Below are 115,343 nucleotides of genomic sequence, written 5' to 3' on the forward strand. Positions count from 1 at the left end.
AACCTCTTCGTCAACCAGCAGGTGCGCACTGGCCGTTACAAGGAGCTGTTCGTCAAATGGGTGGGCACCGACATCCCGCCGGCCGACCTGGTGGTGCCGCAGGTCTACTACTGAGGATTGGAGCATGCCAAGCACGCCTACCCGTGTGACGGGCCGAAGTCTGGTGGAGGGTGCCGCCCAGGGCGCCCTGCTGTACGCCGATGTGGGCCTGAGTTTCTGGGGCGGGGTCGACCCGGCCAGCGGCGAGGTGATTGACCGCCATCATCCGTTGAGCGGCGAACGCCTGGCCGGGCGCGTGCTGGCGATTCCCAGCGGGCGTGGCTCCTGCACCGGCAGCAGCGTGCTGATGGAGCTGATCAGCAACGGCCACGCCCCTGCGGCCCTGGTGCTGGCCGAGGCCGATGAAATCCTGACCCTGGGCGTGCTGGTGGCGCAGGTGATTTTCCAGCGCTCCCTGCCGGTGGTGTGTGTCGGGCACGAGGCCTTCAAGCGGTTGCGCGGCCAGGGTTTTGTGCGCATTGAAGGCGCTTGCCTGACCTTGTCAGGTCAGCGCCCCAACGATGGCTGGCATGGGCTGGACTTTCCAACCCCCGCGCTCAGCGGTTCAACCATCAGCCTCAGCCAACAGGACCAGGCGCTGCTGGACGGCAGACACGGCAAGGCGGCCCAGGTCGCAATGCAGATTGTATTGCGCATGGCCCAGATCCAGGGCGCTACACAACTGCTGGATGTGACCCAGGCCCACATCGATGGCTGCATCTATACCGGCCCGGCCAGCCTGCGTTTTGCCGAACAACTGGTGCAGTGGGGCGCGAAGGTGCGCGTGCCCACCACGCTCAATTCGATCTCCGTGGACCAGCGGCGCTGGCGGGAACTGGGCGTCGACCCCGCCCTGGGTGAGCCGGCCAGCGCCTTGGGGGATGCCTACATGGCAATGGGTGCGCAATTGAGTTTCACTTGTGCCCCCTACCTGCTCGACAGCGCGCCCAAGCCTGGCAAGCAGATCGTCTGGGCCGAATCCAACGCCGTGGTCTACGCCAACAGCGTGCTCGGTGCCCGCACGCAGAAGTACCCGGACTTCCTGGACATCTGCATCGCCCTCTGCGGCCGCGCGCCATTGACCGGCTGCCATCTTGACGCGCAGCGCAAAGCCGCGCTGATTATCGATGTGCCGCCGCTGGGGCCCGTGGACGACAGTTTCTATCCGCTGCTGGGTTATCACATCGGCAGCCTGACGGGCCGACGCATTCCACTGATCCGCGGCCTGGAGCACGCCGCCCCCACGCGGGACGACTTGAAAGCCTTCGGCGCCGCGTTCGCCACCACCAGCGCCGCGCCGCTGTTCCACATCGCCGGGGTGACGCCCGAGGCCCTCGACCCGGTCGATGTCCTGGAGCCGGGAGTCAGTTTGCCGCAGGACACTGTCAGCGTTGCCGGCCTGCTCGCCAGTTGGCGCGAACTCAACAGCGCCCGGCACCGCCAGGTGGACGTGGTCTCCCTGGGCAATCCGCATTTTTCCCTCAGCGAATTCGCCGCCCTGTCGGCCCTGTGCGCAGGCCGCCACAAACATCCGGAGGTGGTGCTGGCGATCACCTGTGGCCGAGCGGTACTGGAACAGGCTCGCGAAGCGGGCCATCTGCAGGCTATCGAAGCCTTCGGCGCGCTCCTGGTCACCGACACCTGCTGGTGCATGTTGGGCGAGCCGGTTATTCCGCCCGGCGCCACCACCCTGATGACCAACTCCGGCAAATACGCCCATTACGCACCGGGTCTGGTCGGTCGCGGCGTGCACTTCGCCAGCCTTGCGCAGTGCGTTGAAGCTGCGTGCAGCGCAACGGCCAGCGGTCAACCGCCGACGTGGCTGCAACCGACTGTCCATATGGGGGCCTGACCGATGTTTGACTACAGTTTCCAGTGGCGCCCGGCCTTGCGTGCCCTGCCCGACATGCTCGCCGGGGCCTGGGTCACCTTCGAGACCGCGGCGCTGTCGATGATCTTCGGCGTGCTGATCGCCCTGGTGCTGACGGTGATGCGCCAGGCCCGCCATCCGCTGCTGCGCGGCGTGGGCAATGGCTGGGTGTCGATCGCCCGCAACACGCCCTCGCTGTTCCAGATCTACATCCTCTACTTCGGCCTCGGCTCTCTCGGGCTGCACGTCAGTTCCTGGCTGGCGTTGCTGGCCGGGATCACCTTCAACAACGCCGGTTACCTGGCGGAAAACTTTCGCGGCGGCCTCAAGGCCGTGCCGAGTACCCAGATGCGCGCCGCCCGCTCCCTGGGCATGAGCGCCTGGCAAGCCTACCGGATGATCATCGTGCCGCAACTGCTGCGCATCGTGTTCTACCCGCTGACCAACCAGATGGTCTGGGCGGTGCTGATGACCTCCCTGGGTGTGGTGGTTGGCCTGAACAACGACCTGACCGGCGTCACCCAGGAATACAACGTCAAGACCTTCCGCACCTTCGAATACTTCGCCCTCGCGGCGGTGCTGTATTACCTGATCGCCAAGCTGATCGTCGGGCTGGCCCGGCTGTTGTCCTGGCGATTGTTTCGCTACTGAGGGCGCGTCATGTTTACCACCAGCCTCACCCTTAACGATCTGCTGTTCTTGCTCGACGGGGCCTGGGTCACGCTGCAACTGACCGCGTGGTCGATCCTGCTGGGCTCCCTGGCCGGCTTGCTGTTCGGCCTGCTGCGGGCATTGCTGCCGCGGGCCAGCCTGCCACTGGCCTGGGTATTGGACGTGTTTCGCAGCGTTCCGCTGCTGATCCAGTTCGTGCTGTTCAACGCCCTCAAGAGCATCGTCGGCCTGAACCTGAGCGCCTTCGCGGTCGGTTGCATCGTGCTCGGCGTCTACGCCGCCGCCTACTTCACCGAGATCGTGCGCGGTGGCGTGCTGGCGGTGCCGTTGAGTACCCGGCGGGCCAGTCGCTCCCTGGGCCTGAGTTACCTGCAGGATCTGCGCTACATCGTCCTGCCGATTGCCACGCGGGTCGCATTCCCTGGCTGGCTGAACCTGGTGTTGGGCGTGATGAAAGACACCGCGCTGGTGATGTGGATCGGCATCGTCGAACTGCTGCGCGCCTCGCAAACCATCGTCACCCGCATCCAGGAACCGTTGCTGGTGCTGTGCATCGCGGGCCTCATTTACTACGTCATGAGCCTGGTGGTCGCCCGCCTTGGCGCACGTCTGGAAAGAAGGTGGCAGGAAAATGATTGAGATCGAGAACGTACACAAATCCTTTGGCGAGCTGGAAGTGGTCAAGGGCGTGAGCCTGACGGTGGACAAAGGGGAAGTGGTGTCGATCATCGGCGGCTCCGGCTCCGGCAAATCGACCCTGCTGATGTGCATCAACGGCCTTGAGCCGATCCACAAAGGCAGCATCCGCGTGGACGGCATCGAGGTTCACGACCGCGCCACCGACCTCAACCGCTTGCGGCAAAAGATCGGCATCGTGTTCCAGCAATGGAACGCTTTCCCCCATCTGACCGTGCTGGAAAACGTGATGCTGGCGCCTCGCAAAGTGCTGGGCAAAAGCAAGCAGGAGGCCGAAGCGCTGGCGCTGCAACAGCTGGAACATGTGGGCCTGGGAGACAAACTCAAGGCCTTCCCCGGCAAGCTTTCCGGTGGTCAACAACAGCGCATGGCGATCGCCCGGGCCCTGGCGATGTCGCCGGACTACATGCTCTTCGACGAAGCCACCTCGGCCCTGGACCCGCAATTGGTGGGCGAAGTGCTGGACACCATGCGCATGCTCGCCGAAGACGGCATGACCATGGTGCTGGTGACCCACGAGATCCGCTTCGCCCGGGATGTGTCCGACCGCGTGGCGTTTTTCTGCGACGGGCGGGTCCATGAGATCGGGCCGCCGGATCAGGTGATTGGTAATCCTGTGCAGCCGGAGACGGCGGCTTTTCTCAAGTCGGTGAAATAGCGGACGGCCCTTTCGCGAGCAGGCTCGCTCCCACAGGTTCTGTGGCGTACGCAAAACAGTGTGGGAGCGAGCCTGCTCGCGATGAGGCCCGACCAGACAACCCAAGGAGCAGCCAATGCGCTCATCAAAAATCATCCATATCGTCAGCTGCCACGCCGAAGGCGAAGTCGGCGATGTGATCGTCGGCGGCGTCGCACCACCGCCCGGCGCCACCGTATGGGAACAGTCACGCTGGATCGCCCAGGACCAGACCCTGCGCAACTTCGTCCTCAACGAGCCCCGTGGCGGCGTGTTCCGTCACGTCAACCTGCTGGTGCCGGCCAAGGACCCGCGGGCGCAGATGGCCTGGATCATCATGGAACCGGCCGACACACCGCCGATGTCCGGTTCCAACTCGTTGTGCGTCGCCACTGTGTTGCTCGATAGCGGCATCCTGCCCATGACCGAGCCCCAGACGCGCTTGGTCCTCGAAGCGCCCGGCGGGCTGATCGAAGCGGTGGCCGACTGCCGCGACGGTAAAGTCCAGCGGGTGGAAATCAAGAACGTGCCCTCCTTCGCCGACCGCCTCGATGCCTGGATCGAAGTCGAGGGGCTGGGGTCGCTGCAGGTGGACACTGCCTACGGCGGCGACAGTTTCGTCATCGTCGACGCCCAGCGCCTGGGTTTTGCTATCCGTCCTGATGAAGCGGCCGAATTGGTGGCCGTGGGGTTGAAAATCACCCGGGCCGCCAACGAGCAACTGGGCTTTGTCCATCCGTTGAACCCGGACTGGTCGCATATCTCGTTTTGCCAGATTGCCGCGCCCATCGTCCTGGAGAACGGCATCGCCAGCGGTGCCAACGCCGTGGTGATCCAGCCCGGCAAGATCGATCGCTCCCCCACCGGCACCGGTTGCTCGGCGCGCATGGCGGTGTTGCACGCCAAGGGGTTGATGCAAGTGGGAGAGCGTTTCATCGGCCGCTCGATCATCGGCTCCGAGTTCCACTGCCGTATCGATTCATTGACCGAAGTGGCCGGACGCCCGGCAATTTATCCGTGCATCGCTGGGCGCGCGTGGATCACCGGCACGCATCAGTTGCTGCTCGACCCGGCAGATCCCTGGCCACAGGGGTATCGGCTTTCGGATACCTGGCCTGGCGCATGACTTCTTGAATTGGCATCGCCCCCTGTGGGAGCAAGCTTTGCTCCCACAAATTCCCTCGCCACATACCATTAACAACCGGAGACAACCATGAGCAAACGCATCAATTGGAGCGGCGTATTCCCCGCCGTCACCACGCAGTTCAACGATGACTTTTCCATCAACCTGGAAAAAACCCATCAAGTGATTTCCAACGTCATCCGCGATGGCGTGTCAGGCCTGGTGGTCTGCGGCTCGGTGGGGGAAAACACCTCCCTGAGCGCCGAGGAGAAAATCGCCGTGACCGAAGTGGCGGTGGATGCTGCCCGGGGCCGGGTGCCGGTGATCTGCGGCGTGGCCGAGTTCACCAGCGTGCAGGCGGCCAAGGTCGCCAACGCGGTGCGCCGGGTCGGCGTCGACGGCGTGATGCTGATGCCAGCGCTGGTCTATGGCTCCAAGCCGTTCGAGACCGCCGAGCATTTCCGCTACGTGGCCCGGCATGCCGACGTGCCGTTGATGGTCTACAACAATCCGCCGATCTACAAGAATGACGTGACCCCGGACATCCTGATTTCCCTGGCCGATTGCGACAACGTGGTGTGTTTCAAGGATTCGTCCGGCGACACCCGGCGCTTCATCGACGTGCGCAATGAAGTGGGCGACCGCTTTGTGTTGTTTGCAGGCCTGGACGACGTGGTGCTGGAAAGCCTGGCCGTGGGTGCCGAAGGCTGGGTCTCGGGGATGTCCAACGTGTTCCCTCAAGAAGGCGAAACCATTTTCCGCCTGGCCCGCGCCGGACGGTTTGCCGAAGCGATGCCGATCTATGAATGGCTGATGCCGATCCTGCACCTGGACGCCCGCGCCGACCTGGTGCAGTGCATCAAACTGTGCGAAGCCATCGCCGGTCGCGGCAGCGCCCTCACCCGCCCACCGCGCCTGGCGCTGCCGGAGGAGGATCGCGTGTACGTCGAGCAGATCATGGCCAAGGCCCTGGCCAATCGGCCGGTGTTGCCGGATGTGGGGCTTTGACCGCAGGACATGGCGCTGACCGGCGGTGATAGCGCCGCCGCCATCGCGAGCAGGCTCGCTCCCACATTCACCACAAATCCCTGTGGGAGCGAGCCTGCTCGCGATAGCGGTCTGTCTGAATCGACTATGCTGGATGTGCCGCCCTCATCGTGAGCCAGCTCGCACACAAGGTGCCCCATGAACTATTTCCTGGCCCAGGCCCTGAACAATCAGTGGGCCAATCACCGACTACTCACTGCCTGCGCGCCGTTGAGCGAGACCCAATACCAGGCACCGCGCACGGGGTTCTTCCCGTCCATCCAGGCCACGCTTTGCCACATCCTGGAAGTGGACCGCTATTACCTCACCGCCCTGGAAGGCGACCGTGACGGCCAGATAAAGGATTTTTCCGAGACCCTGGCCTTTGCCCAATTGCTGCACAACCAGACTCAAACCGACCAGCGACTGGTGGCATTCTGCGAAGCCCTGCGGGAAACCGACCTCGCCCGCTCCGTCGATCTGGTGCGTGTCGACGAGGTGGTGCGCGAACGAATCGACCGACTGCTGTTGCACCTGTTCGAACATCAGATCCATCATCGCGGACAGGTCCACACCATGCTCAGTGCCACCCACGTCAAGCCGCCGCAACTCGATGAGTTCTTCCTCGACTGCGACCACAGGTTTCGCGAAGAAGACGAGCAGTCACTGCAGCTCGGCGAAGACCGCGTCTGGCGCAACTACCTGCCGGGCTGAACCGATGATCCAACAGGAGACCTGCCATGAAACACATACTCGGTTGCATCGGCTTATCGTTGATGCTGATGGCAACGACAGCCCTGGCCCATCACGGCTGGAGCGAGTACGACACTGACAACACCCTGCAACTCAACGGAACGATAGAAGAATCCGGCTATTCGCATCCCCATGGCTTCGTGCGCCTGAAAACGGCGGACAAAACCTGGACCGTGGTGCTCGCCCCGCCGTCACGCATGGAGAACCGAGGCCTGAGCAAGGACATGCTCAAGCCTGGCAACCAGGTGGGCGTGGTCGGCTATGCAAACCGCAACAAACCCGATGAGTTGCGCGCAGAACGCATCACCGTCGACAACAAGACCGTCGAGTTGCGCTGATGCAGGCCATCGAGGCAGGCAACGACCCGCAGGGCTGGCTGGACCAACTGGAAGGTTCGTCCCTGGCGCTGGCCATGCGCGGCGAACTGTGGCTCTACCCGTTGGTGGAGGTGGTGCACATCATCGGGTTTTCGCTGTTGGTGGGCGCGGTGGTGATGTTCGATTTGCGGGTGCTTGGGGTGTCCAAGGACATTGCCGTGACGGCGCTGGCCCGCCATCTACTGCCCTGGGCCCTTGCGGCCCTGCTGTTGATCGTACCCGCCGGTTTGATGATGTTCAGCGCCCATCCCCATGACTTCGCCGGCAATGGCGTGTTTATCCTCAAGCTGTGCCTGATTGCGGCGGCGGGCCTCAACGCCCTGGCGTTTCACCTCGGGATTTATCGCACGGTCAGCCAATGGAACACCGCCAGCGCGGCACCAGGACTTGCAAAAGCGCAGGCGGTGCTGTCCGTGGCGATATGGTTCACGGTGGTGTTGTGTGGGCGCTTGCTGGCCTATACCTGAGATAAAAAGTGCGATGGCCTTGCCGGCCATCGCCAATCGCCCACCTCAGGCGCGCTCAGATCCGTGCGGGTGACACGATGATTTTCACGTTGTGCTCCTTGTTGTTGACCAGTTCCTCGAACCCCTGGCCAACGATCTGCTCCAGCTGGATGCGCCCGGTCACCAGCGGCGAGATGTCCAGGCGCCCATCGGCGATGAAGGCAATCACGTCGGCGAATTCACCGTTGTAGGCCAGCGCGCCAAGTACCTGCTTCTCGGTGGAGACCAGTTCAAAGAAGTTGAACTCGCTCGGTTCCTCGAAAATCCCCACCAGCACACATTTGCCCGCCTTGCGGATCAGGTCGATGGCGAGTTTGGCGGTGTGCTTGTTGCCGATGCACTCGAAACTGACGTCGGCCCCCAGACCAGCGGTCAAACGACGGACTTCGGCCAGGGCGTCGCACTCGTTCGGATCGATCACATGACTGGCCCCGACTTCCAGGGCCTTGGCCTTGCGCGCACCGGACATTTCCAGGGCGATCACCTGCGCCGCGCCGGCGGCCTTGGCGCACATGATGGTGCACAGGCCGATCGTACCGGCGCCGACCACCACTACGTTCTGGCCCAACAGGCTGCCGGCCTTTTTCACCGCATGCATGCCCACCGCCAACGGCTCGATCAGCGCGCCGGCTTCGGCGGGAAAATCGGCAGGCAGTTTGTAAAGCAGATTGGCCGGCACATTGACCAGCTCCGCGAACGCACCGTTGTTCATCAGCCCGGTGAACGCCAGGTTTTCGCAGATGTTGTAGAGCCCGTGGGTGCAGTAATAGCAGGTGCCACAGTGCTGACAGGCATCGGCCGCCACCGGCTCGCCGACGCTGAAGCCCTCGACACCAGCCCCCAATTCGACGATTTCACCGCAGAACTCATGGCCGAGGATGCACTGGCCCTTGATGCCGGTCAGCGGATGCGGCGCGTCCACCGGAATGAACACCGGCCCGGCCACATATTCATGCAGGTCAGAACCACAGATGCCGCACCACTGCACGCGGATCTGCACCCAGCCGGCGGGCGGCGCTACGGGCAGCGGCACGTCTTCGACGCGGATGTCGTTGCGGCCATGCCAGACAGCGGCGCGCATGCTGCGGGTAGGCTTGATTGAAACGTTCATAGCGTTGCCTCCAGAATTTTGTAGGGGCGACGAATCACCGCGCCGCCCGCTTGATCAGTGCTGCTCAATGAACCCGAGGATCAACCGGTTGACCTGCTCGGCCGCTTCCATTTGCACCATGTGCCCCTGGCCGGGCAGCACCTCGACCTGGGCACTCAGCCCATCGCTGTGGACCGCCGGGATGATCGCGTCGTCGCTGCCCCAGATCACCAGCGTCGGGACGTGGCCGGCCTGCACCACTTCGCGTAAATCCACCTGCTGGCGGCCGTCGGCGAACAGCGTCGCTGACAGTTGCAACAGCGCAGCGTCCACACCCTCCAGGCGCTTGTACTTGAGCATGTCATCGAGCATCTGCCGGGTGACCAGCTCGGCATTGGAGAACAGTTGCACCAGTTGCGGCTTGAGGGCGTTGCGGTTGGCCGCTTCGACAAAACCTTTGAGGTAGCTGCCATTGATCTGCGCGCCCAGCCCGGCACTGCCGATCAAGGTCAGCGACCGCACTCGCTGGGGCATCAGGCGCGCGGCGTTCAGCGACACCGCCCCACCCATGGAATGCCCCACCAGATGCACAGCGTTGATGTCCAGGTGATCGAGCAAGGCCAGCACCACGCCGCTCAGTTCGTCCAGGTCACCGCGTTGCAGTGTCTTGGCGGATTCGCCATGGCCCGGCAGGTCCAGGGCGATGACCCGACGCCCGGCCGCCAGTGCTTCGTGGTTGAACAGCCAATTGTTCAGGTCGCCGCCGAAACCATGCACCAGCAGCAGCGGCGTGCCGCCTTCGCCACGCTCGAAAAAGCGGATCACCCGGCCATCCAGTTCGACTTTCTGCGGTTTCGGGCCGCTGTCTTCGTCGGCAGCGTCGCCGGGCACAAAGGACGACTGGAACTGCTCGATGACCGCATCGATCTCGGCATCGCTCGCTTCACCGTCGACGACAATCCCGAGCAAGGCGCCGACCGCCAGGGTTTCGTCCTGTCGGGCAACCTGCCGCCGCAAGATCCCGGAGAACGGCGCTTCGACGCTGCTGGAAATCTTGTCGGTTTCCACGTCCATCACTTCATCACCCTTGGTGATGGCCTGGCCCTCCTCCTTGAGCCAGGCATCGACCCGGCCTTCGGTCATCGACAAGCCCCACTTGGGCATGGTCAGGGTATGAATCTGGCTCATCAGCGCTTGCTCCACTCGATCACGTTGAGCACGGCTTGTTCGATCTTCGCCGCGTCAGGGATGTACAGGTCTTCCAGGGCATCGGAGAACGGCACCGGGGTATGGGGCGCGGTGACCATTTCAATCGGCGCCTTGAGCGCGCCAAAGGCTTTTTGCGCCACCAGCGCGGAAATGTCGGTGGCCATTGAGCAGCGTGGGTTGGCCTCATCGATGACCACCAGGCGCCCGGTTTTCTCGACGCTTTCCAGGATGCTGTCCTCGTCCATCGGGCTGGTGGTGCGCAGGTCGATGACCTCGCAGTCGATGCCGCGCCCGGCCAGGCTGCGGGCCGCGTCCATCGCGGTGTTGACCATGCGCCCGTACGACACCAGGGTCACGTCTTTGCCGTCGCGCAGGAAATTGGCCTCGCCGAAGGGAATGGTGTAGAGCTCTTCCGGCACCTCGCCCTGCATGCTGTAGAGCAATTTGTGCTCGCAGAAGATCACCGGGTCGTTGTCGCGGATCGCCTGGATCAGCAGGCCCTTGGCGTCGTAAGGCGATGACGGACACACCACTTTCAGCCCCGGAATGTGCGTCCACAAGGAGGTGAGCATTTGGGAATGCTGGGCGGCGGCACGCAAGCCGGCGCCGACCATGGTGCGGATCACCAGCGGCGTGGAGGCCTTGCCGCCGAACATGTAGCGAAACTTCGCCGCCTGGTTGAGGATCTGGTCCAGGCAGCACCCGGCGAAGTCGACGAACATCAGTTCGCACACCGGGCGCACGCCACAGGTCGCCGCCCCGACCGCCGCGCCGACGTAACCGATTTCCGACAGCGGCGTATCCAGCACACGCCCGGGAAACTGGTCGTAAAGCCCCTTGGTGACACCGAGCACACCGCCCCAGGCGTCGTTTTCACCGGGCGCGCCGGCACCACCGGCGACGTCCTCGCCCATGATGAAGACGCTGGAATCGCGGCGCATTTCCTGGGCCAGGGCTTCGTTGATTGCCTGCTGATAGCTGATTTTTCTCGCCATGATGGGATTCTCTGTTCTTGTTTTATGAAGAGCGTTCAGGGATAGGAGACGTAGACGTCGGTCAGCAGGTCCGCCGCGGTGGGCTTGGGATCGGACTTGGCTTTGTACACGGCGTTTTCGATCAGCAACTCGATCTCCTTGTCGATCTGGTCCAACTGCTCGACGGTGAGCAATCCGGCCCGCGTGGTGCGCTCGCGAAACTGCATCAGGCAATCCTGGTTCTCGCGAAAATGCTTGACCTCGTCGGGTGCCCGATAAGTCTGGGCATCGCCCTCGAAGTGGCCGTAGTAACGGGTCAGCTTGACCTCGATCAGCGAAGGCCCCTCCCCGGCACGGGCGCGTTCGACGGCGGCCCCGGCGGCTTCGTGCACGGCAAAGAAGTCAAAGCCATCCACCGTCACCCCGGGCATGCCGAAACCGGCGGCGCGGTCGGCGATGTGATCGCAGGCCACCGACCAATTGGACGCGGTGGCTTCGGCGTAGCCATTGTTTTCAGCGATGAACAGGCACGGCAGGTTCCACACCGAGGCCATGTTCATGGCTTCGAATACCGCGCCTTCGTTGGAGCCACCATCACCGAAAAACACCACGGCGACGCTGTCGGTGCCCTTGAGCCGGGCGGCCAGCGCGGCGCCCACCACCAGGGGCGCGCCCGCCCCGACAATGCCATTGGCGCCGAGCATGCCTTTCTCGAAATCGGCAATGTGCATGGAGCCGCCCTTGCCTTGGCAGACGCCGGTCTTCTTGCCGTAGATCTCGGCCATCATCCCGTACACGTCCACGCCCTTGGCGATGCAATGACCGTGGCCTCGGTGGTTGGAGGCGATGCAATCGTCATCGCCCAAATGGGCCATGACGCCGGCGGCCGACGCCTCTTCGCCGGCATACAGGTGGACGAAACCGGGAATCTCGCCAGTGGCGAACTCCACGTGCAGGCGCTCTTCGAAAGCGCGGATGGTGCGCATCACCTGATAGGCGTGCAGCAGTTGATCGTGGGTGAGCGGTGTCGACATTTTTATTCTCCTGGGGTGTCTTCTTGAAGATTCAGAGGGTGTTGCGGGTGTTCGCGGCCGATGGCCAGCAAACGCTGTTGCGCGGCGTAGGCCAGCACCGCGTTGACATCGATGCTCAGCGGGCCGCCGGCATCGAGGGTGACCGTGGGCCGGTCCTGCGCGTTGAATTCGATTTCCCGTTCGCCGTCCAGGGCCAGGGTGCCTCTGGAGAGCGACAGGCCATGGGCGATGCCAGGCTCCAGGGGCCCGGCGGCGAGCACGCCACAGCCTTGCAACAGACCAGGGGCCAGCGGCACCAGCAACGCTTCGGGCGATTGCGGGTCCAGGCGCATCCAGGCACCACCCGCCGCCTGGCGTGACACCGGGAACCACAAGCCGCACAGCGCCGACAGGCCGATGGATTGCGGCTCGGCGAAGGTCACGAACACCTCGGCCAGGTCCTGCGCCCGACTGATGGCCCGGGCGCCGACAAAGCGCAGCGGCGACACGGCGACGTCCACCAGGGCGACTTCGCGCAAACCGCGTCCGGCATCGCAGACCAACAGGCGTTTGTTGCGACGCAGGCCGATCTGCGCAGGTATCCGGCCGCTGGCGTACAACCCACCGGCCAATCCGGCACTGGTGGCTTCGCGCAGTTCGGGGAAGGCGTTATTGGTGCCCGTGGAGAGGGTCAGCAGCGGGATATCACCGACTTCGGCGGCCACGGCCTTGTGGGTGCCGTCGCCGCCCAGCACGGCGATCAGGCTCACCTCGCGTTCTGCCATCAGGCGGGCGGCCTGACGCGTATCTTCGACGGTCTGGCGCAGCGTCAGGTCGAGAAATTCCAGGGCCGGCCAATGGCTGCTGCGCGCCTGGCGGCTGTGGCTGTTCCTCAGCACCGCGGCGGCAATGCCGGTCATGTCGGTCGGCATCAGGACCTGCTCGATACCGGTGGCACCAAAGGCGGCCAGCAGCCGCTGGATCACCGAAACCTTGTCGGTGCTGGAAAACAACCCGGCGTTGGCGGTCAGGCGTCGCACATCGCGCCCCGACGCCGGGTTGGCAATGATGCCCACGGTCAGTGGACGGCGACTCATGGCGCCACCGGCAGTTGAGTAGATGGACGACCTGGGCAGCAAAACCCTCGGTGCAGAGACATGGGACACCTCGTTTTTTATTATTGGCAGTCCGAACGGGTCGGTTGCAGACGCTAGAGCAAGGGCGGTGCCAGATACCGATAGAACCGGCGAAAGGCCCGGAACAGAGCCCTCGCAGCGCCTCCTCCGAGGGAATCCACCCACGCGCTGTGAGACGCGACATGTCAGCCTGCACGAGGTTCTGGCGAGACCGTGAGACGTGGCGTCTCACACTTGCCGGTGCGGCTCGCCGAGCTTGTCTGCGCACAACGAACGGCGCTTAATGAGCGCACAACGATAAGAAGCTGAAACGGAGGCCCGTATGCTTTCCGCTCACTCCCGGGCGCATGTGGATTGCGTCAGCCGCGTACTGAAAAACGCGGCGCAACTGCCACAGCTGCCCGTCCCGGACCTGATCCTCGACTCCTGGCGTCGCTCCATGGAGCAACATCATCTGGACCCCGGTTCGCTGCAGGGCCCGCGCATCCTGTCCCAGGACGTGCTCAAGCAATGCCGCGAGCGCTCGGAACTGTTCCTTAATATCGCCAGCGAAGAAGTCGCCCGGCTGCATGGTCGGGTGCGGGATGCCGACTACTGCGTGCTGCTCACCGATGCCCAGGGCCAGACCATCGATTACCGGGTGGAAACCACCATTCGCAATGACTGCCGCAAGGCCGGGCTGTACTTGGGCACCTGCTGGTCGGAGGGGGAAGAAGGCACCTGCGGCGTGGCGGCGGTGCTCACGGCCAAAGCCCCGGTGACGGTGCACAAGCGCGATCATTTCCGGGCGGCGTTCATCGGCCTGACCTGCTCCGCCGCGCCGGTTTTCGACCCGCAAGGGCAGTTGCTCGGGGTTCTGGATGTCTCGGCGGTGCGTTCACCGGATGATCGACGCTCACAGCACCTGATCCGGCAGATGGTGGTCCAGAGCGCTCGGGAAATCGAACAGGCGTTTTTCATGAGCAGCGCCCAGGGCTACTGGGTGCTGCGGGCCCATCGCAACGCCGGCTACGTCGACAGCCAGCCGGACTTGCTGTTCGCCTGGGACGACGACGGTTGCCTGCAAGCCCTGAACCCCGCAGCCCGCCAATACCTGCTGCAGCACTACGGCCAACTGCCGCAACACATCAGCCAGGTGTTCGACCAGCAACTGCTGCACCGAGCCCGCGACGAGCGTCTGTATCCGCTGTCCAGCCCCGGCATCGAGTCGCCTTTGCATGGTCGCCTGAGTGCGCCGCGACAGCGGGCCAATCCGCGCCCCCGGGTTGCCATGGCCCCGGTGGAGCTGGATCCTCGATTGGCCGACAGCCTGCGTCTGGCGGTACGGGTCAAGGATCGCAACTTGCCGGTGCTGATCCAGGGCGAAACCGGCTCCGGCAAGGAGGTATTTGCCCGCCAACTGCATCAGGCCAGCCAGCGCCGTGACCGGCCGTTCGTGGCATTGAACTGCGCGGCGATTCCCGAAAGCCTGATCGAAAGCGAGTTGTTCGGCTACGTTGCCGGGGCCTTCACCGGGGCCTCGGCGAAAGGTATGCAGGGCCTGCTGCAACAAGCCGATGGCGGCACACTGTTTCTGGATGAAATCGGTGACATGCCGCTGGCTTTGCAGACGCGCCTGCTACGGGTATTGGCCGAAGGTGAAGTGGCGCCACTGGGGGCGTCACGGCGCAGGGCCGTGGACATTCAGGTGATCTGCGCCACCCACCGCGATCTGGAGACATTAGTTGCCGCCGGCGGGTTTCGCGAGGATCTGTACTTTCGCCTCGGCGGCGCCCGCTTCCAACTGCCACCGCTGCGTGAGCGCAGTGACCGGCTGGCGTTGATCAACCGCATTCTGGATGAGGAATCGGCGCAGTGCGGGGGGATGGCGCAATTGAGCGGCGCAGCCCTGGAATGCCTGCTCGGTTATCACTGGCCGGGCAATATCCGCCAGTTGCGCCATGTGCTGCGCTACGCCTGCGCGGTGAGCGAGGCGAGTGTGATCCAGCTCAGTCACCTGCCCGAGTCATTGCACTGCACACAAGCGCCTATGGACGCACCACAACCCAGCGCCAGCCCGGAGCGTCAGATGCTGCTCGATGCGCTGGTGCGGCATCGCTGGAAGCCCACCGCCGCTGCACGGGCGCTGGGCATTTCCCGAGCGACCCTGTATCGAAGGGTTCACCTGCATGGCATCGAAATGCCCGGCAGAAGCCCGGCGTGAACCAACGCTTATCTTCGCGCCAGCGCATGCCGCACGCACTGTTCGTAGTAGGTCTGCTTGATGGCCGCGGGCTTGAGACGTGAAGCGCTGTTATAGGTCTGTTCGGTGATGCCCAGGGCGGTCATGCGCATCCACGGCCGGGGAAACTTGCGCACCTGCAACCTTTTACGCGCGCCGTACAAGGTGATCCCGGAAAGCTTCGACGCCTGGGCGCCGGCGGCAATGTCCGAACCCCAACGGCACACCGACTGCTGGTTTTTCGTCAGGGCCTTTGCCTGAGCCTCAAGCGAAACGGCGACCAAGAGACACGTCACCACGACCCACATAGAAATCCGCATAGGTTTGTCGCCCAACTTTCTGAAATAAAAGAAGTTTGACAACCTTGGAAAGAGCAAGGGGCCAGCACGGCTACGCAATTCCTTGCGGGGAGGGATTTATCTGTAGGAGCAAGGCTTGCCCGCGATGAACGATAACGCGGTTCAGTTGTTCGACCGCGGTGCAGCTATCGCGGGCAAGCCTTGCTCCCACAGATCCCTTCGCCACAAGCAAGCTCCCTTGCCACGGGTTACTGGCTGGCCTTGGCTTCCTCCAACAATTGCTCAATCACCCGTTCCTGCTCGGCATACCGCCCTTCGCCAAAGTGGCTGTAGCGCACCTGACCCTTGGCATCGATGAAGTAGTGGGCTGGCCAGTACTGATTGTTGAAAGCGCGCCAGATTGCATATTGGTTATCGATGGCCACCGGGTAGTTGATCCCCAGCTTGCGAACCTGCTCGCGCACGTTGTCGATGATTTTCTCGTAGCCGTACTCAGGTGTGTGCACGCCGATCACCACCAGCCCCTCCTTCTCGTACTTGCGCGCCCAATCGTTCACATAGGGCAGCGTGCGCTGGCAGTTGATGCAGTCATAAGTCCAGAAATCCACCAGCACCACCTTGCCCCGCAGTGACTCGCTGCTCAAGGGTGGCGAGTTCAACCATTGCACGGCGCCCTCCAGGGATGGCATCTCGCCCTGAGGCTGAAGCGATTCCAGGGGGGCCGCGCTCGCCTTTTCGACCAGGTAATCGATGGCCTTGGGCACATTCTTCAGTACCCCCTGCTCCAGGGTCGCAGCCCCTTGGGAGGAGGTACTGGCCAACAGGCGATCATCGGCACCCGTGCCAATCGCCACGGCTGCCAGCAATACCACGACACCGGTACCCCGGCGCAGCCAGGTGGTGATCGGCAATGACAGCTTGAGGCGGTCGGCCAATCCGCGCCCGGCCAGGATCAGCACACCCAGCGACAAGGCACTGCCCAGCCCGTAAGCGAGCAGCAGCAGACTGGTTTCAGCGCTCGCGCCTTGCAGCATGGCCCCGGTCAGAATCACCCCGAGTATCGGCCCCGCGCACGGCGCCCAGAGCAGCCCGGTGGCGACCCCGATCAGCACCGAGCCCACAGGCCCGGCCATCCGTCCGGCGCCGTTATCGATACGGTTGCCCAGGCTCACCAGCGGCCGCGCCAGCCATATACCAACCCGGCTGAACATCAGCGACAAGGCGAACAGCACCATCACCCACAGAGCGATTTGCCGGCCAACGCTGCTGGCTCGCACCACCCACTCGCTGCTGACCACCGCCAGACTCGAAACCAGGGCAAACGTCAGCACCATGCCGGCCAGCGTCAGCAGTACCGAGCCCCGTGAGCGATTGGCCCGGGCAAACAGAAACGGCACCACCGGAAGGATGCAGGGACTGAGGATCGTCAGGATCCCGCCCAGAAAAGCGATCAAAAGCATGGCAACACCTCAACGGTAGGTAGATAGACTGAACACACCAAATCGGGCGGCGCCTCTGTGGGAGCAAAGCTTGCTCGCGATAAACGATGACGCGGTATTGCCAGGAATCGAGGCGCCTGCATCGCGAGCAAGCTTTGCTCCCACAGATTTACTGCCACAGGTTGGCTGCCACGGCGAGTCAGTTCTGGTTGCTGCAGTTGTCAGCCAGCTTGCGATAGTCCAGCGCCTGCTTGTGGCCCGCTGAGTCGAGGTAGGTCATGCGGGCATTCACCACGCCGCAGGCCGGGGTCGGATCCTCGCTGAGGGACAGGACCTTCTGGATATCCAGGTGGGTGCCATAGGCGTAGGTCTGAGCCTGGACGTGACTCTCGGCCCGAGCCGACAAGGTGCAGATGTTCAGCGCGGCGAAAAGGCAGGCGGCGTAGACGGCTTTGGTGTTCATGGCGGTATCCTCGATGCATTCTATGGGTGTGTTTTTCGGCCGGGGCGTGTTGTGCCGCCTCGATGGATGCCATTGAATGCCCGTGAGGTATCGCGTCTGTATCGGGCAACGCGGCTTTTTGAATCCCTGTGTATCCGCCGCGCGCCAGATACACTGCAATACAAACCGCCGCGAGCCGGGCTGGCCGGCGCCTGTAGACTGATCACAACGAAACGCCAAGGGGCAGAACACCATGGATCACGTCGATCATGTGTTGATCGTGGATGACGATCGCGAAATCAGAGAGCTGGTGGGCAACTACCTGAAAAAGAACGGCCTGCGTACCACCGTGGTTGCCGATGGCCGGCAGATGCGTGCCTTTCTGGAAACGACCCCGGTGGACCTGATCGTGCTGGACATCATGATGCCGGGCGATGATGGCCTGGTGCTGTGCCGGGAGCTGCGCGCCGGCAAACACAAGGCCACACCGGTGCTGATGCTCACCGCCCGCAACGATGAAACCGACCGTATCATCGGCCTGGAAATGGGCGCCGACGATTACCTGGTCAAACCCTTCGCCGCCCGGGAGTTGCTGGCGCGGATCAACGCGGTGCTACGGCGTACCCGCATGCTGCCGCCCAACCTGGTGGTCACCGAAAGCGGTCGCCTGCTGGCGTTCGGCCGCTGGCGCCTGGACACCACTGCACGGCACCTGCTGGACACTGACGGCACCATGGTCGCCTTGAGCGGCGCCGAATATCGCCTGTTGCGGGTGTTCCTCGACCACCCGCAGCGGGTGCTCAATCGCGATCAGTTGCTGAACCTGACTCAGGGCCGGGACGCCGATCTGTTCGATCGCTCCATCGATCTGCTGGTCAGCCGCCTGCGTCAACGGTTGCTGGATGATGCCCGGGAGCCGGCCTACATCAAGACCGTGCGCAGCGAAGGCTATGTGTTCTCGTTGCCGGTGGAGATCCTTGAGGCGTCGGTATGACCCTGCCGCTGCGCTGGCCGCGCACCCTCGCCTCGCGCCTGTCGCTGATCTTCCTGATCGGCCTGATCCTGGCCCAGGGCCTGTCGTTCGGCGCCCAGTATTACGAACGCTACCAGAGTGCCAAGACCACCATGCTCGGCAACCTGGAAACCGACGTCTCGACCTCGGTCGCCATTCTCGACCGCCTGCCGGCTGCCGAGCGCCAGGCCTGGCTGCCGAAACTCGCCCGACGCAACTATGGCTACCTGCTCGATGAAGGTCAGCCAGGCCAGCGAATGCTTCCTGACAACGCCCCGGTGTCGGTGACTTCAATCCAGGAGGCCATCGGCCAAGCCTACGCTCTGACGTTCACCGACATTCCCGGACCGAAGCAGCATTACCAGGCGCACCTGCGCCTGGCCGACGGCAGCCCGCTGACCATCGACGTGCGCCCGGCGATGATGCCCCTCTCCCCCTGGCTCCCGGTGGTGTTGCTGGGGCAACTGGCGCTGTTGATCGGCTGCACCTGGCTGGCCGTGCGCATCGCCGTCGGCCCGCTGACCCGACTGGCCCAGGCGGTGGAAACCCTGGACCCGAATGCCCACAGCGTCCGCCTCGACGAAAAAGGCCCGACCGAAGTGGTGCATGCCGCCAAGGCGTTCAATGCCATGCAGGACCGTATCGCCGCCTACCTCAAGGAGCGCATGCAGTTGCTGGCGGCGATTTCCCATGACTTGCAAACCCCCATCACGCGCATGAAGCTGCGCGCCGAGTTCATGGACGACGGCATCGAAAAGGACAAGCTGTGTAGCGACCTGAGCGAAATGGAGCACTTGGTGCGCGAAGGTGTGGCCTATGCCCGCAGCATCCATGGCGCCACCGAAGCCAGCTGTCGCATCAACCTGGATGCGTTTCTCGACAGCCTGGTGTTCGACTATCAGGACATCGGCCAGGACGTGCAGCTATCCGGGAAAAACGCCGCGGTCATCGACACCCGGCCCCATGCCCTGCGCCGGGTGCTGGTCAACCTGGTGGACAACGCCTTGAAGTTCGGCGGCGCGGCGCAGATCCAGGTGCAGCGCACTGACAGCGGACAACTGGCGATTCAAGTGCTGGACCGTGGCCCCGGCATCAATGAGCAGGAGCTGGCCGAGGTGCTCAAACCGTTCTACCGGGTGGAAAGCTCGCGCAACCGGGAAACCGGTGGTACCGGGTTAGGGCTGGCCATCGCCCAGCAACTGGCGATCGCCATGGGCGGTTCGCTGACCTTGAGCAATCGTGACGGCGGCGGGTTGTGTGCCGAGTTGCGGCTCAGCCGGGAAATTTAACCCCGATCCACCTGTGGGAGCGAGCCTGCTCGCGATGGCGTCGGTATAGCCAACATCTCTGCAAGCTGCACCACTGCTATCGCGAGCAGGCTCGCTCCCACAAAGGTCAGCCCCAGGCTTTAATGTACTCGGGCTTTGTATGCCAATGTGTCCGCCACAGGCACGGTTACACAGGCTTGCAAACGCCCGAATTCCAGACACACCCCACTTACACCCGTTTGAAAAACTCCCTTGTGTTCCCGGTCGCTATTCACGACCGGGCCCCACACCCAAGGAGCCTTCTCATGCCTGCTTCCACGTTTCGTTTCCAGGGCTGGTCGCTGTTCAGCCTGCTTGCCGCCCTGGTGCTGTTGATGACCGCACTGACCCTGGCGCTCCACCCGGACCTGACCGAGGGCGTGCGCAGCGCCATCCGCGCCACAGCCCGCTCATCCTTCGCCTTGTTTCTGCTGGCCTTTACCGCCTCGGCGTTTGCCGTGCTGGTGCCATCGCCCCTGAGCCGGTCCCTGGTCCGCGAGCGACGTTTCATCGGTTTGGCCTTCGCGTTTTCCCATCTGGTGCACGCCGTGCTGATCTACAGCTATGGGCAGCTCAACCCCGAGTTCTGGCCGGGTCGCACCACCGTTGGCAATATCCCCGGCTCCGTCGGATACGTATTCATCCTGCTGCTGGCCCTGACCTCCTTCAAAAGCACCGCGCGTCTGATTGGCGGCAAAGCCTGGAAACGCTTGCACGTCAGCGGCATGTGGGTGCTGGTGGCGATCTTTGCCTACTCCAACTTCAAGCGCATTCCCATGAGTGCCTGGTACGTGCTGCCCTTCGGCCTGACCTGCGCAGCCATCGCGATTCGTCTGGTGGGCAAGCTCGCCCAAGCCAACGCGCGCCGAAGGAGTTCATCGCCGTCGGGCCGCGCAGCCGCCCCTCTGGTTGCCACTGACCACTCGAATTGAGCCCCTGGGAGATCGATCATGTCTGCAGATGTTTTGAAAGGCCTGCGCACAACACTCGATCAGACCGGAACGTGGCTCGGGCCATTGGGCCTGCGCCTGTTCCTGGCCTGGGAGTTTTTCGAATCCGGTTGGGAGAAATGGCAGGGCGACAACTGGTTTGCCCAAATCCAGGCCGCGTTCCCCTTCCCCTTCAACCACTTGCCGGCCAGTTGGAACTGGGAACTGTCGATGTGGGCCGAACTGCTCTGCGCCCTCGCCCTGCTGATGGGCCTGGGCACTCGCCTTTCGGCGCTGGTGTTGATGGTCGTCACGGTCGTCGCCACCGCCGCCGTGCATTGGCCGGCGGATTGGTCAACCTTGAGTGAACTGGCCCAGGGGTACGCCATCACCAACAAAGGCCACGGCAACTTCAAACTGCCGTTGATCTATCTGGTGGCGTTGTTGCCGCTGCTGTTGCAGGGGGCCGGGAAGTTGAGTGTCGATGCGCTGCTCACTCGGGGATACCGCCGATAACATCGCCTGATACATATCCCTGTGGGAGCGAGCCTGCTCGCGATGGCGGTGGACCAGTCACATCGAAGTTGGCTGGAATACCGCTATCGCGAGCAGGCTCGCTCCCACAAGGAGGTTCTGCGCTTAACCGCCGGATTGCGCCTGCACCCCGACCACCCCTTCCCTGTGCATCTGGCGCAACAACATCACCGCGTTATCCATGAATTCGTTTGAATCCACCCCCGCCTCCCGCGCCAGCGCAAACAACTGGTCGCGCCCAGCCAACCCGGGAAACTGCTCGATACGCTGCAACAGCCGCCAGGCCAACGGACTGAGTTCGGAAAAGCGCACCGCAAACCCAGGCGTTCGCCGCACCAGCAGCAGCGTCGGTTGCGGCGGTGGCGTCGTGGGTTGGTAGCCCGGCGCCAAGCGATGCACCGGCCAAAGGTACGCCAGCGGCCAGGCCAAAGGTGAAACACGCAAAGGCTGATCGAGCAATGCTGCCTCGTCACTGGCCGGCAGCGACTCGGCTTGCGCTTGCAGCAGCGCCATTTCGACCCACTCGTAGTGAGCCAGCTCGGCCATGAACGCCGGCTCGTCAGGCGACTGCCGGGCCGCGAGATAGCCCACGAACTCCCTGGCAATGTCTGCGAACCGGGGGGCGAGGCAACGATGCTCACGCAAGAAACGGCGTACGCAGGCCCGCCACGCCTCCTGCCCCAGCACGCTCACCAGTACCGGGAATGTGCCGCTGAGCAACGCACGCATGTTTTCGAAAATCAGGTCCCGATACACCTGCGCCCGAGCCACGTCCATGCCCGGCGGAATCGGACAGTGATCAGGATCGCGCAGGTAGCGGGTCAACGCCTGTTGCTGTTGCTGCAGTGTCTGCATGATTTCAGCCATGGGCCACCGCCTGCCCCGGCTCGGCCTGATCCTGCAATCGGCGAATAGTCTGCAGCTCGGCGGCCAGCACGGCGTAGGGCGGGAAATTGAAGTCCCGCTCGAGCAAGGTCGGCTGGACGCCGAAACGCGCGTAGGCCTGGGCCAGCAAGGCCCAGACCAGCGGTTTGACCGGCGCGCCATGACTGTCGATTTTCAAGGTATCGGACTCGTCGTAGTGCCCGGCCACGTGCATGCCCACCACCCGCTCAGGCGCAAGGCCAGTCAGGAATGCCTGGGGATCGAAGCCGTGATTGACCGAGTTGACATAAACATTGTTGACGTCCAGCAGCAGGTCGCAATCGGCTTCGTGCAATACCGCGCGGGTGAACTCCAGCTCCGTCATGTCTTGCTGCGGGGCGGCGTAATAGGAAACGTTCTCCACGGCCAGGCGGCGCCCCAGTACGTCCTGGGCCTGCCGAATCCGTGCCGCTACGTGATGCACCGCTTCCTCGGTAAAGGGCAACGGCAGCAAGTCATACAAGTGCCCTTCATCGCCGCAGTAACTCAGGTGCTCGCTGTACATCGGTACATTGAAGCGCTCCAGGAAGTCGCGCACCTGCGCCAGAAACGCCAGGTCCAGCGGCGCCGGTCCGCCCAAAGACAGCGACAGGCCATGACACGACAACGGATAGCGTTCGGCCAGCCCATGCAAAGCGGCGCCGTGAGCGCCGCCAATGCCGATCCAGTTCTCCGGGGCCACTTCGAGAAAGTCGAAATCCCCAGCGGGCGCCTCGCGCAGTTCATCGAGCAAGGCGCGGCGCAGACCCAGGCCTACTGAGGGTTTGGTAATTGAGGGGGTGACCTGTACGGCGGGGCCTTTCAGGCCTGAATGTTGAGGCATGGCACATCTCCTTGGGGTAAGAGATGGGAAGCCATGAAGGGCGATTGCCAATCAGTCTGTAAAAACCAAACCCTGTGGCCAGGGAGCGGCTCCCTGGCCACAGTTGTTCGCTCGACAGGGCATCACTGGCGCCTGCCCCGTCAGGCTTCCCACCGGTGAAAGTCAGGACTCGATAGCCGCCCCGCACTTGCCCTCGCCGCATTTGCCTTCGGCGCTCTTGGCCTGGCCCGCCAGGTATTTCTCGGCCTCAGGCAACGAGATGCCGCCATCATGGTTGGCGTCGATCTTGTCGTATTCAGCCGCGCGCTCCGGCGCCGCCGCAATGAACTCCTCGCGTGAAACCTTGCCGTCGTGGTTGGTATCGGTCTTGGCGAATTTATCTTCGCCGCACTTGCCCTCAGCGGGTTTCTTCACCGTATCGGCCGCCGCCAGGGTGTAGCCCTGGGCCAGATCGTTCATGGTCAGGGCCGAGGCTGCGGTGGAAAGGCCAAGGCCGCCGACCAGGGCCAGACCGAGTGCAAGAGACGAACTGCTGGAGAAGTTGAGCATGGGGGTGTTCCTCGAAAGTTCAGATACGCCAGTCACCGGCACCGGGGATCGGTGTCGGCTGGCAGGCGTAGTTAACCGTCGATGTGTATCCGGGCTGTGTCGCCAGCCGAGGTGAAAACAAGCAAATGTATCCAGGCCGCCCTGCTACACACTGGGATACACGCCCATGCGCGCGTGGCCGGTCGATCCGAACGAGCGCGGCATCGTTGTGCAGATCGCCAAACAGCTGCCGGGGAATCGCCAGGACAAGGAATGAGCCAGGCCTCTGCGACGACCGTTTTGCCTGAAGGCCAATAGCCAAGCGCCTCTGCGCCGTGTCAACTGTCGGAACGGTTAAGTTAATTGAGCCGACAGCCGATACAGGGACGTGCGGGATATTTCGCGTTTAGCTGATGGCTTGTTTATGACTGAAGATGCTGGCAACGACTCCACCGTTTCGCCCCCAGGCCTGCCCAGCCAGAGCTTCACCCGTCGCACCTTCCCGGCCATCATGCTTTTGCTGTTCGTCATGTCAGCACTGGCTATCGCATTGTTGCTCAGCATTACCGGGGCCCAGGATAGGCGCGCCCGTGAACAGAGCCTGTTTTTCGCCCAGCGCGCCATCGACGGTATCCGCGCCGGCATCGGGCGGGACCTGAGTGACTATTCCAAGTGGAGCGACGCCTACCGGCATCTGCATGTCGAAATGGACAAAGACTGGGCCTATGACCAGGAAAACGTCGGCAGCAGCGTTTTCGGGCTCTACGGCTACCAGGCGGTGTTTGTCATTTCCCCGACCGGCAAAACCGTCTATTCGGTGATCAATGGCGATATGAGTGAGGTCGACGCCGACACGTGGCTGGCCGGTGACCTGCAAGGGCTGGCGAAGAAAGCCAGCGACCCGCAGAACCGCGATGAAGTCATCGTCGAGCTGCTGCATCACGACGGCGCACCTGCGTTCGTCGCCGCCTCGGCCATCACCGTCGGCACCGACGACAGCGTGCCCGAAATCCCGGGGCCGCCCAGTTTGCTGCTGTTCGTGAAAGTCCTTGATGCCGCCTCTTTGCAAAACCTGGCGCGAGACTTTGCCCTGCCAGATGCCCACATCACCCATGCGCCGGAGCAGATGGGCACGGCCCGGATATCCCTTGACGGCCAGACCGGCGAGGCTTTGGCGTGGCGTCCGGAGACCCCCGGCAACGACCTGCGCAAGGCCCTGCTGCCCTTGCTGGTCCTGGCGCTGCTGGTGTTGGCCATCCTCGCGCTGGCGGTGCTGCGCCATGCCCTGGTCATGCTTCGCGCCCAGGAACGTCAATACGCCAGCCTGTTGGCCCACCGCAAGGCACTGGAACGTAGCGAAGAACGTTTTCGGGATATTGCCGAAGTGTCCTCCGACTGGTTATGGGAAGTGGATTCGACCGGGACGCTGACCTACCTGTCGGAACGTTTTGAACAAGTGACCGGCTTCAACCCCACACAATGGCTGGGCAAGCCCCTGCATCGGTTGCTCCATCCCCACGGTGGCTCGATTTCGATTGCCCAATGGCTGCTCGGCGGGGCCAACAGCGATTCGTCGGCACCGTTGTTATGCGAGTACACCGCGCGCAATCAGCGTATCCGCACGTGCAAACTTTCGGTCCGCGCCATCGAAGCCGGCACCTTGGGCTTTCGGGGCACCGCCACCGACATTACCGAGGAGCTGCGGGCGCTGGCCCAGATCAAGCACCTCTCGCTGCACGACCCGCTGACCGGGCTGGCCAATCGAAACCGCTTGTTCGATTGCCTCAGCGAACACCTGGACCCGGCCGACGGGGCACCGCTGGCGGTGCTGAACCTGGACATGGACCGGTTCAAGCCGGTCAACGATTCCCTGGGGCATGCCGTAGGCGACAAAGTGCTGCGGGAAGTGGCCCATATCCTTCAGCAGAACGTGCGCAGTTCCGACCTGGTGGCCCGTCTGGGCGGTGATGAGTTTGTCATCGTCATGCCCGATCCCGGCAGTCCCCGGGACCTGGAACAACTCTGTGAGCGCCTGATCGATTGCATGCAGCGCCCCATGCACCTGGACGGCAACACCTTGTACCTGGGCGTGAGCATCGGTGTGGCCTGGTCGCAACCCGGTGACGAGCGCGCCACTGAATTGTTGCGTCACGCGGACATCGCTTTGTATGCAGCCAAGGCGGCGGGCCGCAACACCTGGCGGGTCTATGAGGAGGCCATGGGCAACATGGCCCGCGACCGTCGGCGCTATGAGCAGCAACTGCGCGACGCCATGCAACGCGAACAACTGGAGCTGCGTTACTTGCCTCGCTTCGATGTGTGTGCCGAACAACTGCACGGCTTCGAGGCCCAGACTTTCTGGCACCATCCCGAGAAAGGTGAACTGGGTGGAGCGGACTTCATCCCGATCGCCGAAGCGTCTGGCCAACTGGAAGAGCTGGGGACCTGGATGTTGATCAACGTCTGCGAAGAAGCAGTGACCTGGCCCACCGCTGTCAACGTTTCCGTCGCGGTTTCGCCCAAGTGGTTCAGCAGCAGCTTCTTGCTCAATCAGGTGCGAACGGCCCTTGAGACAAGTGGCCTGGTCCCCCAGCGCCTGACCCTGGAAGTGGCCGAAGGGGTTCTGCTGATCGACCACAAAGCGGTCGCCAGTACCCTTCATGCGCTCAAGGACCTGGGCGTGCGCATCAATATCGACAAGTTCGGCACCAGCATCGCCTCCCTTCGCGAGGTACTGAACCAACCGTTCGATGGCATACGCTTTGATCGCAACATCCTGTCACAGCTGGGCCTGGAACACGATCGCGAAGGCGTGCTGGCGATGATCCGACTCAGCCGCAGCGTGGGTCTCATGGTCACCGCCGAAGGCATCGAAAACGCCCGGCAATTCAGCCAATTGCGCAGCGTGGCCTGCGACCACGTACAAGGCCCCTACTTCGGCTCGGCCCTGGCCCGCTCGGAAATGGCCTCGTTCTTTACAACACCCCGGTGGTTATAGGGCATCGTTCTGGATGACTTGAAACCACTCTTTGCGCTCATCCAGCGTGTGCCGAATCAATTCGACAAGCATCTGCACTTGCGGCATGTCCAGGGCGTGACTGCCCACGGCCATCCATAACTGACGCTGCATCGGGTGCTCGAATACCCTCGGCAACGCGATCAGGCCACGGTCCAAGCCACTCATGTACTGAGGCAACAGACCGATGCAGGCGCTGCAACGAATCATTTCCAGCATCAACGCGTAGGATTGCACCTGCACCACGCCCGCGCGGCGTTGCTCCATCAGAGCGTTCCACGGCGCGAAGCTGTCCACCTGACCGTCTGGCTGCCATTGCACAAGCATGTAGTCGCTCAGGTCGTCCAGGCACTCGGGGCGGGTAGCCGGGCGTGAGTAGCGCTTGGCGATGTGTGGCACATAGTCCAGCCGTGCCAGTCGTTCGGGTGATTGTGTGGGGAAACTCGGCCCCGGTCCCAAGGCGTGCGAATCACTCAACCACAGCACCAGGTCGGCACTGATGGCTTGCAGCGCCAGCTCACTGTCCAGGGTGATAATCTGCAACCGCACACTGGCGTTGCGCCGCAGCAAAGAGATCAGGTCACGGCCCAGGATGTCGTGCAGAATCGACTCGGCCACGGCCAGGCGGACCCGTGGTTGATCATTGTGCGGCACTGAGCTTTCGTGGACCTGTGCAATCAATCGCGCCTGTAGCTGCCGGCCCTCGCGACTGAGGGTCAAGGCGCTGCCCTGGAAACTGAACAACGAGCGTTGCAGCGTCGCCTCCAGCTGCGCCAACTGCTTGCGCAGCCAGGTCGCTTTGACGTTCAGGCTGCGAGCCGCCTGCATGAAACAGCCGCAACGAGCACTGACCAAAAAACACTGCGCCACCTGAGGCGAAATGCCGGATGCCTGGACCAGCCAGGGCTCAGCGATGCGCGACGGTGAGCGATACTCGGTGACAGCCTGGCGTCCTGCGGGCTCGATGAATGACATAGGTGACTCCCTGTCGGTTGTACGGGATAAGCGTTGATGCACATTCCAGCCAAGCATAATTCCCGTGGCGAGGGAGCTTGCTCCCGCTGGGCTGCGCAGCAGCCCCGATGAGGTTGCCGCGGTCCTCCAGCGGGAATCTGGATATAGCTTTTTGGGGCCGCTTCGCAGCCCAGCGGGAGCAAGCTCCCTCGCCACAAAAGCTTGGTGCGGGCTTGGCTAGCGAGCCTCCTCCAGCACCTTGCTCAACTGCGCGCCATCAATGCTCAGGGTCGCGGTGTCAAGCATGCCGTCCAGGTAAGCCTTGGCAATCTGTTCCTGGCGCTGGGCACGCAAGGCCTGGGTCAGGCGCTCGCGTACTTCCTCCAGGGTTGCTTCCCGGGGCGGCTGTTGTTCAGTGAGTTTGATCACATGGAAGCCCGCCGCGCTCTGCACCGGGTCCGATACGGCACCGAGTTTCAAACGAGCCACAGCCTCACGCACTGGCGGCACCAGTTGCTGCAACGGTTGCAGGCCACTGTCGCCACCGCGCTCGGCACTGGTGCGATCCTGGGAAAACCGGGTCGCCAGGGCGGCGAACTCTGCGGGCGACGCCTGGGCTTTCTGGCTCAACTCGACGGCTCTGCGGCGCGTCGCCTCCATTGTTTGCGGCTCGGTGGCGGCCAGGAATATCTGACTGACCCGGTACAGCGCCGGCACTGCCCAGTTGGCTTTCCCTGCCTCGTAAGCCTGCTGCAATTCCTCCTCACTGGGATACTCGGCCGGCACCTGACTAACCGACTGCAAGTAATCACGAAACACGATCTGCTCGGCCGCCGCCCGGGTCTGGCGTTCCACCTCCGGGCGCTGACGCCAGCCCTGGGCATCGGCCTGTTCCAGCACGGCTTTTTCCGCCAGCCGCGTACGGATCCAACCCTCCAGGACCGCTCGGTTACCGAGCATCTGCTGACGAACTTCCGGCGCCAGCGCCGACAGCAACACTTTGAGCTCTTGCGGGCTGACTTGCTGGTTGCCCAAGCGGGCCAGGCTCGGCGAATCGGCCGAGGCAACGCTGACGGTCTGCACAGCCGCTACTGGATCGCTGCCTGGCCTCAGGCCGAGCACAACAGCCACGGCGACCAGGCCCAACGCGGCGGCGCTGATAACAAAGGTCGGTTTTTTCACGATGCGGTGGCCTCCTCCAACGGCGGCTCGGCGGGTTCAACCTGGGGCTGCATCCGTGCCGCGTTCTGGCTGTACTCGCGCAGATAAACGATGAATTCCTGCAACAGGCGATCCCACAATTCCAGGTTGCTGCGCAAGTGATCTGCGCTGACACCTGCGGCGACCACGACATCCATTTCCATCACCAGGAACTCGCCCTGCACCGACAACCTTGCAAAACGCCGCGAAGCGTTCCATAGCTCGGCCAGACCGGCCGGCAACTCACCCTGTACCCGCAAGGCGCAACTGAAGGTGAAGTCCAGATACTGATCAGGCGCGGCCGACAGGTTGCCGAAGCGCACCGCATAACCGATGCCCTGGCTGGCGCTAAGCAGTTGCACGATGCCGTTCTGTTCCGTTTCGTTGACCCGGTACCCGGCGGCTTGCAACAGCTCGGTCAGGGACGTTGGGCTGACGTGTTCAATCAATGAAGTCATGGTCGACTCTTCCTTGCGCTATCAATGGGTGATCGAGGCCTGGGGCGCATCGAAACGGTTCTTGTAGAGGTCATCGCCAAAGCCCTGGGCCAGCTCTTCGAAACGCACCCGGGTCTTGGCGGCGAAGGGCTGGCGGATTTTCATGACGTCGGTGACGTCAATGGTTTCGTAGGCGTGGAGCAGCGTCTTGGCGACTTCGTACATCTGCTGATTCTTGACCGAACATTGCTGCACTTGTGTGTCACGCTCACTCAGTTGAGCTTCCAGACGAGCACGTTCGGCTTCCTTGCCACGGGCCAGGACCAGCAACTCGTCATAGGCTTTCTTGAACTTGCCGATCTGGTCATTGCTGGCCGCCACCTGGGCCTGGGCCTGGCTGCGCAGGCTCTGCTCGTGCCCGGCCAATTGCTCGTTCAGGGCCTGGGCCTTGCTCAACTGCGCGGTCAATTGCTTGATCTGCTCCTGGGCTTGCCGGGCCTGGTCTTGCGCCGCCTGCCGGGCGGCGCTGGCCTGGGCCTGTTCACTCTGCAAGGTTTGCAACTGCGCGGTGGTGCTGCGCAATTGCGCCCGCAGGCGTTCTTCCATTCCTTCGCCGTGGGCCGTGCCGCTTAACAGCAGGCCCAGCACCAGCAACGCTACCGGACAATGGTTCATGGCTCGCCTTTTCATGAGGCCTCCCTGCGCTTAGAAGCGCGTGTTGATTTCAAGCTGCAAGACATCGATGTCATACGGCGCGCCGTACACCGCTTCGGAACTCAGCCAGCGACCGGTGGCGAAGACGTTGCTCGCCAGACCGTAGTTGCCGCCCAGGAAGTAACCTTTGGCATTGGTGCCACCCAGGTGAAACGACGAATCGTTGAAACCGTCCGGCAAGGCATCCGGCTGGATGTACTTGTAGCCGGCGAACAGGTTCCAGTCGCCCTGGCGCTTGAGTTCCAGTGAGTTGCCCAAGGTGAACTGGAGCATCCAGGCGTTGGCGCCGCTTTCCACCTCACCGTTTTCGTCCAGGTTGTTGGCGAACTGCCCTTCGGAGCGCTTGCGCATCTCGCCTTCGTCGTAGCCCAGGTTATGCACGTAGTTGGCCTGGCTGCGCAGTTTCAGGTCTTGCGGCAGATCGGTGTCCCACTGCAGATTCAGGTCCAGCAGGTTGAACTCCGAGGCCAGACCGACATACTGCGGCTGTGGCGTGGTGGACGGGTTGAGAGGATTGGGCGTGATGTCCCGTAGCAGGAACACCGTGTTGCCCTTCTGCATGAACGCCACGCGCGAACCATCGCTGTCGCAACCCGGGTCACCGGCCCACGGCTCGCACGGCGAGGAGCGCTGGCCTTCGATATCGTCGAAGCGGTAATAGGCCAGCGCGCCCTTGACGCGGTTGCTGTCGTTGATCGCCCAATTGGCCCCCAGCTGCGCCCCGTACAACCACTTGTTGTCGCTCTCCTCTTTGTCGGAACCGTTGCTGGTGCTGGTGTCGTTGGTGTACTCCACCGGGAACGCACCGACGGTGCCGAACAGGCCCCAGTCCTGATTGAGCTTGCGGTTGAAAATCGCCGCCACCCCATCAAAATTCAGGTCACCGGAATACAACAGGTCGGTGGAGTAAAACGGATTGGCGATTCGCCCGCCGGTCAGGGTCAAGTCGTCCGAGGGTTTCCAGGTCAGGTAACCCTGGTCGAGCCAGATGTCCTTCTTGCCGAAACCGCCGCCCAGGGTCTGGGTGGTGGACACCGGGTTGTTGTCCGAGCCGGTGCCGATGCGAATGCCGGCGGTCCATTGCGGAGCGATCACAGCCTTCATGCCCAGACGTGCGCGCAGGCGGAACAGGTTTTCCCGGTCTTCGCGCGTATTGAGCAACGGCGGCAGACTGGAGCTGCTGTTAGGGTTGACGTCGTACGGTCCTCGGTCATTGAGCCGGGCGAAGTCGACGATTTCGTTGCTGTTGGTACCCGAGTAGTAGCGCGACTCATCGCGCAGGCGAATGTCGCCATCAAAACTGATCCGCGAGACCCAATCCGGAAAGGTGTTGGGCTGGGCCCAGTTTTCCTGCTTGGCGGTGGCCATGACTTCAGCCTTGACCTGATCGCGGATCTGCTCGCGCACGATGTTTGGCACGTATTGCACCCGCACATCCCCCGGTGCACCGGTCGGCGCTGCGGCAACCGCCGTGGCCGCCTGGCGGGCCTGCACGGCTTCCCGTTCGGCCTGGGCGATCAAGCCATCGGCCTGGTCCTGCTTCAACACGCCCTGCTGTACCAGCAGGCGGATCAGATTGATCGTGGCGTTTTCCGACGGCGCCGGGGCGGCCGCCGCGTGCCCGGCCAGGCTCAATACAACCAGGCCGATTGCCCAAGACAATCGATTCACATTGGAAATCATCTGCACACAACTCCTGTTGGCAAACTTTCAAATATTCGGTTAACCCGGACGCCGTCCCTGCAAGGACAGGCGCACGGGCAAAGTCAGGGAGGCCGGTGGCCGTTCACTCAGAGGGGGAGCGGTGCGCAAGGCGGTGATGACTTGTTCATCCACTTGCCCGTTGCCGCTGGACTTGACCAGCTCGACCCGGGTGATCTCGCCCACGGCGCTCAGCCAGACGTCGGCCTGCAGTGAGAAGGCCAGGCTGCGCAGCTCGGGGTTTTCCCGAAGCAGGCGCTGGAAGGTGAACGCCAGGAACTGGCTGTAGGTGCCGTTACCCAGCCGTCCACCTCCAGCCCCGGCCATGCCACCGCCCTTGCCCGCACCGATGTTGAACGCGTCGTTGCCGGCCTGGGCATCACCGTCCATTTGCATGGGGTTCTCCAGGTCATCCACCGGTGACGGCGGCGCTTCTTCTTCGGGCTTGATCTCCTCGGGTTCCGGGGTCGGTTCTGGCTCGACCACTTTCTCCTCGACCTGGGGCTCCGGTTCCTTGGGTTTTTCCGGCGGCGGCGGGGGCGGCGGCGGCAGCGGAATAATGGTTGGCACCTTCGGCGCTTCACGGCGCACGCCACTCATGTCGTTGGCCCATTGCCACAGCAACCAGGCCGCCACGCCACCCAGCACCAGGGCGGCGGCCCACTTGAGCAGGCGCAGCGGCGCGTTCTTCACCGGGGGCGGGTTGATGGGAAGTTTGGCGGTCATGGTCAGCCCTGGCTCGGTTTGCCGGTCACGAGACCGACCTGTGACAGTTCCAGGCGCCGCAACAGATCCAGCACTTCGATGACTTTCTGGTACTGCACCGTGGCGTCGCCGCGCACGATCACCGGAAAATCCGGGCTCTGGGCTTTTTCGATACGCAGACGCTCCTCCAGCTCGCCCAGAGTCACCGGGTAGGCATCAAGGAACACCTGCCCGCCGTCATTCACCGAAATGGCCTTGGTCTTGGCTTCGGACAGCGACACCGAGGCGCTGGCCTTGGGCAGGTTGATCTGAATACCCGACACCTGCGCCGTAGCGGTGAGGATGAACATCACCAACACCACCATGAGCACGTCCACCAACGGCGTGATGTTGATGCTGTCCACTGCGGCGTCATCGTCGTCATCGTGTGAAGCGTTTACGCTAGCCATGACTGCGCTCCTCAGGCCGGTACGGGCGATTGAACGTGATGGTCACGGCGATGCGCCGCTTCACCGGACTGACCTTCGCCGTGCATCTCCGCCAGGCGCGTGATGAACTCGTCGACGAACACCCGCATGTCGGCGCTGACTTCCTTGTTGCGGGTGATCAGCCGGTTGTAGCCAAACAGCGCAGGGATCGCGACGAACAAGCCCATGGCAGTGGCGAGCAAGGCTGCGGCCATGCCCGGGGCAATGGCGTTGATGTTCACGTCACCGGCCATGGCCGTGCCGAGGAACACCACCATGATCCCCAGCACCGTGCCGAGCAGGCCGATGTACGGCCCGCCGGCGATGGCGTTGGACAAGGTCGAGAGTTTCGAGCTCAGTTGCTGGTTTTCCCGGGTGCGCACACCGTCCATGGAGCAGCGGATCGCTTCGATGGTGGCGGCCGACACCGACGAGGTATCGGCGCCCTGCTCGCGACGGGTGCGGATCTCCTTGACCGCCACCAGGTACAACCGCCACAGGGACGAATGTTGCAGGCGCTGGGCGAGGTCCTGATCGTCGGCGAACATTTCCAGGCGCGTGCCGATCGTGGCGAACTGCTCACGGAAGGCTTCGTTGGCGGCACTGAGGCGGCTGACCATGCGGTTCTTGCGGATCATGATGACCCACGACTGGAACATCATCAGCACCAGCACCGCGATGATCACCCAGGCGTCCAGCGGCACAGCGTTGAGCAGGAAACCCAGGCTGCCGAAACCGAAACCGGACTGCTCTTCATCGACACCATAGGCCACCAGTTTCGATTCAGCGCCCTGGGCATTGGCATCAGCCAACAGCAGCGGCGCCGCACGGGCGACCTTGGACAGCCGCACCTCGTCCATGGCCCCGCTGAACGGCACAAAAGCCCCGGTGGGAAGATCAGTTGAAGGGTCGGAGGCAAGCCCCGTAGAAAGATCGGCCCCCAGGGCCATCGGCGAATTGAACGCCGGCATCGCCACCGCCAGGCTCGCGGTTTCACGACCGTTGACGTACAGCACGACCCGGTCGCCCGAGGCGGTCAACGCCAGGTGTTGCCATTGGCCGGGGTTCAACGGTTGAGTCGAGACGGCACGCTGACCGTCAATGTCCAGGAATGGCACACCCTGGTTCACCCCCACCAACAGGCTGGCGGCGGCCTCACGGCGGGCCAGGATCACTTGCTCACCGCTGGCCTGATCCTGGCGCAGCCAGGCGCTGAATGTGAACGCCGCGCCGGTGCTGTGCTGCAATGAAGGGCTGGCCGGCAACAGCAGCGGCTGACCGTTGAATTGCAAGGCGCGACCGATCACGCCATCGATGCTGGTTCCAGCGGCACCCTGGGCATTGTTGCCATACGCCGTGGCATCCCGGGGCGGTACACCGGTGGTGCCATCGAAGTGGTAAAGAGCGGTGTAATCCGGGTCGAAGGTCAATTGGCCGCTGCCGGTGGCCGGCGCCTTCTGGTTGCCGTAGTACATCCACAGATCCTGACGCTGGCCACCCTCCACGTTCGGTACATCGACCCAGATCAAGGCCATCCCCATCAACGGGTCGAAGCTTTCGATCTGGTGATTGAGCACGGTCTTGTCATCGGCACTGACAAAACGCAGGTCCGAGCCATCATCCTTGACACCGTCGAAGGTGAAGTTGCCGGTGTGCAGGCGTACCAGCAATGCGGTGCGGCCCAGGGCCTGGCTGATCGCCGCGCCTTGGGGCGTGGTGTCCACGGAAATCTGTTTGCGGTAGTGCCAGTCGTCCTGCCACCAAGCGTTGGCCGTGGCTGGAAGCACCAACCCCAGGCAGATAAACAGGGATAACAATAAGCGTTGCATGGACATGACTCCTAGGTTCAAAACGTCGCTTGCAGGTTGAAATGCAGGCGCGATTCCTGTTTCGAGGTGTTCGGCCCTTCGAGCAGCGGGTAGCCCCAATCGAGGCTGCCGGACAGCCATTTGCTCAGGCTCGCGCGAGTGCCGAGGCCGACACTGGCCAGGCTGTAATCCGCGTCCTGATCGGGCAGTTCGTCGCGCAAGTACAACTGCGCGCCTTCGGCGAAGGCGTAGAACCGCCACTCCTGGACATAACTGCCGAGGAACTTGGCAATGGAAGGTGTACGCAACTCCTGGGACAGCAGGTAGCCGTCATCCCCGGTACGCTCGGCGGCCAGATAACCGCGAACCGATGTCGCGCCACCGGCAGAGAATTGTTCGTTGGAAACCAGCGGCCCGGACGCCAGCTGGAACGCGGCTTTGGACGCGGTCTGCCAGTCGTTGGCGAAGGTGAAGGTGTAATTGCCGTCACCCTTGAGCACGGCAAAACTGGGGCTGGCGCGGTAGCGCTTGTAGTCGAAGTCTTCGTCGGAACTGCCATAGCCCAACAGGCTGCGGGTGCCCGCCACCAGGCTCAGGCCAAGGCCCAACTGGCTGTTTTCGGTGTAGCGAAAGCCGTTGTAGGCGAAGGTGAACGGCGCGTACTTGAGCGGTACTTTGTCGCTGGCGCCGCCCAGATTCAGCTCTTCCTCAAAGTCTTTGAAATCCACGCCAATGGAAAACGTATTGGCCCAGGCGGCGCTGGACGCCAAGGTGTAGATCGCCGAGACACCGTACGAATGGCCCCTGCCCAAGACGTTGCTGCCACCGATGGTCGCCACGTTGCTGTCGGATTGGTAACCGGAGAACTGCACACTCCAGTGCTCGTCCAGCGGCGCGGTATAGGAGCCCGACCAGACCTTGGCGTTTTCGGTGTCCTGGGGCGCGGTGAAGAAGGTCAGCGAGAGGCTGTGACCCAATTGCCAAAGGTTGTTGTAGCCCAGGCTGGCGACTGTGCGCAGCTTCTCGGTGTCGGCGCTGTAATCGTTATTGAGCCCCAGGCTGGCTTGCCACGGGTTCTGATCCTCGACCTGCAAGTCCACATCCATGGTGCCGGGCCGCTGGCCCTCGCGTACCAACGGCATGACCTGGCGCCCCGGGGTCTTGTTCAACTGCGCCAACTCGGTCTGGACCTGGGCGAAATCGGGCACCTCGCCTTCCTTGAGCGCGGGCACGTCCTCGCGGATCTCCACGGGCGAATAATGCTTGGCACCCACCACGCGGACTCGGCCGACTTTGGTCTCGCTGACCTGCAGGTAGACGATGCCGTCTTCGACTTTCTGCTCCGGCAACTCGACGAACACCGATTGATAACCGCGCGCCTGATAGGCCTTCTGCAGCGCCTCCCGGGCACCTTCGATATCGCTCAAGGCCTTTTGCGGGCCGAGGAACGGGTACACCGCCTCCTCGATGGCCCGGGCATCGAGCACGGTGTTGCCACGCACGAAATACTCGTTCACGTCCACCAGGCGAGCCGGGGCCGATTCGACTGCCTGCTGCGCTTGCGCGGCGAACGCCGACGGCCCCCCGACCGTCAACACCAACCAGCCCCACAGCGCTGGCCGCGATTTGAAGAAATGCTCCACACCACCCCCTGAATTCAAAGTACCGCTCAATTGCTTGCAGTCGATGTCGTGGCGTGCCGCGCCAGCCAGGTGTGCAGCAGCGCGAAATTCAAGGAGAACTCCGGCATTTGCAGCAAGGCACCGCAGAACACTTCACCGATTATTTTCTGGATGAGCCTCACCGCCCGCGCATCGCCCAGCAGCGTGGCGAGGTCTTTGCTCAAAACGTCGAAGCGCCAGACCTTCTGGTTCAGGTCCAGGCCGACGAACCAACGGAACAGCAGGTTGTAATTGAGTTGTTCGTAGAGTTGCTGCTCGCTGGGCACCGAATAGAGCAGTTGCAGTAAAAGGATGTGCATGACGGTCTGCGGTGCGATCAGCATCTCAGCGCTTGCGGTGAGGCCTTGCAGCACGTCGCGGTGGTCGTCCAGCAGGTCGTCGATTTGCGGACGCAGCAACACCAGTGAATGGCCTTGCGGGATGTAGCTGGACACTTCCTTGAGTGCGCCCTGCCAGTCATCCTGGGAAACGATCCAGACCCACGGTGCGCCGTAGCGATACACCGAGACCGGCTGCTTGCGCGCCGCCTCGACGATCTTCGACAACCGCTGGTCAAGCTCCTGCATGCCCACTTTCGAATAACGTTCCATAGTTCCCATCGCCTCACTCCCGGCTGCCTGCCCCGGTTCCAAACGACCTTGCAGGTCCCCTCGAACACGTCACACAGGCTTGACGGGAATGGCGATGTGCTACCGAACTTTTGTCATGAAAGCTTCATTTGGATGGACGTCGATGGGAACTTGAGCGCGGCTCCCGTGGCGAGGGAGCTTGCTCCCGCTGGGCTGCGCAGCGGCCCCAAAAAGGCTGCTGGGGAGTATCTGACACACCGCGGTGATTGGCTTGGGGCTGCTGCGCAGCCCAGCGGGAGCAAGCTCCCTCGCCACAGGTACTGGGTGTCCAGCAACCCTGTGGGAGCGAGCCTGCTCGCGATGCCGGCGACTCGGTGCCAGCCGATCGCTACAAACTCAACCGCCCCCGCTCTTCCTCGGTCAAGCGCTGCCGGGTCTGTTCATCCAGGGGGCCGGCGCCCAGCACTTGCACCGGGCTGGCCGGGTCGTAGGCCCGTGGCGTGTCGCGGCTGGCACCGTCGCGGGACGGGGCCAGTTGCTCGGAGCCGAAGCTCACCACCTGCACGGTGAACACCGACGCCTGGTTTTGTCGCGCCGCGTTCTGCTGCTGGCGCGCCACGTCTTCCGCCGCTTGTGTCGCCGAGGACGCCGCCGAACTGGCCGAGGTGATGGCCCCGGTGTTAACCGTGGCCGCCAGTGGCACACCGGAGGATTTGCCCTGGGTCTGGATGTTGGCCGCGTTCACCACGGTCAATGCCGCGATGTTGACGTTGCCCGACACCCGGATCCCCGCCTCGCCCGCATCGATGGTGCCCAAGGGCGCGATCAGGTCGATGTCGCCCGGCGCCACTTCGGCAATCGGGTTGAGCGTGGCGATACCGGCGCCGGTGCTCGGCACCGACGGCGACAGGGTCACGTTGCCCCAGCTGTCATACAAGCGCTTGGGCGGCGTGTAGACCACGGTGGTCTTCGAACCGCGACCGGCGTTGATATCGCCCTGGGCCGACCAGCCGAGAATCGAACCGCCAAAGGTGGTCATGATCCGGCTCTGCCCTAGTAGAATGCTGTTCTGCGCATACAACTGGATATCGCCCTCACCCTGGGTAATGACCCCGGCGGTGGACGGTGGTGCGTTGCCTTCGATGCCGAACGTTTGCCCGCCGCCCGGCGTGAGCATCTGGATGCCACCGCCGAAATCGGTGTGCACACCCGCCCCGCCGAACATCGTGATATCGCCCTTGTAGGTGATCGCGTTACCCGCCACATCCTTGCTTGGGAACAACAAGTCGATAGCCTCCCGCCCGCGCAGGTAGCTGCCCTGGCGCACGCCGCCCACTTCGTTGTACTCACGACCACCGGCCTTGAGCTCGGCAAAGTACACATCGCGGGCAAACACCCGCTGCTGCTCCGCCGGCAGCGCCGCGAAGAAGCTGCGGGCCTGCTCGGTGTCGCCGCTGAAGCCAAAGCGTTCCTTGAGCCAATCCACCAGTTCCGCCTCGTAGGTCTTGGCGACTTTACCGTCCTGGTTCGCCAGGGGCACACCGGTCAGGGCCTGGTTGGCCGGGTCCAGGTACGCCTTGACGAAGCGCTGGTAATCCGCGCCGTTGAGTCCCGCGCCGGCTTGCAGCACCAGGCTTGCGCCAGGGCGCGAATCCCCCGGCACCACAGCGCCGATACTGTTGATGCTGACCTTGTCGTCCATCCGCAGATTGCGCCCGGCGGTGATCTCCAGCAGGCCGGGACCGGCGACGTTGAAGTTGCTGTAAAGGATGTCGCGCCCGGCCGAGACGATGGAGATGTCGGTGGAGTTGTTGTGGATGAAGAGGTTGCCGGTGCTGGTGTAGTTCCCTAAGTAGAAGTCGCTGGTCAGCGAGCCGCCCAGCGGTATACCGCTGCTTACAATGTCTCGTCCGGCCTTCATCCAAACGGCCCCCATACCTTCGAAGGAAATCTGTCCGAATCGGCCATCGTTCTCAGAGGTGTACCTCATCGCTCGTCCACTCGCGACTGCCAGCAAATCGCCTGTGAGCGCATAAAAGCGAGCAGGATCCGTGTTGCCGGCCCACTCGTTGGAGGCGCTGCTGGTATCGAAGGTAATCAACGGTAAAGTATCCGCGCTGGGAGGCACACGATTGGCATCAGCGGAGAGATTGCTGACCACCACACTGCCATTTACGAGCCCGGCAAAGGCTGGGCGCAACGGTGTCGCCAGGGCCGCAGACGATGCACCGGAACGACTGACCGACATATCGCCACCGTAGATGGAATCGCCGGCCATGAATTGCAACTCACTGTTGATGCCAGGAGCGAGCAGCAGGGCTGGACGATCGTTGCCGTTGTAGCCGGTTCCATCCCATACCGAGGATTGGCCATAATAAAGACTGCCATTGGCCGCCACAGCCCTCAGGATCGACGGGTAGACCACGGCTAAATCCGTGGCCGTCGCGCTAACGAAAGGCGTCAGGTTACCTCCCGACGACCACAAGTCGATCGCCGTGTTGGCGGTCCACAACGTAAACCAGCTGACACCCGATCCGTTGGTCGCACCACTTTTGAAGGGCGAAACGCTCATCATCGGCGCCCGGCCCGGGTCTGCTACGTCCATCACTACCAAGTCGCCCGAAGTGCTCAGATTGAACGTGGCATCGCCCGGCATCAGGGTCAGCCCGCCTGTTGGCAAGCTTCGCGTAGCTCTGAAAGAGTCATAAGCGCGTGTTTCTCCGGGAGACTGTACCGAAGCAACGTTGCCATAGCGCAGGTCGATTCGACCGATGGCACCGCTATCGATCTGCGCATGCCCCCGCAGGTTGATGACCGCGCCATTGAGATGCCCGTTCACGAACAGGCTCTCGGGATTCAAAGCACCACCCACACGCAGATCAAGATCACCACCACCGGTCAATTGCAGGCTGCCATCAGCGCCCACACGCCCGGTGCTGCCCACGGCAAGAACCAGTCCTTGGCTGCGGCTGTTGCTGATCGGCACAAGACCACTCCCTGCCATTTGATCGAGCACCCCCGCATCGCCGGCCACCTGAACATTCAGGTTACCGCCGCCTAGAGTACCGAACCCCGTAAACCCGACCATCAAATCAGCCTTGCCGTCCTTCGCGGCGGTGTAACTACCAAAATTGATCCACCAAGCGGTGGGTTGTGCCTGCGTGCCGGTTGCGACTGAGCCATTGCCCTGACGCCACAGCCAATTGCCGACGTTGACCGTATCGTAACCAACGTCTCCCCCATTGGGCCGCCCCCTATCCGTACTCGATACGTCCAGGCTATTACCGGTCAGATTGCCGCCAACCTTCAAGCTCAGGTTGCCGCCAAAGTCCGGGTACCAGGCACGATAAAGACTGTTGCTACCACCATCCACGAACTGCTCGTTTTCACCTAGTGCATCATTGAGCACCTTGCCCGCCGCCCCCAGCGCCTTGGGCTGATTGTACGGGTCGTTGGCATAAGTCTCGCTGGCTGAACTGCCGGCGGTGTAGACGCCGTACAGAGAATCCATTTTCAGATCGCCCGCCGACAGCAGCTCAAGGTCTGCCGCTCCGGTGCGGATCACACTCCAACGTTGGCTGCCTGCCTTGTATTCCGTTTGCCCAACAGCGGTGCAAAACGACGGGGTGTCGTCACACATTCCAGGATAGGCAAGGTTTTCGAAATCAATCGGTTGACCCACGAGGTCTGGAACCCCGAAGTTTTCCGCCCCTTCCTCCGTCCAGACAAAGCCGCTACTGGCCTTGCAAAACGACGGGGTATCCTCACACATCCCTGGATAGGCAACGTTCTCAAAATCAATGAATTTACCTGCCAGGCTCGGATCTCCGAAATTTTCCGCCCCCTCTTCGGTCCACACCAGCCCCCCCGCCCCGGCCTTGCCAAACATGCCGTAGTGACTATCAGCCAAATGAAGATCTCCACCCGCCAACACAGGCTGCACAACCCGGCTGTCCGCCGCCTGCGTATCGGCGCCGGCCACCAGGCGCAACGACCAGGACTGCGAACCCTCGGCCAGCATCGGCGCAATGGCCCAGTTGCTCCCCGCCACTTCCGGACGCAACTGCACCGACTCGACACCGGCCGGCAACTTGATGTCGGTACCTGAAGGAATTTTCGAACCCACACTCAGCGCCAGGGCCCCGCTGAGACGCAGCACATTGGTCAAGCCGTTGCTCGCGCCCGCAATGCCTGGCAAGGCAACGCCTTTTGGCCAGATCAGGCTGCGTATTGTTGCGCCGCTGCCCAGCAGGCTGCCTACCCCCAGCACCGTGCCCGCCTCCAGGGTCTGGGTCGAAGCCAACAAAGTGCCAGCGGCGAACAACAGATTACCCGAGGCGTCATGCACCGCCGCAGCCAGCACCGTGCCCGCCGGCAGCACCAGTGGCTGATCAAGCGTCGCCGCCACCGGCAGGCGTGTTCCCGCCGCCAGGGTCGCGCCCTTAAGGGGTACGTCGAAGTTGAGCACCGAGCCCGCTGGAAACGCCGTGCCATCCGCCAGGGTCACACCGGTACCGGGCACGACAATATCACCCGCCGCGAAATCAATGCCCGGCAACAGCACCCAGCCCTTGTCGTCGTTGGTCGCGGGCGGTTGGGCGAATCCGTCGGTGATGCTGCCATAGATGTTCAGGTCACCCCCGGCGCGCAGCGTCAGCGCACCCGACTCACCGGAGCCGTACACGGCGGTTTTACGAGTATGCGGATTCACACTGGCGTAGCGATAACCGGACAGGTCCAGGTCACCCCGCACCACCAGATCACCGTCGGCCGTCGCGCTGACGATCTCCACACCGGGCCGTAGGTGGAACGCATCGGCATATCGAGCGTTGTTCAGACCGGCGAGTTTACGTTGCATCAAATCGCCGTTGGCCAGCGCCGCGTTGATGAAGGCAATACTGTCCTGGTGCTTGCCATCCAGGTACGCCTGGTCGATGACCTGATAAGGGCGTCCGCTGGCTGCCGGATCGCTGCCAAACTCTGCATCGTTGTACTGCCACATACCGTTGACCGCGATGGACCGGGCGCCCTGGATATCCAGGCCACCGCGTGCATCGATGGCAATGTCGCCCTGGGTCGGGGTCGAGCCGGCGCGGCGTGCATTGAGTTCCAGCGTGCCACGGGCACGGTCGTCGTGCTGCCCGGCGAGCGCCGCAGTGCCATGGCGCAAATCGATGCGAGCTCCGTCGGCCAGGGTCAGCACGCCGCCTCGCGAGGTCAGGTCGACAATGGCGCGGTTCGGTGAGTCGATGATCTTGCCATAGCTGTCCACCCGCAGACGGCTGCCGTGGGCATCGAGCACCGCGTTGCTGCCCAGGGTCAGGGAGCGCCCGGCCGCAAGCCGGATGCTGCCGACCCGCTCGCCGCTGGCGTCGACCTTGCCGTTGACCAGCAGGCTGCCATTGTCCAGGGACACGTCAATGGACGAGGCCTTGAGTTCGTTGCCGATCACCAGGTCGCCCTGCTTGAGCTGGAAGCTGCGGGAGCCGAACAGCTGTCCTTCGTTCAACCGTTGGTTCAAGGCCGCGAACTGCTCGCTGAGGTTACCGTTGCCGCCCAGGCGCTGGGCCTGGATCTCCACGCCGCCAGCCAGATATGGCATGGCGGTGCCCCCGGCGTCATATTCGCCGGTGCTGCTGCCGAGAATCCGCCCCTGCAAATCGACCACCCCGGCCGCGCCGTCCAGGGCCACCGCACTGAGCCGACCGGCCTGGTTGTGGCGGGCCGAAAGGTCGATGCTCGAACCAGCAGCCTGGCGGATGTTGCCGCTCTGGCTTTGCAGGATCACCTCGCCTCCGGCGCTGTAGCGTGTCACATCGTTGAAGGTGACGGTGCGGCCCGCCACGTCGATCAGTGCCCCATCGGCCAGGGTCAGGTCATCCGTTGCGCTCAGGGTCAGCTTGCCGCTGGGCAGCATCACCGCGCTGGCAAGGTTCAGGCTCGCGCCTTTGATGGACAACTCGCCCCCAAGCCCGGAGACAGTGCCCGGCTTGGCGCTTGTGCCCGCTACGTTGACCGCGCCGCCTGCGGTGATGCGGTTGACCGAGCCGGCTTCACCGGTCAGCAACGGGGTGAGGATATTCAGGTTGCCGCCGCTGTAGGCGTAGCCCGTTTTCGCGTCATAGGCCCCCTGGCGTTGATACACCGCCAGGCTGCCTTTGTGGTTGGCGGTCAGGCGTTCGCTGGCGCTAAGGTTGACGTTGGCGAAGCCCAGTGCAAGACGGTCCAGGGTAGTGATCGAGCTCGGTTGGGCGAAATCGCCATAGCCGAATTCGATGCGCTGGGCCTGGATGTCGAGGCGACCGGCACCGGTGCCGGCCCCGCCGGCAATCACCGAACCCGGCGCGCCAACGGCGCCGTTCCAGATCAGGTTGGCGGTGCGAATGGTCGCCACGTCGTTGACGCTGCCTGCGCCATAAATGGCCGGCGTGCTGAGCATCAGGTTGGCCAACCGCGACTTGCCCGTCGCCGGGTCATAGGTGTCGAGACTGACAGTGCCGTAGAAATTCAACGCCTCACGCGCCGACAGTTCCAGGGTTTCCAGGGCCGGGGCGCCGTATTCGGTGTCCCCGCGCAACAGGCGATCGAGTACCGTCTGGCTCAGGGTCAGACCGGCCGGCAAGACCTGACGCGCCGCTGCGTCGCTCAATGCCGGGGCGGTGCCGACGTTGATATTGCTCAGGGCCAGGGTCAGGTGACGGGTGCCGTAGCGCACCTTGTCGTCCAATTCCAGGCTCCCTCCGGTGGCGGCGACGATGCCGCCCTCGGAATGAATTCGGGTGACGCCGCTGCATGGCGTCAGGCTGCAGCCGCCGATGTTGATGGAGCCGCTGCTGCCCGATGAGGGTGCCAACACGTTGAGCAAGCCGTTGGAGGCGGCCAGCAAGTTCTGACCACTCACATTGAGGTCATAGATAAAACCGTCATGGGCATCGTAGGCAGCCGCGCCACGACCAATGGTATTGATGGCGGCGCCTTGTTCCATCGACACCTCGCTGCTGGCCAGCAGGAAAACCTCCGGTGCCGCCAACGTAGCGCCTTCACGCAAGATCACTCTGGACGAGGTTCTACCTCCACTGCTCGAGGGCGTGATGTAGTTTCCGCTCTGACCATAGAGCGTCAAGAACTGCCCGCCAATAACCTGACGCGATGCATTCAAGGCATTCAGGCTTTCGGCATTGAGGGTCACGCCCTCGAAGCCGGCCGTGGCCCCGCGCCCATCGGCAACGACCTCCAACGCCCCATTACCTCCAACCACCGTGACGGTACCGCCGTAGCCACCTTTCTGAGGCGCGAACTTGCCGATGCCTTTAAAGGAGAACGCCTGATCTCCCGCTCCTGGCGCGAGTTTCAACTTCAAAGTCTTGGCGTCCACCGGCAACAGGGCTCGTGGCACGCCCAGGCGTGCGGCATCGGCTACAGCGAACTGGGCGTAGCTGGTTTCGTTGTACTGCGAATAGCGACGCAGCACATCGCCCGAAGTCAGGATGACCTGGCTGGACAGACTGTTGCGCTGCCCGGTATTGACCACCGACAGCACCCCGGCGGTGGCCCAGGAGCCGTTGCGCATCTGCAACGCACCCGCCGTGGAACCCTGACCCGCCAGACCGTTGACCTCGACCCGGAACGCCCCCGGCAGCAAGGCATAGGTGGACGGCATCAGCGTATAGGTACCGGCGGCCAGCCCCGGTACACCGGCGCCAATGGTGATTTGTTGTCCGATCCTGGGGTCCACTGCGCCGCCCTCGGGCGCCACTGGTGCGTATGCACTCTGGTTGCCCGGCACAATGGCGTAGACCGGGTTGCTGGCCAGGCCCGGTAAAGTAAAGCCGCCGTTGGCACCGATTTGCACCAGCGGGTTGAAGCGCGCGTCGGTGGAGCCGCCACGGCCGGAAATGAAACCGGCACCCAGCAGATCACCGCCACCCGAAAGATCGAGTACCGAGCCTTCCTGGGCCGCAACAGACTTTCCGCCCAGAATCACACCAATATTCAGATCCCCGTTGCCATAGGAGATGGCCCCTTGCCCCAGAAGCACCACCTTCTTGCCCGCGTACTCATAACTCTGACCATCGACGGTACCGCCGTAAGGCAGAACCAGACCGAGGCCACTGACTGAAGTGAGGCTGTTCGGCAGCAAGTCCACTTGGCTAGTGATGCTAGTGCCGTCGTTGGTGCCGACCTCAATCAACCCCAGCGGGGCCCGAACCACCCCCCCCTGCTCGATATTCGCACTGCCCAGTTGTAAGTGACCGAATGCCGAATAAGGTACCTGAGGCGTCACCTGGGTAGTCCGCCCGATGACCAAGCTGCGCGCCGGGTCGTAGGCAGAGGTGCCACTCAAGCTATACCCCGCCAATACCCGAGCCCCGACCCCGGTCGCCGGATACAGTTGCGCCGCTTGCAGGATCATGTCCGAAGGAGTCATTAATTGCGTGCTAAAGCCCGTAGGCAATCCTTCGCTGGAGAATCCCGTCAGGAAGCGCAAATCACCACGGCTGCTTAACTGGACCAGGTCGAACCCGGCGCGCTCCAACTCGACCGTGGTGCCATTGGCCTGTCTCAGCGTGCCTTTGCTGCTGAATCTCACATTGCCCTGTACATCCAACAAGTCGGCGTTGACGGAAAGCACCGCCTTGTTCGCAAGTGGCGATACGTCGCCTTCGATCACCGGTCGGGTATAGGAATCCATATTCGGTAGACTGGCCGCCGGCCCCGCCAGCAGCAAATGAGCTGCATTAAGTTGAACACGGGTGTCGGCTGGCGCGGCTGTGCTCAACCCGAAGCTACGCGCATATAGGCTCAGGCTTTGGCCGAGGGACAACGACACGTCGCCACGGATACTAATAATGCCGTTACTCAGCAGAGACAGGCTGTCGAAGCCGCCCGCCTGGACCTGGTCCACACCCAAACGCCCATGACCATAGATCAACGAATCCGCCGAGGCCTTGGCGGTGTCGCTTAGCGGGCTCGCCTGGGCGGTTTGTCCCAGCACCAGTTCACGCACCTGCAAGACCCGGTCATTGACCGCGCTTTTCAGGTAATACGGTGTCTCCAGCGCCACCGACAAACTGCCCCCTGCGGCCCCCGTGCCACCGGAACGGGCGCTGAATTCGCCGTCCAGGTACAGACCATTGGCCGACGCCAGGGAAATACTGCCACCGTTGCTCGTCACCGATGTGCGTCCCTGGCCAGGAACATCCAGCATTGCCTGGCTGCCATCCGCTTGCAGGCGTGCCCCCTCGCGCATCACCACGAACAATTCCGGCGCCGAAGCCGATCCTTTCGCGACATCAATCTGACCACCAATGACAATCTCGCCGCCGTCATGCACCAGGCCATAGGTCTGGCCGCGCATGTCTTGGGCAGTCACGGCCCGACTGGAGACATCGATCAATGCTTGCTCGCCTAACCAGATGGAGCGTCCATGGCCTTGGGCATTGACCGGGTTGCGAACTGGGTTGCTGACGCTCAGTTCGGTGAGACTGACTCGTCCGCCCCAGGCGTTGAGGGTGCCGTTGACGGTCAGTTGACCGATGCTGCGCAAGTCGATGCCTTGTCCCGGATCGACGCTGATCACGCTTCCACGCCCGATGTTCAATACCGTGCTGGCCATGTCTGCCGCGCTGGAGTTCGCGGTACCGGCAGTGAGGCTCAGGCTCGCGCCGTGGCGCTGGGTGAGAACACCTTTGATCGCATCTTCCTGATACAGCTCCGGCGTCCAGCGCTGCAAGGCATCAGCCGGCTCTGCGTTGCTGCCGGTAGTCAACGCCTGCTCGCCGAAACGGTACACCGGCATCGTCACATCGACCCGGGTCCCATCGGCCACCGTCAGGCCTTCGTTGCCGGTGATGTCATAGGCCGAGAAACCCTTGTCGAAAAAGTCGCCGTCCAGTTGCAACGTTCCCGGTTCCAGTGGCGAGCCACTGTTGCCGATCAGCACTTTGTTGGCCGCCAGCTTCAAGGTCCCGCCACCGCTCACCCCGGTGCCGCGCAGTTCACCGTCCAGGTTCAAGGCGCCGTTACCGGACGACGCGCCGGTACTGGCGGTCAGGGTCAAGTCACCGCCCTTGCCACCGCGGGTCTTGCCATCGGCCATGACCGCAGCACCGGAGCTGACGTCGATCAGGCTGCCCTGGCGCACATCGATATCGCCACTGCTGCGCACAGACACCGTACCGCCATTGATGAACGGCAGACCTTCACGGTCGTTGCCGTCGAGCAGCAAATTGCTCCACCGCCCAGCGGTGTTCAACGTCACGCCTTCGCCCAACGTGACCGCTGCACGCTGACCGGTGGCAGGCGAAAGCACGACGTCTACCATCTGGAAATTATCGGTTCTGACCTGTTTAAGCACGTTACCCAGGGCAATGCGACCGCTGCGGGCCGTCAGGTCGGCGTTCACTTCCACCTGCGGCGCGTAAAGCGTGATATCACCGCCATCGGCCACGTTGAGCGCGCCGTCGACTTTGATGCCTTGCGCCGCTGCCACCTTGACCGCGCCGAGTTGGAAGCCATTGAGCAGCTCATTGTCCAGCACCAACTTGCCTTGCCGATCAGTGCCGACCACCGAGGTCAGGTCAAGGCCCGCAGCAATCTTGTCGTTGACCTCGCCGACGGTGACCTGATCGAAGGTAGGGTTCAGGCCACTGTTGATCACACCGCTGGCCTTGTCGTAGATCGGCGTGTAACTGCCCACCAGCAACTGAGCCCGCCGGGCCACGGCGTTTTGCGATTGCTGGTAACCGTCGAGGTTGAGGTTCGGTGCCTGGTTCTGGCGTTCGCCCTGGTAGACCTCGCCGACGATCTGGCCTTCCAGCACCGCGTTGCGGGTCGACACCACCAGCTTGCCGGCATCGCGGCCAACGGTGTAGCCGGCCTCAAAGCGCTCGCGGGGGGCGATCAGTGGGTTGTAGTAGTAATCGGTCTGGCCCCAGCGTTGGCTGTGGTCTTCGTAACCCTTGTAGATGCCGCTGTAGAGGATGTCCCCCGGCGCCTTGGACAATTCATACAAGCGCCCATTGGGGCCCCTGAGCCAGGACTGGCGCAGGTAGCCGCTCTGCACATCCAGGGTACCGCCGGACAGGTTCAACTGCGCCGCCTGCTGGGTCACCACGTCGTTGCCGGTGAACGTCAGCGTGCCACCTTGGGCGGCCCATTCACCCATGCTGTGGCCCCGTGTGCCCAGGTAGCCGCCGACTTCCAGCAGCCCACCCGCCGTGTACCAACGGTCGGTGGCATAACCGTTGGTGCCCGCCGGCACGTAGATCAAATCACGCACGTCCACCCAGACATCGTTGTTGGTCAACTTGCCGCCCTCGCGGTTGACCGGTGCGTCACGCTGTTCGTTGCCCTGTACGTTGACCTTGATGGAGTTGGACTCCATCGCCACCTTGACGCCGATGGCGCCGGACACGTCGATCACCGCACCATCGCGCACCAGGCTGCGACCGGCGGCGCTGACCGCGACCTGACCGCCGGTGGCCAGGGTGATGGAGCCGTTCTGGAAGTCGACGCTGCCGCCACTGACGATCTCGACCCGCGACTGGTCGGTGCGGTCGACCACGCTGCTGAGGTTGTTGAACCGACCGGTGATCAGGTTGTTCGGCGTACCGTCCAGGCCGGCGGGCCCGGCATTGTATTGGCTGTCCAGGGCACTGCCGCCGCCGGCGTCAAGCAGCACCGCCGTGGCACTGCCCTGCCCCAGGGTGACGCTGCCGGTGCTGTCGCTGAAGGCGTTGAGCAAGTGCACGGTGCCGCGGGTGTCCACCGAACTGCTCGCCACCGCCACGCCATTCTGCTGCACATTGTGCCCGGTAAGGGTGATGTCGCCGGTGCTGGCCTGGATCAGGCCGCTGTTGATCACCGTGCCGGCGCTGCTGCCCGGCTTGAGGGACGTCGCGACCTCGTTGCCACGGGTGGTGGAACGCGGGTTACCGCTGGTGCCCTGACCCCGGCGAATATAAAAACTGTCGCCCGCTGCCAGGGTGGTCTGGCCCTTGGCGGTGATGATGGAACCGGCGTTCTCCACTTCCGAGCCCAGCAGCAAGGCATAGCCGCCCCCGGCGGTGGAGGTGGCGGCGCGGTGGGTCTCGATCCGCGCACCGCGCTGCACTTCGATCTTGCCGGCGGCGTCAGTGAAGGTCGGCTGGGTGCCGGTGGCATCGACGTACAAGCCGCGCTGGCTGAATTGCTCGTCGCTGACGTTGGCCGCCACCGCCGCCAGGTTGCGCACGTTGACCTGGCTGCTGCCGCTGAAAATGATGCCGTTGCGGTTGACCAGCATCACCGTGCCGTTGCCCTTGATCTGGCCCTGGATCTGGCTTGGTCGCGCTTGAGGGTCGTTGACCCGGTTGAGCACGGCCCAGTCCGACTGCTGCTGGAAATCCACCGTGGTATTGCGGCCGACGTTGAAGGTTTCCCAGTTGAGAATCGCCTTGTCGGCGGTCTGCTCGATCTTCACCGTGGTCTTGCCGCCGGCCTGGGTCTGCTGCGGTCCCTTGGCGTTGAGCCAGCCCTGGGTCAGGCTGTTATCGACCTTGAGCCCGCCCTCGCCCAAACCGTCGGGCACGGTCTGCACCTGCCCGAACGCGGCTTGCCGCCCCGCGGCCTGGGCCGCCTGCTGGGCCGCGATGGCGGCCACGGTGTTGTTGAGGTTGGTCAACGAACGCTGCAACTGCGCATTGGCCCGTTGCTGCTGCGCCAGGGGCGGCGGCATGCCTGGCTGCGCGGTCGCGGGCCGCCCCGCGCCACCGGCCTGAGACGCGCCCTTGGCGGCAAACCAGGCCGAACTGAACGCCGTCGCCGCGTGGGCATTGCCGGCCACCATCAGCAGGGCAATGGCCTGGGCCAGCGGCTTGAGCCGCAACATCGACAACTCGCCATCGCGACGGGGGGCATTCAGTTTCGTCTGAGGTTTGCAGCGCAGCATCCTACTCATCCTTTCGGTTTGCTCTAAGGGGCACAACGCAGTGCTATCAAGCTGCCAGCGTTGGTTATAGGGGTTAGGCGGTTACAGCCGCTCGGGACCGAACGGATGTCATGAAAATTTCATGTGGCTGTGTTGGCGCCGGTGTGACGCAAAAATCAGCAACGGCTTGCACCGTTGCTGATCGGGTGTTGCAGGTCGCTCAAGCGTAGGCTTACAACGGACGACCGACGCTATTGCAGACGTTGGTGTTGCCGATGCTCAGAGCGTTAGAGGCGGTCAGGAAGCTGCCGCGGATCGCGGACTTCCAGGCGCCTGGCAGCGGCACGAAACGGTTGGCGGTGATAGCCGCGTCGTTGCTGCTGGCAGCAGTGGCGTTGTAATGGCGAGTGAAGAAGTCACGCACTTGCGTGGTTTGGGTGGCATCGGCGTAGCACTGGCTGAAGATCACGTTAGTGAAGCCCAGGATCGGGTAGCCGGTGGTTGGGTAAGCCACAACGCTTGGATCGCTAGGGTTGGTGGTTGCAGCGAATACCGGTACCCAGGCGTTCGGGTTAGCGCGGTTGGCGGCAGCAGGCACGGTGACAGCTGCGATTGCGGCCGACACGTTGGCCGGGGCTGGGGAAACACCGGCAACGCGAGCGACCTTGGTGGCGTCGTCCAGGCCGGCCAAGGTGGTGGCGGCGTAATCCGGGCTCATGTAGGTGATGCGACCTTGGGCAGCATTCACCGCATCCATCACAGCTTGGCTACCAGTGGCGGCTACGGCGCCGGCTGGCAGACCAAGGCTATAGCTGGAGGCGAAGTTGGTGGTGATGGCGAAAGTGCCGGGCACAGCGGGTACAGCTGTAGGGCACTTGGCGTTCAGAAAGCGGGTGAACAGTTCGGTAGTACCGCTGCTCTCAGCACGATAAGTCACAGTGATCGGGCCGGAACGGCCGGAACCGGTGATTTGGTTCCAGTCAGTCAGCGTGCCGGCGAATACGCCGCACAGCTGAGCGACGCTGAGGTCAACGTTGGCGGTGCCGGTCTTGTTGAAAGGAATGGCAACCGAAGTGGCGACCGAAGGCACCTGGATCAATGGGCCCCAGGCGGTGCCGTGGTTGGTGACGTAGGCGTTCAACTCAGCCTGGGTGAGCTTCGAATCGCTGCCCGCCCAGTGCACGTTCTTGCTGGTGTCACCAGGCACGAAACGGGTGTAATCGTTGTTCAGGAAAGCGGCCTTGCCAGCACCGCTGCCCACGCCAATGTAAGGGGCGAAACCGGCAGTCAGGACGCCGGAAGTCTGGTACAGCGGCTGAGGCAAGGTAGCGCCACCACCGTTGACATCAGCCATGGCGGCCTGAGCGGCGCAGAGGCCGGCGAGGGTCAGGGATACCGCGAGAACGTTGCGCTTAAACATGAAGAATCTCCTTTCATCGTGTTCGTACGTAGGTTGGGTGACGCATGCTTGCCGTCATGGCGCTCGGTCCTGTGCCGATGGCGATGGGGTGAGGCCATGGGTTAGAAACTCGCAGTTTCCGGTGACAGATAAAGGAAAAAACCTCGGGAGCTGGAGGCTGTTTTTTTGGGTTTTTCCTCGGGTGTTCGAGGGCTCTGGGTTGGGGTTTCAGACAGGTTTTGTGACGGTGTTGCGCAGGGTGGGCGTGGAGATGGCGGCGGGTGGTTGTCTGACGATGGAAGATGACAGAACGAGGAACCCGAGTTTGGCGTTGGCGAGGGTCGGGAGGTGTCTCAAGCGTTGAAAAAATTTCCGCTCGATCAGCTTTTTTTGTGGCGAGGGGATTTATCCCCGCTGGGCTGCGCAGCAGTCCTAAAAGCCAAACAACTCGGTGTGTCAGATAGATTGAGTTGGCTGTATGGGGGGCTGCTGCGCAGCCCAACGGGGATAAATCCCCTCGCCACAAAATCAATGTTCACCACGGATTGCGTGCGCTTATTGAACCAACTGATTGATCTCGATAATCGGCAACAACACCGCCATGACGATCACCAGCACCACACCGCCCATGACCACGATCATCAGCGGCTCCAACAGCGCAGTCATGCCCATGGCCCGGCGTTCGATGTCGCGGGACAGGGTTTGTGCGGCGCGTTCGAGCATTGGCGGCAGGCAGCCGGTTTTTTCGCCGCTGGCAATCAGGTGGATCAGCACCGGCGGGAAGACTTTTTCCACCCGCAACGCCGCCGCCAGGTTGACCCCTTCGCGGACCTTGGCCGTGGCATCGCTGACGCTCAGGCTCAGGCGGTCGTTGGACAGGGTCTGGCGCGCCGCCTCCAGGGCTCGCAGCAAGGGCACCCCGGCGCCGCCGAGAATCGCCAGGGTCGAGGCAAAACGCGCGGTGTTGAGGCCCAGCACGAAACGCCCGATCAGCGGCAGGCGCAAGATGCGACTGTGCCAGTTCAACCGCGCCTGCGGGTTGCGCAAATACAGCCGCCAACCCCAGAACCCACCGGCCAGCATGCCAAAACACAACCAGCCCCAGGCGCGGATGAAATCGCTGGCGGTCAGCATCGCCACGGTCAACCCAGGCAGGTCCTGGCGGGCCTGGGAGAATGCGCTGACCACTTGGGGCACCACGTAGCTGAGCAGGAAAATCACGATGGCAATCGACACCAGCCCCACCACGCCCGGATAGATGAACGCCGTAAGGATCTTGCCCCGCAGGTTGTTGCGCTCCTCGATGTAGTCCGCCAGCCGCTCCATCACCTGGGCGAGGTCGCCGGACTCTTCACCGGCGGCGATCAGTGCCCGGTAGATGTCCGGAAAGTCCCGGGGTCGCGCCGCCAGGGCTTCGGCCAGGCGCATGCCGCTGCGCACATCGGCGCGCACTGCGCTGAGGGTCTGGGCGATGTGTTTGCGCTCAGCCTGTTCCACCGTGGCGCTCAACGCGGCCTCCAATGGCAGGCTGGCTCCCAGCAGGCTCGCCAGTTGCCGGGTGGCCCAGGCCAGGTCGTTGTCCGAGAGTTTGGCGCTGAACAGGCCGCCGCCATGGGCTTGCGTTGTATTGCGTTCGACCTGCACCTGCAACGCCGTCAGCCCGCGACTGCGCAGCAGGTTGAAGGCGCCACTCTGGCTGTCGGCTTCCAGGTGCCCGACCTCGATCTTGCCGGTGGCGTCGGCGGCCTCAAAACGGTAGCGATTCATCAGGCGTCCCGTGTCACGCGCAGGATTTCTTCAGGGGCGGTGGCGCCACTGCGCACCCAGCGTTCACCGTCCTCGCGCATGCTGAACATGCCGGCCTGGCGGGCGGCCGCACGCAGCGCCTGCTCCCCTGCCCCCTGGTGGATAAGCGTGCGGATATCATCGTCGATGCAGAACAATTCATGGATGCCGGTGCGACCGCTGTAACCGGTCTGGTTACAGCTCGGACAGCCCACCGGGCGCCAGGTGCCGGGGGTTGCCGGATCAGCTTGTTTGCACTGCGGGCAGAGTCTGCGCACCAGGCGCTGGGCGAGTACGCCGAGCATCGACGAGGCCAGCAGGAACGGCTCGACGCCCATGTCAATCAAGCGGTTGATGGCCGACACAGAGTCGTTGGTGTGCAGCGTCGCCAACACCAGGTGACCAGTGAGGGATGCTTGCACGGCAATTTGTGCGGTTTCCAGGTCGCGGATTTCGCCGATCATGATGATGTCCGGGTCCTGGCGCAGAATCGCTCGCAGGGCCAGGGCGAAGGTCATGTCGATCTTGGCGTTGACCTGAATCTGGCTGATGCCCGGCAGGTCGTATTCCACCGGATCTTCCACCGTGAGAATGTTGTGTACGCTGGCGTCGAGCCGAGCCAGGGCGGCGTAGAGGCTGGTGGTCTTGCCGCTGCCGGTGGGGCCGGTGACCAGCACGATGCCGTGGGGTTGGCGGATCAGGTGATCGAGTTTGCCCAGTACGTCCGGGTCCATGCCCAGGGTTTCCAGTTGCAGGCGCCCGGCCTGTTTGTCCAGCAGGCGCATCACCACCCGTTCGCCATGGCCGGTGGGCACCGTCGAAACCCGGATGTCGATCGGGCGTCCGGCCACGCGCAGGGCAATGCGGCCGTCCTGGGGCAGGCGTTTTTCGGCGATGTCGAGCTGGGCCATGATCTTGATCCGCGACACCAGCGCGCCATGCAGGGCCTTGCGTGGCGAAACCACGTCACGCAGGGTGCCGTCGACCCGGTAGCGCACCACCGAATGGCTTTCGTAAGGCTCGATGTGGATGTCGCTGGCCTCATCCCGCGCGGCCTGGGTCAGCAAGGCGTTGATCATGCGGATCACCGGCGCGCCGTCCTGGGTGTCCAGCAGGTCGGTGATCTCGGGAATGTCCTGCATCAGTCGGTCGAGGTCCACCTCGTTCTCTGCCGCGCCCACCACGGCGGCGGCGCTGCCGGTGTCGGCGTAGGCACTGTTGAGCAACCCGTCGAGTTCCTCGTCACGCACCCGCTCCAGCCGCACCTCGCCGAACTGGCGGCGCACTTCACTGATGGACCAGCCTGGCGTGGAGGGACACACCATCAACACCGCGCCTTCATCCGACTCACGCAGCACCAGGCGCTGGGCCTTGGCCCAGGCGTATGGGAGGGTGTTCATGCTGACACCTCAGGTCCATAAGATGCATCCGCACCTTGTGGGAGCGAGCCTGCTCGCGATAGCAGTGTGTCAGCTTGCATGGATATTGACCGGGTCGCCGTCATCGCGAGCAGGCTCGCTCCCACAGGGCTGGTGTTCATCAGCGAGTGCCTCCTTCAACCGGAACCGCCTTGATCACCGCCCTGGGCGTTTGCAGCCCGGCGGGGGTGGCCGGCGGAATGGCCTTGGCCGAGGCCGGCAGTTGCGGGGCTTGCATGTCCGGCATCGCCCAGCTGCGCTCCGGTTGCAGCAGGCCCTGGGCGCGGCGCATGAAGTCGTAGCGGTTGAGGGTGATGCCGCGCCCCGCCGCCGTGTCGCGGATGATGTAGGGGCGCAGGAACACCATCAGGTTGGTCTTGGTGATCTGCCGCCGCTCGTTGCGAAACAGCGCACCAATACCGGGGATGGTCGACAGCCACGGCACCGCGTCGTTGCTCTGGCTGTAGCCGTCCTGCAACAACCCGCCAAGGACCATGATCTGCCCGTCGTCCAGCAGGATGCTGGTGTCGATGGCACGCTTGTTGGTGACAATCCCGCTGGCGCTCGAAGCGCGGTTGTCGACGCTGCTGACCTCTTGATAGATGTCGAGCTTGACCGTCCCGCCTTCGGAAATCTGCGGGCGGACGTTGAGCTTCAGCCCCACCTCTTCACGGGTCACGGTCTGGAACGGGTTGTTGCTGGTGCCACCGCCGCCGGTGACGTAACTGCCGCTGACAAACGGAATGGTCTGGCCGACGAAAATGCTCGCCGCTTCGTTGTCCAGGGTCAGCAGGTTCGGCGTCGACAACACGTTGGTGCCGCCCTTGCTCTTCAACGCCCGGGCCAGGACCTTGAGGTCGAGGATCTTGCCGATGCCGGGAATGTCCACCGTGCCGTTGACCAGGCCCAGGTTCAAGCCCTGGGGCAACACGTCGATGCTGGTCTTGCCGTTGAGGTTGAGCCCGGTGCCACCGAGGTTGACGCCGCCGATCACACCGCTGCCGCCCAGGTTGCCGGTCTGCCATTGCACGCCGAACTCGCTGGCATCGTCCTCGCCGACCTCGACGATCAGGCTTTCGATCACCACCTGGGCGCGGCGCTGGTCCAGCAAGTCGATGACCTCCCGCAGGTTGCGGTACAGCGGGTCCGGCGCGGAAATCAACAGGGTATTGGTGGTGGCGTCGGCCTGGATGGTCACGCCGCCGGCACTGAACGCGGTGCTCTGATCGTCCTGCGGCGAAGCCGAGCTTTGTCCGCTACTGCCTTGGGCATAACCATTGCCAGAGGTCGAAGCGCTACCGCCCGTGGTCCCGCTGGTGCTGGCGCCATCGCCGCTGCTCTGGCCGTTAGTGCTGGCGCCCATGCTGCTGAGCACCGAACGCGAGTTATCACTGCCCTCACCTTCGCTTTCCCCGGTGAGCAAGCCGCGCAGGGATTGGGCCAGTTTGCCGGCCTGGGCATTGCGCAGGTACACCACGTGCAGGTTGCTCGGGTTGTTCTGGGCATTGTCGAGCTTGTAGATCAGGTTACGCGCCAGTTCGGTGCGCTCGGGGCTGCCGGCGCGGATGATGATGGCGTTGGAGCGCGGGTCGCCGATCACGTTGATCTTCTGGGTCTGGTCTCCGCCCTGGGTTTCCAGCAACTCGGAGACCATCTGCGCGATGTCCACGGCGATGCCGTTGTGTATCGCCACCACGTCGGTGTCGATGGCGCTGGGGGTATCGATGCCTTCGATGAGCTGCGCCACCCGCGACAGGTTCTCGGCGTAATCGGTGATGACGATGGTGTTGTTGCCGGGGTAGGCATTGATCGGGTTGTTCGGCGACACGATCGGGCGCAACACCGGGATCAGGTTCACCGCGTTTTCGTATTGCAGGCGAAAGGTGCGGGTCAACATGCCGTTGCCGGCCGGTCTGTCGGCGCTGTAGATCGGCCCGCCCAGCAGCTTGGCGTCGGCCTCTGGCACCACCTGGGCCACGCCGCCGACATCCACCACGCTAAAGCCCTGCATGCGCAGCGCGGCCAGCAGCATGTCATAGGCCTGGTGCGCCGGCACCTGACCTTCGGACACCAGCGTCAGGTTGCCCTTGACCCGCGGGTCCACCAGAAACTGTTGGCCGGTGGAACGGGACAAGGCCCGCACCACCGCCTGAATGTCGGCCTCGACAAAGTTCAGGGTCACCGGTTGGTCACCCAGCGGGCTGCGTGCCAGCGTACTGCTGCGGGGCTCGCGGGCGCGGGCGGTGAGATCGACCGGGTGTCGCACTGGCGGTTTCTGTTCACGCAAGGTCTGGGCCCGCTGACGGTCCAGCAGCGCATCGCCGCTGCGCTGAGTACTGCCCAGCGGAATGCCCAGTTCACTGTCCACCAGCAACGGTGGCTGCGACGCTGGCGGTGTGCTGTTGCAGGCGCTCAATGCCAGCAACAGAAACGGCACGCTCTTGCGCCAATGACGCGGGTATCGGGACCCCTTCATGAAGCTTCCTTAGCGCCTTGCGCCTGATCCATGCGAACGGTTCCGGACAGGGTGCCGGCGGTGTTTTCAGTGTTTTCGATGTTGTCGGCGTTGTCGGTGTTGGCCGGGGCCGTGCGCCGCAAACGGGCTTCAAGCACTTGCAGGGAAAATTGCCGTGGACTGCTCAACAGCCAGCCCATCACCTCATCGGCCGGCGCGTCGTTGAAAGTGAGTTGCCAAGCCGCGTCCACGGCCTGCAACTGGTAGTGCTCGCTCAAGCCGCCGGCATCCAGGGCCTGGCGCAGAGCCGCTTCCAGAGGCTGGCCTGACGCCGGGCCGCCGACGTCCCGCAAGAGCACTTCGAGGGCCTGGGTCTGCGCGCGCAACTTCGGCGTTTCGACCTGCCAATACGCAAGGGTTTGGAGCGGTGGCTGGATCAACAGCAACCAGACCAGCAGCCCGCCGAGTACCAGCGCCGCCAGCGACACGGCGCGCTGCTCGCGCACCGCCAGGCCCTGCCAGGACGTCCGGCCACGCGCGCGCAGGGTTTGCCACTGCGCCCATAGCCGTGCCGGGAATGGCTTATTCATCGTCGGCTTCCGGGGGGTGTTCGGAGGTGTCCTGCGCGCCCTGTCCGGGCAAAGCAGCACGCAAGGTCCAGCCCTGGTCATTGGCCGCAACGTCGATGCCGGCCTCGGTCAGGGGGATTTTCCAGTCGTCTGCGGCGGATGCTTTTTGTGCCTCGGCCACGAGCGTCAGGCGTAACTCACCGTTTTCAAACACCAGTTCCTGCACGTTGCCGCTCATGAACGGCATGGCGCTGCCCGCCTGTTGCACCAGGCTGGCGAAGCGTTGCGCCGGGTCCGCCGCTGTGCCGCTTTGGCGCGCGGCGATTTGCTGTCGGGCTTGTTGCAAGGGGTTGAGAATCACCGGCAGTTCGGGAAACGCCTGCTTTACCCGCTGGCTCATCTGCGCCTTGAGTCGTTGGCCCTGGGTGGCCTCACGGGTGGCGTAGAGATTGAGGCCGACCACCCACACCGCCAGCGCCACCGCGCAAAGCGTCGCCGCCCTGCCCCAACCGCCACGCTCGGCCGGGCCATGCGTCAGGCCAGCATGCAAGCCCCAGCCCGGCGCGGCACCAGTCCAGCGCTGGGGGGCGGGCAAGGTTTTGATCGAAACCTGCGGCGGCGAATCGCCCACCCACTGCAGCCCGGCCCCTGCCTCCAATAACCATTCATCCAACGCCTCTTCCAGCAGCGGCTGCACCACCGCGTGCTGCACGCTGTAACGCACCAGCAGGTGGCCGTCGTCGACGCAGGCCACCGGCCCGGACAACACTGGCAGGGCGTAGGCCGCCGGGTACAGCCCGTGCAGGTGCAGGCCGGCCTGGTGCAGCATCCGGCCCAGGGCATCGAGTGACTCTCGGTCGAGCCAGGCAATGTGCACCTGCCCGTCGGCACCGCGCGCGCTGTGAGCCACCTGCATGCGCTCGCTGGCACCGAGCATCAGCGCCTGGGCGGCGCAGTTCACCGCGGCGGTGATTTTCGCTGCCGGCAACTGCGGCAGTTCCAGACTGGTGAGCAAGCTGTCGCGCGGATGGAGAAAACATTCGACCCGCTGCTTCTTTGCACCCTGACCGAGGTCCCGGAGGTTGCTGTGCCCCTGGTCGCGGACCTGGCCCTGGCGATCGAGCCAGGCGAATGCCACCGGGCTGTCGAGGCTCAAGCTGCCCAGTGGCATCAACGCTATGCGCAAGCGAGTCATACGCCCACCCGTGACCAGATCACCTGAGGCATCCGGTCCTGGCTGCGTTGCAGCAAAGCATCCAGCACGACCCGCCGCTGCCCACTGCGCGCCTGACCCCGCAGGCGGAACCAGTCGCTGGTGATGCCGACCTTGACGGAGGCCATTTCCAGCTCAGGCATGCGCAGGCGATTGACGAAATCCCCACGGTTGATAAACCAGTGGCCACCGTCTCGCTCAGCGATCAGCGCCTGGGCCCGTTGCAGCGACAACCCCGGCACGTAAGCAGCCAGCACCGGGGCGCTGGCGGTGTTGCCGTTAAGCCAGGTATTGGCCGGCAGAATCGTCACATAAGGCGCCAGTGTTTCTAGCACTTGCGGGGTGACACCCTTGATGCTGCGCAAATCCTGCAACGTGCGCAGCATGGGGCGTGTCGGCGCCAACGGCGTACCGGAAGCATCCGGCGAGGTGCTGCGACCGCTGTCGAACGTACTGCTCACCGCGGCCTTGTCCGCCAACTCTGGGTTCAACAGCCGTGGGTACGCGGCAATCACCCGCGCGACGATGCGCGCACGTACCGTCGCGGCGATACCCAGTTGCTCGCACAACCGTTCGAAGGTGCGCACCTGTTCCTGATCCACACGTTCATTGGCGACCAGATTGCGCAGGTTGAATTTGCCTTGCTCATCTTCCAGTCGCCCTTCGAAGGGGATGTCAGCCAGGCTGGAACCGGCCATCACGAAAGGGTTGGCCCAAGCCTGACCGAAGCGCGTGAGCGGATCGCGCTGACGTGCATCCCACAACAATTGGCGGCTCAATTGCAGGCCACCCTGCAACCGCGCCGTGCCCTGGATACGCAACTGCTCGGCCTCCAGGCTGCGGGTAAACAGGGTTTGGCGGGTGAGCATGCCCCCGGCGATGACCGCCACCACGGCGGCGATCAGCAAGGCACTGATGACCGCCATGCCCCGCTGCTTCGCCGCGAAGGGCGAATCCGTTCGCATCACGGCCCTTATAACTGCCAGGAGCCGATGTCGGCATTTACACCATCGCCGTCAGGCTGGCCGTCGGCCCCCAGGGAAAAGATATCGACTTCACCATTGGCGCCCGGGTTGAGGTAGTTGTAGGGACGGCCCCATGGATCGTTGGGCAGGCGCTCCAGGTAGGAACGCCATGTGCTGTTTTTTGCGTCAGCGGGCCGTTCCACCAGCACCTTGAGCCCCTGGTTCATGCTCGGATAGCTGCCGTGGTCCAGGCGATAGAGTTTCAACGCCTGCATCAAACCGCCAATGTCCTGTTTCGCCGCCGTCGCCCGAGCCTGGTCCGGCCGGTCGAGGACCTTGGGCACCACCATCGCCGCCAGAATGCCAAGAATGACCACCACAACCATGATTTCGATCAGGGTGAAACCCTGCTGCCCACGAGGGCCTTGGAGACGGGCGTTGTAACGGGCGATCTGCATCTCGACGGTCCTTCGCTGGATTCAATTCGTGGCGCAGTGTTGCAAGAAAATATGTCAGTGATATTGAAAATGCTCAGGAGCTTACGTCGTCAATCGGTCAACAATGGCGGTTAAGCTCGGGGGCTGCCTCCGCCCATAGAGCTCGCGCGATGCCACGTCACGCCCCACAAGCCGGCTTCACCCTGATCGAAGTGCTGGTCGCCCTGGCGATCATCGCCGTGGCCATGTCGGCGGCGGTGCGCGTGACTGCGGTGATGACCCAAAGCAATGGGCTGCTGCGAGACAAGTCCATCGCCCTGCTGGCGGCCCGCAGCCAACTGGCGCAACTGCACTTGGAGGGGCGTTTTGTGCAGGGTTCAAAAGTCATCGAATGCGATCAGGGACGGTTGCTGCTGCGTTGCGAACAGAACCTGCGCCCGGCGGAAAATGGCCGCATGTTGCGGGTTGAACTGACCGTGTCGGATCGCAGCCACGAAGCACCGCCGTTAGCGCGGTTGGAGACGTTGGTCAGCCGGGAAAAATAGCGGCTATACACGGTCCCTTTTGTCGAGTGAGCTTGTTCCCTCGCCGCAAGGGTTCGTCGTGATCTCAAGGACGGGTGAGCGAGGGTAAAGCCACCGAATCCGGCAATCGGGCCAAGGCCAGCCGCGTTTGCTGATTGCCCCGCTCGATCACCACCGCTTGCGCCTCGATCGACACCAGCCGCACCCCATGAGCCACCCGCTCTCCAGCCAGGAAACTACGAGGTGGGCCGTCGTTGAGACTGAGGATCGCCACAGCCCCGCGAGCGCCGGCCAGCACACCGCTGACCTTGATATCCACCGGCGCCGGCTGGCTGGAGAACCATTGCCGTGCAGGATTATCGGAACGCTCGGCCAATCGTTGCGGGGCAACATCCGGCGTGCGGGATTCAGCCGATGTCAGTAGCAGCGAAGACCAGGTCGCCACCCCGGCCAATGCCGCCAACAGACCGAGTGCCTGGAGGAGTTGCGCTGGGGAAACTCGGTCGATGAACACCATGGTCTGGCTCTCCTTTTTTTATCCGGTCTCCAGCGTACGCCTCGATTCTCTCCGTTTTATTTCACATCCTTATCATCTTCACCGTGCAGGATGAATACCGACGCAAAGGAGCGCGAATGAACCTTGGCAAGCAACGCGGTTTCACCCTGATCGAATTGATGGTGGTACTGGTGATCATCGGCATCGCCAGTGCCGCGGTAGGTTTGAGCATCAAACCCGACCCGCTGAAGTTGCTGCGCCAGGATGCCGAGCGGCTGGCGCAACTGCTACAGCTCGCCCAAACCGAAGCCCGCGTCGATGGCCGGCCGATTAGCTGGCGCTGGGATGCCAAGGGGTTCGGTTTCAGCCGTCGGCAGGATCAAGGGCCAGGGCTGGATCGCTTCAAGGATGATCCACAACTGCACCCGCGCCGGTGGCAGAGCCCGTCCATGGAAGTTCATGTGGAGCCCAGGCAGCGGGTCGTGTTGAGCGCCGAGTGGATCGGCGCCCCGCTGAACATTCGTTTGTCGGACGGCCAGAGCAGCATAAACGTCCAGCGCAGCGCCGCTGGCCGGGTGCAGATTCAATGAACGGCCGGGAGACGGGCTTCACCCTGCTTGAAGTCATGGTGGCGATTCTGCTGATGGCGGTGGTCAGCCTGATTGCCTGGCGCGGACTGGACAGCGTCACCCGGGCCGACAGCCATTTGCAGGCCAGCACCGAACAGACCGAAGCCTTGCTGCGAGTGTTGAATCAGCTGGAACGCGACGTAGCATTACGCGCCAGCATCGAGTTGAGCGAACCGTTAAAACCTGGAGTCGATGAGCAGCCCTGGACCGCGCCACCCGCCCTAACCGTGCGCAGCACCGAAGGTCGGGGGTTTCGTCTGGATGTGATCCGGGTGGCCGCCGCTCAAGAAGGCACGCTGCAAAGGGTGCGCTGGTGGCTCGAGGGTGACACGCTTTACCGAGCCCAAGGCCAGGCCCGCAGCCGCTACCCATTGCCGGCACCCGGCGCGGGCGTGACGGTGCTCAGCGAAGTCAGCAACGCCGGACTGCGTTACTGGGACAGGGAAAAAGGTTGGCGCAAGCTCAGCGGCAATCGCCAGGAAAACCCGCTGGGCATCGAAATCAGCCTGACACGGCAGACGCCACAAGGAATGGAAAAGTATCGACAGGTGTTGGGGCCGCTGGAGTGAGAGCAAACCCAGTGTGGCCGCGAGCCTGCTCGCGATGAGGCTCATCCGGATAGCGCTGAATCAGCTCAGCACCACCACCCCGCCCGGCAATTCGGTGCATTTGGCGCCATAGGCATCGCGGATCAACAGCGCCACGCCAGCCAGTTGATCAAGACGGAACCGCGCCTGGACCTTGCGCTGGCCCAATTCGCGATTGAGTAACAGCAACATGCCAGGACGGTAGCGGTTGATTTCGTCGATGACGCTGGCCAGGGTCGCGTCGTTGAACACCAGCACCTGCTCGCGCCAGGCAGTGGCCGCCGACACATCTGCGTTCTTTGGAGTGCCCACCCGGCCGCTGTCGTAGGTCAGTTGCATGCCCGACTCCAGGTGAAAACTCTGGCCGCGCACCTGGACCTGCACCAGACCTTCCAGGCAGGTCGCGCAGACACTCTGGTCGATGTAGCGGATATTGAATCGAGCCCGAGCGGCGCTGATCAAGCCGGCGCCGGCCTGGACGCTGACCGTTGAAGCACTGCTCCCCAACACTTCAACTTCACCGCCGAGCAACACCAATCCTTCCCCTCCTTCGGCCGACTGACGGCGGCTGAGGCGGGTTTGGGTATTCAGCTCAAGACTGACACCCTTGGCCAGTTCCACCCGGCGCTGTTCGCCAACCTCGGTGACGTAGTCGGCAGCGAGTCCGGAAACCCCACCGGGCACCGTGGCGCGGATCAACAGAAAACCTGCCGACGCCGCGATCGCGCCGCCGAGCAACGCCCGTCGTCCGAAATGTCGCGGCGCCTGCAACGCCTCGGCAGCCGGTTGCAGCCCGTGCCACAGCGCCTTGGCTTGCTCGAACGCCTGAGCGTGTTCGGGGCTTTGCCCGCACCAATGGCGCAGCGCCCGGGCATCGGCCACGGTGGCACGGCCCGAGGTCAGCAGGATCAACCAGTCTTGGGCCTCGCTGGCCAGTCGGGCCTGAGGCGTGGCATCAGGGGAAGCAATGCTGAAGATGTTCAAGCGCACACACACTCACGAATTGGTCTGGTCTCTACTCTCAAGACTGTTTTCCCGCGCCGGGACCGAACCGCTGAATCACTTTTCTTTCCAGGCGCAGGGCGCAATGCCCCAGCGCGGCCTTGATTTCCTTCTCGACCATGCGCGTGGAAATGCCGAAACGTTGGGATATTTCCAGGTGCGGCGCTTCCTCCAGACGCGCGGCAATGAAAATCCTACGACGCCGCGCCGGCAGCTCATACAGGGCCTTGAGCAAGGTCTGCAACTCCTTCTGCCCCCCCACCACCCGGGCCGGATCCAGCGCTTCATCGGAAATCTGCAGCAAGTCCTCGATTTCGCTGCCGGTGAGCAGGCGAGCATCGGCCTGCCGACGGTCGGCGGCAATGTTCAGCGCCATGCGATAGAGATAGGCACTGGGCTGGGCGATGTCCGGCGTCTCGACCATGCGATCGACCCGCAAGTAGGTTTCATGCAGCACATCGTTGGCCAGTTCCTCGGAGCCCAGGCGCTTGCGCAGGCGCACCTTGAAATCCTCATAAGAGGTGAGGAACAACTTGACCAACGGGCTGCGACCAGAGTGTTTCATCGCCCCAAAACCCCTTCCCCTGCTGTGCACTCCATGCTTGTTCCTGATGAGTCGGGTAATAAAAGCAGGGTTACCGGTTGGCGCAATGAACTGGGCGCCGGGCGGTCGATCCTGAGGTTTTGCAAACTGTTGACCAAGGCCTTGTCACGCATCGGATCGCCCGTGGAACTGACCAGGCGGCTATGCTGAACCACGCCGTCCCGGCCGATCCACACTTGCAGCACCGCCCGAAAACTTCCCGGGCGGGTGAGTGGTGAACGGCACAAGTTGCGCTGGATGACCGTTTGGATCGCCGCCGCATAGTTGCTGTCGCTCAAGCCCGGGGCCGCGCCGGAAGGCAGCGGCACCTCGTGGACCCGCACCGGTTGCAACGTGAACGCATCCGCTCGGGCGTAATGCGCCGCGAGCCCGGTGCCGCGAAGCAACACATTGAGCCCTTGAGAAGCGGTGAACAGTCCCTGGACGCCCAGCGTATGGCGCTGGCTGGATAGTTGCTGATCCACCAGCACCGCCATACCCGTCGCCCGACTGAATTGCTCCAGCGCCGTGGTCAGTTCCTGCGGGGCGATGTCCAGCTCCACCAGGCTGTTCGCCTGGATCGGCGCGGCCAGCAACCACAACAACGCCATCAGCCCCCCCAAGGGTGACCTGGCCAATCCACGCCTGCGCCCGCCCCCGGCTCTGCCTTGCTGCACGACTGACGTATCCGTTGAAAACCGTCATCCTGAGGGCTGTTTATGAATGTCGTATGACAACTGATACAAATCCCTCGGACCCCACTAAACTCGTGCTCTGACAGCGAACCGCCTTCTGGGCGGGCCAGGAGGTCGACAATGAAACAGTGGATGAAAATGATGGCGGGCCTCGGACTGCTCATGGCCCAGCCTTGGGCCCATGGCGAAGAGGTACCGGCGTGTATCGAGGTGACCGTGGGTGGCTACAGAACCGCGGACTACAACTGCCTGAGCCGACAAATGGGCAATGATCCGCAGGCCGCGGCGGCCGCGCAACGCACGCAAGAGGCCTTGAATGTGCCCGTTAACAAACGCGCGCCGAACAGCATCGGCCTGGCAACCCCGGCGGCCACCAGCGTGCGCATGGGTAATACGTTTGGCACCTCGGTCAAGCCCCAGCGACCGACGGTCCCGGCCAGCCCCTCGCCGCTGCCCAGATAACCGCTGTTTGTGGCCAGGGAACTTGCTCCCTGGCCGCAGGAGTGCGTAGCAACGTTAAAAGTGCAGCCCCTACGCACCTCAAAACAGGCTTTGCACCTGCTCCAGGACTGCGCGGTTCATCTGGCCGGTGTGGGTATGCAGGCTCACATAGCTTTGCAGCATGTCCAGCTTGGTGTTGAGCAGGTCCCGACGGGCCTGGAATAACCGTTGTTGCGCATCAAGGATGTCCACCGTGGAGCGCACACCGCCCTGGAAGCCTTTTTCCGTCGAAGCCAGTGCCCGCTGGTTGGACTCCACTGCGCGCTGCATCGCCTTGCTTTTGGCGAAGCCGGCCACCACGCCCAGGTAATCGGTTTCGATCGTCTCGGCCAACTGCTGGCGTTGCACGTCATAGTCCGACTGCGCACCGGCCAGTTGCGCCTGGGCCTTGGCCACCGACGCTCGCACCGCCCCACCGCGATACAACGGAATATCCAACTGCAGCCCCACGTAATAGGTGTCCTGGCGCGGGTCAAGTTCCTGGTACTGGCGGGTCTCCCGGCGAGTCAACTGAGTGGTCAGTGCCAAGGTCGGATAATGCCCGGCGCGCTGGCTGTCGGCCTGGGCCTCGGCCACTTTCACCGCCGCCAGCCGGGCCGCCAGCTCGGGGCTGGCCTCGCGGGCAATCGCCGTCCAGTACGGCAGATCCTGCTCGGGTGGGATCGGGCTGCCGGCGGCAAGCTCCTCGCGCATCGGCGCAATGTCATCGATGGGCACATTGGCACGACCGGACAACGCCCGCAGCGCGGCCACGCGACGAGCCTCGGCTTCGGCCTCCTGGGCCTCGACCAGATCAAGCCGCGCCTGGGCTTCATCGATATCGGTGATCGCGCCCTGGCCACCCTCGAAGAGTTTTTTGCTCTGGATGACCAACCCGTGGATGGCGGCTTTTTGCTGGGCGATTAACTTGATCTCGTTTTCCGCCCGGGCGACGTCGAAGTAGCCCTTGGCAACCCGGTCGAACAGCGTCTGGCCGGCGACGTCGAAAAGCTGGCTGCCCAGTTGCCCTCGTGCCTTGCCTTCCTGATACGCCGCCCAGCGCGCCTTGTCGTAGAGCGCTTGCTGCGCCGCCAGGGTGACGTTGTTGGCCTGGTAATCGTTGCTGTTGACGTAGCCGCTGTCGTCACCGCCATCAGTCCGCCCACCGCGGCCATAACGCGAAGTCAGCGACACTTGCGGATAGAGGCCGCCACGGCCAATCGCTTCTTCCTGCCGCGAGGCATCATAAGCATGGGTGGCTGACTGCAAAGTCGGGTCGTTGAGGCGGGAGGCATCGTACGCCGCGGTCAGGCTCAGGCCACCGTCGGCGGCCCAGGCGACATTGAGCATCGCCCAACTGGAGCACAGGCTCAGCAGCACGCGAGCGCTGTAACGGCATCGGTCGATCATGCTCATTCCTCTTTGAAGGCTGCCAGCAAGCGTTCGCGCAACGGTTTCATCAGGTAATTCATGAAGGTGCGCTCCCCCGTGACCACCGTCACATCGGCCAGCATGCCCGGACGCACCCACAACCCGGCGGCCTGCAACGAGGCGACCGTGTCGGCGGGAATCTCGACCTTGGCGGAGAAGTACGGCAAGTGCGTCTGCTCATCGATCAACTGGTCGGCCGACACCGTACTTACGGTGCCGGTTACCGTCGGCGTATCCACCCGTTGCAGCGCGGTGAAATGCACATGCACCGGCAACCCCGGGCGCAACTTGTTGGCCATCAACGGCTCGAAACGCGCGGTAATCGCCATTGGCGCATCCAGCGGTACCACCTGCATCAGGGTTTGTCCGGCCTGGGCCACGCCGCCAACGGTATGCAGGCTCACGTCCATGACCTGCCCGGCCACTGGCGCACGGATAGCGCCGTTGTCGACTTCAAATTGCAAGGCACGCATCTGATCGGCATAACCGGCCGCCTCGGCGGAGACCTCGCTGAGCTGGGTTTCAGCATCGCGACGAAACTCCTGCTGCACTTGCAACGCCTTGAGCCTGCTTTCGTTGATGGCCTGGCGGGTCCGCCCGACATCGCCCACGCCGGAGGCAATCTGGCCGGCCAGTTGGGCGGCGTTGCGCTCGGCCTCGAAGAGTTTGTTGCGCGGAACATAACCCTCACGGGCCAGCTCGCGCAGGCCTTCGAGCTCCTGTTGCTGAAAGCGCATCTGCGCGTCGTAGTTACGCTTGACGCCTTCATAGCCCTGCAATTGCTGCTGCAGCGCCGCGACCTCGTGTTCGATGATCTGCAAACGGCTACCCAGCTCCGCGCGGCGGGTCAGAAACAACTGGTTTTGCAAGGCCATGGCGGCCTTGACCCGCGGCTCGTCGGCGCGCGCCAGCAGTTCAGCCGGCCACTGAATCTCGGCGCTGCCCAGACGCTCGGCAATCAACCGCGCTTCAATGCTGCGATCGTTGAGCAACTTGCCCAGGGTCACGTCCAGTTGCGACTGCGCCTGCACGGTATTGAGCTGCACCAGCAACTGCCCCTGGCTGACTCGATCACCATCGCTGACCAGCAGCTGGTCCACTACCCCGCCGACCAACGACTGCACCGCCTTGCGCTCGCCCGCCACCACCACGGTGCCACTGCCCACGACACCCTGATCGAGGGGTGCCAGGAAGGCCCAGAGCAAAAAGCCGCCCAGCGTCAGGACCAGAAAGCCCACACCATACCGCGCAGCACCGCTGGCATCGGTACTGGCGCTGGGCAGGGTATTGGCGTCGAGCACGCTCAGTTGCTGCTCGCTGTGCGCCGATGCAGCCGGGGTCAGATCACGCATCTTCGCCGGCCTCCCTCACCGCAGCGGGCCTGGGCCCCGGCATCAATGCCTTGAGCACCCGGTCCCGTGGGCCGAAGGCTTGTTGGGCGCCGTCCTTGAGTACCAGGATGTGATCGACCACCGCCAGCACATTGGGTCGATGGGTGATCAGCACCACGGTACTGCCGGCGGCCTTGAGCGCATTGATCGCTTGTACCAGCGCCAGCTCACCTGCTTCGTCGAGGTTGGAGTTGGGCTCGTCGAGCACAATCAGCGACGGGCGCCCGTAAAGTGCCCGGGCCAGGCCCAGGCGTTGCTTCTGCCCGCCAGACAAACCCAGCCCACCGGGGCCCAGTGGCGTGTCATAACCTTTGGGGAATCTGAGGATCATCTCGTGAATGCCGGCGTGACGAGCGGCGGCAATGATTTTGTCGGCATCCTGCTCGCCGAAGCGGGCGATGTTGTCGGCAACGCTGCCATCGAACAGCTCGATGTCCTGGGGCAAGTAACCCAGGTACGGGCCCAGGGCATCATGGGACCACTGGCTGATCTCGGCGTCATCCAGGCGCACCGAACCGCCGATGGCCGGCCATACCCCGACCAGCGCCCTGGCCAGCGTCGACTTGCCACTGGCGCTGGGACCGACTACGGCAAGCACTTCGCCCTTGGCCAGGCTGAAATTGATCCCGCGCACAATCGGTTGCGAGGCGCCGGGCGGGCCGACATACAGTTGCTCCAGGCGCACCGCGCCGGTGGGCGGCGGCAAGGGCATGCGCAGGCGCTCGCGGGGGTGCTGGGTAAGCAGCTGGCTCAGACGCTGATAGCTCTGGCGTCCGGCGTTGAATTGTTTCCAGGAGCCGATGGCAATTTCCACCGGTGCCAGGGCGCGGCCCAGCAGCAGCGACATGGCGATCATCATGCCTGCCGACATCTGCCCCTCGAGCACCAGCAACGCCCCCAGGCCCAGGGCCAGCGACTGTCCCGATATGCGCACGAAACGGGTTGCAGAAGTGATACGGGCACCACGGTCACTGGCGTGGGCCTGCGCGGCAATGATGCGTTGTTGCAGCAGGCTCCAGCGCTGGCGCAACGGCCCGAGCATGCCCAGCGCCTGAATGACCTCGGCATTGTGGAGCGTGCTGTTGACATAGACAGACGACTGCACCCCCAGGCGATTGGCTTCACCCAACCGGGCGCGAGTCGCCAGCTCACCCCACAACGCCAGGCCGATCAGCACCAGGGCGAGCACCAGGGTCAACACCCCGAACCAAGGGTGAAAAATAAACGCCACCAGCAGGAAGATCGGCAACCACGGCGCGTCCAGCAAAGCGATCAGACCCTGGCCGGTGATCAACTGGCGCAACGTCGCCAAATCAGTGAGCACCTGGGCCGGGTTGGCGTTGTGCTCGCGCAGGCTGCGGGCGAAGGCGGCGTCGAAAATTCGCTCACCCAGGGCGTCGTCCAGCCCCGCACTCATGCGAATCATCACCTCGCCGCGAACCCACTCGATCAGGGCGCTGAACAGAAACAGCGCCAGGGCGATCAAGGTCAGCATGAACAGGGTGGTTTCGTTGCGGCTGGTCAGGACCCGGTCGTACACCTGCATCATGTACAGCGATGGCACCAGCACCAACAGATTGATCACGCCGCTGAACAGCGCCAGCGACCAGAACACCCGGCGGTAACTTAATAAGGCAGCATCAATGTCATGACGCGGATCGAGTAGAAAGCGCATAGAGAATCAACCCGCAAAGGAATAGTCGGTCCCGGCGCAATCCATCGCGAGTTATTTGCCCGAAGGCGTCAAAAAAAAGTGCGTCATGTCGCTGACGTGCAGCTATCTGGGTCGATCCTCGCCGCTACAGACGCCAAGTACTGACAACGTAACCACGGGTTAGTGCCAGCGTGGGGCCGGTGTTTTCACCTCAATACGGGCAAGATGGGGCATTCAAGACAGACGGCGTGTGATCTTGAACCGCCCCCTAGGGGCTAGTCGTAAAACGGCTCGACCAAGGTCCGACTGCCAAGAAAAAAGCTGTCCGCCACCAGACGTAACGGCTGCAGGTCCAGGTCGCTGGCCTGGTCAGCAATCAACTGCTGGAAATGCCGATACACCGCCGCGTATTCACCTTCCTGGGAAACGGTCTGGCGAACGCCGTCGATGCTCAGCACTGCCCCACCGTTGTCCAGGCGCAGGAGGCCTTCGGTGCAGCGAATCTCGATGCTCCAGAGTTCGTCGTGACCGTGGTCGAAATCGAACTCCGCACGGACATCCAGGTGTTGCGCGTCGGACATCTTGATGCTGGCGGCAATCGGCGATTGGCAGTTACTCGGCACGCGCAGTTCGGCGGACTCAACGAACAGCGGCAGCGCCAGCAGATGGGTCACGATTGAAAACGCGTTGATGCCGGGATCGAATACACCCAGGCCTCCAGGTTGCCAGATCCAGGCCTGGCCGGGGTGCCACTTGCGTACGTCTTCCTTCCAGTCGATCTTGACGCTTTGCAGGGTGCGGCTGGCGAGCCAGTCACGGGCCGCCTCGATGCCGGGCGCGTAGCGTGAATGCCAGGCGAACAGACCACTGACACCTTGCTCGCGTACCTGATCCACCAACGCCATCGCTTCACCCAGCGTGGCGCAGGGCGGCTTTTCTACCAGCACGTGTTTGCCCGCGGCCAACGCTTGTTGCACCAATGCGAATCGCCCTTGCGGCGGTGTGCAAAACGCAATCGCATCGACCTGCGGGCCGTTTTCAAGCAGCTCGCCCAGGGACCGGAAATTCTCCACACCGGCGCAGGGCTGCCCTTGGGTGGCGACAGACACCAACTGGAACGCAGGGTTGGCGAGGATAGCGGGAACGTGTTGATCCTGGGCAATCTTTCCGTAGCCCACCAGACCGAGACGAATCGGTTGCATCGATGACTCCTGATTATTTTTGTACTTTTGATGGGCCAGCAAACTAGCGGTAAATCGCGTGGCCGACAATGGCTCGCCACACATGCGCTTGATTGTCGTGGGCGCTACAGCACACGCTTCACGCCTGCCGAGGTTCGCAGGGCGCGCTCATGACGTTGGCAATCCTGCCCAAGAACGGCTCCAGGCGTTCACCCGGCGCGTCGTGCTCCACCACCAGGGCGGTGACTTCTTCACACGACGCCACCTGATAGTGGGCAATGCTGGAGAGTTTTTCATTGGTCACGGCCACCACCACCTGACCGCTCGCCGCGACGACCGCGCGCTTGAACTCCGCGTCATCCAGGCCGAACGCTGTGATGCCATTGTCCGGGTCGATGGCGCAAGCGCCGAGAAAACACAGGTCAACATTGAACTGCCGCAGTTGCTGCACAGCCGCCAGCCCGATCACTCCGCCCGACGCCGTGTTCACGCGTCCGCCCAACAGGATCACCTCGGCGCAGGGCAGCTTCATCAGTTGCACGGCAATCAACGGCGAATTGGTGCTCAGCGTCAACTTAAGGCGTGGATCGATGGCGCCGGCAATCGCCAGGTTGGTCGAGCCGGCATCGATGAACACATGCTGGCCCGCCCTCAGCAACGAGGCCGCCGCCAGGCCGAGACTGTCCTTGCGCTCGACGTTCTGCCGTACTCGAACGGCCATCGGCCGTTCCACGGCCGGCAACAGGATCGCGCCGCCATAGACGCGCTTGCATAACCCCGCCGCCGCCAATACGCCAAGATCGCGCCGTATCGAGTGTTCGGAGACATTGAATTCGCTGGCCAGATCGGCCGCAATCACCCGACCATACAGGGCCAGACGCTCGCTGATCCGTTGCTGGCGTTCACCGGGGAACACTTCGTGAGTTGAAGTCATGGCATCTATAACCTTCATAAACGAGCACTAATTATCACTAACGAGCAAATATGCCGATTGCAGAGCCTCTCGTCAAACCTCAACGCCGGGGCAGCGGACCCAAGTGAATCTGCCCCCTCTTCCCCACAGGCAAAAAAAACCCCGCCACCGAATGCGGTGCGGGGTAAAAAAATGGTTGGTTGCGGCCAACCAAAGGAGCACGGTGAAAAACCTGTACGGGCCGGCCTCAGATGCAGTCCTGTGCGGCACGTTCAAAACTCGAAGGCAGGAAGCTGGAAGCCAACAGACGCCGCTCGTAGATGAATACCTTGCCACCGTTCCCGGCCTTGTAGGCTTCCAGCACGTTGTCCGCCGACACCTTGCTTGGCACCACGATCCGGTAGCTGCGTTGGGACTGGGAGACGGTCGGGCTCATCGCGTGGTCCTGCAATTTCGGCACGACACAGTCGGCGTACTGGGCCGGCGTCTTGCTGGTCTGCAAGGTCAGGGTCGGGTCGTTCGGCGCGCTGGCACAACCGGCGAGCAACAAGGAGGCAAACGCCATGGAAGACGCAAATAAAAGGCGCATTGGTCTGGTCCTGAAAATAAAGGTTGGTTCATCAGGCAACGGAACTGCGTTACGGGTTGCCGCCACTGCCAGGTGCATCGGGTGTGTGGCGGTCAGATGAGTGAAACCTCATCGCCCCAACTGCTTGAGTTACCTGTTCGATGGGGGGATTTTCCAGGCATTGCCGACAAAACAGAACTTGTGTTTCGTAATGATCACTATTGCTTCCAGCAATAGTTGCGGGCGGTGAAGACCGGTTCAGTGGCCTGTGCCGCCCCCCTGCTGATATTCGCGGGGCGTACAGCCAAACTCTCGACGAAACACCGTGTGCAGGTACTGCGCCGATTTGAAGCCGCAGTTCTGGGCGATGTCGGCAATCGCCGAGTCGGTGTTTTCCAAGCCCTGGGCGGCCGCTGCCAGTTTGAAGCGCAGGATCTCGTCGTGCACGCTGCAGCCCCGCGCCTTGCGAAAGTGCGCTTCCAGGGAGGAGCGCGACACGCCCACATAGGCCGCCACCTGAGCGGTCTTGATGCCCTGGCAGGCATATTGGCGAATGAACAGCAGCGCTTGCATGACGTAAGGGTTGCCTAACGGTTGGTGCAGACTCGAGGCCTGGACGTTGATCGCATCCGGGGGTATCAGCACCTGCGTACCCGTGGACGGCATGCCGTGAAGCATCTGATGGAGCAGGCGCGCGGCGGTCCGACCCATGGTTTCGGTGCCCTGGATCACCGAACTCAGCGGCACCCGCGTCAGGGTGCGGGTCAGGGGGTCGTTGTCGATGCCGATCAGTGCCACCTGCTCCGGCACGGCGATTCCGGCGGTCAGGCAGGCCTGCAGCAGTTGCCGGGCACGGGCGTCACTGACGGCGATGATACCGATGGGTTTGGGCAGGCTTTGCAGCCAGGCGATCTGTTGTTCGACGGCGCTGTCCCAGAGCGGCGCGCTGGTGCCCATGCCGCGATAGACCTCGGCGTGCAGACCATCGCGTTGCAGCAGCCGGCGAAAGGCGTTTTCCCGTTCCTGGGCCCAGCGATTGGCTTGTGCTTGCGGCAGGCTGAAGCAGGCAAAGCGCGTCAACCCGGCCTCGATCAGGTGCTCGTACGCCAGCTTCATCAAGGCCTCATTGTCGGTGGCGACATAGGGAATGCCCTTCGGATAAGCGCGCTCATCCTGGTAAGAGCCGCCCACCGCCACCACCGGCAATCCGATCCCGGTCAGCGCTTCGCCGATCAGCGGGTCATCGAAGTCGGCAATGATCCCGTCGCCCTGCCAGCGTTCGATGCCTTTCAACCGACAGAGAAAATCTTCCTCAAGGAACAGGTCCCAGGACGCGCGGGTGCTGCTCAGGTAGTTGCCGATGCCGCTGATGATGCCTCGGTCGTAGATCTTGCTGCCGTTGAACAACAACGCAATGCGGTGAACGGGCGGGACGGTTTTCATGGTTTTTACCCTGGGCCGATGACCACAGACTAGGCGCGTGACCGTCGGATCTCAATACTCAAAATCGCACTGTGCCTTGGTGATTTTCATAATCAGCGGCCACCGGGCCGGCGTTAGTATCGATACACCGCCAAGAACAATAAGGAAATCGCCCATGTCGTACTTTCCCGCCATCGACAAGGTTCGCTACGAAGGCCCCGCCAGCGACTCGCCTCTTGCTTTTCGCCACTACGACGCCGACAAACTCGTGCTCGGCAAGCCCATGCGCGAGCACCTGCGCATGGCGGTATGCTACTGGCATACCTTTGTCTGGCCGGGATCCGATGTGTTCGGCGCCGGCACCTTCCAACGCCCGTGGCAGCATGCCGGCGACCCGATGGAACTGGCCATCGGCAAGGCCGAAGCGGCCTTCGAGTTCTTCTCCAAACTGGGCATCGACTACTACTGCTTTCATGACACCGATGTCGCCCCGGAAGGCCACTCGCTGAAGGAGTATCGCAACCACTTCGCGCAGATGGTCGACCACCTGGAGCGTCACCAGGAACAAACCGGGATCAAGCTGCTGTGGGGCACCGCCAACTGCTTCAGCAACCCGCGCTTTGCCGCAGGCGCCGCCAGCAACCCGGACCCGCAAGTGTTCGCCTGCGCCGCCGCCCAAGTGTTCAGCGCGATGAACGCCACCCTGCGTCTCAAGGGGGCCAACTACGTGTTGTGGGGCGGTCGTGAAGGTTACGAGACCCTGCTCAATACCGATCTGAAACGTGAGCGCGAACAACTGGGCCGCTTCATGGGCATGGTGGTCGAGCACAAGCACAAGATCGGTTTCAAGGGCGATCTGCTGATCGAACCCAAGCCGCAGGAACCGACCAAGCACCAATACGATTACGACAGCGCCACGGTGTTCGGCTTCCTGCAACAGTTCGGCCTGGAAAAGGAGATCAAGGTCAACATCGAGGCCAACCACGCGACCCTGGCCGGGCACAGTTTCCATCATGAGATCGCCACAGCCGTCTCCCTGGGGATCTTCGGCAGCATCGACGCCAACCGTGGCGATCCGCAGAACGGCTGGGACACTGACCAGTTCCCCAACAGCGTCGAAGAGATGACCCTGGCCACCTATGAAATCCTCAAGGCCGGCGGGTTCAGCAATGGCGGCTTCAACTTCGACTCCAAGGTCCGTCGTCAGAGCCTGGACGAGATTGACCTGTTCCACGGCCACGTCGCGGCCATGGACGTCCTCGCCCTGGCCCTGGAACGTGCAGCGGCGATGGTGCAGAACGACCGCCTCCAGCAGTTCAAGGACCAACGCTACGCCGGCTGGCAGCAACCGTTCGGTCAGGCGGTGCTGGCGGGTGAGTTCAGCCTCGCTTCACTGGCCGAACACGCCTTCGACAACGAGCTCAATCCGCAGGCTGTGAGTGGTCGGCAAGAAATGCTCGAAAACGTGGTCAACCGGTTCATCTACCCCTGACACCAGGCCCCGTTCGCTGCGCAGAGGTTGTTACATTCTCGCGACAAATCTCTGCTCGCGGCACGCCGGGAGTCTCTACAGTTCTACCCGCATCACGTTCATCGTCAGGCAGTGTCTTTCGAACAACAATAAAAGGACGCACCACCATGAAAAAACTGAAACTCACGCTGCTCGCCGGCGCCCTCGCCCTGCTCTCGCTTCCGGTCATGGCCGACGCCACCAACCCGAAAATCGGTTTCTCCATCGATGATCTGCGCCTGGAACGCTGGTCGCGGGACCGTGACTACTTCGTCGCGGCGGCGGAAAAAATGGACGCCAAAGTCTTCGTCCAGTCGGCCGATGCCAACGAGCAGAAACAGATTTCCCAGATCGAAAACCTCATCTCCCGTGGCGTCGATGTGATCGTCATCGTGCCGTTCAACGCCACCGTGTTGACCAATGCCGTGGCCGAAGCCAAGAAGGCCGGGATCAAGGTGGTGTCCTATGACCGACTGATCCTCAATGCCGACATCGACGCCTACATTTCCTTCGATAACGAAAAAGTCGGCGAGATGCAGGCCAGCGGCGTGTTGAAAGCCGCGCCCAAGGGCAACTACTTCTTGCTCGGCGGCGCGCCCACGGACAACAACGCCAAGGTCCTGCGCGAAGGCCAGATGAAAGTGCTGCAACCGGCCATCGACAAGGGCGATATCAAGATTGTCGGGCAACAGTGGGTCAAGGAATGGAACCCCACCGAAGCCTTGAGCATCGTTGAAAACGCCCTGACCCGTAACGACAACAAGATCGATGGCATCGTCGCCTCCAACGACGCCACCGCAGGCGGTGCCATCCAGGCACTGGCCGCGCAGAAAATGGCCGGCAAGGTGCCGATCTCGGGCCAGGACGCCGACCTGGCGGCGGTCAAGCGGGTGATCGATGGCACCCAGACCATGACCGTCTACAAGCCGCTGAAACTGATCGCCACCGAAGCGGCCAAGCTCTCGGTGCAATTGGCGCGTAACGAGAAACCCACCTACACCTCGCAATACGACAATGGCAGCAAGAAAGTCGACACCATCCTGCTCACCCCGACCCCGTTGACCAAGGACAACATCGACCTGCTGGAAAAAGATGGCTTCTATACCAAGGCGCAGATCGCTGGACAGTGATCCCGGGACAACCCTGGGTGAATGAGACCTGTGGGAGCGAACCTGCTCGCGATAGCGGTGGTTCAGCTTGCATCGATGTTGTATGTGCTGCCGCCATCGCGAGCAGGCTCGCTCCCACAGGGGCTTTGCTTGGCTAGCTGCATCTGAGATGCCTGGCCCCAGGGCTGTCACCACCTCTGCCTATGTGTGAGCCCTTTTCATATGAGCCCTCGCCATGTCCGACTACCTGCTGCAAATGAACGGCATCGTCAAAAGCTTCGGCGGTGTCAAAGCCCTCAATGGCATCGACATCAAGGTCAGGCCAGGTGAATGCGTCGGCCTGTGCGGTGAGAACGGCGCCGGTAAATCCACGCTGATGAAAGTCCTGTCGGCGGTCTACCCGTACGGCACCTGGGACGGTGAAATTGTCTGGGACGGACAGCCGCTCAAGGCGCAGTCCATCAGCGAAACCGAAGCCGCCGGGATCGTCATCATTCATCAGGAACTGACCCTGGTCCCCGACCTGTCGGTGGCCGAAAACATCTTCATGGGCCATGAGCTGACGCTGCCCGGCGGACGCATGAACTACCCGGCAATGATCCACCGTGCCGAAGCCCTGATGCGTGAACTCAAGGTGCCGGACATGAACGTCTCGCTGCCGGTTTCACAATACGGCGGGGGTTACCAGCAGTTGGTGGAAATCGCCAAGGCGCTGAACAAACAGGCGCGCCTGCTGATTCTCGATGAACCCTCCTCGGCCCTGACCCGCTCGGAAATCGAGGTGCTGCTGGACATCATCCGCGACCTCAAGGCCAAGGGCGTCGCCTGCGTGTACATCTCCCACAAGCTCGATGAAGTGGCCGCCGTGTGCGACACCATTTCGGTGATCCGCGACGGCAAACACATCGCCACCACCGCCATGACCGACATGGACATCCCGAAGATCATCACCCAGATGGTCGGACGAGAAATGAGCAACCTCTACCCCACCGAACCCCATGACATCGGCGAGGTGATTTTCGAGGCGCGCCATATCACCTGCTACGACGTCGACAACCCCAAACGCAAACGGGTCGACGACATTTCGTTCGTCCTCAAGCGCGGGGAAATACTCGGCATCGCCGGGCTGGTCGGCGCCGGCCGCACGGAACTGGTGTCGGCACTGTTCGGCGCCTACCCCGGCCGCCATGAAGGCGAAGTCTGGCTCGACGGCCAACCGATCGACACGCGCACGCCCCTCAAGTCAATCCGCGCAGGCCTGTGCATGGTGCCTGAAGACCGCAAGCGCCAAGGCATCATTCCCGACCTGGGGGTGGGCCAGAACATCACCCTGGCGGTGCTGGACAACTACTCGAAAATGACCCGTATCGACACCGAAGCGGAGTTGGGCAGCATCGACCGGGAAATCTCGCGCATGCACCTTAAGACCGCGAGCCCGTTCCTGCCAATCACCAGCCTCTCCGGCGGCAACCAGCAAAAAGCCGTGCTGGCCAAAATGCTGCTGACCCAACCGCGCGTGCTGATTCTCGATGAGCCGACCCGGGGCGTGGATGTCGGCGCCAAGTACGAGATCTACAAGCTGATGGGCGCGCTGGCCGCCGAAGGCGTGTCGATCATCATGGTGTCCTCGGAACTGGCCGAAGTGCTGGGGGTGTCCGACCGCGTGCTGGTGATCGGCGAAGGCCAATTGCGCGGTGACTTCATCAACCACGAACTCACACAGGAACAGGTGCTCGCCGCCGCCCTCAGCCACCCCGAAGACCATAACAATAATGATCGGAAGTCCGCGTAGATGAATCAGGTCAAGCAACTCTTCAGCCGCTACAAAATGCTCGCGCTGGTGATCGCCGTGGCGGTGATCTGGCTGTTTTTCAGTTGGCAGACCGAGGGCGGGTTCCTGACCCCGCGCAACCTCTCCAACCTGCTGCGGCAGATGTCCATCACCGGGATTCTGGCCTGCGGCATGGTGCTGGTGATCATCAGCGGTGAGATCGATCTGTCGGTGGGTTCACTGCTTGGATTGCTCGGTGGCCTGGCGGCGATTCTCGACGTGATCTATCACATCCCGCTGCTGGCGAACCTGAGCCTGGTCGCCTTGTGCGGCCTGGTGATCGGCCTGGGTAACGGCTACATGACCGCCTACCTGCGCATCCCGTCGTTCATTGTCGGCCTGGGCGGCATGCTCGCCTTTCGCGGCATTCTGCTGGGGATTACCGACGGCACCACCATCGCCCCGGTGTCACCGGAGCTGGTCTACATCGGCCAGGGTTATTTGCCGCACTCCGTCGGCACGGGCCTGGGCGTGCTGCTGTTTGCCTTGACCCTGTTCCTGACCTGGAAACAGCGGCGCAATCGCGCCCTGCATGGCCTGGCGGCCCACTCTCTGGTGCGTGACGTCTTGCGCGTGGTGCTGATCGGCGCAGTGCTGGCCGGGTTCGTCTATACCCTCAACAGCTACGACGGGATTCCGGTTCCCGTGCTGCTTCTGCTGATGCTGCTCGGCGTGTTCAGCTACGTCACCAGCCAGACCGTGTTTGGGCGACGGGTCTACTCGGTGGGCAGCAACATGGAAGCCACGCGCCTGTCCGGCATCAACGTGCAGGCGGTGAAGCTGTGGATCTTCGGCATCATGGGCGTGATGTGCGCCCTCGCCGGCGTGGTCAACACCGCACGCCTGGCCGCGGGCTCCCCCTCGGCCGGCAGCATGGGTGAACTCGACGCCATTGCCGCCTGCTTCATCGGCGGCACCTCCATGCGCGGCGGCTCCGGCACCGTCTACGGCGCCCTGCTCGGCGCGCTGGTGATCACCAGCCTGGACAACGGCATGTCCATGCTCGACGTCGACAGTTACTGGCAGATGATCGTCAAGGGCAGCATTCTGGTGCTGGCGGTGTGGGTGGATGTGAGTACACGCACGGGGCGGCGCTAGTGGTTAGGCGCTCACCTATGGTGGGAGCAAGGCTTGCCCGCGATGAAGATGACGCGGTCTTCCGGGGGGCCGAGGTGCCTGCATCGCGAGCAAGCTTTGCTCCCACAGAAAGCCGTGCACTCACAGCGGTGCGGCAAGAGGTGATCCGAAAATCTCGTAGGAATTTACCTCTGTGGCGACGGGGCCTTGCTTGCGCAAGGTGTTTCCTGTCTTATCGAAGATCGGCTCGGATTGGGCCGTTCCTACTTCAACAAGGAGTGACTGCATGGAAGTCCACACTCAGCTACAACCCTGCGATTGCGCGAATATGGAAGACATCCGCCGCGAGATCGATGCCCTTGACCAGGCCGTTATCAAACTGCTGGGCAAACGCTTTCAGTACGTACTGGCAGCGTCGAAGTTCAAGACCTCAGCCACGGCGGTGCGTGCGCCGGAGCGCTTCCAGGCCATGCTGGCGACCCGGCGTCAATGGGCCGAGGCCGAGGGCCTTAGCCCGGATGCGATCGAGAAAATGTACAGTGACCTGGTGAATCACTTCATCGCCCAGGAGATGGAACACTGGACGGCTCTTCGATCCGGGACCTGATCGACACGACAAGCGCCCTGCGCTCAGGCCCAGGCAACCGTCAACAGGCCGGCGCCAAGCACGACACATAACGGTGAATAGACCCAGGTGTCGAGCTTGGCGAACGTCGAGCCCTTGACCTCCTTGAAGAAACCCACCAGGTTCGATTCGCCAATGGCGCGGGCGAACATCAGCAAGGCGATCGCGCTGATCAGCCATTGCAACGCCCGATGGGTGACGGGCGGTGCCAGCAAGCCGACCCGCAGGCACACCAGAACTGCAATCAGCAGCAACGCGAGGGCCACCAGCAGCGTCAGCCATCCCGATGGGTTGAACGCCGGACGCAGCGACTCTCCTTGCCTCACCGGAACCTGAGGCACGACCGCCAGGGCCGCCCATCGCCCGCCCAGGGCCCAATACAAATGAATCAAGCTGATGGTCGCAAATACTGCGACCAGCGACCGAGCCACTAAAAGCGTCATTCGCCAGCCTCCTTGAAAGGTTGAACAATCATCCTAGCTCGAATTCGGCATTTCGCCGCACGGGCGCAGACTGCCGGTTTTCGGCGAATGACGCATTGCTCAAGATCAAGAGTTCAACCTGGCGCGCTACAGACCGGCGGCGACTTTGTCGGCAACCTCCTTGGGCACCCAGGCCTGCCAGACCTGTGGATGGGCCTTGAGGAACGCCTCGGCGGCTTCACGCGGCGGTGTGTGCTTTTCGCTCATGTCGGCCAGGGCCTTGTTCAACGGCTCGATCGGCAGGTCGACTTTACTGAAGAACTCGGCAATGTCCGGGTGTTGCTTCTGAAACGGCGCGGATACGCCAATCGACAGCTTCGAGGCCAGGGAGCGGGTTGGCTTGGGGTTGGGGTTGTCGGCATCGGTCAGGGTTTTCCAGGCCTCGGCATCGAACGCAGGCTCTTGCAACTGCACCAACTTGAAACGTCCCAGCAGCGGTGTAGGCGACCAGTAGTAAAACAGGATCGGCTTGCCCCGGCGGATCGACGAGCTGATCTCCGCATCCAGCGCCGCCCCCGAACCACTTCGGAAATTCACATAGCTGTCGGACAACCCATAGGCCTTGAGCTTCTGCTTGTTGACCACTTCGGAGGTCCAGCCGATGGGGCTGTTGAGGAAGCGACCCTTGCTGGGGCTTTCCGGGTCTTTGAAGACATGCTTGTAGCGCGCCAGGTCTTCGACGCTGCGCAAATCCGGCGCCAGAGGCTTGATGCCCCGGGCCGGGTCGCCCTTGATCACATACTCCGGGACCCACCAGCCTTCGGTCGCACCCTTGACGGTATCGCCCAAGGCGATCACCTTGCCTTCGGCCTCGGCCTTGACCCACACCGGGCTGCGACCGGCCCATTCTTCCCCGATCACCTGGATGTCGTTGTTGGCCAGCGCCGTTTCCAGGGTAATGGTGGTGCCCGGCAATGTGTCGGTCGGCAGCCCATAACCCTTTTCGACGATGACCCGCAGGATATCGGTGATCAGACTGCCGCTTTCCCAATTCAAGTCGGCAAAATGGATCGGCGCCTGCGCGGCCGATGCCGGAAGTGACGAAACCAACACCGCACAGGTGGCCCAGGCAGCCAACCACTGTCGAACTCGTTTCATGCGTTGCACCTCGTACCAGACACAGCGATAGCTCAACGGTCCTGCGTAACCGGACGCAAGCCTCTGAATAATTCAGTCAACTGACTGTAGCCGAGGTTCCACGCAGACCTTGCGAAAACCGTTGGCAGGGCGCAAAACCCGAACGCTGTGTCAGCCCGCCTATCACATCCATCAGGCTGACGTGGTGCACATCACTCGCTGGCCTTGAAGGTGACGAGTTCACCTTTGCGCCACTTGGCGGCTTTGGCGGTCACGGCCTTGAGGGTCTTGGTCAGGCCCTCGTGCAACTGCTCGTTGGCGGCGAAAACAGTCAGCACGCTGTGCCCTTCCTTGAACAGGATCGCGTGGCCACCGGGGGTGGCCACGAAGGCGTAATCCCCAAGGCCATAGACCGTCAGCTTGATATCGCGAAAGCGGATTTCAAACTTGCCACCTTCACGGCTGGGCAATACCGCTGCACGAAAATGATCACCGACTTTGAGTTCAAGCCTGGGTTTGTCATCGACCACCAGGGCCGATTCAGTATCGATTTCGGCAACATAAATACCTTCGGCGGTTTGCTCGGTGATGTAGACGAAGCGCGACTGGAACTGCTTGACCAGCTTTGCCCGCAGATCACCAAGTACGAATAACGCATGCATGTCGAGATTACTTACTGCCAAGGAAACATCCCCATCTTTGTAAACGACCCGCCCTCTGAAAAGGACGGACCACGAGAACCCGTGCCGACTGTGTGTGTCGCAGTGGACCTGTAACTGAAAATTCGAAGTGAACGGCGTGCCCTGCCCCGGGGCGAGAGAAGACTAAAGGATTGCCACTCTCGCCGTCTTTCCCGCGGGGTCGTCAGAGGCTGAAGGAAAACGCCACTCTGAGCATCGGAAAAGGTGGGACTACTAACTTTAGGGAAATTTCTCACTTAGAAAAGCATTTTTCTGACATCGAGGGCAAAAAAAATTGCTTTAGATAGGCACAGCCATCCACACGGTGCTGCCGATTCTAGAGCAGCCGCAGGCGTGGAGACTACTCAAAACACTCGGTAATTCGTCGGTAAACCATAGAAAAGGAATTCACATGGCCACTTTCACAACCCTGACCCAACCCCTCACCCCTTGCATCGCTGACAAGCCTGACGGGTTTGACCAAGTCCATTACCTGCCGGTTTCTTTGTTTCAACCGCGTTATCGGGTGGTTCTGGCCGGCAAGTGCTTTTTCCATATTGAAGAAACCTCGACTGGCCGTGTAAGAGGTTTCCGTACCGATCATAACGAGGCCTGTTACCTGGCCAGGCGTCTGGAACGAAGCGTTTGACCTGAGATACCACACGCCCATCACTTAACTCAGCCACGACAGGCAACTGCTGCCATACTGCCTGCCCAGCGAAGACCGTCCCCCATTGACGATCGCGCACCCATACTATGACTTGTGAAGGAAAGGCGCGACGTGACGGAATTTGATATTGGCGAGTTTTTCATCCGGGGTGAGGCCAGAGAGGTCGAAGGCGAATTCCAGGCTGTCATCGTGATGCGCGCCAAGCCCCCCTTGACCACCACCCGTTATCATCAGGTGGAAAAGGATCGCTGGTTCAAAACCCCCGAACTCGCCGCCGAGGCTGCGCGGGCAGCGGCAAAAGCCCTGAAACTCGCGGTGGATGAAGGCGCGTTGAAAGCCTGAACCCGATCGAACTCCTGACGGGCGTTTGCCTCAGATAAAGGGAAGCAACCGAGGCGCCATGACGGCGCCCGCCCAAAGGAGAACCCCATGGAACAGCCCTCGCACGAACTGAGTACCTTGTTCGATCAACTCGGCCTGCCTTCGGATGACAAAGCCATTGATGACTTCATCATGGCCCATCCGCTGGAGCCGGAGATCAAACTGGTGGAGGCCGACTTCTGGTCGGAGCAACAGAAGGATCTACTGCGCGAATGGCTGCTCGCTGACGGCGAGGAGGCAGTGCTGGTGGATCAATTGAATGTCCGCTTGCACGACGGTAAATAACCCTCAACCCTTTAACCCCTGTGACAAGGGAGCTTGCTTCCGCTCGGCTGCGCAGCAGCCGTGCCCAGGCCCCCCAGCGCTGGCCAGCCTAGCGCGGCTTCTCGGGCTTATAACCCAGCCGCAAACCACCCCAATGACGCCCCTTGAGCATGATCGGCACGGAAAGGTCATGCATCAGCTCACCCGTGTCTCGAGTGTAGGTCTGCAACAGCACGGGCTGCTGGTGGCTACCGCAACGAATCCCGGTGCGGTCGGAGAACTTGCGTTTAGTGCGATTGTTCACCGTGTCCACTTGCGGATCACCGGTCAGGGGTTGGCTGAAGACCTTGTTGTGGGTCGGTACATAACCTTCCTGGGTACAGGCAATGGCGAATACCAGGCCTTCGTGCCGGGCGAGCAAAGGTTCCTGGATAGCTGGCAGGACCTGATCGGTGTAGCGGTCGAAACGGGTCTGGAACTTGGCGGGCTGGGTATTGGGGATGGGCTGGTAGCTGCGGTCGAACAGGTCCTCCAGGCTGACACGGCCCTGGTCAATGTCCGCCTCGAACTGGGCCGCGATCTGGCTCGCCCCTTCCCGCGCCAGGTCGTAGACCCGTTGGTGATAATCGTCCAGGCCAACCTCGGCCAGGCGTTCGCTGATGGTTTCGGCCTGGCCTTCCATTTGCACTGCCGCTTGGGCCAGGCGCTGGGTCTGCTGGTCGCTGATGGACAGGTCACTGCGCATCTGCTCGATGGCGTGAAACAGGCTGTCGAGTTGTTCGCGGTTGGTGTCGGTGCCCTGAGCAATGGCGCTGACCTGGGTTTCGACGCCGGCCGCCAGCCGGGCTATGTTTTCCAGGTGCTGACCGGTGTGCTCGACCTGCTGCACGCCACTGTCCAGGTCGCTGGCCAGTTGCCGGATCTGCTCCACCACCTGGGCGGTGCGCTGCTGGATATCCGCAACCATGACCCCGACCTCGCCGGTGGCCGCGGCCGTACGCCCGGCCAGTCCACGGACCTCGTCCGCCACCACCGCGAAGCCGCGACCGTGCTCACCGGCCCGTGCAGCTTCGATGGCCGCGTTGAGCGCCAGGAGGTTGGTCTGGCTGGCGATCGACTGAATCACCAGGCTGACCCGCTGGATTTCATCGCTGCGCACGCTCAGCGCCTCGATCAACTCGCGGCTGTCGTTCGCGCGCTGGCTGAGCTGATGCATCCGGCTGATGGACTCCACCAGTTCGCTGCGCCCGGCAACGCTACTGCGATGGGCCTCACTGGCGGCACTCAGGGCCTGCTGGCTGAGTTGCGAGGTGGCCTGTTCAGTGGTGATCATCGATTCGGCATTACCGACGATCTGCGCCGCCGCGTCGAGCTGCGACTGGACCTTGCCAGCCAGTTGCTTGACCGAATAGGCGACGCCGGCCGCCGACAACGCGTTATGGCTGGTGGTGTAGGACAGATCACGGGTCAGCTCGGCCAACTTGTCCGCGGCTACCGGCTCAGGCGCGGCGGCCAGGCGCGAGCGCAGGCGCGGCAGCCAGACGATGAACATCGCCAGGGGCAGGCCCAGATACAACGACCAGCCGCCCAACGTCATGCCGCACAGCAGCAATGTCAGCGCCAGACTCTGCAAGGTCGGCGTCAACCAGCGCGCCATGCTGTTGGTTACAGGCACCTGCACCTGCGCCGCATTCGCCACGGAACCGTCTGTCGCCATGTTGATCACCCACATTTCTCGTTGTTATGCCTGCATTAAACGCCACTACGGAGCCATTATCCATGGTCCATTAGTCGCGTTCTTGCGGGGGGTCAACGGAAGTAGACGAACAGGCGCAGACAAAAGCAAAAGATCGCAGCTTCCCGAAGAAAGCTGCGATCTTTTCTGAAACGCGGATCAGGCCTGACGCTGGTGCTTGTCGATCTGCTCGTGACGTTCCTGCGCTTCGATGCAGTACTTGGTGGTCGGGCTGATCAGCAGGCGCTTGAGGCCGATCGGCTCGCCGCTGTCATCACACCAGCCGAAGCTGTCGTCGTTGATACGGTCCAGGGCCTGCTCCAGCTGAGGCAGCATGCGCTGGTCGCGATCGATGGCGTTGACCAACCAGGTCCGCTCTTCTTCTACGGAAGCAGCGTCCGCCGGGTCAGCCGGGGTATCCAGGCTCTCAATGGCGATTCGGTTCTGTTCGATGCGCTCGTGGGTTTCCACTTTCATGTTCTGCAACAGCTTGGTGAAGAAAGCCAGCTGCTCGGCATTCATGTAGTCATCCGCCGGCATGGCCAGCAACTTTTCCTTTGTCATTGATTTCTCTATAAAAAAACGTGCATTAAGGCGAATTATGAAGCGTCCCGCAGCGCGCTGCCACGCTCATCGGGAAGGCGCCGTCTATTCCAAGCGCCACCCGGCACTCAATTTACGAGGGGCGGCAGTCTAAGGCCGAGTCGAAGCCTCAGCAACTGAAAACATAGGGAAAATGTCCGACAACCCTTCTAAATGTTCTCTGACAAGCTTTTGGCAGTCATCGGAGTGCGTTTATAACAAGAAATTCGATTCAATAGCTGTATCAAGAAGACAAATGGCAACGCCACGCGGGTCAGGCGTGGCGCTTTGTCGCAGCGTAGGGACCTTCAGCGTTTGAGTTTGCGCTTATTGCGGTACTGGTCGATGACCACCGCCACCACAATGATCAAGCCCTTGATGATGTCCTGAATGTAGGCATCCACGCCGACGAACGTGAAGCCACTGGCCATGACCCCGAGGATCAGCGCGCCGATCACCGTTCCGGTGATGCGCCCCACCCCACCGGCCAGGCTAGTGCCGCCGATCACGGCCGCAGCAATCGCGTCCAGCTCATAGGACATGCCCATGCCGGCCTGCCCGGTGGCGGCCCGCGCCGAGGCCACCACCCCGGCCAGCCCCGCTAGCAGCCCGGCGATGCTGTAGACGATCACCAGATGGCGTTTGACGTTAATGCCCGAGGTGCGTGCCGCCTGCATGTTGCCGCCGATGGCGTAGGTGTACTTACCGTACTTGGTGTAGCGCAGGGCAATATGGAAGATCACCGCCACCACCAGGAAAATGATCACCGGCATGGCGCCATGGCCGATGGCGGTATAGGAATCGGACAACATGCTCACCGGCTGGCCTTCGGTGTAGTAACGCGCCAGACCGCGGGCCGAGACCATCATGCCGAGGGTGGCAATAAAGGGCGGGATACCCGTGATGGCGATGATGCTGCCGTTGATCGCTCCGGCCAACAGCCCAACGCCCAACCCCGCCACCACCGGTATCCACACCGGTAAGTCAGTCAGGGAAGGAAACACCGCCCGGGTGAAATCCGAGGTTTGGGCCAGGCTGGCGGCGATCATGGCCGACAACGCCAGCACCGAGCCGGACGACAGGTCGATACCGGTGGTGATGATCACCTGGGTCACACCGATGGCCAGCAGACCGATGATCGACACTTGCAGGATCATCAGCACCAGGCGCTGGGAGTTCATCAGGAAACTCTGGTCGCGCATGATCCAACCAAACACTTCGAACACCAGGCCGATGCCGATCAGCACCAAGAAGATACTCAGTTCCGTCGGCAGCCGCCGACGCGTCCTGGCCGGTGCGGCCGCGGGTTTGTTTTCCAGTATCGCGTTCATAGCATTCACCTTTTTCTCTGTGGCGAGCTTGCGCCCTCAATTATCAGGACAGGCCAGAAGCCAACTGCATCACCCGCTCCTGGGTCGCCTCGCTACGGTCCAGCGTGCCCATCAGGTCACCTTCATGCATCACCATCACCCGGTCGCTCATGCCCAGTACTTCCGGCAGCTCCGAAGAAATCATGATCACCGCCATGCCTTCGCTGGCGAGGTAGGAAATGAGCCGGTAGATCTCGGCCTTGGCGCCAACGTCGATGCCACGGGTCGGCTCGTCGAGGATCAGGATGCGTGGGTTGGTCATCAGCCATCGGGCCAGCAGGGCCTTCTGTTGGTTGCCGCCGGACAAGGTGTCGATGCACTGTTCCAGGGACGGAGTCTTGACCCGCAACTTCTTGCACATGTCTTCGCACAACGCGCGCAAGGCTTTCTGCTGGATGAAGCCGTTGCCGACGTAATGGGGCAACACGGCCATTTCCATGTTTTCCAGCACCGACAGGCACGGGAACAGGCCACTGAGCTTGCGATCCTCGGTCAACAGCGCGAACCCCTTCTCGATGGCCATGTGCGGGTCGCTGATGCGCACCGGTTGCCCGTCGAGCAGGATCTCGCCGCCCGTGCTGGGCGTCACGCCGAAGATCGCCTCGGCCACGTTGGTCCGGCCCGAGCCCATCAGCCCGGCAATGCCCAGGATTTCTCCGGCATGCAAGTCGAAGGACACATTCTTGAAAATGCCCTCCAGGCTCAAATCACGCACCGACAGCACCAGATCGCCGATGGGCTTGTCCCGTTCCGGGAACAACTGGCTCAGTTCGCGCCCGACCATCATTGATATCAGGCTGTCGCCGTCCATGCTGTCGGCCCGTTGCAGGCCGATGTAGGCGCCGTCACGAAACACCGCCACTTCATCGGCGATGGCGAACACTTCGTTCATTTTATGGGTGATGTAGATGATGCCCTTACCCTGAGACTTGAGGTCGGCGATGATCGAAAACAGATGGGCGACCTCCGTCTCGGTGATGGCCGAGGTCGGCTCATCCATGATCAGAATGTCAGAGTCGTAGGACACCGCCTTGGCGATCTCGACCATCTGCCGCTCGGCAATGCTCAGGTTGCCCACCTGCTCTTCAGGATCGAGGTTGATGCGCAGGCGCTCCAGCAACTTGGCGGTGCAGCGGTGCATTTCCCCGTGATCGACCATATGCAAGCCGTTGAGCTGCTCGCGGCCGATCCAGATGTTTTCAGCGATGCTCATGTGGGGCATCAGGTTCAGTTCCTGGTGGATCATCGCGATGCCGGCCTGCAGGGCTGCCAGAGGTGTGTCGAACTTCACCGGCTTGCCCCGCAGGCGCAGTTCACCGGCGTCCGGCTGGTAGATGCCGGCCACGATTTTCATCAGGGTGGATTTGCCCGCACCGTTCTCGCCCATCAAAGCCAGCACGGAACCGGGGCGCACCCGCAATTGCACATCCGACAGGGCCACCACGCCGGGAAAGCCTTTGCTGACGTTGACGACTTCCAGCAGATACGGTTCATCAGGCATTACGTCCGGCCGGAAAGTCATCGCCGGGGCGCTCGAAGCAGTCGCTGAAGCGAACATGATCAGGTACTCCCTCGGCAAGGTCAGTGGGCGACCTCGCCTGTTTATTGTTGTGGTAGCAGTACGTTAAACGTCACTTGAACTGATCGACGTTTTCCGGCGTGATCAGGCGATACGGCACCCATACGGCCTGCTCGACCGGCTGTTTCTTGACCATTTTCACCGCCGTATCAATGGAGCCGTCGGCCTGGCCCTTGGCGTCCTGGAACACCGAGACCGCCATCTCGCCTTTCTTCACGGCGTTCAGGCCGTCCGGCGTGCCATCGACCCCGGCGATCAGTACGCTGCCTTTCTCCTTGCCGGCACCCTTGAGTGCCATGGCCGCGCCGATGGCCATTTCGTCATTGTTGGAGACCACGGCATTGAACTCGCGGCCCTGAGTCAGCCAGTCGTTCACCAGTGTCATGCCTTTATCCCGCGACCAGATACCGGTCTGCTCTTGTTCGATCTTGATGTCGGGGTACTTGGCCAGCACTTCCTTGACACCCTTGGTGCGGTTGGTGGTGGAGTTGTTCGCCAGGTCACCCAGCAGAATCACGATGTTGCCCTTGCCCGACATTTTGTCGGCCAGGTATTGCATTTGCATCCGGCCGGCTTCCAGATCGTCGGACGCCACGGTCACCACGCCTGCGGGCAGTTTCAGGTCGTCGGGACGGCGATTGACGTACACCAACGGGATCCCGGCGGCGACCGCGGCCTTGGTAATGCGCTGGGTGGCGGCAGTGTCCACCGGGTTGACGATGATTGCGTCGACCTTCTGGCTGATAAAGCTTTCCACCTGGCTCAGTTGCTTGACCACATCACTGCGTGCGTCTTCGAACTGCAAGGTGACGCCATCCGGCAGGGACTTGGCTTTGCTGTCCATCGACTCACGCAGGTACGTCAGCCAGGTGTCATCGAACTGGGACATGCTGACGCCGATCTTCAGGTCCGCCAGGGCGACGCCGCTGGTGAGCATCAACGACAGGGCCAGCGAGGCGATACGGGTCTTGGTCTTCATGAACGGTCTTTCTCCACTTTTTTGTTGGTTTTATGGATAAGGCGTGATGGATCTCAGGAACGGGGCAAACGCACGATGGGCGCACCGGGCATGCAACACACCACGGTGCCGTTGCGCTGAATGCACAGGGATTCGAACAGGGGAAGGATTGCGCACAGGCGCAGCGAGCTTGGCAGGTGAAACGCAGAACGGCTGAAGGTTTTCATCGACGGTACCTGGCTGTGTTTCTTGTTTTTGTTTTGTCCGTCATTTGCTCAAGGCTGACTTGGCAAAAGACGAACAGGGGTGTCGGTAACCTGGAATCGACTTTATTGGAAAATATTTTCCATATCAACTCATTTTAGAATTTTATTCGTTTTTTATTCCATGGCCGACAGACGTGGCCAAAACCACCACTTCGCCCTGCTCGGCGCTCAGCCTTGCAGCGTCGAGGATGCGAGTGGTGGCCAGGGCATCACGAGCCTCCACCGGCAAAGGACCAACGCCTTGCAACGCGGTTTGCAGGCGCTGGTAGAACGCCATCCAGCAGCCGCGCTCCGACGCCACACGCTCGCGCTCGCTGCCTTGCTCGAACCAGCCCCAGCGCCGATGCTCTTCGCTCCCCCAGCGCTCACCCTCGGTCGCCGGGCTCAACCCGGCCAGCGCCTGGGCCTCCTGGCCGTCCAGGCCCTCGACGGTGTAGCAGCCTCCGGTGCCGCTGACCCGAAAGCGCGGGCGCGGTGCGTTTTGCAGGCAACTGCCGCTCAGGTGGGAAAGCACGCCGCTGGCATGGGTCAGGGAGATAAAAAAGCCGTTGTCGAACACCTGCCCGGGTTGCCGGTAATCCAACTCGGCGTAAACCCTGGTCACCGGGCCGAACAGTTGCAGCGCCTGGTCCACCAGATGGCTACCCAGGTCCCGCAGAAACCCGCCGCCGCTACCTTTGCCGACCGATGTTGGCGAATAACGCTCGACGCTGGACTCAAAGCGAATGACCTGCCCCAGCGCACCGGACTCCAGCAGTTTGCGCAAAGTCAGGTAGTCCGAATCCCAGCGGCGGTTCTGATACACGGTCAGCGGCACGTTGTGCTGCTCGGCGGCCAGCACCATCGCCTCGGCCTGTGCGGCATCAAGGGCGAAAGGTTTGTCGCTGACCACTGCAATACCCAGTTCAATGGCCTGCATGACCACGGCCGGGCGACCGTCCAGCGGCGTGGACACCACCACCGCATCGACGCCTGCGGCCACCAACTGTTCGAGGGTATCGAAGGCTTGGGCGTGGGGGTGCTCGTTCGCCAGTTGCTGGCGCCGCTCAGCGGACCGCGTCACCACGCCGACAAACGTAGCCCCGGGCAGACTGCTGATCAGCGGTGCATGGAAAAACCGTCCGCCCTTGCCGTAGCCCACTAGTCCGATTCGCATGAAGATTCCTTGAAAGTCGTTGAATAAACACATCCCTGTGGGAGCGAGCCTGCTCGCGATGGCAGTGTATCCGCCACATTAATGCCAACAGATCCGCCGCCATCGCGAGCAGGCTCGCTCCCACAATTGACCGAGTACCTTCAGGGAAACGCGGTCGACTGTGGGAGCGGGCTCCCACAGGAGATTGTGGTTAGCCGTAGAAACGCGGGCGTTCGGGCAGTTCGACCTTGACGATCTGCCCACTCTGCTGCGCTTGAACACAGGCATCCGCCGCCACTGCCGCGGCGAACCCGTCCCAGGCCGACGGCCCGCCCACCTGTCCGGCGCGCACGCCGTCGATGAAAGCCTGCAATTCGACGTCGTAGGCCGCGATGAAACGATCCTTCCAATCCATCAGGATCGCATTAGACAGCTTGGCGCCACTGCGCAGTTGCACCTGGGACGGCTCCGGGAGTTTGGCGATGCCCGTCTCCCCCACCACTTCGCACTGGATGTCGTACCCATATTGGCAATTGACGAAAACCTCCACATCGATGCGCGTGCCCTTGGCGGTTTCCAGTAACACGATCTGCGGATCGCGCAGGTGCGCCAGCGCCTTGCTGGTCTTGCGCGGGAATACCACCTGCACCGAAACGTAGTCATCGGCCAGCAGCCAGCGCAGCACATCCAGCTCATGGATCAGTGTGTCGGTGATCGCCATGTCGGTCTTGTAGTTCTCCCCCACGCTCGGATTGCGATGCGCGCAGTGCAGCATCAGCGGTTCGCCGATCTGACCGCTGTCGATCACCGCCTTGAGCGCTCGATAGCCTTCATCGTAAGGGCGCATGAAACCGACCTGAACCAGCCGCTTGCCATGGGCGACTTCGGCTTCGACGATCTTGCGACAGCCTTCGGCCGTGACCGCCAGGGGCTTTTCACAGAACACCGGTTTACCCGCCGCGATTGCCGCCAGCACGAACTCTTCGTGGCTCGGCCCCCAGGAAGTGACCAGGACCGCCTCAACGTCCGGCGCATTGATCAAGGCATGGCCGTCGGGATACACCTCGGCGGTCAGTTTCAAGTCGGCCAGCACCTTCGCCGCCTGGGCGAGGTTGATGTCGGTCACCGCCACCACCTGGCTGTTGAGCAAGGTCTGGCTGCAACGACGGATATGGTCCTGGCCGATGGCCCCGGTGCCGATGACGCCCAGCTTCAAAGACATGAAAAACTCCTTTCGTAGGGTTGGGGCTGTTAATACTGGCGAGCCTCGGCCAGTCGTTCATTGAGGGTTTTGGCAGCCGCATCGGTGCGCGCGCTGGTGGAGACTTGCGCCACGCCGACCCGCCACCAGGACAGGTAGCTGTGGATCATGGTCTTGGGCAAGACCTTGATATCGATGAGCGTCGAGACCGTTTGCAGCCGCGCATCGGCCAGGGCCGCGTGGAGTTCGTCGAGGGTCTTGACCTTGTAGGTCTTGCAGCCGTAGGCCGCCGCGCTCATGGCGAAGTCCACCGGCACGAAGCCGCCATCGAGCTTGCCGGTGTCCGGGTTGCGGAAGCGGAACTCGGTGCCGAAGCTGTCCATGCCGTTGCCCATCTGTAAATTGTTGATGCAACCGAACGTCATGTTGTCCAGCAGCACCACATTGATCTTGCGACGCTCCTGGATCGAGGTCGCCAGCTCCGAATGCAGCATCATGTAGGAGCCGTCACCCACCAGGGCATAGACCTCTTTGTCGGGTTCGGCCAGCTTCACGCCCAGCGCCGCGTTTACCTCATAACCCATGCACGAATAGCCGTATTCGACGTGATAGGTGTTGACCCCCTTGCTGCGCCAGCTGCGCTGCAAGTCGCCGGGCAGGCTGCCGGCGGCGGCAACGATGATCGCCTCATCGGCCAGGGTTTGGTTGAGGGTGCCCAGCACGCGGCTCTGGGTCAGGCAGGAACCGGTGAGTTCGATGAATTCACGAAACACCGCCGGATCCAGGTGATCGTTGATCTCTGGGACGAAGTCCTGGGTCTGGAAGTCAGCCTGATAGATCCGGTCCACTTCGGCATCCAGTTGGGTTTTGGCATCGGCGATCTGCCCGCCCCATTCGGCACGATAGTCACCCATCGCGGCGGACAAAGCCTCCAGGCCCGAGCGCGCGTCGGCCAGCAGTTGCACACCGTCAAGCTTCAAGGCATCGCAAGGGCTGATGTTGAGGTTGAGAAACTGCACATCCGGATGCTGGAACAGCCATTTGGACCCGGTGGTGAAATCGCTGTAGCGGGTGCCGATACCAATGATCAGGTCCGCTTCCTTGGCCAGCAGGTTCGCCGCCAGGCAACCGGTTTCGCCGACGCCTCCGACGTTCAGTGGATGACTGGACACCACCGCACTCTTGCCGGCCTGGGTCTCGGCAAAGGGGATTTCGAAGCGCTCGGCAAAAGCCTGCAACGCTGCGTTGGCCCCGGCGTATTTCACCCCGCCGCCGCAGATGATCAGCGGCTTGCGCTTGCCCTTGAGCAGCGCCTGGGCATCGCCGAGCATGGCTTCGGTGGCCGGGCGACGGTCGATGCGGTGAACGCGCTTTTGCAGAAAGTAATCGGGGTAATCGTAGGCTTCGGCCTGCACGTCCTGGGGCAACGCCAGGGTCACCGCGCCGGTTTCGGCCGGGTCGGTGAGCACGCGCATGGCGTGGATCGCGGCGCTCATCAGTTGCTCGGGGCGGTTGATGCGATCCCAGTATTTGCTCACGGCCTTGAACGCATCGTTGGTGCTGATGCTCAGGTCATGGAACTGTTCGATCTGCTGCAGCACCGGGTCCGGCTGGCGACTGGCGTAGACATCACCAGGCAACAGCAGCAACGGGATACGATTGGCCGTCGCGGTGGCGGCGGCGGTCAGCATGTTCGCTGCGCCAGGGCCGACCGACGAAGTACAGGCGTAGATTTTGCGGCGCAGATGCTGCTTGGCGAAACCGATGGCAGCGTGGGCCATGCCCTGCTCGTTGCGACCCTGATGGACCACCAGGTCACCGCTGTCCTGCTCCAGCGCCTGACCCAGGCCCAGCACATTGCCGTGGCCAAAAATCGTAAAGACCCCGGCGACGAATTTGCTCTGGACGCCATCGACTTCGACGTACTGGTTATCGAGGAATTTCACCAGGGCCTGGGCCATGGTCAGTCGTGTTGTGGTCATGCTTGCACCTTGTCTGGAATGCAAATTTGGCGGCTGGCTCAGTCCACTGTGGGAGCGAGCTTGCTCGCGATAGCAGTATTTCAGGCGACTTATCTGTTGAATGTGCTGCCGCCATCGCGAGCAAGCTCGCTCCCACAGGGGGGCTTCGTCATACTTGAAAGTCGGGTCAGGCCTGGGAGCTTTGCAGATGGTTCATGCTCGCCCCCAATGCCTGGCGGATGTCGGCCAGTTCATGAATGCTCTGGGCAAAGGGTTCGAAGGACAGGTAGCCCTCGTAACCCCCGGCCCGCAACGCCTCGATCTGCGCGGCATTGCCGAGAATGTCGGCCTCGCCCACCAGCACGCGGTGGCCGTCGCGGATGGTCGTCAAGGGTGCCTGGGCATCCTCGACACCGGAGATGTGCACCAGCCCGGTCAGCTCGGGGAAAAATTCCTGCTCACCGGCCAGGTGATGATGAAAGGTGTCATGCACCAGACGGAACACATCCAACCCGCCAATGGCCTTGATCGCTTCCACTGCCGTGCGCTTGCGCCGCAGCGAACACTCTTCAAACCCCAACGGCTCGATGAAACCGTAGATACCGAAAGCCCGCAGGATCGGCGCCAGTTCACTGAGGGCCGTGCGCAGCCCCGCGGCGCGTTCGACCTCGCCGCGCGGGTCGTCGCGCTCGTTGAGCGGGCACATCACCAGCCCCTCGGCGCCGCATTCGCGGGCATAGTCGGCCAGCCGCACGGCTTGGGCACGGCGCTCCTCGTTCCATACGTCGAAGGGATACAACGCGTTGATCGACAACACCTTGATGCCCCGCGCCTCGCACAACTCACGCACCTGTGTCGGTGGCATGCCGTTTTCGATCTCGACGCCCTTCAGATCGTTGCGGATCTCGATGGCATCGGTTTTCAGCGCCAGCGCCAGGTCAATGAAATCGGGCAGTGACAGGCGCGGAGCAACCATTCGGTTCAAGGCAAAACGCAGGGGCTTGTTCATTGTTGTTATCCCTCCGGCATTCATAAACGGTTATTGGGCAGTCGGCATGCTGAACTCGGGGCCCTTGGCGATGCTGTCGGGCCAGCGCTGCATCACGCTTTTGTAGCGGCTGTAGAAGCGCAAACCTTCTTCACCGTAAGCATGGTGATCGCCAAACAGCGAGCGCTTCCAGCCGCCAAAGGAATGCCAGGCCATCGGCACCGGAATCGGCACGTTGATGCCCACCATGCCGACCTTGATGCTGCGGGCAAACGCCCGGGCAATGCCGCCGTCACGGGTGAAGCAGGACACGCCGTTGCCGAACTCGTGAGCATTGATCAAGGCCACGGCGCTGGCGAAATCCGCCACGCGAACGATGCCCAGCACCGGGCCGAAGATCTCTTGCTGGTAGATGCTCATCTGGGCGCTGACCTGGTCGAACAGCGTCGCCCCGACAAAGAACCCCTGCTCGGCCCCCGGCACCTTGAAACCACGGCCGTCGACGATCAGGCGCGCGCCTTCGGCGACCCCGGCGTCGATGAAGCCTTCGACCTTGGCCTTGTGCTCGGCGGTCACCAGCGGCCCCATGTCGGTGCCGGGTTGCTGGCCGTTGCCGATCTTCAACTGATCGATGCGCGGCAATAGCTTGGCGATCAGTTCGTCGCCCACGTCCCCCACCGCCACGGCAATGGAAATCGCCATGCAACGCTCACCGGCCGAGCCGTAGGCCGCGCCGATCAATGCGTCCGCCGCCTGGTCGAGGTCGGCGTCGGGCATGACGATCATGTGATTTTTCGCCCCGCCAAGCGCCTGCACGCGCTTGCCGTTCGCCGTGCCCTGCTGGTGGATGTACTCGGCAATCGGCGTGGAGCCGACGAAAGAAATCGCCTCGATGTGCGGGTGCTGCAACAGCGCATCTACCGCCACTTTGTCGCCCTGGACCACGTTGAACACACCGTCCGGCAACCCGGCCTCCGTCAACAGCCGAGCCATCAGCAAACTGGCGGACGGGTCACGCTCCGAAGGCTTGAGGATGAAACAGTTACCGGCGACCAGTGCCAGGGGAATCATCCACAGCGGCACCATCACCGGAAAATTGAACGGCGTGACTCCGGCACACACACCCAAGGGCTGGCGCAGGTTCCAGTTGTCGATGCCGCCGCCGATGTTGTCACTGAAATCGGTCTTGAGCAGGTTCGGCGCGCCGCAGGCGTACTCGACGATCTCGATGCCGCGGGTGACTTCGCCATGGGCGTCGGACAGCACCTTGCCGTGCTCGCGACTGATGATCTGCGCCAGTTCGTCGTGATGGCGGTCGAGCAATTCCTTGAACTTGAACATCACCCGCGAACGGCGCAATGACGATTGCTCGGACCAGCCCGGGAATGCCGCCAGCGCCGAGGTCACCGCGGCCTCGACGGTGCCCGGTTCGGCCAGCGCCACCCGGGCCTGTATCGCGCCGGTGGCCGGGTTGAAGACGTTGCTGAACCGCACCGTGTCGCTGTCCTGCACTCGACCGTTGATGTAATGGCCTACTACCGGGGCATCGCTCATTGTTCTTGTTCTCCGTGCAAAGGGTGGAAATCAGAGATCAAGCAGCCAACTGTGCTGCGGATCGTTATGGAACTGCCAGACCCGCTTCGGGCCGGCCATGACGTTCAGGTAATACGACTCGTACCCGTAGGGCACGCTGACCGGGTGGTAACCCTTGGGCACCACCACCAGGTCGCTGTTTTCCACGGCCATGGCCTGGTCGATGCTGCGGTCGTCGGTATAGACCCGCTGGAACACGAAGCCCTGGGACGGGTTGACCTGGTGGTAATAGGTTTCTTCCAGAAAGCTCTGGTGCGGCAGGTCGTCGGTGTCGTGCTTGTGGGGTGGGTAGCTCGACGAATGCCCCGACGGCGTGCGCACTTCCACCACCAGCAGCGAGTGGGCCGGCTCACTGTCGGGCAGGATGTCGCAGACATAGCGGGTGTTGGCGCCCTTGCCGCGCACGCTGCGCTTCATGCTGTCCGGGCGGATCAGCCGTGGACCGTAACTGTTTTGCGCAGAACCCGGCGCAGCACACACGGCAATCTGTACATCGCTCAGGGCGGTGACCTGGGCCTGGCTGCCGGGGGCAGGTACGCGGCGTAGGGCGATTTATCCTCGAACACCGACTGGCGATCACCGAGGTTGTCCCAACCGAAGGCACCCTGCCCCGGTGCTTCACCCTTGAGACTGATGCGCCCGCTGAGCAAGACCAGGCACAGTTCCTTGTCGGCGGCAGCCACCGGGAGCTTTTCACCAAGGCTCAAGCGGTAGGCGGCAAACCCGACATACTCCAGTTCGCCGGCGGGTAGCTGGACCATGGTCTGGCCGCTTGGCTGGCTTTTGATCAACAGGCTCATGACGCAGTCCTCTCTTGCAGCAAGGCGCGCAGGGTGTCGTAGCCTTTCTTGGCGTAGGCATAACTCGGTGCCACGGCCGGATCCTGTTCGGCTTCGACCACCAGCCAGCCGTGATAGTCGGCGGCCAGCAGCACGTCCAGCAACGCGGCAAAGTCGATGTCACCATCACCCGGTACGGTGAAGGTGCCGTTGACGATGCAGTCGGGGAAACTCCAGAGGTTGTTGCGCGCCAGTTGCACCACAGGCTTGCGCACGTCCTTGAAATGCACATGGCAAATGCGCTCGATGTGCTTGCGTAACACCTGCAAGGGTTCGCCGCCGCCCATGTAACAGTGGCCCGAGTCAAACAGCAGGCCAACCTCACTGCCGGTCAGGGCCATCAGTTTGTCGATGTCCGAAGGCGATTCGACATAGGCGCCCATATGATGGTGATACGCCAGGCGCACACCCCGGGACAGGGTGAAGCGCGCCAGTTCGGTGAGTTTTTCGGCATAGTCTTGCCAGGCTTCATCCGTGTGAAAACGCGGTCGCTCGATCAGTGGGATGCGCTGGCCTTGAATGGAATCGGCCACCTCGCCGTACACCAGCACCGTCGCACCGTTTTGCGCCAGCAACTCGACATGGCTGGCGATGGCATCGATCTCTTCGGCCGCCGAGCGCCGGGCCAGACGACTGGAATACCAGCCGGAGACCAGCGCCAGGTCATAGGGCCGCAGCACATCGCCAACGCCCTTGGCATCCTTGGGAAATTTGCCGTTGAGCTCGAAACCTTCGTAACCGATTTCCTTGCCTTCGCTCAGCGCCGTACTCAACGGCGTCTCGCCACCCAACGATGGCAGATCGTCGTTGCTCCAGGAAATCGGGTTGATGCCAATTCGAATTGCGGGCATGGCTGCACCTTTTATTGTTTTTACCTAACCATTGAAGGCGGCGATGAACCCTGTGGGAGCGAGCCTGCTCGCGATAGCGGTGTGTCAGGCGACTTAATGTTGACTATCAGTCGGCTATCGCGAGCAGGCTCGCTCCCACAGGATCAGTGTTCACAGCTTTTAACTTCGCGCAGCACGCCACGCCTCGATCAACTCCACAAACCTACCCTGCACCTGCCGGATCAACGTTTCATCGTCGACTTCCCCGGCCAGCCAGGCACGGCTCGGTTCCTGGAAGATTGTCCGTCCCACGGCAAATCCACGGCAGGTTGTGCTCTGGCTGGCCTGGCGGAAACCCTCGGCTAGCACGGCGGCCGGGGCGTTGAGGCCCAGCAGTACCACACCTCGGCAATAGGGATCACGCTGTTGAATCAGCTCATCAAGTTGCTTCCATTCGTCGGCCGTCTGGGCTTCGATTTTCCACCAGGCCGGAAAGATGCCCAGGTTGTAGAGGCGTTTGAGGGCGCGATACAGCACGTCCGGGTGCGGCGACGGATGATCCTTGGGTGGAATGACTTCCAGCAGCAGTTCATGGCCGCTGACCTGGGACGCCTGATACAGCGCCATGAGTTGCGCCTCCTGTTCCAGGCGCAGCAGCGGTTCGTCGTCGGGGTGAAATTGCACCAGGCACTTGATGATCTGTTCCTGTGGCCAGGCGATCAGGTTGCTGCCGATAGAGCGCCCATGTTCGAACGCCAGCGGCCGTGAACCCTGCACCTCCACTGGCCGGGCAACCCACCAGTCACGTCCAGTGGCGGCGTTCAGCGAGTCCTGGCCGAAACGTTGGTCGGCCAGCAGACCGACATCGGCCTCGATGCCCTGACGTTTCAGGTCGGCTTCGACCCGTTCCACGGCCTGGATGAACAGTTGCTTGAGTGCGCTGATAGCGCCCAGCTCACGCCCGCCTTTATGGGCCAGTTCTACCAGTTGCCAGCGATGATCGAAGGCAAAGATGAACAATTGCTTCCACTGTTTGCGCGGCACGCTGACCTGATGCAGACGTTGCAATGCCGCGTCTCGATCCGGCCGGGTAATCGGCACCGGGCTATTGAACAGGTAGTCGAGTTCAGCCCGGGTCGGCATCGCTGGGGCACAGGCATGGCGCGACACCACCAGGCCACCGCAGGCATTGGCCAACTGGCAGCAGCGTTCATCGCTGGCGTCCTCCAGCCAACCGGCGAGAAAGCCCGACATGAACGCATCACCTGCGCCCAATACATTCAGGACCTCGACCCGTACACCAGGATAAATCGCGCCGTCTTCAAGCCGGGCCGGGATGGCGCCATGAATCACCGTGCAACCTTGCGGGCCGAGCTTGACCACCAAGGTCGCCGCCGTCAGCGAGCGCACGGTACGCAACGCGCTCAGCAGATCTTCGCTGCCGCCGGCGATCAGGAATTCTTCTTCGGTGCCGACGATCAGGTCGAAACGCGGCAGGATGCTTTGCACGTGCTGGCTGACTTTCTGGTCGGCGACGAAACGGGTTTCCCCATCGGCCTTGCCCGCCAGGCCCCAGAGCACCGGGCGATAGTCGATGTCCAACACGCGTTTGACGTTGTGTTTCTCGGCGTAATCCAACGCCTGGGTGCTGGCCTTGTAGACACTTTCGGTAGAGAAATGCGTGCCGGTGATCAGCAGCGCCTTGCTGGAGGCAATGAACGTTTCATTGATGTCTTCGGCGCGCAGCGCCATGTCGGCGCAATTTTCCCGGTAGAACACCAGGGGAAAGGTTTCCCGGTCCTTGATACCCAGCAGGACCATGGCCGTCAGGCGTTCAGGGTCGACCTTGATGCCGCTGACGTCGCAGCCTTCGCGGGCCAGGGACTCCACCAGGAAACGGCCCATATGATCGTCCCCTACCCGGCTCAGCATCGCCGACCTGAGCCCTAACCGCGCGGTGCCGAAGGCGATGTTGGCCGACGAGCCACCCAGGTATTTGGCGAAGCTTGCGACATCTTCCAGGCGCGCTCCGACTTGCTGCGCGTAGAGGTCGACGCCCAGGCGTCCCAGGCAGATCACATCCAATTGACGCCCACTGGCAAAACGAGTCTGGCCCATGCTGGCTCCTGTTATTTTTATCAGCCCGCGCTTGCCACCGAAACCGGCGCCAACGCTCTTGGTGGATGCAGACTAAAACGAGCAGCGGCCAATAATCAATAATTATTCTATAAATTTTTTACGTGGAATATTTTTTCCAATACGCTATCACTGAAGCGCGCCAGACGCGGTGCATCGTTTCAGCAGGTGTCGCAACGTTGTCTGCTCATGATTTTCCCCGCGCCTACGCTGTAGACTGCGATCAGCCAACCTATTGTCGAGGGCCGGCCCTTTTCCCGGGCCGCCCTATAAGAACAAGCCAGAAGGATTTTCTATGACCCGCCCCGATCTGCCGGCGCCGTCCGAGAGCGCGTCCGAACCCGCCCTTTCAAGCCCACCGATCAATGCCGAGCGCCTGCTGCAACTGATTACCGACGAGTATGAAAGCCTGCCGCGACAGCTCAAACGCATCGCCAGCTACATGAGCCAGCAAAGCGACCGGATCATGGTCGATCGCATCAGCGACATTGCGCGCGAATGCGAAGTGCATCCGTCGGCCATCGTGCGGTTTTCCCAGCGTTTCGGCTTCAGCGGGTTCAGCGAAATGCAGGCCTTGTTTCGCGAGGCCTATACCCACAAGACCACGCCGGTGCAGAACTACCAGCAACGCATCCGCAGCATGATCGCCAACAAGTCGCAGAAAGCCAGCGGCGGCGACCTGGCGCGCGAATGCGTCAACGCCACCCTCTCGGGCATCGAGCGTCTGGGCCTGGAGCTGGACGATCAAGCCTTCGACAAAGCCGTAGACCTGGTGGTCAACGCCGACAACATCTATGTGGTCGGCGTGCGACGCTCGTTCGCGGTGGCCGATTACCTGGTCTATAACCTGCAACACACCAACAAGCGCATCCATCTGGTGTCCGGCCTGGGGGGCAGTTATCGCGAGCAAATGCGCAGCGTGCGGGCCAACGACCTGGTGATCGCCATCAGCTTTACGCCCTACGGCAAGGAAACCCAGCACTGCCTGCGCATTGCCCAGCATCATCAGGCCAAGACGCTGATCATCACCGACAGCAACCTGTCGCCCCTGGCCAAACGGGCCAATGCGGTACTGTTGGTGAACGAAGGCAGCTCTTTCGCCTTCCGCTCGTTGAGTGCCACGTTGTGCCTGTGCCAGGCGTTGTTCATCGCCGTGGCTTACCGACTGGAACTCAAGGTCGATGAAATCCATGAACAGGTCGGGTTCGAGGATTAACCCCGCAAGATTCTTCTGAAGGAGACGTCATGAAACTGATCGGCATGCTGGACTCGCCCTACGTGCGACGCGTCGCCATTTCCGCCAAGTGCCTGGGGGTTGCCCTGGAACACGAGTCCGTTTCGGTGTTCAGGCATTTCGAACAGTTCCAACGCATCAACCCGGTGGTCAAGGCACCGACCCTGGTGCTCAACGATGGCAACGTGCTGATGGATTCCACATTGATCATCGACTACCTCGAGGCCTTGGCCGCGCCGGGCAAAAGCCTGATGCCGGTCGACAGTGGGCAACGGCTGCGCGCGTTGCGCGTGATTGGCCTGGCCCTGGCGGCGTGCGAGAAGTCGGTGCAGATCTACTACGAACGCAACCTTCGGCCGACAGAAATCCAACACGCCCCCTGGGTCGAACGCGTGGAAGGCCAACTGGCGGCGGCCTATGACATGCTAGAACAGGAACTGGTGAAACAGCCCCTGGCCACCGATGGCACCCTCGATCAGGCGGGCATCACCGTGGCAGTGGCCTGGAGCTTCACCAACCTGGTGGTGCCGGATCAGGTGCAGGGAAAGTCATTTCCATCGATCAGCGCGTTTACCGCCTATGCCGAAGGGTTGGAGGCGTTCGCCAGCACGCCGATGGTATAGCGGACGAGCGCGGCTTGTGTGGGAGCGGGCTTGCTCGCGAAGATGGTGGCAGACTCAACATCATCGTCTCAGATAGACGCTATCGCGAGCAGGCTCGCTCCCACAGTTGGTTCCTGAGTGACCATCGGATGAGGCCCCCCCAGATCTATGTGGGAGCGAGCCTGCTCGCGATAGCGGTGGGTCAATCAACATCAATGGCACTGATCCGACGCCATCGCGAGCAGGCTCGCTCCCACAGTTTGGGGCCGGGGGACTGCAAAATTTGTGTTCGGCACAAAGAATTGCTTCAAGTCAGCTCCATTTCCTTTGGCTTTACCACCGGCACAACCTCGAAGCGATCCGCCAGGAACGGCGTGATGTCCAGCGGCAGGGGCTCGTTGTTCACCAGTTTGTCCAGCAGCACTCCGGTGATGGCCGAGGTCAGGATGCCGGTGCGAAAGTGCCCACAGGCATTTAGGTACCCTTCCACGCCGCGCATCGGGCCCAGGATGGGCAACTCATCAGGTGAGCCGGGGCGCAAACCGGCCCAGGTGCGTTTCAGGTTGATGTCGGCCAGCTGCGGTATGCAGCGCACCGCGCCCTGCACCAACCCCTCGATTTCCGGGTAGGTGGTGGTCACGTCGAAACCCCTGTCTTCGGTGGTACTGCCGATGAGGATTTCGCCGTTGTCCTTTTGCGCGACATAGCAGTCGCTGGTGGTCAGGCACCCGTTGAGGATCTTCGGCATGCGTTCGGTCAGCAGGATTTGCCCCTTGACCGGCTTGACCGGGATTCGCACACCGGTGGCCTGCTCGCTCAGGTCCGCCGCCCAGGCACCGGCGGCATTGATCAACGTCCGACACATGAACGTCCCGGCTTCGGCGGTTCTCACCCCCGTCACCCGCGCCCCGTCTCGAAGCACCTGCGCCACGTTGGTGTTGAAGAACATATCGACGCCGTTCTGCCGGGCACCCTCGGTGTAGGCATCGGCCAGCCGGAACGGGCTGACCTGATGGTCGCACAGAAACTCCAGCGCGCCCCGGGCCTCATGGCTGACATTCGGCTCGGCCTCGCGCAGGGCGGCCTGGTCGAGCCAGCGTACCTGATCGGCCAGGTGGGGAATGCAGGCGACGATGTGCTCGGCATACAAACGGTCTTCATCGTCGTAGATCACGAACTTGAGCCCGGTCTCCTCGAACTTGAAGTCCATGCCGTGGTTGTCCATCAGCTCGCGGTGCAGTCGGGGATACATCGCGTTGGACTGCAAGGCGAAATCGAAGAACGACTGGGGCAGGATGTGCGGCGTGCTGGCGTCCACCGCCACGGCGGCGCCCTGGGCCTGGCGCTTGCGGTTGGCCGACATCATCCGAAAGAAAATCACCCCGCAGCCCAGGCCCACGGATTCACCGATGGCCCACAGGCCGCCGGCCGAAGCGCGGGTGGCGTTGCCGGGGCGCTTGGCGTCGATCAAGGCGATCTTCAAATGCTTGCGTTTGGACAGTTGATAGGCACAGGACGCACCGATCACGCCCCCGCCGACGATAACGACATCATAGTGCTTGAGGTCTGAATGCTCAGTCATGCCGGAGGGCCTCCGTGCCGACGTTCTGAAAGGCTGAAAAGGGAATCGGGTCGATGGGGAAACGCGGCCGCAGCCAGCCAACGTCGGCACGCCCGGTGGCCTGGCGCAGGCGATCACTGCAATAGCCCACGCACATCCGCCCCTGACAGTCACCCATGCTCACGCGGGTGCGCATTTTCAGGCTGGCCATGTCTTGCACGCCCTGCTCCAGGGCGCGGTCGATGTCGGCGCGGGTCGCGTGTTCGCAGCGACAAATGACCGTGTCGGCGGTCGGCAACGCGGTTTGTCCGGCGCCGCGTTGCGTGTAGCGGTCCACGGCGGCGCGAAAGCGAATGATCCGGTCCAGTTGCGCCCTATACCGGTCGCGGTACTCCAGGGCAGTGGAGCAATCCAGCAGGTCGGCCTGCATCAGGATCGACAGTGCGGCGATGCGCCCGCTCAACATGGCGGCTTCGCCACCGCGAATCCCGCCCACGTCGCCGGCCAGGTGAATGTGCGCCTCGCTGCTTTGCTGCCAAGCATCGGACACTGCCCGCAAATAACCGTCATCGATGAAGCCATGCTCCAGGCCCATCTGCTGGCTCAATTGGGTGCGCGGGATGAAACCATAGCCGACTGCCAGCGTCTGGGCCGGGACCTGTTCGGCTCGTTCGAGGTCGGGCTCCCAGGTACTGGAATACGGTGCAACGGTGACGATGTCCAGCTCGCCCTCGCCGTTGGCCTGTACCACTCCCCAGCCATAACGCACGGGGATGCGATGCAGTTTGAGATAAGCCAGCATGCTCAGGCCGTCGAGGAACAATTGCGGTTTGTTCAGCAATGCCAGGCTTTCCCTGGCGATCTTGCCGAAGGCACAAGCCTCATAGACGCCCGCCACGGCCACGCCCGAAGCGTGAAGTTGACAGGCCACCAGCGGCAGCAACGGGCCTGTACCGGCGATCACCACCGGCCCCGGCGGCTTGACCGCTCCGCTCTTGATCTGCAATTGCAGACCACCGAGCAGCATCACCCCCGGCAGTGTCCAGCCAGGGAACGGCACGCTGCGCTCGTGACAACCGGCCGCCAGCACCAGGTGGGAATAGCTGACCTCGCGCAGTTGTTCATCGGCGTTCAGCAGCATCAGCGCCTTGAACCCTTCGGCGCCGATGACGCGGTGGTTGAGTTGCACATCGATCAGCCCGGCGTAGCGCTGGAACTCACCGTGGAGTTTGTTCAGGGCTTCGCTGTAGCGCGGCCCGAGGTAATCCAGGCTCACCCCGTCGCGCAGCGGCCCGCGGTAGACCACGCCACCCAGGCGCGGCGCTTCTTCGAGCAGGGTGCAACGCACCCCGTGGGTGGCCAGCTCGATGGCCGCGGCCATACCCGCCGGCCCGCCGCCGACAATCACCGGATGGAGGTTCATGGTGCCTCCCTTTCGGCGATGCGATTGGCCCGGGTTTCGATTTGCATGCCGGGACGCACTTGGGTCTGGCAGGCGCGGCGCTTGTGGCGGCCGTCGATCTTGACCAGGCAACATTGGCACACGCCCATGCCACAGTATGCGCCACTGAGTTGGTCGTGATCGTTGCGTGCTACCTGGCGCTGGCCCAGGGCCTGAATGACGCTGAGGACGGTTTCACCTTGGGCCGCGCTGACGGACTGCCCGTCCAGGTGCACCGTCATGTCGGCCTGCTGCAGCGGCTGGATATCAAATTTTCGGCGTAGAAGGTCTTGAGGTTGCATCATGTTGCTCTTCCTTGAAGGTTCAGTGAGGTCTCGGCTCCTTGCGGCACACCATCACCGGTTCGTGTCAGTGCCCATCAGCGACAGCGCGCCAAAGCAGGGCAACGGACGCAGCATGATGGTGCGCACTAAATTTATGTTAGGGATTATTTGTGACCAAGTGTTGATCCAGGCCAGTGAATACCGCTGTCGGCGTCCATGAACATTTTTTCAGAAAGCCGACAGCTATTTTTTGGCAGAATGCTGCGCAATGGCTTCAATTTCTCACCCGGTACCGCCCATGAACCGCATTTTGACCATCGAAGACGACGCCGTGACCGCCCGTGAAATCGTCGCCGAACTAACCCGCAATGGCCTGGATGTCGACTGGGTCGACAACGGCCGCGAGGGCCTGGAACGGGCGGTGAGCGGCGATTACGACCTGATCACCCTGGACCGCATGCTGCCCGAACTCGACGGGCTGGTGATCGTGACGACCTTGCGCACCATGGGCGTGGCCACGCCCATCCTAATGATCAGCGCCCTCTCCGATGTGGACGAGCGGGTACGCGGCCTGCGGGCCGGTGGCGACGATTATCTGACCAAGCCGTTCGCCACCGACGAGATGGCCGCCCGGGTCGAAGTCCTGCTACGACGCAACAACGGTGCCCGCGAGCCGGAAACCGCACTGCGGGTGGCCGACCTGGAACTCAACCTGATCAGCCGCGAAGCCAGCCGCAACGGGCAACTGCTCAGCCTGCTGCCCACCGAATACAAGCTGCTGGAGTTCCTGATGCGCAACAGCGGCCAGATCCTCTCGCGCATGATGATTTTCGAAGAGGTCTGGGGCTATCACTTCGATCCCGGCACCAACCTGATCGACGTCCATATCGGCCGCCTGCGCAAGAAAATCGACCCGCCGGGCCTGGAACCGCTGATTCGCACGGTACGAGGTTCCGGCTATGTCATTGCTGAACCCCGCTAAGGGCTGGCGCTCCTCCAGCAGTCGCCTGCTGGCGCTGTACAGTTCGCTGTTCGTGCTCTGGAGCGCGGTCCTGATGGGGGTGATGTATTACGAAGTGTTCGGTTACCTCGACAGCCTTGCCAAGCACTCCCTGATGCAGCGTCAGCACCTGTTCGCACGTATCCATGGCGATCAGTTGGAAGATGCTCTCATGGCCAGCCTGACCCTGGATGAACGCGGCGTCGACGCCTACGGCCTGTTCGATCCGCAATTGCGCCACTTGAGCGGACCGATCCGGCACGTCCCCCCCGATCTGCCGCTGGACGGCAATATTCATATGCTCGGCGGCTGCGTCGATTCCAGGGATCCAGGTATTCCTTCCGACAGTTGCGACGCGGTGGCGACCCGGACCCAAGACGGCCGCTGGTTGGTCCTGGCGCGGGACAACGGCTCGCTGTTCGCTGTCACGCGCATCATTCTGCACGCGTTGTTCTGGGGCGTGTCCCTGACCATTTTGCCGGGCATTGCCGGCTGGCATCTGTTGCGTCGGCGACCGTTGCAACGCATCCGCAAACTGCAGGCCAGTGCCGAGGCCATCGTGGCCGGTGACCTGACTCATCGCCTACCGCTGTCGAGCCGTCGCGATGAGCTGGACATGCTGGCGGCGATCGTCAACGCCATGCTCGATCGCATCGAACGCCTGATGAACGAGGTCAAGGGCGTGTGCGACAACATCGCCCATGACCTGCGCACCCCGCTGACTCGCCTGCGCGCCCAGCTTTATCGCATCCAGCAGCAAGCCCCGGACGGCTCGTCCGAGGCGTTGCAGATGGATCAGGTGATTGCCGAGACTGACACCCTGATGGCGAGGTTTCGGGGCTTGTTGCGGATTTCCGAGCTGGAAGACCAGCAACGACGCTCAGGGTTCGTGCGCCTCGATCCGTTGCAGTTGTTGCAGGAACTGCACGATTTTTATCTGCCGCTGGCCGAGGAGCGGGAACTGACCTTCACCCTCCAAGTACCCGCTGCCCTGCCCTTGCTCAACGGCGACCGGGCATTGCTGTTCGAGGCGGTGTCCAACCTGCTGAGCAACTCGATCAAATTCACCCCGCCGGGCGGTGAGGTGATCCTGCGTGGCGTTGATCAGGGCGACAGCAGCCGCATCGAAGTGCTCGACTCCGGGCCCGGAATCCCCGAGGCGGAGCGCAAGGCTGTGTTTCGCCGCTTCTACCGCGCCGAGGGCAGCAGCCAGCAGAGCGGCTTTGGCCTGGGGCTGTCGATCGTCGCGGCGATTGTCAACTTGCACGGGTTCACGCTGGAAGTGGGCAGCAGCGAGCAAGGCGGCGCTCGGCTGGCACTCGATTGCCGGGCGACGCTGCTGTAGGTGGCGGCTACCAAGTTCAGCGGAAAAGTTCAGCGGATCACTCAGGCGGGGTCACTTCGATACAGCGGGGTGTTTTCAAGCTCATACCGCAACTCATCGATCAGCTTTGCCAGGCTTTCTTCCGAGCGGACGCTGTCGACGCTCATGCCGCTCACCACCAGATCCACCTCCCCGCTTTCGCGGTGATACAGGCGTACGGTAAGGGTTCCGTCGCCGTTGAGGCTGCATTCGCAGGCCAGTGGCTTGAAGCTTTCTTCGAGTCGGGCGCGCAGGGGGGCCAGTAGGGTCATCCGTTGCTCCTCAGCGCTGTAGCCGTGAGCGACCGGCGGGCAACTGCGGGCTCATAGGCCCGGCAAGCGTCCTGGCGATTGCACGATTGATTCGTTCACTGCTCATTGTGGCGTGTTCCTTGACTGTTTCGTGGGGGACGCGGCATTGCGCAGAGAATGCCGCACCCTCACAGCCTAAGGAGCCAACGGCGCGGGCAAAACCCGAATTTGCACCAGCACGCCCGGTGCATTTGCACTGGCCATCATGGTGCCTTCATTCGCCACTCGTTGGCGAACAGGCCGCGTTCGCGCGCCCAGACGATTGCCTCGCTGCGGCTGTGAACATCGAGTTTGGAGTACAGCGTCGCCACGTGATTGCGCACGGTATTGGGGGCCAGCTTCAAGCGCGCGGCGATTTCCTTGTCGGCCAGGCCCTGGCAGATCAGCCCCAGCACATCACGCTCCCGGGCTGTGAGCTCGGTAAATGAAGTGCTGGGCAACTGGGCGTTGATGCTCTTCACATTGGCCAGTTTTTCGATCAGGGTCCGACTGAACCAGGAGGCATCTTTCATCACCTCTTCGATGGCCGCCACCAGCTCCAGCTCCGAGCGTTTGCGTTCGGTGATGTTCATCAACACCAGCAAATAACACGGCTTGTCCTGAATGACGACAGTATCGGCTGCCATCTCGCAGTCGATCTGCTCCCCACCTTTTTTGTGAACCTTGACGTCGACGCTGGACACGGTTGCGGTTTTTTCCAGCGTGGCAAACAGTGCGGCGCAGGCATCCGGGTCGAGAAAGCCGATTTCCTCCACGGTTTTACCCAGCAGTTCTTCACTGGCGTAACCGCTGGTCTGGAGAAAGGCTTCGTTGATCTCCAGCAATTGCTGTTCGGCGCTGCACACCAGGGTTGGCACGGGCGTGAGACGGAACGATTTGGCAAAGCGCTCCTCGCTCTGGCGCAACGCCGTTTCGGCCTTGCGGCGCGGCTCCATGTCCATGAAGGAAAACAGCATGCAGTCTTCGTCATGCAGGTCATCCAGCGGCTGGCCCGCGACAATCACTTGCTTGCTGCCGCCCCCTGGCAGTTTCAACTCAGCCTGCATTTGCGGAATGGTCGCGCCCTGCCCCAGGCGCTCGATGGCCAAGTCACGTTTCTCGGCGGCCTCGAGCACATCCAGCTCATACACCGAACGCCCGATCACCTGCTCGCGGCTATAGCCGGTCATTTCCAGAAAGCCTTGGTTGACCTTGATATAGCGCAAGTCACTGAGGCGGCAGATTACCGCTGGCGCCGGGTTGGCCGCGAAGGTTCTCTCGAAACGCTGTTCGGCGCTGGCCCACTCGGTGGCATCGCTGAGAATCAGCACCAGCAATTCCGCCTGGCCGCTACGGTCGGTCAGCACCATGCTGCGAATCCGATGAACCCAGGTGCGATCCGGATCAGCCTCGGGCGTGACCTCCACCAATACATCGCTGAACTCATCGCCACGGGCGACCCGGGCAATGGGGTAGTTGTCCGCGGTCAGCGGGTGGTTGTTGCGATAACGCAAATTGAACCGCTGGGCGTATTCCTCGGCGTTGGCCCCCAGCGCCTTGAGGTCAGTGACCCCGTGCATGGTCAACGCCGCTTCGTTGGCCCAGGCGATGGTCTGATCGACTTCGATCAACATCACCCCGTCAGACAGCCCGGCGATGATTTGCAGCAGTTGACGACGATTGGTATCGGTAGTCGGGACATCCTGGCTCATCGGGTCTCCATGTGGTCAGAGGAGCATGGAGATTACGACCATTCGCGGCGATGACACGTTCCCCTATAGGAACTGTCGAGTGCAACGAGGCTGCGATCTTTTAATCCTCAAGCTGCTTCAAGCCGCCATGCGTCCCTCGGCAATCGCCTGTGAGGCGGCGAGCATCGCTCGCAGCAGCACCGCACACCCGGCAGCCAGATCATCCGGGGCGGCGTTTTCGATTTCGTTGTGGCTGATGCCGCCTTCGCACGGCACGAAGATCATCCCGGCTGGCCCCAGTTCGGCGAGGAAGATCGCGTCGTGGCCTGCGCCGCTGACGATGTCCATGTGGGACAGGCCCAGCCCTTGGGCAGCACCACGCACAGCTTCGACACAACCCTTGTCGAAGTACAGTGGCGGAAAGTCAGCCGTAGGGGTCAGTTCATACGTCAGGCCGTGTTGCTGGCAAGTGTCATCAATGACTTGCCTGACCTCGGCGATCATCGAATCCAGGCGTGCCGGCTCCAGGTGACGAAAATCCAGGGTCATGCGCACTTCGCCGGGGATGACATTGCGCGAACCGGGATAGGCTTGCAGGCAGCCAACCGTGCCACAGGCATGGGGTTGATGGCCGAGGGCCGCGCGGTTGACGGCGCCGACGATGATCGAAGCACCGACCAAAGCGTCCTTGCGCAGGTGCATCGGGGTCGGGCCGGCGTGGGCTTCGACGCCCCGCAAGGTCAGATCGAACCACTTCTGCCCCAGTGCCCCCATCACCACACCGATGGTCTTGCGTTCGTCCTCCAGGATCGGCCCCTGCTCGATATGCGCCTCGAAATACGCCCCCACCGGATGCCCGCTGACCGGGCGTGGCCCGGCGTAGCCGATGGCATTGAGTGCCTGGCCGACGGTAATGCCCTCGGCGTCGGTCTTGGCCAGGGTTTCTTCGAGGGTGAACTTCTCGGCGAATACGCCGGAGCCCATCATGCACGGGGCGAAGCGCGAACCTTCTTCGTTGGTCCAGACCACCACCTCCAACGGTGCTTCGGTTTCTATTTTCAAGTCATTGAGGGTGCGCAGCACTTCCAGGCCGGACAGCACACCGAAGCATCCGTCGAACTTGCCACCGGTAGGCTGGGTGTCGATGTGGCTGCCGGTCATCACCGGTGGCAGGTTCGGATTGCGCCCCGGCCGACGGGCGAAAATATTGCCCACCGCGTCAATGCTGACGGTGCAGCCGGCTGCCTCGGTCCATTGCACGAACAAGTCCCGGGCCTGGCGGTCCAGATCGGTCAGGGCCAGCCTGCACACCCCACCCTTGACCGTGGCACCGAGCTGCGCCAGGTCCATGAGCGACTGCCACAAGCGGTCGCGATTGATGTGCTGTTGGGTGGACTGTAGAACGTCGACGGCTGCGTTCATGGGGGATCTCCAGTTTTTTCAGGCATTTTCTCGTTGTACTTGAGGCCGCTATCGCGAGCAGGCTCGCCCCCACAGGGGATCTGCTGTGCACACAGGCTTGCGTTCACCCCAATCCAGTGTGGGAGCGAGCCTGCTCGCGATGAGGCCCTCCTTTACACCGCAGTTTTAGCGATGGACGGGCTCGCCCGCATACTGCACAACCCGTAATAAATCACCCCGCCCAGTGCCGAGCCGGTGAACCAGCCGTAGCTGTAGAACCAGCTGAATGCATCGCTGCCCAACGACAGCAGCGTCAGCACCACAGGCACGCCAAAGGCGATGAAGCCGTTCCAGTTCCAGGCCGGGTAGACGTCGTCGCGGTACAGCCCGGCCAGGTCCAGTTGTTGTTTCTTGATCAGGAAATAGTCCACCACCATGATCCCGGCAATCGGCCCCAGCAGGCTCGAATAGCCCAGCAGCCAGTTGGAATAGACCGACTCAAGGCTGACCTCGGAAACGATCAGACCGAGTTTCTTCAGCAGTTCGTGGGCCATCAGCGCCAGCCCTACCAGCCCGGTCAGCATCACCGCCTTGGTACGGCCGATCAGTTTTGGCGCCAGGTTCTGGAAGTCGTTGGTGGGTGAGACGATGTTGGCGGCGGTGTTGGTCGAGAGCGTGGCGATGATGATCAGCACCATGGCCAGGGCCACCCACAGCGGGCTCTGAATGTGTCCGATCAGGGTCACCGGGTCAGAGACGGTCACGCCCACCAGTTTCGCCGAGGCCGCCGTCATTACCACGCCGAGGGCGGCGAACAGGAACATGGTCAGCGGCAGGCCGATGATCTGCCCCACGATCTGGTCTTTCTGGCTCTTGGCATAACGACTGAAGTCAGGAATGTTCAGCGACAGCGTGGCCCAGAAACCCACCATCGCTGTGAGCCCTGCCAGGAAATAACTGGTCACGCCGGCACCTTCGGGCCGCTTGGCCGGCTGCGCCATCAGTTCGGTCAGGGAGACGTTGGGCAACGCCCACATCAGCAGGCCGACTCCCACCAGCACCAGCAGCGGCGCGGACAGGGTTTCCAGCCATTTGATCGACTCGGCACCGCGCAGCACCACCCACAGGTTCAGGACCCAGAACACCATGAAACCAATCACTTCGCCGGTGCCACCCAGGCTCTTCCAGCCTTCGAACACCGAGCCGAGAAACAGGTGAATCGCCAGCCCGCCGAACATCGTCTGGATTCCGAACCAGCCACACGCCACCAGTGCGCGGATCAGGCAAGGCACGTTGGAGCCGATGACGCCGAAGGACGAGCGCAACAGCACCGGGAACGGAATGCCGTATTTGGTCCCGGCAAAGGCGTTCAGGGTCAGGGGAATCAGCACGATGATGTTGGCGAACAGGATGGCCAGCAACGCTTCACCCACCGACAACCCGAAATAGGCCGTGAGCACGCCGCCCAGGGTGTAGGTCGGCACACAGATCGACATGCCTACCCATAACGCGGTGATGTGCCATTTATTCCAGGTTCGCTCATGCACCTGGGTTGGCGCGATGTCATGGTTGTAACGGGGGCTGTCGAGAACGTCGCTGCCGGCTTCAAGCTCGAATAACCCGTCGCGCTCGGTCACTGTTGATCTGGTCATGTCCGCTCCACTGTTTTCATTATTTTTGCTCATCGACTGGCGATGGCCGGAGTACTTGCATGTAAAGCGCGCGTTCTACCGGCGGCCCTGCCTGGCAGCGACAGCACTCAATAACTGTGCCGATTGCCTCGCCGGGTTGACCGGTTGAACGATATAACACCGACAACTTTATGATATTTAACGCTTTAATTTAATTTCATTGTCCGCTCGCACTGCGCGCCAGTGCCCTTGAGGCTAGATGACCTGCACGTTCTGTCGAGCCCGAGATTCAAAGTGGTGCACCCCACAATATTGCGAAGCGTCTAAACCGCACTTTAACGCCTTTCAAGCTGCTGATTTAGCATGATAAATCTCGCTCAAATAATGATCCTGTCAAGTGCGTCAAAATGGTGAGGCGGCTCACCATTTTGGTGATTTATAGATTAAATTGATATTTTTCAATGAGTTATATATTCAAACAACCCATTAAAAATAATCTTGCCGATTCGTAAAACTCCAGCTAGCTTCTAATCCTGACAGCCGTGACAGGATTAGAACTCTGCACGACTTCATCACTTCCCCATCATGATCTATACAACATAAAGAACCGGCATCAGTCGGTCATGCCTGCGAGGAACTCGGAATGTCTTTGTTGATCCGTGGCGCCACCGTAATAACCCATGATGAACGTTATCGCGCCGATGTGTTGTGTGCCGAGGGTGTGATCAAGGCCATTGGTGAAAACCTGGATGTGCCCGCCGATGTCGAAGTACTCGATGGCAGCGGCCAATACCTGATGCCGGGCGGCATCGACCCGCATACCCATATGCAGTTGCCGTTCATGGGCACCGTCGCCAGCGAAGATTTTTTCAGTGGCACGGCAGCAGGCCTGGCGGGAGGCACGACGTCGATCATCGACTTTGTCATTCCCAATCCCCAGCAATCGCTGATGGAAGCCTTCCACCAGTGGCGCGGCTGGGCGGAAAAAAGCGCCAGTGATTACGGTTTTCACGTGGCGATCACCTGGTGGAGTGAACAGGTTCGTGAAGAGATGGCCGAGCTCGTCAGCCATCACGGGGTGAACAGCTTCAAGCACTTCATGGCCTACAAGAACGCGATCATGGCGGCCGACGACACCTTGGTGGCAAGCTTCGAGCGCTGCCTGGAACTGGGCGCCGTGCCCACGGTGCATGCCGAGAACGGCGAGCTGGTTGATCACCTGCAGCGCAAGTTGCTGGCCCAGGGCATTACCGGCCCCGAAGCCCATCCGCTGTCGCGGCCCTCGCAAGTGGAAGGTGAAGCCGCGAGCCGGGCCATCCGTATTGCCCAGACCCTGGGCACGCCGCTGTACCTGGTGCATGTGTCGACCAAGGAAGCCCTGGATGAAATCACCTATGCCCGCAGCCAGGGTCAGCCGGTCTACGGTGAAGTACTGGCCGGGCATCTGCTGCTCGACGATAGCGTTTATCGCCACCCCGACTGGCAGACCGCCGCCGGTTACGTGATGAGCCCGCCCTTCCGCCCTCGCGGGCATCAGGAAGCGCTCTGGCATGGCTTGCAATCAGGCAACCTGCACACCACCGCCACCGACCATTGCTGTTTCTGCGCCGAACAGAAAGCCGCCGGCCGCGAAGATTTCAGCAAGATTCCCAACGGCACCGCCGGTATCGAAGACCGTATGGCGGTGCTGTGGGATGAAGGGGTCAACAGCGGCAAATTGTCGATGCATGATTTCGTCGCCCTCACCTCCACCAACACGGCGAAGATCTTCAACCTTTACCCGCGCAAAGGCGCCATTCGCGTCGGCGCCGACGCCGACCTGGTGCTCTGGGACCCGCAAGGCAGCCGCACGATTTCGGCCAAGACCCACCATCAACAGGTGGACTTCAACATCTTCGAAGGCAAAACCGTGCGCGGCGTGCCCAGCCACACCATCAGCCAGGGCAAGCTGGTCTGGGTCGATGGCGACCTGCGGGCCGAACGCGGAGCGGGACGCTACATCGAACGACCGGCTTACCCGGCGGTGTTCGATTTGTTGAGCAAGCGGGCGGAGTTGCACCGGCCGGTTGCAGTGAAACGCTGATAGCGGCCTACGGCCTATCGCGAGCAGGCTCGCTCCCACACTGGATTTTGAATGGATACAAAATCTGTGTGCACCGCAGATCCCTGTGGGAGCGAGCCTGCTCGCGATGAGGCCAGTCCGGACACAAAAAACACTGCCCACCAGAGGCAGCACCTCAAACACCGTGAGGCCAATTCCATGATCCAGCCCTTGAGTCACCTCCCCCATTCCCAGGAAGACCCGACCACCCTGGCCGCGCGTTTCAGCGACCTGGCGCCGCCGCTCAACCCACGACAGGCGCACCTGGAAGCATCCCGTTGCCTGTA

General features: G+C 62.4%; 98 protein-coding genes and 1 pseudogene (2 of these 99 running past the window's edge). 34 read left to right on the forward strand and 65 right to left on the reverse strand.

Annotation, left to right across the window (positions count from 1 at the left end; genetic code table 11):
• The 10 genes from BW979_RS19315 to BW979_RS19360 form a co-directional block, all read left to right on the forward strand.
• Positions 1-114, forward strand: the end of a protein-coding gene (locus BW979_RS19315) for an ABC transporter substrate-binding protein (RefSeq protein WP_047228976.1). Its footprint begins 705 nt before the window's first position; the window shows 114 of its 819 coding nt (coding positions 706-819); its start codon lies beyond the left edge, outside the window; it ends in the stop codon at positions 112-114.
• A gap of 10 nt (positions 115-124) precedes the next feature.
• Positions 125-1,891: a cis-3-hydroxy-L-proline dehydratase gene (lhpI, locus tag BW979_RS19320; protein ID WP_076385193.1), complete on the forward strand. Its 1,767-nt coding sequence runs from the start codon at positions 125-127 to the stop codon at positions 1,889-1,891.
• 3 nt (positions 1,892-1,894) lie between these two features.
• Positions 1,895-2,560: an amino acid ABC transporter permease gene (locus BW979_RS19325; RefSeq protein WP_047228974.1), complete on the forward strand. Its 666-nt coding sequence runs from the start codon at positions 1,895-1,897 to the stop codon at positions 2,558-2,560.
• 9 nt (positions 2,561-2,569) lie between these two features.
• A complete protein-coding gene (locus tag BW979_RS19330; RefSeq protein WP_076385195.1) occupies positions 2,570-3,220 on the forward strand; it encodes an amino acid ABC transporter permease in 651 nt (216 codons plus the stop codon).
• The gene (locus BW979_RS19335; RefSeq protein ID WP_047228972.1) at positions 3,213-3,935 is read left to right on the forward strand and encodes an amino acid ABC transporter ATP-binding protein; all 723 of its coding nucleotides are present in this window, start codon (positions 3,213-3,215) and stop codon (positions 3,933-3,935) included. The genes BW979_RS19330 and BW979_RS19335 overlap by 8 nt, the downstream gene beginning before the upstream one ends.
• 115 nt (positions 3,936-4,050) lie before the next feature.
• Positions 4,051-5,079 (forward strand): trans-3-hydroxy-L-proline dehydratase, encoded by a 1,029-nt coding sequence (locus tag BW979_RS19340; RefSeq protein ID WP_076385197.1) that lies wholly within the window; start codon positions 4,051-4,053, stop codon positions 5,077-5,079.
• A gap of 87 nt (positions 5,080-5,166) precedes the next feature.
• Positions 5,167-6,084: a dihydrodipicolinate synthase family protein gene (locus BW979_RS19345; protein ID WP_047228970.1), complete on the forward strand. Its 918-nt coding sequence runs from the start codon at positions 5,167-5,169 to the stop codon at positions 6,082-6,084.
• Positions 6,085-6,261: 177 nt separating this feature from the next.
• Positions 6,262-6,816 (forward strand): DinB family protein, encoded by a 555-nt coding sequence (locus tag BW979_RS19350; protein WP_076385200.1) that lies wholly within the window; start codon positions 6,262-6,264, stop codon positions 6,814-6,816.
• A gap of 26 nt (positions 6,817-6,842) precedes the next feature.
• Positions 6,843-7,193, forward strand: a complete 351-nt coding sequence (locus BW979_RS19355) for a DUF6152 family protein (protein ID WP_076385202.1) — start codon at positions 6,843-6,845, stop codon at positions 7,191-7,193.
• Entirely contained in the window at positions 7,193-7,699 is a 507-nt protein-coding gene (locus tag BW979_RS19360) for a DUF6644 family protein (protein WP_047228967.1), read from the forward strand. Before BW979_RS19355 ends, BW979_RS19360 begins: the two co-directional genes overlap by 1 nt.
• Before the next feature lie 55 nt (positions 7,700-7,754).
• Here BW979_RS19360 and BW979_RS19365 read toward each other — a convergent pair whose 3' ends face one another.
• The 5 genes from BW979_RS19365 to BW979_RS19385 all read right to left on the reverse strand — a co-directional run bounded on the left by BW979_RS19365 (position 7,755) and on the right by BW979_RS19385 (position 13,121).
• Positions 7,755-8,819, reverse strand: coding sequence for a 2,3-butanediol dehydrogenase (locus BW979_RS19365; protein ID WP_230682633.1), 1,065 nt, complete (start codon positions 8,817-8,819; stop codon positions 7,755-7,757).
• A gap of 84 nt (positions 8,820-8,903) precedes the next feature.
• A complete protein-coding gene (locus BW979_RS19370; RefSeq protein ID WP_047228965.1) occupies positions 8,904-10,016 on the reverse strand; it encodes an acetoin dehydrogenase dihydrolipoyllysine-residue acetyltransferase subunit in 1,113 nt (370 codons plus the stop codon).
• Positions 10,016-11,032, reverse strand: a complete 1,017-nt coding sequence (locus BW979_RS19375) for an alpha-ketoacid dehydrogenase subunit beta (protein WP_047228964.1) — start codon at positions 11,030-11,032, stop codon at positions 10,016-10,018. The genes BW979_RS19370 and BW979_RS19375 overlap by 1 nt, the downstream gene beginning before the upstream one ends.
• A 35-nt stretch (positions 11,033-11,067) precedes the next feature.
• Positions 11,068-12,045, reverse strand: a complete 978-nt coding sequence (locus tag BW979_RS19380; RefSeq protein ID WP_047228963.1) for a thiamine pyrophosphate-dependent dehydrogenase E1 component subunit alpha — start codon at positions 12,043-12,045, stop codon at positions 11,068-11,070.
• A 2-nt stretch (positions 12,046-12,047) separates the two neighbouring features.
• Positions 12,048-13,121, reverse strand: coding sequence for an ATP-NAD kinase family protein (locus BW979_RS19385; RefSeq protein WP_076385204.1), 1,074 nt, complete (start codon positions 13,119-13,121; stop codon positions 12,048-12,050).
• A 361-nt stretch (positions 13,122-13,482) separates the two neighbouring features.
• Between BW979_RS19385 and BW979_RS19390 the strand changes: the two genes are divergently transcribed.
• Positions 13,483-15,363, forward strand: coding sequence for a sigma-54-dependent Fis family transcriptional regulator (locus BW979_RS19390; protein ID WP_076385206.1), 1,881 nt, complete (start codon positions 13,483-13,485; stop codon positions 15,361-15,363).
• An 8-nt stretch (positions 15,364-15,371) separates the two neighbouring features.
• On the opposite strand, the gene BW979_RS19395 is transcribed toward BW979_RS19390, so the two are convergent.
• From BW979_RS19395 to BW979_RS19405, 3 genes are all read right to left on the reverse strand, one after another.
• Positions 15,372-15,701, reverse strand: a complete 330-nt coding sequence (locus BW979_RS19395; RefSeq protein WP_047229012.1) for a hypothetical protein — start codon at positions 15,699-15,701, stop codon at positions 15,372-15,374.
• 227 nt (positions 15,702-15,928) lie between these two features.
• Entirely contained in the window at positions 15,929-17,140 is a 1,212-nt protein-coding gene (locus tag BW979_RS19400; RefSeq protein ID WP_047228960.1) for a cytochrome c biogenesis protein DipZ, read from the reverse strand.
• 178 nt (positions 17,141-17,318) lie between these two features.
• Complete coding sequence (locus BW979_RS19405) at positions 17,319-17,582, reverse strand: DUF2790 domain-containing protein (protein ID WP_047228959.1); 264 nt, start codon at positions 17,580-17,582, stop codon at positions 17,319-17,321.
• 232 nt (positions 17,583-17,814) lie between these two features.
• Here BW979_RS19405 and BW979_RS19410 point away from each other — a divergent pair, with 232 nt between their 5' ends.
• The 4 genes from BW979_RS19410 to BW979_RS19425 all read left to right on the forward strand — a co-directional run bounded on the left by BW979_RS19410 (position 17,815) and on the right by BW979_RS19425 (position 21,325).
• Positions 17,815-18,555, forward strand: coding sequence for a response regulator (locus BW979_RS19410; protein ID WP_003202589.1), 741 nt, complete (start codon positions 17,815-17,817; stop codon positions 18,553-18,555).
• Entirely contained in the window at positions 18,552-19,862 is a 1,311-nt protein-coding gene (locus BW979_RS19415) for an ATP-binding protein (protein WP_076385208.1), read from the forward strand. Before BW979_RS19410 ends, BW979_RS19415 begins: the two co-directional genes overlap by 4 nt.
• A 284-nt stretch (positions 19,863-20,146) precedes the next feature.
• Positions 20,147-20,812: a ferric reductase-like transmembrane domain-containing protein gene (locus tag BW979_RS19420; protein WP_076385210.1), complete on the forward strand. Its 666-nt coding sequence runs from the start codon at positions 20,147-20,149 to the stop codon at positions 20,810-20,812.
• Positions 20,813-20,830: 18 nt separating this feature from the next.
• The gene (locus BW979_RS19425) at positions 20,831-21,325 is read left to right on the forward strand and encodes an HvfX family Cu-binding RiPP maturation protein (RefSeq protein ID WP_047228956.1); all 495 of its coding nucleotides are present in this window, start codon (positions 20,831-20,833) and stop codon (positions 21,323-21,325) included.
• A gap of 123 nt (positions 21,326-21,448) precedes the next feature.
• Here the strand turns inward: BW979_RS19425 and BW979_RS19430 are convergent, their stop codons facing one another.
• The 3 genes from BW979_RS19430 to BW979_RS19440 form a co-directional block, all read right to left on the reverse strand.
• Entirely contained in the window at positions 21,449-22,210 is a 762-nt protein-coding gene (locus BW979_RS19430) for an HvfC family RiPP maturation protein (protein WP_083714441.1), read from the reverse strand.
• A complete protein-coding gene (locus tag BW979_RS19435) occupies positions 22,203-23,090 on the reverse strand; it encodes an HvfB family MNIO-type RiPP peptide maturase (RefSeq protein ID WP_076385212.1) in 888 nt (295 codons plus the stop codon). The genes BW979_RS19430 and BW979_RS19435 overlap by 8 nt, the downstream gene beginning before the upstream one ends.
• 162 nt (positions 23,091-23,252) lie before the next feature.
• On the reverse strand, positions 23,253-23,639 hold the full coding sequence (locus tag BW979_RS19440; RefSeq protein ID WP_047228954.1) for an EF-hand domain-containing protein: 387 nt from the start codon (positions 23,637-23,639) through the stop codon (positions 23,253-23,255).
• Between the two features lie 403 nt (positions 23,640-24,042).
• Here BW979_RS19440 and BW979_RS19445 point away from each other — a divergent pair, with 403 nt between their 5' ends.
• On the forward strand, positions 24,043-26,616 hold the full coding sequence (locus BW979_RS19445) for a bifunctional diguanylate cyclase/phosphodiesterase (RefSeq protein WP_047228953.1): 2,574 nt from the start codon (positions 24,043-24,045) through the stop codon (positions 26,614-26,616).
• Here the strand turns inward: BW979_RS19445 and BW979_RS19450 are convergent.
• From BW979_RS19450 to gspG, 19 genes are all read right to left on the reverse strand, one after another.
• Entirely contained in the window at positions 26,611-27,609 is a 999-nt protein-coding gene (locus BW979_RS19450) for a LysR family transcriptional regulator (RefSeq protein ID WP_047228952.1), read from the reverse strand. The two genes, BW979_RS19445 and BW979_RS19450, sit on opposite strands and share 6 nt — an antisense overlap.
• 216 nt (positions 27,610-27,825) lie before the next feature.
• Positions 27,826-28,770 (reverse strand): peptidylprolyl isomerase, encoded by a 945-nt coding sequence (locus tag BW979_RS19455; protein ID WP_076385214.1) that lies wholly within the window; start codon positions 28,768-28,770, stop codon positions 27,826-27,828.
• Positions 28,767-29,246: a YbjN domain-containing protein gene (locus tag BW979_RS19460; RefSeq protein WP_076385216.1), complete on the reverse strand. Its 480-nt coding sequence runs from the start codon at positions 29,244-29,246 to the stop codon at positions 28,767-28,769. Before BW979_RS19460 ends, BW979_RS19455 begins: the two co-directional genes overlap by 4 nt.
• A 21-nt stretch (positions 29,247-29,267) precedes the next feature.
• Complete coding sequence (locus BW979_RS19465) at positions 29,268-29,915, reverse strand: hypothetical protein (RefSeq protein ID WP_047228949.1); 648 nt, start codon at positions 29,913-29,915, stop codon at positions 29,268-29,270.
• A 15-nt stretch (positions 29,916-29,930) separates the two neighbouring features.
• The gene (locus tag BW979_RS19470) at positions 29,931-31,622 is read right to left on the reverse strand and encodes a putative porin (RefSeq protein WP_076385218.1); all 1,692 of its coding nucleotides are present in this window, start codon (positions 31,620-31,622) and stop codon (positions 29,931-29,933) included.
• Between the two features lie 39 nt (positions 31,623-31,661).
• Positions 31,662-32,366 (reverse strand): energy transducer TonB family protein, encoded by a 705-nt coding sequence (locus tag BW979_RS19475; RefSeq protein ID WP_076385220.1) that lies wholly within the window; start codon positions 32,364-32,366, stop codon positions 31,662-31,664.
• Between the two features lie 2 nt (positions 32,367-32,368).
• The gene (locus tag BW979_RS19480) at positions 32,369-32,794 is read right to left on the reverse strand and encodes an ExbD/TolR family protein (protein WP_047228946.1); all 426 of its coding nucleotides are present in this window, start codon (positions 32,792-32,794) and stop codon (positions 32,369-32,371) included.
• A gap of 11 nt (positions 32,795-32,805) precedes the next feature.
• Complete coding sequence (locus BW979_RS19485) at positions 32,806-34,641, reverse strand: DUF2341 domain-containing protein (RefSeq protein WP_076385222.1); 1,836 nt, start codon at positions 34,639-34,641, stop codon at positions 32,806-32,808.
• Between the two features lie 17 nt (positions 34,642-34,658).
• Positions 34,659-36,215, reverse strand: a complete 1,557-nt coding sequence (locus BW979_RS19490) for a ShlB/FhaC/HecB family hemolysin secretion/activation protein (RefSeq protein WP_409936847.1) — start codon at positions 36,213-36,215, stop codon at positions 34,659-34,661.
• A 74-nt stretch (positions 36,216-36,289) separates the two neighbouring features.
• Complete coding sequence (locus BW979_RS19495; protein ID WP_047228943.1) at positions 36,290-36,892, reverse strand: transposase; 603 nt, start codon at positions 36,890-36,892, stop codon at positions 36,290-36,292.
• Positions 36,893-37,259: 367 nt separating this feature from the next.
• Positions 37,260-49,802 (reverse strand): filamentous hemagglutinin family protein, encoded by a 12,543-nt coding sequence (locus BW979_RS19500; RefSeq protein ID WP_076385226.1) that lies wholly within the window; start codon positions 49,800-49,802, stop codon positions 37,260-37,262.
• A gap of 211 nt (positions 49,803-50,013) precedes the next feature.
• Positions 50,014-51,201, reverse strand: coding sequence for a substrate-binding domain-containing protein (locus BW979_RS19505; RefSeq protein ID WP_076385228.1), 1,188 nt, complete (start codon positions 51,199-51,201; stop codon positions 50,014-50,016).
• 534 nt (positions 51,202-51,735) lie between these two features.
• Positions 51,736-52,947: a type II secretion system inner membrane protein GspF gene (gspF, locus tag BW979_RS19510; RefSeq protein ID WP_076385230.1), complete on the reverse strand. Its 1,212-nt coding sequence runs from the start codon at positions 52,945-52,947 to the stop codon at positions 51,736-51,738.
• Positions 52,947-54,365 carry a type II secretion system ATPase GspE gene (gene gspE, locus BW979_RS19515; protein ID WP_076385232.1) on the reverse strand — a complete coding sequence of 473 codons (1,419 nt, stop codon included), beginning with the start codon at positions 54,363-54,365 and terminating at the stop codon, positions 52,947-52,949. The genes gspF and gspE overlap by 1 nt, the downstream gene beginning before the upstream one ends.
• Positions 54,366-54,504: 139 nt before the next feature.
• Positions 54,505-56,859: a type II secretion system secretin GspD gene (gspD, locus tag BW979_RS19520; RefSeq protein WP_076385234.1), complete on the reverse strand. Its 2,355-nt coding sequence runs from the start codon at positions 56,857-56,859 to the stop codon at positions 54,505-54,507.
• Positions 56,856-57,428, reverse strand: a complete 573-nt coding sequence (gene gspM, locus BW979_RS19525; protein WP_076385236.1) for a type II secretion system protein GspM — start codon at positions 57,426-57,428, stop codon at positions 56,856-56,858. Before gspM ends, gspD begins: the two co-directional genes overlap by 4 nt.
• Positions 57,421-58,602, reverse strand: coding sequence for a type II secretion system protein GspL (gspL, locus tag BW979_RS19530; protein WP_076385238.1), 1,182 nt, complete (start codon positions 58,600-58,602; stop codon positions 57,421-57,423). Before gspL ends, gspM begins: the two co-directional genes overlap by 8 nt.
• A complete protein-coding gene (gene gspK, locus BW979_RS19535; protein ID WP_076385240.1) occupies positions 58,599-59,585 on the reverse strand; it encodes a type II secretion system minor pseudopilin GspK in 987 nt (328 codons plus the stop codon). The genes gspL and gspK overlap by 4 nt, the downstream gene beginning before the upstream one ends.
• A gap of 8 nt (positions 59,586-59,593) precedes the next feature.
• The gene (gspG, locus tag BW979_RS19540) at positions 59,594-60,043 is read right to left on the reverse strand and encodes a type II secretion system major pseudopilin GspG (RefSeq protein ID WP_076385242.1); all 450 of its coding nucleotides are present in this window, start codon (positions 60,041-60,043) and stop codon (positions 59,594-59,596) included.
• 149 nt (positions 60,044-60,192) lie between these two features.
• Between gspG and gspI the strand changes: the two genes are divergently transcribed.
• Positions 60,193-60,567, forward strand: a complete 375-nt coding sequence (gene gspI / locus BW979_RS19545; RefSeq protein WP_076385244.1) for a type II secretion system minor pseudopilin GspI — start codon at positions 60,193-60,195, stop codon at positions 60,565-60,567.
• A 64-nt stretch (positions 60,568-60,631) separates the two neighbouring features.
• On the opposite strand, the gene BW979_RS19550 is transcribed toward gspI, so the two are convergent.
• Complete coding sequence (locus BW979_RS19550; protein WP_076385246.1) at positions 60,632-61,063, reverse strand: type II secretion system protein N; 432 nt, start codon at positions 61,061-61,063, stop codon at positions 60,632-60,634.
• Positions 61,064-61,179: 116 nt separating this feature from the next.
• On the opposite strand from BW979_RS19550, the gene gspH reads away from it, so the two are divergent.
• A complete protein-coding gene (gene gspH / locus BW979_RS19555) occupies positions 61,180-61,632 on the forward strand; it encodes a type II secretion system minor pseudopilin GspH (protein WP_047228930.1) in 453 nt (150 codons plus the stop codon).
• Complete coding sequence (locus BW979_RS19560; protein ID WP_076385248.1) at positions 61,629-62,240, forward strand: type II secretion system protein GspJ; 612 nt, start codon at positions 61,629-61,631, stop codon at positions 62,238-62,240. Before gspH ends, BW979_RS19560 begins: the two co-directional genes overlap by 4 nt.
• A gap of 60 nt (positions 62,241-62,300) precedes the next feature.
• Here the strand turns inward: BW979_RS19560 and BW979_RS19565 are convergent, their stop codons facing one another.
• From BW979_RS19565 to BW979_RS19575, 3 genes are read right to left on the reverse strand one after another with little or no spacing between them, the layout of a single operon-like run.
• Positions 62,301-63,242: a FecR family protein gene (locus tag BW979_RS19565; protein WP_076386691.1), complete on the reverse strand. Its 942-nt coding sequence runs from the start codon at positions 63,240-63,242 to the stop codon at positions 62,301-62,303.
• A 37-nt stretch (positions 63,243-63,279) separates the two neighbouring features.
• Positions 63,280-63,825 carry a sigma-70 family RNA polymerase sigma factor gene (locus BW979_RS19570; RefSeq protein WP_047228928.1) on the reverse strand — a complete coding sequence of 182 codons (546 nt, stop codon included), beginning with the start codon at positions 63,823-63,825 and terminating at the stop codon, positions 63,280-63,282.
• A complete protein-coding gene (locus BW979_RS19575) occupies positions 63,822-64,454 on the reverse strand; it encodes a TonB C-terminal domain-containing protein (protein ID WP_047228927.1) in 633 nt (210 codons plus the stop codon). Before BW979_RS19575 ends, BW979_RS19570 begins: the two co-directional genes overlap by 4 nt.
• Positions 64,455-64,658: 204 nt before the next feature.
• Between BW979_RS19575 and BW979_RS19580 the strand changes: the two genes are divergently transcribed.
• A complete protein-coding gene (locus BW979_RS19580) occupies positions 64,659-65,000 on the forward strand; it encodes a hypothetical protein (RefSeq protein ID WP_076385250.1) in 342 nt (113 codons plus the stop codon).
• A gap of 78 nt (positions 65,001-65,078) precedes the next feature.
• Here BW979_RS19580 and BW979_RS19585 read toward each other — a convergent pair whose 3' ends face one another.
• The 7 genes from BW979_RS19585 to BW979_RS19615 all read right to left on the reverse strand — a co-directional run bounded on the left by BW979_RS19585 (position 65,079) and on the right by BW979_RS19615 (position 73,599).
• Complete coding sequence (locus BW979_RS19585) at positions 65,079-66,428, reverse strand: TolC family outer membrane protein (protein WP_076385252.1); 1,350 nt, start codon at positions 66,426-66,428, stop codon at positions 65,079-65,081.
• A gap of 2 nt (positions 66,429-66,430) precedes the next feature.
• Positions 66,431-67,801, reverse strand: coding sequence for an HlyD family type I secretion periplasmic adaptor subunit (locus BW979_RS19590; RefSeq protein WP_047228924.1), 1,371 nt, complete (start codon positions 67,799-67,801; stop codon positions 66,431-66,433).
• Positions 67,794-69,515 (reverse strand): type I secretion system permease/ATPase, encoded by a 1,722-nt coding sequence (locus BW979_RS19595; protein ID WP_076385254.1) that lies wholly within the window; start codon positions 69,513-69,515, stop codon positions 67,794-67,796. The genes BW979_RS19590 and BW979_RS19595 overlap by 8 nt, the downstream gene beginning before the upstream one ends.
• A 254-nt stretch (positions 69,516-69,769) precedes the next feature.
• Complete coding sequence (locus BW979_RS19600) at positions 69,770-70,696, reverse strand: Gfo/Idh/MocA family protein (RefSeq protein WP_047228922.1); 927 nt, start codon at positions 70,694-70,696, stop codon at positions 69,770-69,772.
• A 118-nt stretch (positions 70,697-70,814) separates the two neighbouring features.
• Complete coding sequence (locus BW979_RS19605; RefSeq protein ID WP_076385256.1) at positions 70,815-71,609, reverse strand: DeoR/GlpR family DNA-binding transcription regulator; 795 nt, start codon at positions 71,607-71,609, stop codon at positions 70,815-70,817.
• A 226-nt stretch (positions 71,610-71,835) separates the two neighbouring features.
• Positions 71,836-72,177 (reverse strand): lipoprotein, encoded by a 342-nt coding sequence (locus BW979_RS19610; protein WP_047228920.1) that lies wholly within the window; start codon positions 72,175-72,177, stop codon positions 71,836-71,838.
• A gap of 237 nt (positions 72,178-72,414) precedes the next feature.
• Entirely contained in the window at positions 72,415-73,599 is a 1,185-nt protein-coding gene (locus tag BW979_RS19615) for a XylR family transcriptional regulator (protein WP_047228919.1), read from the reverse strand.
• A 154-nt stretch (positions 73,600-73,753) separates the two neighbouring features.
• On the opposite strand from BW979_RS19615, the gene xylA reads away from it, so the two are divergent.
• The 5 genes from xylA (at position 73,754) to BW979_RS19640 (ending at position 79,712) form a co-directional block, all read left to right on the forward strand.
• Positions 73,754-75,070, forward strand: coding sequence for a xylose isomerase (xylA, locus tag BW979_RS19620; protein ID WP_047228918.1), 1,317 nt, complete (start codon positions 73,754-73,756; stop codon positions 75,068-75,070).
• A gap of 146 nt (positions 75,071-75,216) precedes the next feature.
• Positions 75,217-76,218, forward strand: a complete 1,002-nt coding sequence (xylF, locus tag BW979_RS19625) for a D-xylose ABC transporter substrate-binding protein (protein ID WP_047228917.1) — start codon at positions 75,217-75,219, stop codon at positions 76,216-76,218.
• Positions 76,219-76,432: 214 nt separating this feature from the next.
• A complete protein-coding gene (xylG, locus tag BW979_RS19630; protein ID WP_047228916.1) occupies positions 76,433-77,989 on the forward strand; it encodes a D-xylose ABC transporter ATP-binding protein in 1,557 nt (518 codons plus the stop codon).
• Positions 77,990-79,126 carry a sugar ABC transporter permease gene (locus BW979_RS19635; RefSeq protein WP_047228915.1) on the forward strand — a complete coding sequence of 379 codons (1,137 nt, stop codon included), beginning with the start codon at positions 77,990-77,992 and terminating at the stop codon, positions 79,124-79,126.
• Positions 79,127-79,391: 265 nt separating this feature from the next.
• Entirely contained in the window at positions 79,392-79,712 is a 321-nt protein-coding gene (locus BW979_RS19640; RefSeq protein ID WP_047230213.1) for an isochorismate lyase, read from the forward strand.
• 23 nt (positions 79,713-79,735) lie between these two features.
• On the opposite strand, the gene BW979_RS19645 is transcribed toward BW979_RS19640, so the two are convergent.
• The 3 genes from BW979_RS19645 to BW979_RS19655 all read right to left on the reverse strand — a co-directional run bounded on the left by BW979_RS19645 (position 79,736) and on the right by BW979_RS19655 (position 81,951).
• Complete coding sequence (locus tag BW979_RS19645) at positions 79,736-80,173, reverse strand: DUF3995 domain-containing protein (RefSeq protein ID WP_047230212.1); 438 nt, start codon at positions 80,171-80,173, stop codon at positions 79,736-79,738.
• 126 nt (positions 80,174-80,299) lie between these two features.
• The gene (locus tag BW979_RS19650) at positions 80,300-81,310 is read right to left on the reverse strand and encodes an ABC transporter substrate-binding protein (protein WP_047230211.1); all 1,011 of its coding nucleotides are present in this window, start codon (positions 81,308-81,310) and stop codon (positions 80,300-80,302) included.
• A 191-nt stretch (positions 81,311-81,501) separates the two neighbouring features.
• Positions 81,502-81,951, reverse strand: a complete 450-nt coding sequence (locus tag BW979_RS19655) for a hypothetical protein (RefSeq protein ID WP_047230210.1) — start codon at positions 81,949-81,951, stop codon at positions 81,502-81,504.
• A 430-nt stretch (positions 81,952-82,381) separates the two neighbouring features.
• On the opposite strand from BW979_RS19655, the gene BW979_RS19660 reads away from it, so the two are divergent.
• From BW979_RS19660 to BW979_RS19670, 3 genes are all read left to right on the forward strand, one after another.
• Complete coding sequence (locus BW979_RS19660) at positions 82,382-82,618, forward strand: hypothetical protein (protein WP_139050514.1); 237 nt, start codon at positions 82,382-82,384, stop codon at positions 82,616-82,618.
• Between the two features lie 132 nt (positions 82,619-82,750).
• Positions 82,751-82,981, forward strand: a complete 231-nt coding sequence (locus BW979_RS19665) for a hypothetical protein (protein ID WP_047230209.1) — start codon at positions 82,751-82,753, stop codon at positions 82,979-82,981.
• Positions 82,982-83,068: 87 nt separating this feature from the next.
• Entirely contained in the window at positions 83,069-83,305 is a 237-nt protein-coding gene (locus BW979_RS19670) for a DUF2789 family protein (RefSeq protein WP_047230208.1), read from the forward strand.
• Between the two features lie 88 nt (positions 83,306-83,393).
• Here BW979_RS19670 and BW979_RS19675 read toward each other — a convergent pair whose 3' ends face one another.
• The 14 genes and pseudogenes from BW979_RS19675 to BW979_RS19735 form a co-directional block, all read right to left on the reverse strand.
• Complete coding sequence (locus BW979_RS19675; protein WP_411157107.1) at positions 83,394-85,016, reverse strand: methyl-accepting chemotaxis protein; 1,623 nt, start codon at positions 85,014-85,016, stop codon at positions 83,394-83,396.
• A 162-nt stretch (positions 85,017-85,178) separates the two neighbouring features.
• Positions 85,179-85,583 (reverse strand): TraR/DksA family transcriptional regulator, encoded by a 405-nt coding sequence (locus tag BW979_RS19680; RefSeq protein ID WP_003202859.1) that lies wholly within the window; start codon positions 85,581-85,583, stop codon positions 85,179-85,181.
• Positions 85,584-85,909: 326 nt separating this feature from the next.
• Entirely contained in the window at positions 85,910-86,932 is a 1,023-nt protein-coding gene (locus BW979_RS19685) for an ABC transporter permease (RefSeq protein ID WP_047230207.1), read from the reverse strand.
• A gap of 43 nt (positions 86,933-86,975) precedes the next feature.
• Complete coding sequence (locus tag BW979_RS19690; protein WP_047230206.1) at positions 86,976-88,529, reverse strand: sugar ABC transporter ATP-binding protein; 1,554 nt, start codon at positions 88,527-88,529, stop codon at positions 86,976-86,978.
• A 73-nt stretch (positions 88,530-88,602) separates the two neighbouring features.
• Entirely contained in the window at positions 88,603-89,529 is a 927-nt protein-coding gene (locus tag BW979_RS19695) for a sugar ABC transporter substrate-binding protein (RefSeq protein WP_076385258.1), read from the reverse strand.
• 53 nt (positions 89,530-89,582) lie between these two features.
• The gene (locus BW979_RS27645; protein WP_171061383.1) at positions 89,583-89,735 is read right to left on the reverse strand and encodes a hypothetical protein; all 153 of its coding nucleotides are present in this window, start codon (positions 89,733-89,735) and stop codon (positions 89,583-89,585) included.
• A gap of 142 nt (positions 89,736-89,877) precedes the next feature.
• On the reverse strand, positions 89,878-90,930 hold the full coding sequence (locus BW979_RS19700) for a Gfo/Idh/MocA family protein (protein ID WP_076385260.1): 1,053 nt from the start codon (positions 90,928-90,930) through the stop codon (positions 89,878-89,880).
• A gap of 190 nt (positions 90,931-91,120) precedes the next feature.
• Positions 91,121-92,131 carry a Gfo/Idh/MocA family protein gene (locus BW979_RS19705; RefSeq protein WP_076385262.1) on the reverse strand — a complete coding sequence of 337 codons (1,011 nt, stop codon included), beginning with the start codon at positions 92,129-92,131 and terminating at the stop codon, positions 91,121-91,123.
• Between the two features lie 29 nt (positions 92,132-92,160).
• Positions 92,161-94,092, reverse strand: a complete 1,932-nt coding sequence (gene iolD, locus BW979_RS19710) for a 3D-(3,5/4)-trihydroxycyclohexane-1,2-dione acylhydrolase (decyclizing) (RefSeq protein ID WP_076385264.1) — start codon at positions 94,090-94,092, stop codon at positions 92,161-92,163.
• Positions 94,093-94,258: 166 nt separating this feature from the next.
• On the reverse strand, positions 94,259-95,080 hold the full coding sequence (locus BW979_RS19715) for a TIM barrel protein (protein ID WP_076385266.1): 822 nt from the start codon (positions 95,078-95,080) through the stop codon (positions 94,259-94,261).
• 30 nt (positions 95,081-95,110) lie between these two features.
• A complete protein-coding gene (locus BW979_RS19720) occupies positions 95,111-96,613 on the reverse strand; it encodes a CoA-acylating methylmalonate-semialdehyde dehydrogenase (RefSeq protein WP_076385268.1) in 1,503 nt (500 codons plus the stop codon).
• 30 nt (positions 96,614-96,643) lie between these two features.
• A pseudogene (gene iolB, locus BW979_RS19725) lies at positions 96,644-97,452 on the reverse strand (5-deoxy-glucuronate isomerase).
• Entirely contained in the window at positions 97,449-98,342 is an 894-nt protein-coding gene (gene iolE / locus BW979_RS19730) for a myo-inosose-2 dehydratase (RefSeq protein WP_047230198.1), read from the reverse strand. Before iolE ends, iolB begins: the two are co-directional and overlap by 4 nt.
• A 159-nt stretch (positions 98,343-98,501) precedes the next feature.
• Positions 98,502-100,439, reverse strand: coding sequence for a bifunctional 5-dehydro-2-deoxygluconokinase/5-dehydro-2-deoxyphosphogluconate aldolase (locus tag BW979_RS19735; protein ID WP_076385270.1), 1,938 nt, complete (start codon positions 100,437-100,439; stop codon positions 98,502-98,504).
• 313 nt (positions 100,440-100,752) lie between these two features.
• On the opposite strand from BW979_RS19735, the gene BW979_RS19740 reads away from it, so the two are divergent.
• Both BW979_RS19740 and BW979_RS19745 read left to right on the forward strand, forming a co-directional pair.
• Complete coding sequence (locus BW979_RS19740; protein WP_047230196.1) at positions 100,753-101,673, forward strand: MurR/RpiR family transcriptional regulator; 921 nt, start codon at positions 100,753-100,755, stop codon at positions 101,671-101,673.
• Positions 101,674-101,702: 29 nt separating this feature from the next.
• Positions 101,703-102,314 (forward strand): glutathione S-transferase, encoded by a 612-nt coding sequence (locus tag BW979_RS19745; protein ID WP_047230195.1) that lies wholly within the window; start codon positions 101,703-101,705, stop codon positions 102,312-102,314.
• Positions 102,315-102,600: 286 nt separating this feature from the next.
• Here BW979_RS19745 and hcnC read toward each other — a convergent pair whose 3' ends face one another.
• Genes hcnC through hcnA form a run of 3 tightly spaced genes read right to left on the reverse strand, consistent with a single transcriptional unit; the run spans position 102,601 to position 105,597 of the window.
• Positions 102,601-103,875 carry a cyanide-forming glycine dehydrogenase subunit HcnC gene (hcnC, locus tag BW979_RS19750; protein WP_076385272.1) on the reverse strand — a complete coding sequence of 425 codons (1,275 nt, stop codon included), beginning with the start codon at positions 103,873-103,875 and terminating at the stop codon, positions 102,601-102,603.
• A complete protein-coding gene (gene hcnB / locus BW979_RS19755) occupies positions 103,868-105,277 on the reverse strand; it encodes a cyanide-forming glycine dehydrogenase subunit HcnB (RefSeq protein WP_076385274.1) in 1,410 nt (469 codons plus the stop codon). Before hcnB ends, hcnC begins: the two co-directional genes overlap by 8 nt.
• On the reverse strand, positions 105,274-105,597 hold the full coding sequence (gene hcnA, locus BW979_RS19760) for a cyanide-forming glycine dehydrogenase subunit HcnA (protein ID WP_076386697.1): 324 nt from the start codon (positions 105,595-105,597) through the stop codon (positions 105,274-105,276). The genes hcnB and hcnA overlap by 4 nt, the downstream gene beginning before the upstream one ends.
• Before the next feature lie 280 nt (positions 105,598-105,877).
• Between hcnA and BW979_RS19765 the strand changes: the two genes are divergently transcribed.
• Positions 105,878-106,561, forward strand: a complete 684-nt coding sequence (locus BW979_RS19765; RefSeq protein ID WP_047230191.1) for a response regulator transcription factor — start codon at positions 105,878-105,880, stop codon at positions 106,559-106,561.
• Positions 106,539-107,924, forward strand: a complete 1,386-nt coding sequence (locus tag BW979_RS19770) for a sensor histidine kinase (protein WP_076385276.1) — start codon at positions 106,539-106,541, stop codon at positions 107,922-107,924. Before BW979_RS19765 ends, BW979_RS19770 begins: the two co-directional genes overlap by 23 nt.
• Positions 107,925-107,965: 41 nt before the next feature.
• Here the strand turns inward: BW979_RS19770 and BW979_RS19775 are convergent, their stop codons facing one another.
• The 4 genes from BW979_RS19775 to BW979_RS19790 form a co-directional block, all read right to left on the reverse strand.
• Positions 107,966-108,214: a DUF1652 domain-containing protein gene (locus tag BW979_RS19775; protein ID WP_047230189.1), complete on the reverse strand. Its 249-nt coding sequence runs from the start codon at positions 108,212-108,214 to the stop codon at positions 107,966-107,968.
• A gap of 242 nt (positions 108,215-108,456) precedes the next feature.
• On the reverse strand, positions 108,457-109,944 hold the full coding sequence (locus tag BW979_RS19780; protein WP_076385278.1) for a PAS domain S-box protein: 1,488 nt from the start codon (positions 109,942-109,944) through the stop codon (positions 108,457-108,459).
• Positions 109,945-110,061: 117 nt separating this feature from the next.
• Positions 110,062-111,345, reverse strand: coding sequence for a Zn-dependent hydrolase (locus tag BW979_RS19785; protein ID WP_047230187.1), 1,284 nt, complete (start codon positions 111,343-111,345; stop codon positions 110,062-110,064).
• Between the two features lie 152 nt (positions 111,346-111,497).
• On the reverse strand, positions 111,498-112,976 hold the full coding sequence (locus BW979_RS19790) for an NCS1 family nucleobase:cation symporter-1 (RefSeq protein ID WP_047230186.1): 1,479 nt from the start codon (positions 112,974-112,976) through the stop codon (positions 111,498-111,500).
• Positions 112,977-113,598: 622 nt separating this feature from the next.
• Between BW979_RS19790 and hydA the strand changes: the two genes are divergently transcribed.
• Together hydA and BW979_RS19800 are read left to right on the forward strand one after the other, a co-directional pair.
• A complete protein-coding gene (gene hydA, locus BW979_RS19795) occupies positions 113,599-115,038 on the forward strand; it encodes a dihydropyrimidinase (protein WP_076385280.1) in 1,440 nt (479 codons plus the stop codon).
• 177 nt (positions 115,039-115,215) lie between these two features.
• Positions 115,216-115,343 carry the beginning of an NAD(P)-dependent oxidoreductase gene (locus BW979_RS19800; protein WP_076385282.1) on the forward strand. It continues 1,240 nt past the right edge of the window, so only the first 128 of its 1,368 coding nucleotides appear in the window; it begins with the start codon at positions 115,216-115,218; its stop codon lies beyond the right edge, outside the window.

The sequence above is a fragment of the Pseudomonas sp. A214 genome (assembly GCF_900156295.1).
GTDB classification, from domain to species: domain Bacteria; phylum Pseudomonadota; class Gammaproteobacteria; order Pseudomonadales; family Pseudomonadaceae; genus Aquipseudomonas; species Aquipseudomonas rhizophila.

What these genes read in the sequence shown, in the direction of transcription:
- BW979_RS19335 (WP_047228972.1), top strand. Translation starts at nt 3,213, where the DNA reads ATGATTGAGATCGAGAACGTACACAAATCCTTTGGCGAGCTGGAAGTG.
- iolE (WP_047230198.1), bottom strand. Translation starts at nt 98,342, where the DNA reads ATGCCCGCAATTCGAATTGGCATCAACCCGATTTCCTGGAGCAACGAC.
- BW979_RS19735 (WP_076385270.1), bottom strand. Translation starts at nt 100,439, where the DNA reads ATGGGCCAGACTCGTTTTGCCAGTGGGCGTCAATTGGATGTGATCTGC.
- xylG (WP_047228916.1), top strand. Translation starts at nt 76,433, where the DNA reads ATGTCCGACTACCTGCTGCAAATGAACGGCATCGTCAAAAGCTTCGGC.
- BW979_RS19325 (WP_047228974.1), top strand. Translation starts at nt 1,895, where the DNA reads ATGTTTGACTACAGTTTCCAGTGGCGCCCGGCCTTGCGTGCCCTGCCC.
- BW979_RS19640 (WP_047230213.1), top strand. Translation starts at nt 79,392, where the DNA reads ATGGAAGTCCACACTCAGCTACAACCCTGCGATTGCGCGAATATGGAA.
- BW979_RS19345 (WP_047228970.1), top strand. Translation starts at nt 5,167, where the DNA reads ATGAGCAAACGCATCAATTGGAGCGGCGTATTCCCCGCCGTCACCACG.
- BW979_RS19385 (WP_076385204.1), bottom strand. Translation starts at nt 13,121, where the DNA reads ATGAGTCGCCGTCCACTGACCGTGGGCATCATTGCCAACCCGGCGTCG.
- BW979_RS19430 (WP_083714441.1), bottom strand. Translation starts at nt 22,210, where the DNA reads ATGGCTGAAATCATGCAGACACTGCAGCAACAGCAACAGGCGTTGACC.
- BW979_RS19410 (WP_003202589.1), top strand. Translation starts at nt 17,815, where the DNA reads ATGGATCACGTCGATCATGTGTTGATCGTGGATGACGATCGCGAAATC.
- gspE (WP_076385232.1), bottom strand. Translation starts at nt 54,365, where the DNA reads ATGAACACCCTCCCATACGCCTGGGCCAAGGCCCAGCGCCTGGTGCTG.
- BW979_RS19610 (WP_047228920.1), bottom strand. Translation starts at nt 72,177, where the DNA reads ATGCGCCTTTTATTTGCGTCTTCCATGGCGTTTGCCTCCTTGTTGCTC.
- BW979_RS19585 (WP_076385252.1), bottom strand. Translation starts at nt 66,428, where the DNA reads ATGATCGACCGATGCCGTTACAGCGCTCGCGTGCTGCTGAGCCTGTGC.
- BW979_RS19635 (WP_047228915.1), top strand. Translation starts at nt 77,990, where the DNA reads ATGAATCAGGTCAAGCAACTCTTCAGCCGCTACAAAATGCTCGCGCTG.
- BW979_RS19600 (WP_047228922.1), bottom strand. Translation starts at nt 70,696, where the DNA reads ATGCAACCGATTCGTCTCGGTCTGGTGGGCTACGGAAAGATTGCCCAG.
- BW979_RS19475 (WP_076385220.1), bottom strand. Translation starts at nt 32,366, where the DNA reads ATGACCGCCAAACTTCCCATCAACCCGCCCCCGGTGAAGAACGCGCCG.
- BW979_RS19550 (WP_076385246.1), bottom strand. Translation starts at nt 61,063, where the DNA reads ATGGTGTTCATCGACCGAGTTTCCCCAGCGCAACTCCTCCAGGCACTC.
- hcnC (WP_076385272.1), bottom strand. Translation starts at nt 103,875, where the DNA reads ATGACTGAGCATTCAGACCTCAAGCACTATGATGTCGTTATCGTCGGC.
- BW979_RS19765 (WP_047230191.1), top strand. Translation starts at nt 105,878, where the DNA reads ATGAACCGCATTTTGACCATCGAAGACGACGCCGTGACCGCCCGTGAA.
- BW979_RS19440 (WP_047228954.1), bottom strand. Translation starts at nt 23,639, where the DNA reads ATGCTCAACTTCTCCAGCAGTTCGTCTCTTGCACTCGGTCTGGCCCTG.
- xylF (WP_047228917.1), top strand. Translation starts at nt 75,217, where the DNA reads ATGAAAAAACTGAAACTCACGCTGCTCGCCGGCGCCCTCGCCCTGCTC.
- BW979_RS19720 (WP_076385268.1), bottom strand. Translation starts at nt 96,613, where the DNA reads ATGAGCGATGCCCCGGTAGTAGGCCATTACATCAACGGTCGAGTGCAG.
- BW979_RS19470 (WP_076385218.1), bottom strand. Translation starts at nt 31,622, where the DNA reads ATGATTTCCAATGTGAATCGATTGTCTTGGGCAATCGGCCTGGTTGTA.
- gspF (WP_076385230.1), bottom strand. Translation starts at nt 52,947, where the DNA reads ATGAATCGCTACCGTTTTGAGGCCGCCGACGCCACCGGCAAGATCGAG.
- BW979_RS19450 (WP_047228952.1), bottom strand. Translation starts at nt 27,609, where the DNA reads ATGTCATTCATCGAGCCCGCAGGACGCCAGGCTGTCACCGAGTATCGC.
- BW979_RS19480 (WP_047228946.1), bottom strand. Translation starts at nt 32,794, where the DNA reads ATGGCTAGCGTAAACGCTTCACACGATGACGACGATGACGCCGCAGTG.
- BW979_RS19380 (WP_047228963.1), bottom strand. Translation starts at nt 12,045, where the DNA reads ATGTCGACACCGCTCACCCACGATCAACTGCTGCACGCCTATCAGGTG.
- gspL (WP_076385238.1), bottom strand. Translation starts at nt 58,602, where the DNA reads ATGACTCGCTTGCGCATAGCGTTGATGCCACTGGGCAGCTTGAGCCTC.
- BW979_RS19500 (WP_076385226.1), bottom strand. Translation starts at nt 49,802, where the DNA reads ATGCTGCGCTGCAAACCTCAGACGAAACTGAATGCCCCCCGTCGCGAT.
- BW979_RS19780 (WP_076385278.1), bottom strand. Translation starts at nt 109,944, where the DNA reads ATGAGCCAGGATGTCCCGACTACCGATACCAATCGTCGTCAACTGCTG.
- BW979_RS19405 (WP_047228959.1), bottom strand. Translation starts at nt 17,582, where the DNA reads ATGAACACCAAAGCCGTCTACGCCGCCTGCCTTTTCGCCGCGCTGAAC.
- BW979_RS19615 (WP_047228919.1), bottom strand. Translation starts at nt 73,599, where the DNA reads ATGAAAACCGTCCCGCCCGTTCACCGCATTGCGTTGTTGTTCAACGGC.
- BW979_RS19775 (WP_047230189.1), bottom strand. Translation starts at nt 108,214, where the DNA reads ATGACCCTACTGGCCCCCCTGCGCGCCCGACTCGAAGAAAGCTTCAAG.
- BW979_RS19670 (WP_047230208.1), top strand. Translation starts at nt 83,069, where the DNA reads ATGGAACAGCCCTCGCACGAACTGAGTACCTTGTTCGATCAACTCGGC.
- BW979_RS19650 (WP_047230211.1), bottom strand. Translation starts at nt 81,310, where the DNA reads ATGAAACGAGTTCGACAGTGGTTGGCTGCCTGGGCCACCTGTGCGGTG.
- BW979_RS19425 (WP_047228956.1), top strand. Translation starts at nt 20,831, where the DNA reads ATGTCTGCAGATGTTTTGAAAGGCCTGCGCACAACACTCGATCAGACC.
- BW979_RS19330 (WP_076385195.1), top strand. Translation starts at nt 2,570, where the DNA reads ATGTTTACCACCAGCCTCACCCTTAACGATCTGCTGTTCTTGCTCGAC.
- BW979_RS19785 (WP_047230187.1), bottom strand. Translation starts at nt 111,345, where the DNA reads ATGAACGCAGCCGTCGACGTTCTACAGTCCACCCAACAGCACATCAAT.
- hcnA (WP_076386697.1), bottom strand. Translation starts at nt 105,597, where the DNA reads ATGCAACCTCAAGACCTTCTACGCCGAAAATTTGATATCCAGCCGCTG.
- BW979_RS19350 (WP_076385200.1), top strand. Translation starts at nt 6,262, where the DNA reads ATGAACTATTTCCTGGCCCAGGCCCTGAACAATCAGTGGGCCAATCAC.
- gspM (WP_076385236.1), bottom strand. Translation starts at nt 57,428, where the DNA reads ATGAATAAGCCATTCCCGGCACGGCTATGGGCGCAGTGGCAAACCCTG.
- gspD (WP_076385234.1), bottom strand. Translation starts at nt 56,859, where the DNA reads ATGAAGGGGTCCCGATACCCGCGTCATTGGCGCAAGAGCGTGCCGTTT.
- BW979_RS19420 (WP_076385210.1), top strand. Translation starts at nt 20,147, where the DNA reads ATGCCTGCTTCCACGTTTCGTTTCCAGGGCTGGTCGCTGTTCAGCCTG.
- BW979_RS19790 (WP_047230186.1), bottom strand. Translation starts at nt 112,976, where the DNA reads ATGACCAGATCAACAGTGACCGAGCGCGACGGGTTATTCGAGCTTGAA.
- BW979_RS19360 (WP_047228967.1), top strand. Translation starts at nt 7,193, where the DNA reads ATGCAGGCCATCGAGGCAGGCAACGACCCGCAGGGCTGGCTGGACCAA.
- BW979_RS19695 (WP_076385258.1), bottom strand. Translation starts at nt 89,529, where the DNA reads ATGAAGACCAAGACCCGTATCGCCTCGCTGGCCCTGTCGTTGATGCTC.
- BW979_RS19745 (WP_047230195.1), top strand. Translation starts at nt 101,703, where the DNA reads ATGAAACTGATCGGCATGCTGGACTCGCCCTACGTGCGACGCGTCGCC.
- BW979_RS27645 (WP_171061383.1), bottom strand. Translation starts at nt 89,735, where the DNA reads ATGAAAACCTTCAGCCGTTCTGCGTTTCACCTGCCAAGCTCGCTGCGC.
- gspH (WP_047228930.1), top strand. Translation starts at nt 61,180, where the DNA reads ATGAACCTTGGCAAGCAACGCGGTTTCACCCTGATCGAATTGATGGTG.
- BW979_RS19655 (WP_047230210.1), bottom strand. Translation starts at nt 81,951, where the DNA reads ATGCATGCGTTATTCGTACTTGGTGATCTGCGGGCAAAGCTGGTCAAG.
- BW979_RS19700 (WP_076385260.1), bottom strand. Translation starts at nt 90,930, where the DNA reads ATGCGAATCGGACTAGTGGGCTACGGCAAGGGCGGACGGTTTTTCCAT.
- BW979_RS19400 (WP_047228960.1), bottom strand. Translation starts at nt 17,140, where the DNA reads ATGCTTTTGATCGCTTTTCTGGGCGGGATCCTGACGATCCTCAGTCCC.
- BW979_RS19715 (WP_076385266.1), bottom strand. Translation starts at nt 95,080, where the DNA reads ATGAACAAGCCCCTGCGTTTTGCCTTGAACCGAATGGTTGCTCCGCGC.
- BW979_RS19415 (WP_076385208.1), top strand. Translation starts at nt 18,552, where the DNA reads ATGACCCTGCCGCTGCGCTGGCCGCGCACCCTCGCCTCGCGCCTGTCG.
- BW979_RS19680 (WP_003202859.1), bottom strand. Translation starts at nt 85,583, where the DNA reads ATGACAAAGGAAAAGTTGCTGGCCATGCCGGCGGATGACTACATGAAT.
- xylA (WP_047228918.1), top strand. Translation starts at nt 73,754, where the DNA reads ATGTCGTACTTTCCCGCCATCGACAAGGTTCGCTACGAAGGCCCCGCC.
- BW979_RS19445 (WP_047228953.1), top strand. Translation starts at nt 24,043, where the DNA reads ATGACTGAAGATGCTGGCAACGACTCCACCGTTTCGCCCCCAGGCCTG.
- BW979_RS19705 (WP_076385262.1), bottom strand. Translation starts at nt 92,131, where the DNA reads ATGTCTTTGAAGCTGGGCGTCATCGGCACCGGGGCCATCGGCCAGGAC.
- gspG (WP_076385242.1), bottom strand. Translation starts at nt 60,043, where the DNA reads ATGCAGATCGCCCGTTACAACGCCCGTCTCCAAGGCCCTCGTGGGCAG.
- BW979_RS19375 (WP_047228964.1), bottom strand. Translation starts at nt 11,032, where the DNA reads ATGGCGAGAAAAATCAGCTATCAGCAGGCAATCAACGAAGCCCTGGCC.
- BW979_RS19390 (WP_076385206.1), top strand. Translation starts at nt 13,483, where the DNA reads ATGCTTTCCGCTCACTCCCGGGCGCATGTGGATTGCGTCAGCCGCGTA.
- BW979_RS19465 (WP_047228949.1), bottom strand. Translation starts at nt 29,915, where the DNA reads ATGAAAAGGCGAGCCATGAACCATTGTCCGGTAGCGTTGCTGGTGCTG.
- gspI (WP_076385244.1), top strand. Translation starts at nt 60,193, where the DNA reads ATGCCACGTCACGCCCCACAAGCCGGCTTCACCCTGATCGAAGTGCTG.
- BW979_RS19580 (WP_076385250.1), top strand. Translation starts at nt 64,659, where the DNA reads ATGAAACAGTGGATGAAAATGATGGCGGGCCTCGGACTGCTCATGGCC.
- BW979_RS19590 (WP_047228924.1), bottom strand. Translation starts at nt 67,801, where the DNA reads ATGCGTGATCTGACCCCGGCTGCATCGGCGCACAGCGAGCAGCAACTG.
- BW979_RS19495 (WP_047228943.1), bottom strand. Translation starts at nt 36,892, where the DNA reads ATGGAACGTTATTCGAAAGTGGGCATGCAGGAGCTTGACCAGCGGTTG.
- BW979_RS19685 (WP_047230207.1), bottom strand. Translation starts at nt 86,932, where the DNA reads ATGAACGCGATACTGGAAAACAAACCCGCGGCCGCACCGGCCAGGACG.
- BW979_RS19485 (WP_076385222.1), bottom strand. Translation starts at nt 34,641, where the DNA reads ATGCAACGCTTATTGTTATCCCTGTTTATCTGCCTGGGGTTGGTGCTT.
- BW979_RS19505 (WP_076385228.1), bottom strand. Translation starts at nt 51,201, where the DNA reads ATGTTTAAGCGCAACGTTCTCGCGGTATCCCTGACCCTCGCCGGCCTC.
- BW979_RS19395 (WP_047229012.1), bottom strand. Translation starts at nt 15,701, where the DNA reads ATGCGGATTTCTATGTGGGTCGTGGTGACGTGTCTCTTGGTCGCCGTT.
- BW979_RS19645 (WP_047230212.1), bottom strand. Translation starts at nt 80,173, where the DNA reads ATGACGCTTTTAGTGGCTCGGTCGCTGGTCGCAGTATTTGCGACCATC.
- BW979_RS19435 (WP_076385212.1), bottom strand. Translation starts at nt 23,090, where the DNA reads ATGCCTCAACATTCAGGCCTGAAAGGCCCCGCCGTACAGGTCACCCCC.
- BW979_RS19570 (WP_047228928.1), bottom strand. Translation starts at nt 63,825, where the DNA reads ATGAAACACTCTGGTCGCAGCCCGTTGGTCAAGTTGTTCCTCACCTCT.
- BW979_RS19560 (WP_076385248.1), top strand. Translation starts at nt 61,629, where the DNA reads ATGAACGGCCGGGAGACGGGCTTCACCCTGCTTGAAGTCATGGTGGCG.
- BW979_RS19365 (WP_230682633.1), bottom strand. Translation starts at nt 8,819, where the DNA reads ATGCGCGCCGCTGTCTGGCATGGCCGCAACGACATCCGCGTCGAAGAC.
- BW979_RS19595 (WP_076385254.1), bottom strand. Translation starts at nt 69,515, where the DNA reads ATGCGCTTTCTACTCGATCCGCGTCATGACATTGATGCTGCCTTATTA.
- lhpI (WP_076385193.1), top strand. Translation starts at nt 125, where the DNA reads ATGCCAAGCACGCCTACCCGTGTGACGGGCCGAAGTCTGGTGGAGGGT.
- gspK (WP_076385240.1), bottom strand. Translation starts at nt 59,585, where the DNA reads ATGCGAACGGATTCGCCCTTCGCGGCGAAGCAGCGGGGCATGGCGGTC.
- BW979_RS19340 (WP_076385197.1), top strand. Translation starts at nt 4,051, where the DNA reads ATGCGCTCATCAAAAATCATCCATATCGTCAGCTGCCACGCCGAAGGC.
- BW979_RS19370 (WP_047228965.1), bottom strand. Translation starts at nt 10,016, where the DNA reads ATGAGCCAGATTCATACCCTGACCATGCCCAAGTGGGGCTTGTCGATG.
- iolD (WP_076385264.1), bottom strand. Translation starts at nt 94,092, where the DNA reads ATGACCACAACACGACTGACCATGGCCCAGGCCCTGGTGAAATTCCTC.
- BW979_RS19690 (WP_047230206.1), bottom strand. Translation starts at nt 88,529, where the DNA reads ATGTTCGCTTCAGCGACTGCTTCGAGCGCCCCGGCGATGACTTTCCGG.
- BW979_RS19675 (WP_411157107.1), bottom strand. Translation starts at nt 85,016, where the DNA reads ATGTGGGTGATCAACATGGCGACAGACGGTTCCGTGGCGAATGCGGCG.
- BW979_RS19770 (WP_076385276.1), top strand. Translation starts at nt 106,539, where the DNA reads ATGTCATTGCTGAACCCCGCTAAGGGCTGGCGCTCCTCCAGCAGTCGC.
- BW979_RS19355 (WP_076385202.1), top strand. Translation starts at nt 6,843, where the DNA reads ATGAAACACATACTCGGTTGCATCGGCTTATCGTTGATGCTGATGGCA.
- BW979_RS19605 (WP_076385256.1), bottom strand. Translation starts at nt 71,609, where the DNA reads ATGACTTCAACTCACGAAGTGTTCCCCGGTGAACGCCAGCAACGGATC.
- BW979_RS19660 (WP_139050514.1), top strand. Translation starts at nt 82,382, where the DNA reads ATGGCCACTTTCACAACCCTGACCCAACCCCTCACCCCTTGCATCGCT.
- hcnB (WP_076385274.1), bottom strand. Translation starts at nt 105,277, where the DNA reads ATGAACCTCCATCCGGTGATTGTCGGCGGCGGGCCGGCGGGTATGGCC.
- BW979_RS19575 (WP_047228927.1), bottom strand. Translation starts at nt 64,454, where the DNA reads ATGGCGTTGTTGTGGTTGCTGGCCGCGCCGATCCAGGCGAACAGCCTG.
- BW979_RS19740 (WP_047230196.1), top strand. Translation starts at nt 100,753, where the DNA reads ATGACCCGCCCCGATCTGCCGGCGCCGTCCGAGAGCGCGTCCGAACCC.
- BW979_RS19460 (WP_076385216.1), bottom strand. Translation starts at nt 29,246, where the DNA reads ATGACTTCATTGATTGAACACGTCAGCCCAACGTCCCTGACCGAGCTG.
- hydA (WP_076385280.1), top strand. Translation starts at nt 113,599, where the DNA reads ATGTCTTTGTTGATCCGTGGCGCCACCGTAATAACCCATGATGAACGT.